89 protein-coding genes and 2 pseudogenes are annotated in these 84,115 nt (G+C 51.7%); 26 read left to right on the plus strand and 65 right to left on the minus strand.

From position 1 onward, the window contains the following. Positions 1–149: 149 nt before the first annotated feature. From AC2FC2_RS23220 to AC2FC2_RS23405, 38 genes are all read right to left on the minus strand, one after another. Positions 150–473, minus strand: a complete 324-nt coding sequence (locus AC2FC2_RS23220) for a hypothetical protein (protein WP_130016823.1) — start codon at positions 471–473, stop codon at positions 150–152. A 9-nt stretch (positions 474–482) separates the two neighbouring features. Continuing rightward, entirely contained in the window at positions 483–1,019 is a 537-nt protein-coding gene (locus tag AC2FC2_RS23225; protein WP_130016822.1) for a phospholipase D family nuclease, read from the minus strand. Between the two features lie 10 nt (positions 1,020–1,029). Further along, a complete protein-coding gene (gene trbC / locus AC2FC2_RS23230) occupies positions 1,030–3,207 on the minus strand; it encodes an F-type conjugative transfer protein TrbC (protein WP_242506325.1) in 2,178 nt (725 codons plus the stop codon). Positions 3,208–3,244: 37 nt separating this feature from the next. Further along, positions 3,245–4,258: a hypothetical protein gene (locus tag AC2FC2_RS23235; protein WP_130016821.1), complete on the minus strand. Its 1,014-nt coding sequence runs from the start codon at positions 4,256–4,258 to the stop codon at positions 3,245–3,247. Between the two features lie 13 nt (positions 4,259–4,271). Continuing rightward, complete coding sequence (locus AC2FC2_RS23240) at positions 4,272–5,531, minus strand: secretion/conjugation apparatus DotM-related subunit (RefSeq protein ID WP_130016820.1); 1,260 nt, start codon at positions 5,529–5,531, stop codon at positions 4,272–4,274. Between the two features lie 191 nt (positions 5,532–5,722). Next, on the minus strand, positions 5,723–6,301 hold the full coding sequence (locus AC2FC2_RS23245; protein ID WP_130016819.1) for a hypothetical protein: 579 nt from the start codon (positions 6,299–6,301) through the stop codon (positions 5,723–5,725). Further along, positions 6,298–8,442, minus strand: a complete 2,145-nt coding sequence (locus tag AC2FC2_RS23250) for a DotA/TraY family protein (protein ID WP_129935352.1) — start codon at positions 8,440–8,442, stop codon at positions 6,298–6,300. Before AC2FC2_RS23250 ends, AC2FC2_RS23245 begins: the two co-directional genes overlap by 4 nt. Before the next feature lie 64 nt (positions 8,443–8,506). Beyond that, positions 8,507–9,070, minus strand: a complete 564-nt coding sequence (traX, locus tag AC2FC2_RS23255) for a conjugal transfer protein TraX (protein WP_129935354.1) — start codon at positions 9,068–9,070, stop codon at positions 8,507–8,509. Then, the gene (traW, locus tag AC2FC2_RS23260) at positions 9,063–10,289 is read right to left on the minus strand and encodes a conjugal transfer protein TraW (RefSeq protein WP_130016818.1); all 1,227 of its coding nucleotides are present in this window, start codon (positions 10,287–10,289) and stop codon (positions 9,063–9,065) included. The genes traX and traW overlap by 8 nt, the downstream gene beginning before the upstream one ends. Before the next feature lie 140 nt (positions 10,290–10,429). Continuing rightward, complete coding sequence (locus AC2FC2_RS23265; protein WP_130016817.1) at positions 10,430–13,504, minus strand: P-loop NTPase family protein; 3,075 nt, start codon at positions 13,502–13,504, stop codon at positions 10,430–10,432. A 2-nt stretch (positions 13,505–13,506) separates the two neighbouring features. Next, positions 13,507–14,112, minus strand: coding sequence for a hypothetical protein (locus tag AC2FC2_RS23270; protein ID WP_017891137.1), 606 nt, complete (start codon positions 14,110–14,112; stop codon positions 13,507–13,509). 84 nt (positions 14,113–14,196) lie between these two features. Continuing rightward, the gene (locus AC2FC2_RS23275) at positions 14,197–14,598 is read right to left on the minus strand and encodes a DUF6750 family protein (protein WP_017891138.1); all 402 of its coding nucleotides are present in this window, start codon (positions 14,596–14,598) and stop codon (positions 14,197–14,199) included. Positions 14,599–14,613: 15 nt separating this feature from the next. Then, positions 14,614–15,144 carry a conjugal transfer protein TraQ gene (gene traQ, locus AC2FC2_RS23280; RefSeq protein ID WP_010895872.1) on the minus strand — a complete coding sequence of 177 codons (531 nt, stop codon included), beginning with the start codon at positions 15,142–15,144 and terminating at the stop codon, positions 14,614–14,616. Positions 15,145–15,152: 8 nt separating this feature from the next. After that, positions 15,153–15,896, minus strand: coding sequence for a hypothetical protein (locus AC2FC2_RS23285; RefSeq protein WP_130016816.1), 744 nt, complete (start codon positions 15,894–15,896; stop codon positions 15,153–15,155). Further along, positions 15,896–17,128: a conjugal transfer protein TraO gene (gene traO, locus AC2FC2_RS23290; protein WP_130016815.1), complete on the minus strand. Its 1,233-nt coding sequence runs from the start codon at positions 17,126–17,128 to the stop codon at positions 15,896–15,898. The genes AC2FC2_RS23285 and traO overlap by 1 nt, the downstream gene beginning before the upstream one ends. Before the next feature lie 4 nt (positions 17,129–17,132). Next, positions 17,133–18,140 carry a DotH/IcmK family type IV secretion protein gene (locus AC2FC2_RS23295; RefSeq protein WP_130016814.1) on the minus strand — a complete coding sequence of 336 codons (1,008 nt, stop codon included), beginning with the start codon at positions 18,138–18,140 and terminating at the stop codon, positions 17,133–17,135. A gap of 2 nt (positions 18,141–18,142) precedes the next feature. Then, positions 18,143–18,817, minus strand: coding sequence for a DotI/IcmL/TraM family protein (locus tag AC2FC2_RS23300; protein ID WP_026142138.1), 675 nt, complete (start codon positions 18,815–18,817; stop codon positions 18,143–18,145). A gap of 90 nt (positions 18,818–18,907) precedes the next feature. Further along, positions 18,908–19,399 (minus strand): hypothetical protein, encoded by a 492-nt coding sequence (locus tag AC2FC2_RS23305; protein WP_129935369.1) that lies wholly within the window; start codon positions 19,397–19,399, stop codon positions 18,908–18,910. A 9-nt stretch (positions 19,400–19,408) separates the two neighbouring features. Then, positions 19,409–22,642: an LPD7 domain-containing protein gene (locus AC2FC2_RS23310; RefSeq protein ID WP_130016813.1), complete on the minus strand. Its 3,234-nt coding sequence runs from the start codon at positions 22,640–22,642 to the stop codon at positions 19,409–19,411. Then, positions 22,639–22,776 carry a hypothetical protein gene (locus AC2FC2_RS23315; RefSeq protein WP_017891016.1) on the minus strand — a complete coding sequence of 46 codons (138 nt, stop codon included), beginning with the start codon at positions 22,774–22,776 and terminating at the stop codon, positions 22,639–22,641. The genes AC2FC2_RS23310 and AC2FC2_RS23315 overlap by 4 nt, the downstream gene beginning before the upstream one ends. Before the next feature lie 8 nt (positions 22,777–22,784). Next, positions 22,785–23,051, minus strand: coding sequence for an IcmT/TraK family protein (icmT, locus tag AC2FC2_RS23320; RefSeq protein ID WP_128865593.1), 267 nt, complete (start codon positions 23,049–23,051; stop codon positions 22,785–22,787). Beyond that, positions 23,051–24,208, minus strand: coding sequence for a plasmid transfer ATPase TraJ (gene traJ / locus AC2FC2_RS23325; protein WP_130016812.1), 1,158 nt, complete (start codon positions 24,206–24,208; stop codon positions 23,051–23,053). The genes icmT and traJ overlap by 1 nt, the downstream gene beginning before the upstream one ends. 30 nt (positions 24,209–24,238) lie before the next feature. Continuing rightward, a complete protein-coding gene (locus tag AC2FC2_RS23330; RefSeq protein WP_017891019.1) occupies positions 24,239–25,027 on the minus strand; it encodes a type IV secretory system conjugative DNA transfer family protein in 789 nt (262 codons plus the stop codon). After that, on the minus strand, positions 25,024–25,470 hold the full coding sequence (locus AC2FC2_RS23335; protein WP_130016828.1) for a DotD/TraH family lipoprotein: 447 nt from the start codon (positions 25,468–25,470) through the stop codon (positions 25,024–25,026). Before AC2FC2_RS23335 ends, AC2FC2_RS23330 begins: the two co-directional genes overlap by 4 nt. 48 nt (positions 25,471–25,518) lie before the next feature. Further along, on the minus strand, positions 25,519–26,952 hold the full coding sequence (gene pilV, locus AC2FC2_RS23340) for a shufflon system plasmid conjugative transfer pilus tip adhesin PilV (protein ID WP_130016811.1): 1,434 nt from the start codon (positions 26,950–26,952) through the stop codon (positions 25,519–25,521). Beyond that, positions 26,949–27,617 carry a prepilin peptidase gene (locus AC2FC2_RS23345; RefSeq protein ID WP_130016810.1) on the minus strand — a complete coding sequence of 223 codons (669 nt, stop codon included), beginning with the start codon at positions 27,615–27,617 and terminating at the stop codon, positions 26,949–26,951. Before AC2FC2_RS23345 ends, pilV begins: the two co-directional genes overlap by 4 nt. After that, the gene (locus AC2FC2_RS23350; protein WP_017891023.1) at positions 27,617–28,102 is read right to left on the minus strand and encodes a lytic transglycosylase domain-containing protein; all 486 of its coding nucleotides are present in this window, start codon (positions 28,100–28,102) and stop codon (positions 27,617–27,619) included. The genes AC2FC2_RS23345 and AC2FC2_RS23350 overlap by 1 nt, the downstream gene beginning before the upstream one ends. 54 nt (positions 28,103–28,156) lie before the next feature. Beyond that, the gene (locus tag AC2FC2_RS23355; protein ID WP_017891024.1) at positions 28,157–28,750 is read right to left on the minus strand and encodes a type 4 pilus major pilin; all 594 of its coding nucleotides are present in this window, start codon (positions 28,748–28,750) and stop codon (positions 28,157–28,159) included. Between the two features lie 35 nt (positions 28,751–28,785). Continuing rightward, positions 28,786–29,901, minus strand: coding sequence for a type II secretion system F family protein (locus AC2FC2_RS23360; protein ID WP_017891025.1), 1,116 nt, complete (start codon positions 29,899–29,901; stop codon positions 28,786–28,788). Beyond that, positions 29,898–31,388, minus strand: coding sequence for a GspE/PulE family protein (locus AC2FC2_RS23365; RefSeq protein ID WP_017891026.1), 1,491 nt, complete (start codon positions 31,386–31,388; stop codon positions 29,898–29,900). Before AC2FC2_RS23365 ends, AC2FC2_RS23360 begins: the two co-directional genes overlap by 4 nt. 5 nt (positions 31,389–31,393) lie before the next feature. After that, positions 31,394–31,978, minus strand: a complete 585-nt coding sequence (gene pilP, locus AC2FC2_RS23370) for a type IV pilus biogenesis protein PilP (protein ID WP_017891027.1) — start codon at positions 31,976–31,978, stop codon at positions 31,394–31,396. Further along, positions 31,965–33,269, minus strand: coding sequence for a type 4b pilus protein PilO2 (gene pilO2 / locus AC2FC2_RS23375; RefSeq protein WP_130016809.1), 1,305 nt, complete (start codon positions 33,267–33,269; stop codon positions 31,965–31,967). The genes pilP and pilO2 overlap by 14 nt, the downstream gene beginning before the upstream one ends. 3 nt (positions 33,270–33,272) lie before the next feature. Beyond that, a complete protein-coding gene (gene pilN / locus AC2FC2_RS23380) occupies positions 33,273–34,907 on the minus strand; it encodes a PilN family type IVB pilus formation outer membrane protein (RefSeq protein WP_130016808.1) in 1,635 nt (544 codons plus the stop codon). Positions 34,908–34,929: 22 nt separating this feature from the next. Next, positions 34,930–35,355: a type IV pilus biogenesis protein PilM gene (gene pilM / locus AC2FC2_RS23385; RefSeq protein ID WP_017891030.1), complete on the minus strand. Its 426-nt coding sequence runs from the start codon at positions 35,353–35,355 to the stop codon at positions 34,930–34,932. Then, complete coding sequence (locus AC2FC2_RS23390) at positions 35,355–36,380, minus strand: toxin co-regulated pilus biosynthesis Q family protein (RefSeq protein ID WP_130016807.1); 1,026 nt, start codon at positions 36,378–36,380, stop codon at positions 35,355–35,357. Before AC2FC2_RS23390 ends, pilM begins: the two co-directional genes overlap by 1 nt. Further along, positions 36,377–36,610: a hypothetical protein gene (locus AC2FC2_RS23395; RefSeq protein ID WP_128865607.1), complete on the minus strand. Its 234-nt coding sequence runs from the start codon at positions 36,608–36,610 to the stop codon at positions 36,377–36,379. Before AC2FC2_RS23395 ends, AC2FC2_RS23390 begins: the two co-directional genes overlap by 4 nt. Before the next feature lie 87 nt (positions 36,611–36,697). Next, on the minus strand, positions 36,698–36,907 hold the full coding sequence (locus tag AC2FC2_RS23400; RefSeq protein WP_129935392.1) for a hypothetical protein: 210 nt from the start codon (positions 36,905–36,907) through the stop codon (positions 36,698–36,700). A gap of 54 nt (positions 36,908–36,961) precedes the next feature. Next, positions 36,962–37,444 (minus strand): transcription termination/antitermination NusG family protein, encoded by a 483-nt coding sequence (locus AC2FC2_RS23405; protein ID WP_017891032.1) that lies wholly within the window; start codon positions 37,442–37,444, stop codon positions 36,962–36,964. Between the two features lie 1,040 nt (positions 37,445–38,484). Here AC2FC2_RS23405 and AC2FC2_RS23410 point away from each other — a divergent pair. Further along, on the plus strand, positions 38,485–39,531 hold the full coding sequence (locus AC2FC2_RS23410; RefSeq protein WP_129935394.1) for a Replication protein: 1,047 nt from the start codon (positions 38,485–38,487) through the stop codon (positions 39,529–39,531). Between the two features lie 760 nt (positions 39,532–40,291). Then, positions 40,292–41,167, plus strand: coding sequence for a hypothetical protein (locus AC2FC2_RS23415; RefSeq protein ID WP_129935294.1), 876 nt, complete (start codon positions 40,292–40,294; stop codon positions 41,165–41,167). A 134-nt stretch (positions 41,168–41,301) separates the two neighbouring features. On the opposite strand, the gene AC2FC2_RS23420 is transcribed toward AC2FC2_RS23415, so the two are convergent. From AC2FC2_RS23420 to umuD (AC2FC2_RS23450), 7 genes and pseudogenes are all read right to left on the minus strand, one after another. Further along, the gene (locus AC2FC2_RS23420) at positions 41,302–42,015 is read right to left on the minus strand and encodes a replication initiation protein (RefSeq protein ID WP_233527572.1); all 714 of its coding nucleotides are present in this window, start codon (positions 42,013–42,015) and stop codon (positions 41,302–41,304) included. A 621-nt stretch (positions 42,016–42,636) separates the two neighbouring features. Next, the gene (locus tag AC2FC2_RS23425; RefSeq protein ID WP_130016805.1) at positions 42,637–44,610 is read right to left on the minus strand and encodes an acyltransferase family protein; all 1,974 of its coding nucleotides are present in this window, start codon (positions 44,608–44,610) and stop codon (positions 42,637–42,639) included. 215 nt (positions 44,611–44,825) lie between these two features. Further along, positions 44,826–44,981, minus strand: coding sequence for a DUF4113 domain-containing protein (locus AC2FC2_RS23430; protein WP_130016827.1), 156 nt, complete (start codon positions 44,979–44,981; stop codon positions 44,826–44,828). Between the two features lie 3 nt (positions 44,982–44,984). Further along, positions 44,985–45,545 carry a hypothetical protein gene (locus AC2FC2_RS23435; protein ID WP_129935302.1) on the minus strand — a complete coding sequence of 187 codons (561 nt, stop codon included), beginning with the start codon at positions 45,543–45,545 and terminating at the stop codon, positions 44,985–44,987. A gap of 363 nt (positions 45,546–45,908) precedes the next feature. Beyond that, positions 45,909–46,952, minus strand: a pseudogene (gene umuC, locus AC2FC2_RS23440) (translesion error-prone DNA polymerase V subunit UmuC); the annotation flags it as partial. Between the two features lie 30 nt (positions 46,953–46,982). Beyond that, a complete protein-coding gene (gene umuC / locus AC2FC2_RS23445) occupies positions 46,983–48,257 on the minus strand; it encodes a translesion error-prone DNA polymerase V subunit UmuC (protein ID WP_033147132.1) in 1,275 nt (424 codons plus the stop codon). 8 nt (positions 48,258–48,265) lie between these two features. Next, positions 48,266–48,628, minus strand: a complete 363-nt coding sequence (gene umuD, locus AC2FC2_RS23450; protein ID WP_054623424.1) for a translesion error-prone DNA polymerase V autoproteolytic subunit — start codon at positions 48,626–48,628, stop codon at positions 48,266–48,268. 451 nt (positions 48,629–49,079) lie between these two features. On the opposite strand from umuD (AC2FC2_RS23450), the gene AC2FC2_RS23455 reads away from it, so the two are divergent. From AC2FC2_RS23455 to AC2FC2_RS23500, 10 genes are all read left to right on the plus strand, one after another. After that, entirely contained in the window at positions 49,080–49,445 is a 366-nt protein-coding gene (locus tag AC2FC2_RS23455) for a hypothetical protein (protein WP_033147114.1), read from the plus strand. A 43-nt stretch (positions 49,446–49,488) separates the two neighbouring features. After that, positions 49,489–50,226 (plus strand): HupE/UreJ family protein, encoded by a 738-nt coding sequence (locus tag AC2FC2_RS23460; protein ID WP_033147113.1) that lies wholly within the window; start codon positions 49,489–49,491, stop codon positions 50,224–50,226. Positions 50,227–50,239: 13 nt separating this feature from the next. After that, on the plus strand, positions 50,240–50,926 hold the full coding sequence (locus AC2FC2_RS23465; protein WP_033147112.1) for a hypothetical protein: 687 nt from the start codon (positions 50,240–50,242) through the stop codon (positions 50,924–50,926). Positions 50,927–51,066: 140 nt separating this feature from the next. Further along, a complete protein-coding gene (locus AC2FC2_RS23470) occupies positions 51,067–51,438 on the plus strand; it encodes a hypothetical protein (protein WP_033147111.1) in 372 nt (123 codons plus the stop codon). 64 nt (positions 51,439–51,502) lie between these two features. After that, the gene (locus AC2FC2_RS23475) at positions 51,503–52,423 is read left to right on the plus strand and encodes a class I SAM-dependent methyltransferase (protein WP_033147110.1); all 921 of its coding nucleotides are present in this window, start codon (positions 51,503–51,505) and stop codon (positions 52,421–52,423) included. Between the two features lie 53 nt (positions 52,424–52,476). Next, positions 52,477–53,235, plus strand: coding sequence for a hypothetical protein (locus AC2FC2_RS23480; protein WP_033147109.1), 759 nt, complete (start codon positions 52,477–52,479; stop codon positions 53,233–53,235). Positions 53,236–53,469: 234 nt separating this feature from the next. Continuing rightward, complete coding sequence (gene ncrA / locus AC2FC2_RS23485) at positions 53,470–54,768, plus strand: MFS transporter (protein WP_033147108.1); 1,299 nt, start codon at positions 53,470–53,472, stop codon at positions 54,766–54,768. Between the two features lie 105 nt (positions 54,769–54,873). Continuing rightward, entirely contained in the window at positions 54,874–55,143 is a 270-nt protein-coding gene (locus AC2FC2_RS23490; RefSeq protein ID WP_033147107.1) for a metal-sensing transcriptional repressor, read from the plus strand. 12 nt (positions 55,144–55,155) lie between these two features. Continuing rightward, the gene (locus AC2FC2_RS23495) at positions 55,156–56,298 is read left to right on the plus strand and encodes a nickel/cobalt efflux protein RcnA (RefSeq protein ID WP_033147106.1); all 1,143 of its coding nucleotides are present in this window, start codon (positions 55,156–55,158) and stop codon (positions 56,296–56,298) included. A 159-nt stretch (positions 56,299–56,457) separates the two neighbouring features. Continuing rightward, the gene (locus AC2FC2_RS23500) at positions 56,458–56,898 is read left to right on the plus strand and encodes a YgiW/YdeI family stress tolerance OB fold protein (protein WP_139152896.1); all 441 of its coding nucleotides are present in this window, start codon (positions 56,458–56,460) and stop codon (positions 56,896–56,898) included. A 39-nt stretch (positions 56,899–56,937) separates the two neighbouring features. On the opposite strand, the gene AC2FC2_RS23505 is transcribed toward AC2FC2_RS23500, so the two are convergent. Together AC2FC2_RS23505 and AC2FC2_RS23510 are read right to left on the minus strand one after the other, a co-directional pair. After that, positions 56,938–58,089 (minus strand): tyrosine-type recombinase/integrase, encoded by a 1,152-nt coding sequence (locus AC2FC2_RS23505; protein ID WP_490659949.1) that lies wholly within the window; start codon positions 58,087–58,089, stop codon positions 56,938–56,940. A 77-nt stretch (positions 58,090–58,166) separates the two neighbouring features. Beyond that, a complete protein-coding gene (locus AC2FC2_RS23510) occupies positions 58,167–61,133 on the minus strand; it encodes a Tn3-like element ISPa38 family transposase (protein ID WP_003100881.1) in 2,967 nt (988 codons plus the stop codon). 182 nt (positions 61,134–61,315) lie between these two features. On the opposite strand from AC2FC2_RS23510, the gene AC2FC2_RS23515 reads away from it, so the two are divergent. The 7 genes from AC2FC2_RS23515 (at position 61,316) to AC2FC2_RS23545 (ending at position 64,323) form a co-directional block, all read left to right on the plus strand. Beyond that, positions 61,316–61,582, plus strand: a complete 267-nt coding sequence (locus AC2FC2_RS23515; protein ID WP_016487057.1) for a nucleotidyltransferase family protein — start codon at positions 61,316–61,318, stop codon at positions 61,580–61,582. Then, positions 61,579–61,980, plus strand: coding sequence for a HepT-like ribonuclease domain-containing protein (locus AC2FC2_RS23520; RefSeq protein WP_001293886.1), 402 nt, complete (start codon positions 61,579–61,581; stop codon positions 61,978–61,980). Before AC2FC2_RS23515 ends, AC2FC2_RS23520 begins: the two co-directional genes overlap by 4 nt. Next, complete coding sequence (locus AC2FC2_RS23525; protein ID WP_000215515.1) at positions 61,970–62,326, plus strand: cupin domain-containing protein; 357 nt, start codon at positions 61,970–61,972, stop codon at positions 62,324–62,326. The genes AC2FC2_RS23520 and AC2FC2_RS23525 overlap by 11 nt, the downstream gene beginning before the upstream one ends. A 254-nt stretch (positions 62,327–62,580) precedes the next feature. After that, positions 62,581–62,907 (plus strand): hypothetical protein, encoded by a 327-nt coding sequence (locus AC2FC2_RS23530; RefSeq protein WP_003100858.1) that lies wholly within the window; start codon positions 62,581–62,583, stop codon positions 62,905–62,907. Then, entirely contained in the window at positions 62,904–63,404 is a 501-nt protein-coding gene (locus AC2FC2_RS23535) for a hypothetical protein (RefSeq protein WP_003100856.1), read from the plus strand. Before AC2FC2_RS23530 ends, AC2FC2_RS23535 begins: the two co-directional genes overlap by 4 nt. Beyond that, a complete protein-coding gene (locus tag AC2FC2_RS23540) occupies positions 63,401–63,772 on the plus strand; it encodes a hypothetical protein (protein ID WP_003100853.1) in 372 nt (123 codons plus the stop codon). The genes AC2FC2_RS23535 and AC2FC2_RS23540 overlap by 4 nt, the downstream gene beginning before the upstream one ends. Next, positions 63,766–64,323, plus strand: coding sequence for a recombinase family protein (locus AC2FC2_RS23545; protein WP_003100847.1), 558 nt, complete (start codon positions 63,766–63,768; stop codon positions 64,321–64,323). The genes AC2FC2_RS23540 and AC2FC2_RS23545 overlap by 7 nt, the downstream gene beginning before the upstream one ends. Positions 64,324–64,329: 6 nt before the next feature. On the opposite strand, the gene AC2FC2_RS23550 is transcribed toward AC2FC2_RS23545, so the two are convergent. The 8 genes and pseudogenes from AC2FC2_RS23550 to AC2FC2_RS23585 form a co-directional block, all read right to left on the minus strand. Then, complete coding sequence (locus AC2FC2_RS23550) at positions 64,330–65,298, minus strand: hypothetical protein (RefSeq protein ID WP_490659950.1); 969 nt, start codon at positions 65,296–65,298, stop codon at positions 64,330–64,332. Further along, on the minus strand, positions 65,295–66,293 hold the full coding sequence (locus AC2FC2_RS23555) for a tyrosine-type recombinase/integrase (RefSeq protein WP_223998207.1): 999 nt from the start codon (positions 66,291–66,293) through the stop codon (positions 65,295–65,297). Before AC2FC2_RS23555 ends, AC2FC2_RS23550 begins: the two co-directional genes overlap by 4 nt. Before the next feature lie 80 nt (positions 66,294–66,373). After that, positions 66,374–66,601: pseudogene (locus AC2FC2_RS23560) on the minus strand (Y-family DNA polymerase); the annotation flags it as partial. Between the two features lie 2 nt (positions 66,602–66,603). Beyond that, entirely contained in the window at positions 66,604–67,020 is a 417-nt protein-coding gene (gene umuD, locus AC2FC2_RS23565; RefSeq protein ID WP_130016803.1) for a translesion error-prone DNA polymerase V autoproteolytic subunit, read from the minus strand. A gap of 195 nt (positions 67,021–67,215) precedes the next feature. After that, entirely contained in the window at positions 67,216–67,902 is a 687-nt protein-coding gene (locus AC2FC2_RS23570) for an SOS response-associated peptidase family protein (RefSeq protein WP_130016826.1), read from the minus strand. A gap of 198 nt (positions 67,903–68,100) precedes the next feature. Next, entirely contained in the window at positions 68,101–68,964 is an 864-nt protein-coding gene (locus tag AC2FC2_RS23575; protein WP_129935308.1) for a hypothetical protein, read from the minus strand. Between the two features lie 19 nt (positions 68,965–68,983). Then, complete coding sequence (locus tag AC2FC2_RS23580) at positions 68,984–69,940, minus strand: hypothetical protein (RefSeq protein ID WP_129935310.1); 957 nt, start codon at positions 69,938–69,940, stop codon at positions 68,984–68,986. Next, positions 69,937–70,188: a hypothetical protein gene (locus AC2FC2_RS23585; protein ID WP_006322729.1), complete on the minus strand. Its 252-nt coding sequence runs from the start codon at positions 70,186–70,188 to the stop codon at positions 69,937–69,939. Before AC2FC2_RS23585 ends, AC2FC2_RS23580 begins: the two co-directional genes overlap by 4 nt. 372 nt (positions 70,189–70,560) lie before the next feature. Between AC2FC2_RS23585 and AC2FC2_RS23590 the strand changes: the two genes are divergently transcribed. After that, positions 70,561–72,276, plus strand: coding sequence for a colicin-like pore-forming protein (locus AC2FC2_RS23590; protein ID WP_242503221.1), 1,716 nt, complete (start codon positions 70,561–70,563; stop codon positions 72,274–72,276). Between the two features lie 16 nt (positions 72,277–72,292). On the opposite strand, the gene AC2FC2_RS23595 is transcribed toward AC2FC2_RS23590, so the two are convergent. The 5 genes from AC2FC2_RS23595 to AC2FC2_RS23615 all read right to left on the minus strand — a co-directional run bounded on the left by AC2FC2_RS23595 (position 72,293) and on the right by AC2FC2_RS23615 (position 76,022). Then, positions 72,293–72,631 carry a colicin E1 family microcin immunity protein gene (locus AC2FC2_RS23595; RefSeq protein ID WP_130016801.1) on the minus strand — a complete coding sequence of 113 codons (339 nt, stop codon included), beginning with the start codon at positions 72,629–72,631 and terminating at the stop codon, positions 72,293–72,295. A gap of 67 nt (positions 72,632–72,698) precedes the next feature. Beyond that, entirely contained in the window at positions 72,699–73,058 is a 360-nt protein-coding gene (locus AC2FC2_RS23600; RefSeq protein WP_165366317.1) for a TonB family protein, read from the minus strand. Positions 73,059–73,509: 451 nt separating this feature from the next. Then, a complete protein-coding gene (locus AC2FC2_RS23605; protein WP_261159723.1) occupies positions 73,510–73,683 on the minus strand; it encodes a hypothetical protein in 174 nt (57 codons plus the stop codon). A gap of 267 nt (positions 73,684–73,950) precedes the next feature. After that, positions 73,951–75,000, minus strand: a complete 1,050-nt coding sequence (locus AC2FC2_RS23610) for an Abi family protein (protein WP_207213988.1) — start codon at positions 74,998–75,000, stop codon at positions 73,951–73,953. Positions 75,001–75,152: 152 nt separating this feature from the next. Further along, complete coding sequence (locus tag AC2FC2_RS23615; RefSeq protein ID WP_130016798.1) at positions 75,153–76,022, minus strand: nucleotidyl cyclase domain-containing protein; 870 nt, start codon at positions 76,020–76,022, stop codon at positions 75,153–75,155. An 863-nt stretch (positions 76,023–76,885) separates the two neighbouring features. On the opposite strand from AC2FC2_RS23615, the gene AC2FC2_RS23620 reads away from it, so the two are divergent. The 3 genes from AC2FC2_RS23620 to AC2FC2_RS23630 are packed head-to-tail and all read left to right on the plus strand — an operon-like array spanning position 76,886 to position 79,114. Next, the gene (locus AC2FC2_RS23620) at positions 76,886–77,566 is read left to right on the plus strand and encodes a hypothetical protein (protein ID WP_130016796.1); all 681 of its coding nucleotides are present in this window, start codon (positions 76,886–76,888) and stop codon (positions 77,564–77,566) included. Then, the gene (locus tag AC2FC2_RS23625; RefSeq protein ID WP_261159727.1) at positions 77,563–78,348 is read left to right on the plus strand and encodes a site-specific integrase; all 786 of its coding nucleotides are present in this window, start codon (positions 77,563–77,565) and stop codon (positions 78,346–78,348) included. Before AC2FC2_RS23620 ends, AC2FC2_RS23625 begins: the two co-directional genes overlap by 4 nt. 40 nt (positions 78,349–78,388) lie before the next feature. After that, on the plus strand, positions 78,389–79,114 hold the full coding sequence (locus AC2FC2_RS23630) for a hypothetical protein (RefSeq protein WP_207213989.1): 726 nt from the start codon (positions 78,389–78,391) through the stop codon (positions 79,112–79,114). A gap of 146 nt (positions 79,115–79,260) precedes the next feature. Here AC2FC2_RS23630 and AC2FC2_RS23635 read toward each other — a convergent pair whose 3' ends face one another. Both AC2FC2_RS23635 and AC2FC2_RS23640 read right to left on the minus strand, forming a co-directional pair. Next, on the minus strand, positions 79,261–79,962 hold the full coding sequence (locus tag AC2FC2_RS23635) for a helix-turn-helix domain-containing protein (RefSeq protein ID WP_130016795.1): 702 nt from the start codon (positions 79,960–79,962) through the stop codon (positions 79,261–79,263). Next, the gene (locus AC2FC2_RS23640; RefSeq protein WP_165366318.1) at positions 79,962–80,102 is read right to left on the minus strand and encodes a hypothetical protein; all 141 of its coding nucleotides are present in this window, start codon (positions 80,100–80,102) and stop codon (positions 79,962–79,964) included. The genes AC2FC2_RS23635 and AC2FC2_RS23640 overlap by 1 nt, the downstream gene beginning before the upstream one ends. A gap of 773 nt (positions 80,103–80,875) precedes the next feature. On the opposite strand from AC2FC2_RS23640, the gene AC2FC2_RS23645 reads away from it, so the two are divergent. Further along, on the plus strand, positions 80,876–81,124 hold the full coding sequence (locus tag AC2FC2_RS23645; RefSeq protein ID WP_130016794.1) for a helix-turn-helix transcriptional regulator: 249 nt from the start codon (positions 80,876–80,878) through the stop codon (positions 81,122–81,124). A 116-nt stretch (positions 81,125–81,240) separates the two neighbouring features. Here the strand turns inward: AC2FC2_RS23645 and AC2FC2_RS23650 are convergent, their stop codons facing one another. The 3 genes from AC2FC2_RS23650 to AC2FC2_RS23660 all read right to left on the minus strand — a co-directional run bounded on the left by AC2FC2_RS23650 (position 81,241) and on the right by AC2FC2_RS23660 (position 82,728). Next, positions 81,241–81,669, minus strand: a complete 429-nt coding sequence (locus AC2FC2_RS23650) for a plasmid protein (protein ID WP_130016793.1) — start codon at positions 81,667–81,669, stop codon at positions 81,241–81,243. An 83-nt stretch (positions 81,670–81,752) separates the two neighbouring features. Next, positions 81,753–82,025, minus strand: a complete 273-nt coding sequence (locus AC2FC2_RS23655) for a ribbon-helix-helix domain-containing protein (protein ID WP_127146980.1) — start codon at positions 82,023–82,025, stop codon at positions 81,753–81,755. Between the two features lie 58 nt (positions 82,026–82,083). Next, positions 82,084–82,728, minus strand: coding sequence for an AAA family ATPase (locus tag AC2FC2_RS23660; protein WP_129935326.1), 645 nt, complete (start codon positions 82,726–82,728; stop codon positions 82,084–82,086). 361 nt (positions 82,729–83,089) lie between these two features. Here AC2FC2_RS23660 and AC2FC2_RS23665 point away from each other — a divergent pair, with 361 nt between their 5' ends. Together AC2FC2_RS23665 and AC2FC2_RS23670 are read left to right on the plus strand one after the other, a co-directional pair. Further along, complete coding sequence (locus AC2FC2_RS23665) at positions 83,090–83,860, plus strand: N-6 DNA methylase (protein ID WP_130016792.1); 771 nt, start codon at positions 83,090–83,092, stop codon at positions 83,858–83,860. 12 nt (positions 83,861–83,872) lie between these two features. Further along, positions 83,873–84,097 carry a hypothetical protein gene (locus AC2FC2_RS23670; protein WP_130016791.1) on the plus strand — a complete coding sequence of 75 codons (225 nt, stop codon included), beginning with the start codon at positions 83,873–83,875 and terminating at the stop codon, positions 84,095–84,097. Positions 84,098–84,115 lie beyond the last annotated feature (18 nt).

Below are 84,115 nucleotides of genomic sequence, written 5' to 3' on the forward strand. Positions count from 1 at the left end.
AATCCGAGTTCTTCGTTTCATGGCAACGTCCCCCCTTGATTAAGGATAGCGTTGCATCGACCCATTGAACTCACAGCACAGAGCTGCCTGTAAGATTGAGTCTGGCTCTGTGCCATAGCTTTGTCAGGTCAAGTCTGAGCTAATACAGTTCAGTTGAGGTGTTTGTGCAACTGTTGCAGCGCCGGTTGGTAACTTAGCCAGGCGTTACTATCGTTGTCGTATATCTCAGTGAATATGGTCATCATACGGTGCATAATCGCATCGTGTTTATCGACATCGAATTGTTCCGGGGCGACAAAGAGATTAAGCAATCTGGTGCACTCATCACGCAGGTTCTCCGCCCGCTCAATTGTCAACACCGGTCTGGTGTCATCGTCCCTGGACTCTGTTTCCGTCAGAGCCATCAACATCATTGCACACAGCCTTACCAGTTCAGTATAGCCGCGCCGATAGTCCAGGCTTTTGTCACTCATACCGGTGCCTCAGTAGTTAGGGGGAAGTGGTTGGCTTTCCAGCCATAGCCGTTCGAATTCTTGTTGATAGACTGTCACCAACTGGGGTTGGTTGCGTACTACCAGTACATTCTCCACATTGCGTTTATCTGCACTTGAGGAGTAGTTGTAACTGCCGGTTTGCAAGGTATGACCGTCAGCCAGAATTATCTTGTTGTGAAATATAGCATATTTGTCGTTGAGGCGGACGTTGAGGCCACTATTGGCGATAAACGTTACCGCGGTATAGTTATCGCTGTTGGCTTTGCGGTCCGCGATAATTCTAACGGTGACACCTCTTTTTTTTGCGGCAAGTAGTGCCCTGGCGATACCTTTGTCAGTAAACGAATAGGCTTCGACGTTCAACGTCTGTTGTGCCTGGTTAATCACATCCAATACGGCGGCTTTGGCTGAGTGAGAAGGGGAAAAGCCTACGCTGAATGTTGGTGAGGCCTGTACGGGAAGCGAGACGAATGGCACCGCCAGCAGCCATGCTAGTGTGAGCGGTCGGATAACAGAGCGTTGCATGTGGTTCTCTCTAGCGGAAAGTGATTTCGTTTGTGCCGGCGTTCGCCAATGACTGTGCGACTTCTTTTGATACGCGGATGGGTTTAGGAGGTGCTGGCAGCTGACGCCAATTGCGTTTGTTCTGATGCAGAGCTTCTCTGGCCGCTTCAAACAGCAACACACCACGTTGGGTTGGTGAATAACTGACGTCGGCGCGGTTGTCCAGGTCGAGTGCCACTGCAGCAACGCGTTTGAGTACAGGATCCATCATGCCAGCAGATGTTGTTGTATCCATTGCCTGCTCGAGGCGTTGAAGGATGCCATCGATCTCCTGTGCGGCAGGCGGTAATTTGCGCTTTAATGACGGGTTCAGGGTAAATAGCTCAGCTTCGGTGGGTGTTTCCACGTCGATGAAACGGTTGATACGCATCGGTAGTGAGGACGTCATTTTCTGGTCATCCGGGATATAAATGGCATTACTCGGTACCAGCGCGCTTTTAAAGGAAATCATGCCTTCACCGGGGCTCATATCTTTCAAGTCACCAAGATCTAGCCGGTCTTTTTCACGAATATAGTTATTGGCTGCATCTTCGTAGTTAGGCGTAATAAACCCGCCAGCCTGTTCTACTGAGCCCAGTTCTGCATAATACCCTTTACCTCCGGTGATCCTGGCCAGTTCGAACGTGTCCTTTTCATCCTGCAGCGTCATGAACCACTTGGTTAGCAGGTTGGCGTTTACCGTCATGTATTCGCCTTTGTGTTCGGCGATAAACCTCTGAATATCCTGGGCAGAAACAATGAGCATATATCCCAGACTTCGCATCTGGCTTGCCAGGTTGTCCATACCCGGGCCAAAGTAGGCACCCAACTCATCCATGGCGATCGGGTAGGGGAACTTACCACTGTATTTTTTGACGATCAGTACATCGTTCATCATCCCTTCGAGCTCGCAGCCCAGGTCTCTGGCCATGGTCATGCGGATGGCTGAAATGTACAGCTTACCGATATTGGATGCTTCACCCTTGGAGAGTTCCAGCGCGGGTATGGTCGTGCAGAGAATGCGATCGTTGTGCAGTACGTCTTCGATATCAATATCACCGGCATCGGTTGAGAAGATGTGGCCGTAGAGGTCGTTAAACATGGTCAACATACGGTTGAACTGCTGGATCAGGTACCCATGCTGATCGTATACCCCTTGTTCCCACTCCGATGGTTTGTTAATCAACTCGATGCGGAAACCAGCCAACGTGTTGAAGTAATTCTCCAATGGATTGTATGCCTCACGATGCCAACCGTCTCGCTTGGCTTCTTGATAGAGATCAGCAAGTTTTCGCAGGGGTAAATACTCCTGGATGACCTTTTGGGAAATGCGACGTTTTTCCCGTTTGCATTTGTAATAGATGGCATAAACCAAGGCAGACAGCATTGATTTTGCTTTGTCCTGCCAGCCCTGATCTCCACTGCCGGCGGGCGGCAACATGGATTCCATCAGCTGGATGATAAACGTGGTGTTCGCGGTTCCGAACAGATTGATAGTGTTTGAGGGTTGCCGCTTTTTATCATTGAGCAACAGCTGCAGTAGTTTGTCCGTTCCCCCAGTCATGAAATTGAGCACGTAGAAATCATCTTCGCGGCCAAAGCGACGAGCCAGAGACCACATGGCGAAGGCCAGTGTGTTCTGGCCCTTACCGTCCGAATAGCAGATCCCACGTCCCCAGCATATTGAATTCAGGAAGACCGACAAGAGAGCCTCCGTTTTACCCGAGCCCGTGGTAGCCAATAGCAGCATATGCCGCAAAGCGTCGTCCAACGTCAGCCATAGCTCTCGTGCCAAGCCTTTGCCGCGGGCATACCCAAGGCACATTACACCGGCTGCCGGCAGGTATTTGCGGGTGCGAACCACATACCGGAAAAATCCGCCCAGACCTTTGCGGTACTTGGGCATTTCACGTTCGGTGGTTAGATCCATGCCGCCAATGTCCGTTGGCATGCGTAATGGCATACGAAACGGACGATCGGCAAACAGCATGACCAGAAGTAGCAGCCCAGGGACGGTAAGTAACAGTGTGGCCGGCATAATGAAGCCCACAATTAAGCCAGCGAGCAGACTGAGTTGAACCCCCATCGGAGAAAGTAACGCATCATTTATAAAGGTATAACCTAGCGGCCTGCGCACCCGGCGCGGGTCGACTTCTACAGGGCGTGTCATGAGTAACCTCAATCAGGGAAAGATCGGATGGCTGGTATTACTGGACGGTCGATGAGTTCAGGAAGGCTTCCAACGCATCGTCACTTTTCAGTGACTGCAGGGGGATGTAGCGACCATCATCTGCCAATAAAGAAGGCGTGCCCGGGAGTGTGTAGTAATTAAAGGCAACGTCATTTTTGGCGATTGCGGTTTCACCGGCTTCACATGATGCAGGTTGTGGGGGGCTTTCACCTGGCGCTAAACCGGCGTCTGTGCGGAACAGTGATTTCCATAATGCCAGACGTGTCGAAGGGGCCTGGCACAAGATAGGACTCACCAGGTTCAGGGTCTGTTGCTTACCAACAAGGGTCACCGGGAAAATCTCAACATTGTATTTTTCTGACAGGGCTTCTAATGCCGGTTCAATGATCTGGCAGTTGTGACACAACGGGTCGGCAAATACATACAGCGTGCGTGGATGGCCTGATGACAGTGCGATCGTGTATTGGCCGCTTTGGGCTGTTTTACGCAAAATCTCTGCCGTTTTTTGATAATCAGCGGCTTTGGGGAGGGCGCCTGCTGGTTCAACCTGGCGGATAGTTGGCGTCGAATCAGCTGATAATTCTACTGCAGGGGCTGGTTGGATCGGAACCACCGGAGAATTAGGTACAGAGATCACCGGCGCTTGAAATACGGGTTGTTGGTTCGCCGGAATAAGGAGGGGTCTGGTTCCAGATGCACCAAGGTTCCAGGCTGTGACAATAGCCATGGTAACGGCGGCACCGAGAATGACACCTGTGGTCAGTTTCCCACACTGAACCCTCCTATCGCGCCGACGAAGTACGGCTGCGTTTATCGCACGTAATATTGTCTGGGCGTCCTCTGGGGATGTTCCGTGATGGATGATAGCTTGGTGCAGATCGCGGCTATCGTGGTAGATATCGTTATCTTTAATATAAAAACGGGAGTATGTACCCAGTTCAAGTATGGCGATTGCGTGATCGCTGCCGGATTTTCGTGAGTAAACAGACAGGGTTTTACCCTGCAGGGATGCAGTAAAATGAGTATTCATCGATTGTTTCCTGTTAAGACGGGCGTTGTGTTCTGGGGCGAGTGAATGTGCGAGTTTTGACGGGGTGTTGCTCAGGCGAACGTGTTGTTGCAATGGTGGCCGCGGGTATAGCGGTTTCTTGATTGCGCAAAATCACCACATCTCCCACTTCGTCTTCCATATCAGCATCTGGTGCGCATTCAATAGGCTCGGTAGCTGATTTCTCTTCTATGGTTAACCCCAGGTTTCGCAAATCAATTTCCAAGCCATGGATAGCCTTGTCCATTCGACTTTCTGGCATAGGAACCGATACTCTGAGTCGTTCTGATACTTCCCCAACCAGGGTCTCCCATTTTGAAACGGCAATCACGCCGGCACCTTCAACAAAGACTTTTGGTCGGCCGGTCGAGGTCAGGGCATACCACAATGTGCGATCGAGACCTTTTAGCCAGCGAAAGCGCGGACCGGGCAGGCGTAAGTCTTGGTCATGTAAAGCGAACATTGCGGTACGGGTAGTGCTATGTCGACCTAGCCAGGCTTTTGCCTCGGGGGTACTGATCACGCGTTCGAAGGCTTTGGTCGCCAGTCCCAAAACTGGATACCCCTTTTTTCCCCTATCACGACGGCTTTTGATGAGGCAGGAGCGGTTCAAGCCATCCAGCAATTTCTCAGCTCCCTTGCGGTCCTTTAAGAATGCCTGAAGCCCGAAAGCAGCGACTAAGGCACGCTCATGGGGGCTAAAACTGGATGCATCTTTGAGTGGGGCACCCAGTTGCTGTTCGAAGACGATGCGAGCTCTTTCATGATCAAGGCGTTCACCGATCACCAACTGGTGTTGTTTGGCAAATTCTTCCGGTGACTGCGCACTTCGATGCTCTGGTGGGTCACAGTTCAGCAGTTGTGTTTCTTTATCGCCGTAGCACAGGGCAGGTACAATATTGGGAGAGAACTGCGACATAATTTTAGGTAGGGAATATACGTTAATATCTCTTCGCGTTCGGTTGCTCGCATGATTACGGACTGCAATCATGCTCCCTACTACAATCACTGATAATGGTGCTAACAAAATGCCGGCTGTTCTGTTCATCACGTTAATAAACTCACTCCAACTGAGGTCGTTAACGCGATTTGCCGCCCAAGCTAATAAATTCAATCGTTCAGCAACATAACTGTGGTTGCGCGGGAAGTCGCAAAGAGACCAGAGTTGATAAATTATCCAACAACTTCCATACATGATGGGGGGCTGGTATATCCACATTAAAAAGCAGATCATGAAAAAGATAAGAAGTATCATGAGTCCGCGCTCCTGGCCTTGAGGTGGCGGAGTGGCTGTTCTTGTTGCCATATACTTTCCTGATAAAGGTATACCCGCAAGGAAACTATACGGGTTATAAGGGGGGACTACACCAAGGAGGATTTTTTCAGCAAAGAAAAAGCGCCGATTAGGGCGCTGAAAATGGATGTTGGAAAATACTATTTAATTTATCAATAGGCTAGGGATTTGTTGCGAACGAATTCACCAAAACTGTTACCAGACTCGTTCTCAGGGCGATAGGAAGAGGAAAGAAGAACATCCAGTTTATTACCGAATTCCATGCACTTACTTTCGCTACCAACATTGATTTTAAAGTAGGGGAAGTAAACATCATTGAACTTAAACGTCAGGGTGCTTCCTCTGCATTCATATCCAACCAGATCGGCGACACGGACTCCTTTAAAAATAGAGTCGGTTGTTGATAATAATAGTATTGTTCCGTTTTTTACGTCTACCCCAACATACTTACCAATGTCTAATATTTTAATCTCATACCCATTAGATGGGGTGAAGTTATTGCAGATGTAACTATTTATTATGTTCTCGGTTTTCTTTTTAGAGTTCCGAAGCGTGCGGTAAAATGAATAAATTAAAGCTAAACCGACGACTAAAGAAAAAACTGGCCAGGCTGGATTGCTTCGTGCATCTGATACAATGAACAAAATCAAAGATGAAAGTAAAAAAAAGGCACCTGCACATAATGAAAACATTAAATAGAAGGACTTTAAGTAAAGTTGCGTTTTTGTCATTTAATTCCATCTCCCTGTTCATTGTTTGAACCTTTATGATTGAATTTTACACCAGGCGAACGCTGTAGTCCATGTGAAAAACCAGCAAAAATGTTTTTTGTTGACTCAGCCATACCACCTAAAATACTTGCAGCTTCACGTCCCCCTAACCAAGAAATGATATAGTCTGGCATTGTTACTTGTAGGCTGAATACTCGAGTAACCGCAGTAGTACATATCCTTGCATAGACCATCAAAATACCTATTACAGATGCTAATCCTGTAATCGAGTTGGCCTGGACGTTAGCAATGGTTGATCCGAACATTAGATTTAACAAAGTTCCAAGGGCAACGATCACTATACTTGCAAATACGAAACCGAAGACCATGAGCATCGGCCTAATCATTACATCAATCAGGAAAACATAGCCATATGATGAACGATGCCCCTTGTCGCCCTCTATACCTATATGCGTTGCAGCCCATAATGTACCGCCAGTGGCACCAACTAGAACACTAACAAGCCAGTTAGCTGCTGCTGCTATCCAAAAAATAAATGGTATGAAAGGGAGATATATTGAAAGACTTATGCCAATTCCAAATAGGACGAAAATAATAAAATAAACAACCGGGGAAATAGCATCTAGAAAAGCAGAAAACCCTTCTGTTGCATTAGCAGAGAAAGCACCGGCAAGGCTTCCCCAAAACCCCTTAGTAGATAAGGCAGCGGCTACTTTCCCCGCAGTGAATAATGTCAGAGTCGCCTCGGCACCACCTAAGGTTAAGTCACCAATGAATTTCATTTTCAGTAATGGATTCATTTGGTCATTGCTAACTGAAGAGTTTCCGATATTCGAAGTTGCGATATTGTTCGCTAGTTTTTGAATTGGTGATTTAAATAATCCAACAAAGACTGCACTTGGGTCAGATGCGTCAGTGGCTTGTTGAGTATCTTTAGCCCCTTGTGTCCCCAGTGGGGGTGTGTAGGGGGAGTTCTGCAGTTGAGCTTTGTAGGCTGTTTTTATATTGGAGTAGTTGTCGCTAGCTCCCAAATCACCCAGGCCAGACATACCTGAAATTACAGGCTTTAACTGGACTGCGTCATTGAACTTGTTATTGGCCGTGGCAAACGTTTGGTACCAAGATCCGAGTGCCAGCCAACCATTTTTTTTCAACTGGGCCGAGAGAACGGAAGCCAGTTCGTCGGAGTGCCCTTGTGCTTTCAATGCCTGATTTATTCTGTCTTCATAGGCTCGTGCCGCTTTCTGGATGTCAGTTTCAGCATCTGGTAATGAACCACTGCCATTCACCTGTTTGTTGGCCAGAGCAGAAACAAACTGAGATGCGTCCTGTGATAATGTGTTTTGCATCTCATTCATGGCACTGCGCTGAGCATTGATTATGCTGTCTGTGTTCACGGGAACGGGGAATAGCCAGCTGGTCGTCTGGTCTGCCAGGCTTTCCGGTAGCCGGGCGGAACCACACAAAGCGCTACCGTTGCCGATCTCAAAGCCGTCAGGTAGTGACTTGATACTCATCAGTGGAGTACCACCCTGGCCATACTGTTGGTACATGTTGCTGAGTTCCGAATTAACCCCATACATGCATAAATTCATTTCGTAAATAGCCCGGGCAGCACTCACTGTCTGTGGTGCAACGGGTTGTACCACCAGGGAGTAACCCTCTTCCAATAAATCCACAATTCGATCAGTTACTACATTGGCGCTGCCTATCCCCATGATAGAAGCTGCCCAAAGGAAGATGAGCTGCGCCAAGGACCAACCAGAGACCGTAGGTACCAGGGTTAGGAACCCAGCGGTCGTTGTGACTGGGCCGACCATTGAGCTGCCCTGGTTGAATATTTTCCCGTGCTGTCCGGCTTGTACCAGATGTTTGACTGTGACCAACAGGAACCAGACGACAGCAATGGCCATGACTATCCCGTTAAACACAAAGAATAGCTGACCGATCATGCTTGATTCAGTTGATAATGGGTTAGTGACAACGTCACCAAATATCATAACCAGAATTTGGCGAGACAGGTCACTAGACCGTTTAGCCGCTTGTTCTATGGTATCAAAACTGACCGCAGTATCGGCCCAGGCACTGGCCGTAAACAGGCACAGCAAAGCGCCGGCCATCAATTTTCGTATGGCTTTCATAGGATGCTCGTTTTTGAAGGCAATTGCCTGGCGGGCGCCAGGAAGGAAAGGTGCTACCTGCAGGTTACTGCCGAAGTGAAAGCGTTGTTTTAAGCCAGTGGTTTTCTGTCAAGAAGTCCATAAATCCCCCGCGTTCTTGCTGAGATGCTCGGCGTTCCCGGAGTTGCCACAAACGCCATGAGCAAACGAGAGCCTGAACGAAGGGGATTGCGGCTAAAGACAAGAGGGCTAACACCAGGGCTAACGTTTTGGCCAGTAACAACGGCGTGTAGATATTGCTGGCCAGGACGACCAGCATGACACTGATGATGATAAATGCCGGTACCGCCGACAGTGCCAGGCAAAGTTGTTTGCGCCGGTGAAAGCGTTTTATCAATACCGTCGTCGAAACTCCGCTGGCTGCAACGGCGTCGTCAAAGTCCAGCACGGGCTCCCTCAGTTTTTGCTCCAGTTGATAAGAGGGTGAGAGGTGCCGTGCTCGTTTAAGGTGGTTAATCAGCGAGGGGCCGATTTTCGTGGCGGTATATCGCAGTTCTGAGAGTGGCAAAAAAATGTTGGCGGTGTAATACGCCCCCTTACCAACACGACGGCCCCAATGTGGAGCTGTTTTCTCATTTTTTTCAGTCATGACGGGCTGCTCCTGCACTGACTTCACGCATTTTTGCTTGCAACTGCGGACGATAGTTTTCTGTTGCTGAGATAGATAGCTGTTGGCCCTGCAGAATATTGTTTTTCTGCAGTTGCTGCTTTATCCCCAGTAATAACCAATTCTGCAGTGATTGGATCCGTATAGATTCACGCGCTAAATTATCCCCATCCATTGCCTGCAGGTCAGTTTGGTAGTCCGTATTGGCATAGCGTCTGCCTACTTCGAACTGTTCAAACTCACGTTCGGACATCATGCCGCTACGTTGCGCTTCCTCCGATGCCGTGCGCCCAAAATACGCCGCTGCAGACGGGGTCTGCAGCGTTTCTTTCAACACATCTCGGGTAGCTTCATTAGGCTGACTGGCGGCGACCATGGCCAACATGGGTTCGCGTGCTGCAGAATTCACCGATTCATATTGTGTCATTATCCCTACGTACTGCTGACCTGATGTCGTTTTGACTTCACCTTTCCCCAACTGCTTACCTGCAGTCGCAGGCGCACTGTTGAGGGTATAGGCCATCGCTGCATCGGTTTGCTGTTGGTTGAAGGTCAAGTCCGGGGCTTTCCCTTCCTGACCAGCACCATCCAACAAGGCTGTCAGTCTCTTGTCCCCACCAGGTAAATCGGAGATGCCTTTGCACAAGGCTGTTCCACCGTATGCCGCAAAATCCGTGGCATCACAGTAGTCGGCATGTATTGCGGCCGTTCGGAATTGTGTCTGCTCCGGTGGAGGGGTCGGTGAGGTAACACCCTGACGAATGGCACTGTTACTGATCCCACTGCCGCTGGACAAGGCTCCCTGGCGAGCCCGGGCACCGCTTTGCACCTGAGCGGCCATGCCTGAACCGGATTCGGTGCAGATGCTGTCAGGAACGCTGTAGGTACGACGGGCTTGTTCCAATCGTTCGGTCTGCCGGGCGAATATGTCCTGATCCCGCTGTGCCTGGGCTGCCTGTTCAATCTGTGCGACAACTTTGCCACCGTTCTGGTTGATAGCGGCACCGACCTGGTGCTGGGTACCGGCGATTTCTGACAGTGTACCGTTTATGGTCCCAAGTGCTGGCGCCACCTGCGTTTCGACTGGCAGGCTGCTCATGACTTCAACGGGATAGGCTACTGCGTTGCCTGGCAGATATGCAGCTAGGACCAGTACGGTCAGCAGGCTGAGTTGACAGGGATGTTGACGAGTCCAAAACATGACTAGCTCCAAATGTGTAGGGCGACTGAGGCGGCAAGAGTCCAGAACAGCGCGGTATAAATAGTGATGTGGGTGATGGGATAGTGAAAAAATGATTGTTTAAAACGAGGCCAAAACGTTGTCACATACATATTTTCTCCTTAAGCCGCAGTTCCCTGGATATAGCCGGCTTTGGCGATGAGTTCATTTGCCAGCTGACGAATGGCGCCACCTTCATCGTCGTTGCCGGCACGTTTTTTCAACATCTTGATATGGTTTTCTGCAGAGCCACCGGGAAAAGCATTAGCCAGCAGCCGCCGTGCGGTTTTGCCATCCAGCGCGTCATACAACATATTGCGTAATGCTCTGTTTGCCGGTGTGGAGTTCAAAGCCCAGAGGCGCAGAGGGCCGACGGTATTTTTCAACAGTTGTGCAACGTTGCCATTGGTGGTTTGGAACACGGCAAGGAAGGTGACACCACTGCCATCTGGTGCCGGGCCTTTGGTTGTGTTCAGGAGTTTCAATAATGTGGCACGCGGGACTTTGAAGGTGTTTTGCAGGATGTCGAAGTCCTTAGTACGTACCCGAAGTAAATAGAGCGAGTTCGCCGAGTCCAGTATGGTTTGAGGGTAATCGTCCAGGTACTGCGATGCGAAGACAGTACGGACACCAAACTTGCGTTTCTCCCTATCCTCCGTTTGTAAGGCGGACCAGAGTGCATCAATACCTTTGATGTTATGCAGCTCATCAATGAAGATGAGTTTGATCTCCTGATCCAACTGCTCGATGCGCTTACGGTGCAGTTGGACGTAGCGTGGATCCAATTTGGCATACAGTTCTGTCTGTATCTGCGGCAGATAGAAGTCAGTGCCTCCTGCTAAATGGCGAGCAAATTGGTACATGATACCGGTGCGAATTTTTCCTTCAGGCGAATCATTACCGGCCACGTTATTGACATCGACTATCCTGATGCGAGTGTTAGGGCTGACGGTAAATCGTGTGCGACCGGAAATCAGTGGATAATCAAACAACGCCTGAGTCAGGCAACGCGATACGTAACTGAGTAATGTTTCATCCGATCCCGGGCGGTTGACCATGCCGAACGCCGTTCGCAACTCTTCACTATTGAGGGCGCCCTGGAGATCATTCAGCTCGGGAACCGCCTGTGCTTGGGCAAGAGAGGCTTCATAGACATGACCATGTTCAAACAACATGTCACGAACTTCGTACCATGTGGCCAACTCCCACCATTGCGTGTCGTGCTGAGAAATACAGCCGCTGCTTTTGAGCGCCGCATCCACTTCCGGAACCAGGGTAGGGCCATATCGCACGGGTTCGGTATCGCTGTTTTTGCGAAACACCAGGTCAACGGCGCGGGACAGGATCTGTTTGCATGACGTTGCATCGGGGGCGAGGCCCGTTTGTGGATCGATGCACAGGCTGGTCAATAATCTCAGCAAGTAATCACGCTCAGTGCTGATCGGGTATTTCAGACCTAATTGAATATCAAATGGGTTGCGGCAATGGTCTGCGACGTTTTGCAGAATGATGCTGATGATCTTGTCTTTCTGGTCAACGGGAAGGCTGTCATGAACCAAATCGTAAAAGCCCTGGGCAGTAAACCCCTTGTCTATAAAGGCCATAAACGGCAGATCGCTGTTGCCATTGGTTATCGCATCCAGATGCAGGCTGTTGGCCAACAAGGATTTTCCTGAACCTGGAGCGCCAGCCAGTAACTCGGTATGTTTTTCCTGGAGCGCACTGGCTAACCCAATCGGATAGGGCTTGCCATCAACCGTCTGGTGTATGGAGTTGCCCTCATTGCCCCACGGACTGGCAGGGCGCTGCAGAGGCATCAGCTTGATGCCTTCGGATAACGGAGGGAACATCAGATTTGGTGCACTGTAGCTGGATGCCAGTGGCAACGTATTTATCCAGGCTCTGATTGGATCACCAAAGGTTCGGGTGACGGAGGTAACACCCCAGGCCTGAATCGATTTTTGTAGAAGCGTCAGGTTGCGCTTCAACCGGCTTTTATCAGCATCCCAGGTACTGGCTGTGATGCTCATCATGCACACCGGTTCTTTTTTATCTTGCTTCACCAACCAGGATACCGATTTGTAGATATCACGCAGAGACGGTACGAAAGCGACAAAAGACAGCAGGTTCTGTTTGTTGTTGAGATGAGCACCACCGCCGGGCATCAGATCCAGACGCAAACGCCAGGGGATTTGCCGGGGAACCTTTTTGAACAATTGGCTGAACGGTTCTGGCCGCTGTGGTGCCAGCGTCATTGCGAGCTGGCCATGGAACAATCCGTCAACTTCAATCAAATTACCGTGGGGTGTTACCTCAGTGTCGCAATACTGAAAATTGAGGTGAGGGGCCAATGCACCACTGATATCGTCATCGCGCAATTTTCCATGTGGGATCACCCGGTCGCCAGGAAGCAGAGGTTGCCAGCTTTCATCCGTGCTGAGGCGTTCGATTTCGTCGCGCAAGATATGCCCTGCTTCGTGAGCGTCCAGTAAGCGAACCATCACCCCCTCGTTACCATTAGTGAGGTCGTTGGCCAACTTGTCGATAAAGGCATCGTGTCGGAGTTTCAGTCCCTCAAATTCAGCAAACACAGGATTTTGACCGAATCGCGCCTCCGGTACATCTTTAAACTGTTGCTCCTGGCGGTGTGTTTCTTCTTTACGTTCCGCTGCGGGCAGGGAGGAAATTGCCGTGTAAACCGTCAGCCATACACGCTCACGGGCAACATAGGGGGACATTTTGGTGATTTGCTCATCGACCAGATCATCAAGTGTTAACCCGAGTTTGTGATAGGCCTGCCGCTGAGGCTCCACCAATCGGGTAATTTCTTCTTTTCCGCGACTAGGATCCCGCTCGAAAACAATACTGATTTTATGGCCCAGAGTCTTAAAGTCGCCTGTTAGTGCATCCCGAAGTTTCAACACAAAACGCAGGTAGCTGTCGGCTTCGGGTTGTTCGTTCGGTGTCTTAGGCACGTTTTCACTAAATTCTCGAAATGCGCCAAGGACTTCAAAACAACTGGCGTAATCATTGTTGTGGGTGACATGGATGTAAGGTGCGTCCAGCGACGGGTGACGAATTTTATCATCGGGCGTCATGCCAATGACGGTGCGCAGGTCACAATACTGCGCGAAATCTCTGCCCAGGGTATAGCGTGAGAAGAAGGCAAATGCGTCTTCGATTTTATCAATAATCATGGTCAACTCCGGGCTTTGTAATCACGGTACAGGTGTAACCACCAGGTGGTGCCAGCATCCAAACCCGTGGTGGCTAGTCGGCCGACAAGGCGGCCAGGGTGCAGCGCTAACGCCAGGTGACGGCAGCGTGATAGAAGAAGACTTCGGCGATCGGTGGGTAATTGTTTAAGTGCATCGCCGAATGCCTGTGGATGTGTGGTTCCCCATGCTTGTTGTACCGGTTTGTCGTGTGACGTCAGCCAATCCAGCAAGGCTTTGGCATCCCGACGGTAGTCTTCGTCCTCCGAGCTCAGTGCCTGGGCAATGGCCCGCTGCAGGTGATTGACATCTTCGGGTCGTAGCGTCGGTAGGTAGATCATCACGCCGGCTTCCGCAGTGACGGTATCGAGCTGTTGCCACGCCTGGCACAGCGGATCAGCGACACTGAGATTGTCAGGGGCTGTATTCAACGGGTTGTTGTCACGGAAAATTGCCGTGTTCTTAAGCGACTCATAACCGCAGAATTCGCAGCAGTGTCCACTCTGGCGTGCGGTCACATCTAGAATTTCTTGTTGTTTAGCCGATCGAGAAAACCCAGCGACACGCTGGGAAATAGAAAAAACCAACATATGAACTCCAGGGCAGGAGGGAGCAGTGGTGGCGAAGGGCGAGCGTCAACGGAATGGCCAGCCTTTTGGACTGGCCATCGGGTGTTAAATGCCTACTGGGTTAAGGGTCATCTGTTTCTGGCTACGGCTGGCCATCTGATCGAGTGCAATAAAGCATGCGCCAGCGACCAACAGGACCAGAATGTGCCCAACTTTAATTTGAGGGTTGTTTTTCTTAGTGGCCATCAGACCAATTGCTCCGGCAATACATCCAAGTCCGATGACCATTGAGGCATTGACGATCGGTTCTTTAAGCGAGTAAATCCCATCAAGCCACCCTTTGATCATACCGGCGATGTCATCGTCAGCATGAGCCAGAGGGGTAAGAAACCACGCCAGTCCCCCGGCAATTGCGCGGGCATAATACCGGCGTACTGTATCGGCCATGAGGGCACCTTTAATTGCGATGAACAGGGGAATATCTTTCAGGGAGTGACGAGCTTTCATTATTACCTCTATGTTTTACCAATGAATATTTAGTGTGTTTTGTAGGGCATCGAGTACCCGGGGACTGACTGCGAGCATTGTGCCGACAATGATTCGTTTAACGCCGCTTGAAACATCCTCACCGGCACTGAGTCCGGTATGACCGTCCTTCTGTGAGCGTCGCAACCGGAGCAAACCTTGCAACGCATAAATAACGCCCACCCATTGCAGCAAAGTCAGACCGGCGTTAATGGCGACCGCTGCCGGGCCATATTTGCCCTCTGACACATAAGCAATAGCGCCAAAGGTGACATTGCCCAGCGCCATCTGCTGCGAGGTGGCGTTCATGACCTGGTGCAGTGCGATGATGCAGCCGCACACCAACACGACGGACAGGATTTTCCCTGCGCCATCCTGTACCTGGCCGCGCCTGGCTTTGCTGGCAATGTTTCCAAAGTGCAACGCCAACATGACCAGACCGCCAACGGCACCCAGCGCGAGAACCAGTTGGATCCCGACAGCGGTCACGTTATTGACGGCATTGGCCAGCATTTGGACCAAATCCATAGTTCTCCCTACCGGATAACACCGGCGGTGGTGATCACTTGGCGTTGTGTGGTGTCAATACTCTGAACGGTGGCATTACCAATGCGGTCACCGGGACGTAGCGCCCAGGTGCTGCCTTGGTAATTAACCCATGCTAGCCCTGGGTAAAGGCTTGCGATCGTTGCACCACGAAGGGAATGGTTTTTTGTGCTGGCCCGAAGGCCATGATTGGTTGAGCGAGCCACGGTTGTAGGTTGCGGGGTAACCATTGCGGACGATGGGCGCTGTGTCAGCGCATTAACCTGGCGTTCCAGTGCGCGTATTCTCTCGTCGAGTGCTTTGATTCCTTCCCGGTTGTTCTCACTGAATATGCGGTTGTTCTCGATAGCGTGCTGTGTTGCTTCTGTAACAATGGCATGCCCGGTGGGTTCCGGGGTTGGCATTGCTGCCGACGTTGGCTGATCCCGAGTGGCGGGGGCAGCAGGAGAAGATGTTACCGGTGTCGGAACTGACGGACTCACCACCTCCTGGGCCGCAAACTGTGGCGGGGCACCGCTGTCATGTGGGTTGTTGCGCATCACACCGAACATCACGATCCCGATGAGACTCAACGCCATTATTCCTGCCTGAATCGGTGTCACCTTGATACCGAGCGGCAATGTAATGAGCTTTTGTTTTATGGGCTCACTGACGATGGGCGTTTCTGGGATATCGGTATCTTCCGCCAATGGCTCTGGTGGGGGGGTATCAAGATCAAAATGGGACTTGGACATTACTGTTCTCCTGCGTTGAGCGGTGTAACTACTGCGCTTTTATTGACTCTGTCGCTCTCATACACCCCTTTCATAAATTGGATGGCCACGATTTGGTTTTTGAACACTTTGACCTGCTTGACCGGGAGGCGAGAGGCATCATTGGTCATCACCTTGCCGGCATTGGCTCCCAGGCCGCCGACAATGGTGCCGGCCACAGCTGAACCGCTGACCTTGCCGGTACCGCCGGAAATCGTCCCTGCATTGGTGGACAGTATTTGGGTGTTCTGTTGCTTGTAGAGATCTCCCAGGCCGCCGACGCTCGAGGCAAGGGCTGGCACAAAAATGCGGCTGATGTAGCGGTTGCTAACATCACTTGCTACTGCCGATTGCAACGTGTCGTCCTGCAGGGCGTAAGCGTCTACCTGGTAATCAGCGCCGTTAAGCGTCATGCGGGTAAAGTGGATCACGACACCATCGCCAGCCAACTGAACACCCTGAGCGGTGAAACTGGCACCCGCCAGCACGCCTGCAGGAATATGCGCGAGAACGATGGAGTTGAGGTTGTCAGAATCCACAGCGCTGTCGATTACACCAGGGCGACGGGTATTTGGCGGTACGACCACGATGTCTGCCCGGGTTTTGGCTTGTGCCTCCAGACTGGCGGGGGGTACCGTTGGTGCATTCCCAGGCAGACTTTGAGTCCAGTTCCCGAACGAACCGCCTGCGGATGTGTCAGCCGGTTGGTTTGTACCTTGTTGGTTCTGAGCTCCCTGACCAAAGGCGCTGGCCAACTGCATATTCCCGGGCTTCCAGCGATCGTTGAGTGTTTTCAAATAACCCTTCAACGCCGCTTTTTGGTCTTCGGCAATACCGCCATTTTGTGGATTGCTGCCTTGCTGAGTATCAACTGGTGTCGTATTCAGGCTGACCGGCAGTGGTGCCGGTGCTGGCATTTCTGCATTGATGTCACTCATTCGCAATGACGCTACAAAACTGGTTCCACCATTGTCAGCCGTTTTATAGCCGATGGTGTTGGCCTCGCTTTGCAGCCGCTGGTACTGGACGGTTTCGGTGCTGTTGTGAGGCGCATTATTGGCGACCCGATTGAGTTTGTACTGCGATGGGGTTGGTTCGGGTCGGTTTAGGTACCCCCATCCTAGGTAGACACCTGCACCGATAATTACGACGGCACTTACTATGACCATGGCGGTCTTTTTCCCGTCGCTGGCGGCATCTTTTTCAATAGCCATGGTTTTACTCCAGGTTGATGTTCAGAGTGGCATTACGCCCTTGAACGGAGAAAACGACTTCCGGGGTCACTGGCAGCTTCCAGATGTGGGTACCGTCAGCGGCAGAGGAGGTTTCAACAAAGGCATCCCGTAGCTCACTGCGAGACCGGATATAAAGGTCATCACCTATCTGCCAGACGTTGGTCATCGGGACATTGCCAGTGGTTTTCAACCGTTTGGCTTCTTTGGGCGGGGTACCATCAAGGAAAGCTTGCAGCGTGGGGTTATCCAGACTGATTTTCTCTCTTGCGATCGGCAATGCTTTGGCTGCAGGCCCGCGCATGGGGATCCGCAGGTTAAGGCTGCTGTCGGTTATCTGAGCTTTGTCCGCGTTATCTGGCTCACCACTGGATAACGCAATGACCACCGGTACTGGCAAGCCTTGCAAGTAAACCGTGACGCTGCCGGAATCATAGGCACGCCTTGCCTGTACGGACATCACTGCGCTGTTTGGAATGAACTGGATATAGAAACCGCTTTCGTTACCGTTCACCGGGGGGGCCGCGATATTCCAGGGGGCGCCGGTTTCATCGGTGAATGATACGGTGCTTGGGAAGTTTGGCAGAGCTCGCAGCATGGGTAACGATGCTCCAGGTGACAGATTCACGGTCAGTGAACTGACTCGCGGGACGGCAGTCACCGGGGAACGGCTCTCACTACGCTGCAGCTGATCGAATGTGCTACGCAGATGTGTTACATCGTCCGGGGAAAGGGGGGCCATTTGGCCTTCGGCATAAGTCAGTGCCGGTGAGGGCAACGGTGTATTCCCAGCCGGTGGTAAAGGGGCATTCGGGGCTGGCCCGGGCGTTGACTGTACTGGTACTGGGTTGTTTTGAGCAGCATTCGCCGCCGGGGCATTGCCCATCGTCTGGGCTGGTTGCCAAGCGTTCGGTGCCGGGGCGACATCGACGGTAGTGGCGGCAAAAGTGTTGGCCGCAGTCAGTAATAACAGACCGGCAAAAGGGGTTTTCATGACTATTGAGCCTCATAGGTAATGAGCTGGGACACTTCCATGCCGGTGTTTTTCAACCGGGGATCTGTACGCTGAATCAGCAGTGACACAACAAAACTTTGTTCGGGCAGTGACGACGTTTGGCCCGTCATCTTGAATTTTGTGGGGTACTGGATTTTCCAGGCATAAACACCGTTCTCCAGCGTCCCCTTGCTGACGATGACGCCCGGAGAGGTCATAACGGACATGTTCATTTTCTTGTCTTTAACGGCCGTGAGGACGTTAGACGTCGTCAACGCGGTGTAGTAACTGCGAAATCCTTCATCGGAAAAACGCGGAAGCAGGTTATTCATCTGCGTTCGGTAATTGACAAAGTCGAGCGTGAAGGCTTCACGTATCACACGGTTACCAAAGTCGGTCACATCGGCATCGCTGTACGCGGGCTGGTCTGTTGGCGTGAGGGGAATGACGCGACCATCCTGCGTGGCGAAATACTTCACCGGCGGATGCAAAACGGCATAGATCAACACACCAATAATCAACAAGCAGAGGGTGATGGAGGCGCTTTGCCACACATTGGTGGTCAATGACTTGCGGGTGAAGTAAACATTCAGTTGGTTGGCCTGATGCTGCGCGACGGCGGCGTCATAGGGACCAGGTAACTCCGGTGAAGGAGAGACAGGCTGTTTTTTTTGCATGGCGTTATCCACGGGCAGGCCTCACCAGGTTATGCCCGGCGAGGCTGCAAGAAGGAACAGGTAACATCCGCTGATTTAGCGAAAGACGTATTAACGACTAAAGAGGTAATCACCACCGGTCACGCTTGAGGGTTGCGATGGTGGAGGTGAAGTTACAGGGGCCTGTTGGTAAGAGGTTGGTGCGTAATTCTTGGGCGCATTGACCGAACGGGAAGATGTGCCAACCAGGCCACCGCTGCGAGAAGACAAATCCCCCCAGGGGTCAATTTGACTCGGAATATACTCTTGGATCTTGTCGTGTGCGGCACGGCAAATCTTGTCTTTGATGCCGTTGAGAATACCGCTCAGGTCGGGAAAGGTTGGCACGGTGATCGCTGTACTGATATCGCCTAAACACTGCTGTAACCCACTGGACACCTGATTTTCGCGCTGAGACCAGGCTTCTGCTGCTTTGCGATCCCGTTCATAGCCGTTTTGGGCACCGATTTGAGCCGCTGAGGCTGCGCGACACGTCGCGGCATGCGTCGGCAACGTAAACGTACTGGCCAGCAACGCGGCCAGCAAAATTGAGCGTAATTGCATAATGACTCCTTACACCCCTGGGCGGGGTGACTGCGGGGTAGGCCGGGAGGTGTTCTCCACAATATCGATGTCCCGGCGCTGCGGGGTTTGCGACGGTGGAATGTAGTCGTGCGTAAACCCAAGTTGTTTATGCAGGGCCGGGGGACACTTTGCCGGTTCAACCAAGGGGGCGTAGAGGCGATCCTTTTCCCCTTTCAGCCGGAAAACGAAGGCATTATTGGCTCCCGACTCATGATTGACTGCATTACCGTAGCCAATCGCTGTTACACCTTCGGTAGTCACAGCATTGAGTGCCAGATAACGATGGCCCTTGTCATTGGTGCAGAGTTTGCCCAGCACCGGATGATATTCGTCCTGATATTGCACAACGCCCTGAACATACTCACCCAGGCCTTTAACCAGTAGTAGCTTGAGCTGATTTTCACTGTCCATAGCTTTCATCAATACCGTGCCGGCATCCTGAGTTTGTACCGGCAGGTTTGGTTGTGCCGGACGTGTTGCCGGGGCGGCAGTTCCTTCTCCGTTGGGTTTAAGCCACACCAGATCGCTGGTAGGTTCAGGAAGCGGTGGCAACGAGATACCGGCATCTTTGGCCAGTTGGATCACTTGTTGCTGCAACGCGGTAAAGTGGGTCATGTCGTAAGCAACCAATGTCGCCGGTGGCGTGGCCTGTTGTTCGTGACTGACCAGTAATTGTGGGTCGATAGCAGATTTAATCTCCCACTGGTTTCGATGGGTGGCGATTTCTTCCGTTTTCTCAGTACCGTCGGCATTAACAATGACCTTTCCCTTTTCATCCCGAACTTTAGCGGTAACAGTCACTTCTTTATTGCCTAACCATCTCAGCGTAACAACGTCATCCTTCTTGAGACCACTGGCGGGTACGATTTGGGCCAGTTCTTTCCCCCAAATGTACCGCTCGCCCCCAGCCGTGCGTAAATGCACGTAGTAGCTGTTGTTCTCCGACTCGTCGAAGTTATAGCGAGCCTGACCGTGCCCCAGTAAGGTGCCGGTCAGTCCGGCTTCGCTCTCTTTGCGGCTGGCGTTACGGGGTTCATCGGTCGGCAATACCGTCGGTCTCAGTTCCGGCGGGAGACTGTTTTTTTCTGAGGGGGCAACAGAGGGTGATGTTGACTCTCGTTCTGGCACAATCGCCGCCGTCGGCGTTCCGACTGGCGTTGGGGTGTCTCCCGGTGCGGGTTCATTGCTCAATGCCTTGCGCGCTTCATCCAGCATTAACTGTTGTTGTGGGTTCTTCATTTTGACATCGAGGTTGTACTCGGCGACCAACGTCACAGCACGCTGTTTAAACTCATCGCTGCCGGTCAATTCAATACGTCCCCGATATTGCTCACGGGCAACCAGCAGGGCAGTCAAGATCATGGCATCGTTTTGGCTCGCCGTGGCATTGGCCATCGTGAGTCGGTCACCGTGGTCAACAAAAGCCGGCTCACCGGAGAACAAATACTTTACAGAACGGCCATCCGCTGCAATTTCATGAGTGATCTGTTGCATTAATGCATCCAGATCAAGAGGGGTGACCAGGCGAGTTTGCTTGCCGTCCGGCGTTTCAATTCGTATACCGTCTACTTCGAGCTCAACATCGGAAGCCTGCGTTTCCGTTGGAGGCGTATTGGCGCTTTCGTTGATTGGGCCAGAAGCCGGCGTTGGTGCGAGGCGACTGGCAAACGAAACAGGTGCAGCTATGTCTTCGAGTTGCTCCGCTGCTGCGGTGAGCGATGTTATTTCTGTTGGTGCAATTTTTGCCTGTTTATCTACTGCTTTATTATCATCAGTTTCTTGCTCATCCTTCATGGAGGGTGAGACAGGTGCCGTAGGTGAATACTCCAGGACCTCCTGATCATTCAATTCTGCAATAATATGGCTGTAGTCGGCATAGTCCTCCTGGAAGGGAGGTGAAGGTTCAACATAAGCTGCCGCCGTGACTGTGGGCTCGGGATCTGCCGAAGCTTGCATCCTGGTGTCGTTGGCACTGATGTTCGGTTCGATGGGTTCCGGTATCGACGGCATTGGCGTATCGTCTACCGGATCCAGTACCGGTTCAGCGATAGGGGTATTTTCCACTGTGGGCTCCACTTGAGTGATATTCAGTGCGGCAAATGTGGGGGCCAGGTTCTGGGTTAATGCCTCTAACCCTCGAGCCTGGTGAAAATCGTTAAAATCGGTGAGGCCTTGTTGCCGTTCTGACGGCGTAAACGTCGGCAGTATTACCGTGCCGCCCGTGGCGTCGGCGGCTTCTTCTGCTTTCTCTTTACCCGGATTACCAGGGCGTTTAGGTTTTGGCAGGTCGTCATCCCCCAAAAACAGCTTAGGACTGTCGGGATAGTGTTCATGCAGGGCTTTCGCCACTTTTACCAGATTGCCGGAGTCAACGGTCATGACGACGGGATGTTGAAGGGCCATTGCAGCGCTGGATGCGGTCGCGTACCCCTCGGCAAAGACGATGGGACTGCCATTTTTCAATGAGCCACCGACGACAAAAAAACTGCCCTCCTTTTGGCCACCTTTGCTGAGGCGTTTACTGCCATCGGGGGCGATGGTTTGCAGTGTACGGATATCCCCGTCCGCATTGCTGAGCGGAATGACCAGATTTTCTCGTTCTGAGCGGAGACCTTTTGCGGCTTTGACCCCTTTTTTGTTCAGGTAAGCATGATTATGGCCAGCCTGATTGAGGGGGGCGTAACGAGAAGCGGATGCCTGTGCGACCTGATTGTGTTCCTTAATCTTGCGTTGTTCACGCCGATGTTGCTCCTGAGCGGCTATCGCCTTTTGGTGAGCAATAACAGTAGGATCTGGCCGGGCAGAGGCTGATGACCAAACGTTACGATGATCTCCCGCGCGATGGTCGATGAACCAGCCGTTGGCAAAGCCATCCTTATGGCCCACATAAACGCCTGACTGTTTCCCGGGTGTATCGTCATCCATTGCGATACGGTGAGCTTTGCCATCCATTTCTGGGGGCCCGCTGAGTTTTCCCCCAAGGACGCGGATAAAGTCGCCAAATTCTTGTTGCGGATCGCCCTGTGCAGACATCACCAGGGCAGTGTCTGTCCGCCATCGCGATAGTTTGCTGAGATCCGCCCCAGGTCTGGCGAACCACAGTTTTTTATCAGCATCGAATTCAAGAGCATTTTGGCCATTCTCAAGTTTTCCAGCCTGGCGCTTGGCTTCTTTAAGTTGCTCAAACGGGATAACCAGGTAAGTCGGTTCGGTGACTTTCATTCCCCCTCCCAGCCCAGTTCGTCGACATTACCCGAATAGATGCCAATCCAAATGCGAGTAGGGCGGTATATCAGGGATTGGAGTAAATAGCCGGCCAGAAATGGCGTGTCAGATTTTGCATATTGTTCTTTCATCACAGCTCCTATTCAAAAAACTTTCGATACCACCAAGGTCGCCCGGTAATGATGTTTCCCCGCATCCGGTGCAGCAGTCGTTGCAACAGCACTGTTAGCGTGTAACCGAAGATGGCCAGCACCTTGTAAAAAATCAGCAAGGCGATGCAAAACATGAGCATGGGCAGACTTGGCCAAATGACCCAGATAAGCAGCACCAGATAAACCAATACGGGAATGCCCCAGAAGGTGGCGGGCCGCCCACTGTCGAGCCAGGGGGAATAGTCGTTATCCATCAATGCCTCCGTTGTTTATCGGTGAACTCACGCCAACCGATCACTCGTTCAGCAACACGGCTATCGATGCGACCTTCAACAAACAGCGCCCAGGCTTGGTCAGCGATCCGGCTTTGTTTTTCCCGTAGCGTTGCGTTGATCATGTCGGGCCAGCGTGAGTAGTGTTCGAGTCCAAGCCGATGGCGCCAGTCGTCATCAAACAGCACATATTCCCGGACAGCCTGGCGTTTACAATCGATCGTCGGCAACAGGTGTTGCACAACGACAAAGCGCATGGCGTCCAGAAGGTCGAAGGCGATTTGTTCACGTGAGTCGTTGGGTGCCATCAAGACACAGCGTGAAAAGGCATGCCCGGGTGAGAAGGCGTGAAGTGTACCTAACGTTAAGTGTCCGGACTGGGCGCAAGCGACTGCAGCCTGAAGCGTCTCAAGGTCACGGATTTCACCGATGCCGATAATATGGGGAGCTCGACGTAAAGCCAGGCGTAAGCCGTGGGCAAAACTGGGTACATCACGCCCTATTTCAGACTGTTGCGGTCGCAGCAATAATCGAGGGCTGTTTAACAAATACTCGACAGGATCTTCATAGGTCACCAGTTTGCCGTTAGGGTTTGTTTCACCGTAATGCTGGTATACGGAGGCCAGAAGCGTGGACTTTCCCGAACCCGTCGGGCCGCAGACCAACCCCATGCCATCCATCGGTAAAAAGCTGCGGAACAAATCCTCTTCTATCCCCATATCCTCAAGGATGGGGATGTTCGACGGGATGATACGCAGAGTCATGGCAATGGCGGTATTGAGTGCACCGATCGTCGCCTGGATGAAGTTGGTCCGAAATCTGACACGCTCACCACGTTCGAGCCCAAAACGGCCATTATTGTCACCTTCTAACTGCAGGGGACGATCGGCCCCTTGCCCCCCCTGAACGAGGGATTTGATATCCGGGGTATACACCTCATCAATCAGGCGAACCAAATTGGCATGTTCCAGAGGGAACTGACTGGCGACCACTTTACGGCCATGATGATCGACAACGATGGGACTGCCACTTTGCAGATGAATATCCGATACGTTATGGCGGTAACAGTGAACGAAGAACTCTCGGAGTTTGTCAGCGGTAAGACCGCCCCTGAAATCAAAACTGTCTAAATCCGTCATGTCGACACTCCTTGCTGAGTGTGATGTTGATTACTGTTGGGTGTTTATCGTGGGTTTCCAGCGTTTTTTATCCAGTTCGAAGCCGGCACGTTGTTTCAGGTCACGGACTTTATCGCCCAGCATCAGCTTGTCTTTCGAACCGGTGACAGACTGCAGCTGTTCACTGACCACTGGTGGTGTGATCATGCCCTGTTGTACAAGGGTGGAATAACGCACCATGCCGGTGTAATCCCGGGTCAGCCGTCCAAAATTACTTTCCAGGGTTCGGTCGGCACTTTCTCGCCCCTCCTGCCACCCTTTCTCTATGGCTGCCCTCCAGACTTTTTCCTCATCTCCATTTTTAGGGCGGATTTCCGTTGGAATGTCTGTGTTGATGCCCAGGCCAGCCAGCAAATATTGGCGCCAGGTCGGCGGGTTACTGACAAATCGCTCGGGAACGAGAATGTTGTAGACCTTGTTAGCTGTGCGGATTTGACTATCGGTAATGTGGGCCAGAGATTCTGATGCCACGATCACCGGAGGTAACCAACCTTGTCTGCTGATGAGGGGGGCGAACGTATATAAGCGATTAAGCGCATCGTTCTGACCATTCAGAGCCTGTTGAAGCTCCCAGGCGCGTTGAGCCTTTCCCCCACGAAAGCCCACGGTTTGGCCAGCATCATTAAGTAGCTGCCAGAGCGTGTCGTTAAGGCCATGTTTGTCTATGGTCTTGGGTGACAAATAGGCATCAATACTTGGTGGCGGGGATGATTCAGTTGTAGCCCCGATAGCCGGCACCGTGACCAGTGCCAGGCACAGGGCCAGGGCTTTTCGTGTCATGCCAGTTTTCCTTTTTTCAGGGGTAACATGAAATAGAGCCGTAGCTCAGTTGGCTGCTGATCCAACTGAGCTCGCCAATCGATCTGGGTGCGAACCAAACGCAGAACCTGTTCAAAGGTTGCGTCCTGTACATGGATTGTCAGGGGCAGGGGCAGGCGAACGCCCGTATAAGCAAAGGACAAACCGCGTTGATGCGCTAACTGACTGAGCAGTTCGATAGCGTCGCCGTCCCAATCCACTGCGATCCTCTGAGAGTTAGCGGTGATTCGTGGGATGAACAACGATGAACGTGTCTGGTTAATGGCGTCAGCTTGGTTGAGTAGGGTAGTGGTGTTTTGTATGTCCTGTGCTGAGTGGATGATGTGAGCCTGAGGGGTAACCAGTGAATGAGTAGATATGTCACGCGAACATGCACTGAGCATTAGCACAGTGCATGCGACCATAAAGGTTTTCATTGATGAGTGTCCTACGGAAAGGTGGGGTAACGCGATTTATTGGTAACTCAATACGTTGAACGACCCGGGGCTACATCCACGGTCAGGTAACGGATCGGAAATAATGTTGAATGTAGCGCCCGCCGGTACGGTGAAGTTGATCGTGGTGCTTTTGGCCCATTGCGGATTGTTATTTATACTCGTCGCGACATTTAAACCGTTTACGAATGCGGTCAAAGCGTAAGTGTTATCACAAGAACCATCATTAACGCCCCAGTTCTTGGTGGATTGTCCCCCGAGGGCACTCACCGACATTGTTGAAGTCCCAGGATTAGACCCTGAATAATTTCCTATGTGGTACCCCAGTTGTTGATAGGCACCGTTGCCTTTTCCTGTACTTCGCCATAACCCATTCTGACAATACAGCAGAGCGCCATCGCCAGTGCGACCCACTAATCCGTTAGGGCTACAACCCCATCCTTCATTAGCTGTGCCATCCAGCTGTAGATATTCGCCCACGGATGCGCGTCCATCGGCACGAACACTCCCCCCTTTCAGTTGGCCGCCGGTATAAATGCCTTTATTGTTAATCGACTTAATCCAGTCGTTATCGTCCATATAAAGCCCACCGCCGTGGTCTTCGTTGAGCCAGCCTTTGCCATGCTTGGTGATGAGCCAACCTGTGTCACTTTTGATATCGCCCTTTGCGGAAATCCAGCCATTTGAGTAAACGTATTCATTTGCAACAACGCGTTTACCCGTCACGTCTTCACTGAAGTTGCCTGTTTTCGCGTTGATAGCATTTGCGTTGTTCAGATCGTTGGCACCCATATCAATCGCAGTATGCATCTTATTGAGATCAGGACGACCGTTAACCTGAAAACGATACAGGCGATCGCTTTCTTCCGCCCCGCCGGCCAATACCTCTGACGTTAAATAAACCGCCAGATGGCCGCTTTGTCCGCTAAGTCCCATGCTGGCCAGATTGACTTCCCAGCCCCCGCCGGCACCGTTGGCAATATTGGCGGGATAGATATATCCCCCAAGGCCAGAGGTGTTCTGGGCGATATAGCGTTGGCCCTTGAACGCGATATCCTGACCGCCGGCCGTCAACACAAAGGCGACCAGTTTGTCGGTTTGCGCAGGATTGCGTGTCACCGCGAGGATATAGTTCTGAGTATTATTGTTGGTCAGGGAGAAACCTGTCGGCAGATACCCTTTATCACGCAGGATTTGTCCGGTTACCGTGACATTACCGCCGCCCTTAACCTGATTCAGTAGGGTGTCGTAGTTATCTTTGACATATAGGCGTGCGCCCTGGCTCACGGTGCTCAGGTGTGTCGCTGTTATGACCCAGGTTTGTTCCTCCACATAGTTGGAATATCTTTCCAGTCCGATCGGCGCAGCGATCAACACGATCCCCAGCACGATGGCCATTGAGATCAACGATACCCCCCGGTTGATACGAGGGTTGGCAACTTCAGCAGTCATAAAGCACCTGATAGGGTCAGTTGAGGAGAGCTTCCGGCCAAGGTCGCCAGTAAGGCGAACAGCCAGGGAGCATAAGGTTGAGCCATTTTTTTCGTCAGCAACGCACCAACGATAAACAACAAGAATGCACATCCGCTCAGCACGCTGGCCAACTGCCAGGGAAGCCAGGCACACAGCGCGGCGATCAAATGCACATCGCCCAGGCCAAACCCTTCTTCACCCCGCAGGCTTTTGGCACTGTAGTGAAAGGTATAGAGGAACATAAACATGCCGATACTGCCTGTGAGCGCCTCCGTCAGGGTGAGCGTGCTCCCAGGCAGACAGGTAAACAGCAGACCTGTCAGCCAAAATCCATTGGTATACCGTAGTGGCAGCCAGTAGTTCCGCATGTCGAGTAACACCATTGGGATGCCCCATGCGAGTAATCCAATGATTTTGACGGCCCCTAACCACGGGAAGCCAGCTAATGCTGTTGTTGCGATCAGGACAGTGCCGGTGCCGACGAAAGTTATCGTGACGCTACGTATCTGCAATTGAGTGAGCGGTGGCCCATGATGTTCGAGTAGAAATTGCTTGGCCTGATTAACGAGCGGTTGTGTGAGGATAACGAGAAAAACACTGGCGAAGCCGATCAGCAGAGTGATCTTCAAAAGGTACATGGCCATCAGGCCGCACCTCCCTTGAGCTTCATGTACATGGCATAGATCTTCCGGGCGTAAATCATGCGACGCGGGCCATTATTGTCAGCGAACCCGGCATTGTAGGAGCCGAGGCATTGCCAATTTACGCCGCATTGCTTTAGGTGTTTCGCCAGTATCCATGCTCCGATTTGTACATTGAGGCACGTATTGTTCAGCAGATCTTGTTCACTCGTAATAAGCCCAAGAGCACGCAATTGAGGAATGTGTCGATCATTGATTTGCATCAGCCCGAAATCGCGACTGGTGACGTGCCCCTTCTTATCGCGATTCATGCCGACTGCTCGGGGGTTTAGGCTGCTTTCGACGGTAGCCATCGAACGCAGTAATAGGGGGTCGACTTTATAGCGTGCCCCGGCTTCATTAAAACAGAACGCCTGTGCCGGCAGCGATAATAATAACGCCCCGCCCAACACCAGACAGGACAAGGCACGTTGAAAAGAAAACAACATAAGAATGCACTCCAGAAGGAGGCCGGCAACAGGACGTTACCGGCGGGATGGGCATCAGGTGTTGCTTGTGAAAGTGAGGGTGTTTTGACCCACCGAGCCTTTATCTGCAGTGCACTGTGCGCCAACGGCGCTCGCCGCGATTGCACCATTAGTCGACGTGCCGTTAACCATGGTGGTCACAACACTCGGCGCCGCACTCAGCTTGGTCGCCAGAGTAATGCACGCTTCCTGTGGAACCGCCGCGTAGGTCAGTGAGAAGGAGGACTTCTGACCGCCAGCGGTAGCAACGGGTTGCACGGTGACAGCCCCACCCCACAAGTTTTGAAGCTTGGCGGTTCCGGAAGACTTTGTACCCACAACAGTCATGTTTGCCGGCGCACCACCAAACTGGATCAGTGCCCCCGTCATGGCATCAGCTGCTGCGAAGTTATAGATGCCAGAGGTTTTCAGCATACTGCGACTGTTAGTCAGCAACTCTGCGGCATTGTTGTACTCAGTGCTGGCATCGTTTTTGTTAAACAAACCCCCTCCCTGGGTAATGGCAACCGTCAGTATTACCAAAGCAATAACGATATAAATAGCTGCTTCAAGCAGGGTAATTGCACCACGGTTGATCACTGAACGAAGTGGTGTTTGTGTCTGTTCCATACTATTTCCTTTAGGTTTTTAGAAAGATGGGCACATTAATGTGCGCCCACGAGGTCGTTGAGGTTTTGTGTAGCAAGGACGATCAGGATCATGTATCCAGCGTTGGTGCCCAATGCGAGGTTGGAAAGTAAGGACGCCGTCCGCTTGATCCGGACTACAGTTTGCACAAGCCAGGCTCGAGCAAAGTTTTCAATAATGATTTCAGCGTTATCGCCATCGGTCAGCAGGACCAACTTGTCGATAGCACGTGGGGAAGGGAAACCGTAGCCGGCATTGCGTAATGCCAGACCGAGGTGGTTACCTTGTCTGACCTGGTGCTGAGTGGCAGCTAAGCGCTCATACAACCAGGGCGGCGCATAGCGACTCAGCATTTCGATTGCGTCTTCGGTTTTCACCTGTGCCCGCATCAATGCACTGAAATTCAGAAGGAACCCCACACCGAGAACGTCGCGATATACGCTCCAGGGCAATAAACGGTCTAAAACATGCTGCCGTGTTTTCCCTATGAGGTTCGGCATCGACCAGATCACGAAAACAACGAACAGAATGATGAACACACACAGGATAATGGCGTGATTGACAAAGAATTCGGAGATGGCGCTAAGCCACCACAAGGCGCCAACCCAATGATCTCGAGCTGATAATGACTCCAGCCGAGGCAAAAAATAGACAGTCACCATTTTCATCATGGCGAATGTCGTTGCCAGTAGCATTAACGGGTAAGTCAGCGTGGAAACCAACGCTGATTTCATATCAGACATTCCCTGAACAACAGTAATGGCTCGATATAAAGCAGCAGCCAGGTTACCGTCCTGGACACCGCCGCTGAGAATTGCAGCTTCCTGCTGGGGTATCCAGGATGAGAGCCCTTGGTCGACTGATTTTCCCTGGCGCAGGGCGTTGAGCATTTCCTCCAGGCAATAAACAACCGGGGGACGTTTTCCTCCGTAGCTTCCTATCATTGCCTGGAGGGCCTTTTCCACCTTGAGGTTATTGTCGAGCAGGAAAGCCAAATCCTCGTAGAGGGTCAGCCGGTCGGCGGTGGAGAAGGTTTTTTGAGCCAGCCAACGGCCTAACCCTTCATTCATGTTTTTCGATGAGGGCAGTTTACTGCGGAGTGCTGCCAGACGTTCGCGCAAGCGTAAAATCATGATTTTATCTCCGGCGGCAGCAAGGTCAGACTGTCCTCGTCCAGCGGACTGATGTAATCCGCATCAATCGGGTCGACCATCCCTGCATTGAGATAACGCAGCAAATGTTGTCCGCGGGTAATACCCCCCAATTCGTTAACCCAATAACTGCGTGCGGTCAGCTTGCCCTCATGGCGAAAGAGTTCCATAAACCGGGCATCAGGGCGGATAACTTCGGCAATAACACGCCGACCGGTAACGCCCTTGTAACAGTGCTCACATCCCTCCGGATGACGAAAGGCCAGTTTCTCCACCTCGCAAAACCGCTCAAGTAGCCCTTTCTTCTCTTCTTCCAGCTTGTCACAGACCTCACTCCAGCTTTTTTTGCAGTGAGGGCACAGCAATTGCACCAGTCGTTGGGCAATTAGCCCGATCATGACTTGAGGATCGGCCACCTGGCCCATGGGGATACCCAATGTGTCGGTCAGGCGGTCAAGAATGCCGACAGCGTCATTCGCATGCAGCGTCGTTTCCACCAGGTGGCCGGACTTGGCCGCCGTCAGTGCAGATTTAACCGAGTTGGCATCACGAATTTCGCCGACGACCATGGCATCAGGATCTAAGCGCAACGCGGCAGAAATAGACCTAACCCAGGCACGACTAACGGCATCCGGATCGTTTTTATCGGCAATGATGGGGGTCTGAACTGCTCCCAGAATCAACCCTTCTGGCGGATCTTCCAGCGTCATCAAGCGTTTACGGTGACCTGTAAAAGACAGGTACATCTCGCTGAATGTACGCAGGGAGGTACTTTTCCCGGAGCCGGTCGGGCCTGACAGGATAATCACGCCTTCGGGGCGTGCCAGCATGCGGCGAATGAGTATTTGTTGTTCCGGTAAAAAACCCAATTCGTCCAGTGTGGGAGGGGCTTTGCCTTCATCAGGTAAAATGCGCATTACGACATACAAACCAAACTCTGCTGGCGTATGGGCATAGCGTGCGCCGAATAACTTAAGCCCCTGCAGAAACTCTTTGCGCACCCGCCCATCTTGCGCACGATTGGGGTTAAAACTCTTTTCGGCCACGTCACACATAGACATCACGATAGTTGATGCTAGCGTTACCCCTTCGGCATGATCCAATTGGGTCACCGTTTCGAGATCACCGTGCACGCGAAATTGCACCACTGTCACATTATTCATCCCGATCAGCAGATGAATATCACTGGCACCTTTTTTCTTGGCTTCCCGAAAAAAACCGATGATTTTCGCCTGTTGCGCGGAGTAATCGTTAGCCTCGGGGTTGTCTGTTACCTGGCTTTGCTGCAATTCTCTTAATTTATCGAGCTGTACGCGTTCGATGTGCAGCCTGGGGTGTTTCTTGTGCGCGTTGGCAATTTCAGACTGAACGGCCAAGTGACCGATGTGAGCATCAGAGATGTACAGGGTGGGGGCTTCAGACTTTGTCAGGTCCAAATAGATGTATGTTGAACCGCGTTTTTCGAACATGTTCGCTACCCCGCAAAGGAAAGTGACACCATTGTTTGGTTTTTCCCGGTGACGACCACTTCATTGAGGTTGATACGTTTAACAACGTATTCCGTACCTGGAATGCGGTTCCCTGCTTGTACAGTGACCTGGTTGCCATTACTGAGGGCTAACACAGCGGTAAAGCCCTTACCGGTACCGGTGATCTCAACGATTTGTGGTGGGGTGGCATCTTGAGTTGCACCCTTGACTTCGTTCTTGTTGTCCTGAGCAGGGGGCGCTGGATTGAAAGGTTGATCCAATCCTCGGTCATAACCGTTTTTTTGCAGCTCATTCAAAGCTTTGGCCCTGGCAAGCTGAGCCTCATACAGCACCGTCTCAGCCTGTATGGCTTCCAGTTGCCCCAGATTTAATGCCCGTCCAGCCTCGGTGCGGGAGAAAGTGGTTGGCAGGGGAATATCTGCTGATGTTGGCGGCTTCACCGACTGTTCAGCCGACGGTGTAGCAAGTGGGGCCGCCGGTATGTCAGCGACAGGCGCGGCGAATGCACCGGGTGCGGTCAACACCAGGCACAACGCCCAGGGTGTTACCCAGGATTTAACGGTTGGCATACAGAAGTCCCTCAATGGTGTATTCCAGACGGTTGTTTTTGAGCGTGGTCGTGATGCTGGAAGCCCTTATTCCACGGCTATTGAAGCGCGTAGGGGCAAACAACCGATCAGGCGGTATGTCGGTAATGAACGTAAAGCTATAGGTACGCCAGGGCAGGTTTTGTATGTCGACATGTGTTAACTGGGTGGCAGCATCTGTTTCACTGAGGCGCAGACGGGCATTGATGCGCTGGGCATAGCTGGTCAGATGTTGAATCTGTTGGTTGCCCGGGAGTAAAACTTCAGGGGTTTCCGGCAGTGATAGCGGAACGGTTAAGGCAAAGGACGCATCATCCGCGCTGCCGGGAATATTAAACACCGGTTGAATATCTGACCCATAGAGAACGGGCAACCGCAAGGCAAAGTCCCCCACGGTGCCCCCATTCGGCAAGGTGTAGTGCAGCGTGATCTTACCGTGTGCATCGCATGTGGCCGTGTTGAACACCCATCCCGCAATGGAAATCTGCGCGTCTTTCCACACGCTACTGCAGGCACTGAGCATCGAGGGGAATTTCGGTTGCATTGCCCAGGGTTTCAGGTTGTCTGCCGGAGCCTGTTGCTCCAATTGTTGCCTGGCCATCAATGCGGCCTGAGCGGCGGCAATACGCGCATCTTCCAGATGTGTTTGCCACGCCGTATAACCGGCATATCCCGTGCCCAAGGCCACTACTGCAATGCCCCATAACCACAGTAACTGAGGGTTATGCGTTTTACTTAGGCGGGCGCGTCGTAAACCGATTTTGTTGTCGATCAGTGCTGAGAGCGCCTTATCTTCGGTTTCCTTATCCGGGAAAAAACCGCGTGGGGCGTACACCGTCCAACCTGCTGTTGGTGCCGAGGTTATCTGTAGAAAATTTGAAACTGCGGTTCGTATGGCTGCATCGTCGCCTACGATGTCGCCGAACGGGGAGAGCATGCCGTCGCTGATAGCGACAAACCAATATTGGCCATCAGCGAGGGGGAAAACACCGTAACAGGCTTCTGGTAGCACCGGCATAACAGCTAACGCCATCGATGCCAACGAATGTTGCCCCTTTGTCCGGGGGGATTTATCAGAGATAGTGACAGTGCCCAGTAACGTGCCTTGAGCTTGTCCGTCGCCGATAGACAACGCCGCCCAGTGACTGGCATTTGCCTCTTTAGCGCGCATTCGCATGCTACGGCGCCCACGTAACGGAAGATATTGCCAGTGCAATCCTGCCACAAGCCAAACCTTCCCATTCTGCAACGTGTATGTCGTCTGTTGTTTCATGGCTTATCCCAAGATGACAGGGGTGATAAGAATGACAAGCATGGTTTTGTTGTTCTCACCGTTGGCTCCACCGCCAAGCCCGAAGAAGCGGAAACTCCCAACTCCCTGACGGTTAGCGGTGTTATTGAGAGACTGATAGCCACTCAGCACCAGCGTTTGTCCGGACTGCATGATCACGCGTTGGGTAAACGTCTTGAGGCGAGTTTTCATCAGTTCGACAGACGTTTTTTCGCTGGTAAACGTGCGCATGGTCGGGTCATCCGACATATTAATCGCGAACTGCAGCTGCATTTTTGGCGACTTGGGCATCAGGAATGGCAATACCGTCATATTGAAGCCGGTAGTGATCGTCGATTTGGTGATGCTGCTCGATGAGCCGACGTTGGCCGTGTTTTCGGTGGTGACGTTGGAGGCATAGTCCTGTTGCAGAGCAACCTGAATGGGTACTGCGGACAGGTTAGTGGTCATGCTGGATGCTTCGGTCATCACGCTAACATTCGCTTGCTCGGACAAGGCTTTGATAAAGGCCTTTGTGCCGGCACCTTTGCCATCAAGGATAGAAACACCCCCGTTCAGGGCATCGGAAGCAGCACCACTGAATGCATTGGTCAATGACAATCCGATGCTGCCGCTGTTGAATACGGCGTTCCAATCAATTCCGTACTGATCCTGAGTGCGTTTTTCCACGCTGTAGACCTGTACGTTGAGCACCACTTGTCGATTGAGCTCATTGTTGCGGTCATCCAGATAACGACCGATCTGTTCAAGTACACGCGGCGTATCGGTGACAGTTAGCACACCGGCGGACAGATTCATGCGGCCGGTACCCGGCGTCAGCATCGACTTGATGGTATTGGTGACGTCCTCATAAAGGCTGGACTTGATTTCCATCTCGGTCGCCTGGGAGGTATTTGAGTCTCCACTGAGTCCACCGCCGCTGCTGTCGCCCGTAGCGCCCATTGACGATGTGGTACCGCTCACTGTCTTGGAGCCAAAGCTCGCTTTACTGTCCATAAACATGACCGGGAAGGTGCGGGTGTCGAGGTAGAAAATAGCGATCCGGCCCTGTTCATAACGCCATGACAATCCCAGGCGTGTGGTGACATTGTCGAGCAACCCGCCCAGTTCCCCCTGCCAAAACACGCCCCTCAGTGCAGTACCACCGGTTACCGCCGGTGCAGGGCGAACGGGTGAGCCGCCCAACGCGGCCAAAGGCACCATCCCATTAGGGTCTGGTGCGGGAACGGGGCCACTGAGTTGTTCCGTCCTCCCGCCTCCTGTTGGGGCGAGCATGGCTTGTGCATCCGGGGTGACGACGACAGGCAGGCGGCATCGTTTACTGATGAAGGCGCTGACCTCTGCCAACGTAATGCTACCGGGGCGGTTGATGGCGACGGCACAGGGCGGTAGTAAGCCATTACCCCCGGCCTGCGCATTTAATGGATAGGGGTTGATCCATTGTGATGTCAGATCACGAACGACAGCGCCGTTTTTTATCGCATGCAGGTGTTTATCGGCTTGTTTTTCATTCTGTGAGACGGTGTTGTCGATTTTGTCGATACGTTCAAGTGGTGCACATCCGGAAAGCAGCAAACACAATGTCGCCGCCAACCCGGTTAAGGGGAGGTGTTTTTTCATTTTTAACCTTGGGGGAGAGGGATTAGTTGAGGTACACCAGGCTACCGTCAGTAATGCTATCCGGCACATTGACCTGCATGTCGTTGCCAAAACTGTCTAACAGGCGTCTTGCAACAACTTTTCCAACTAAGGCTGAGTGCCGGCTTTGTGCTAACAGCGCAGACATCAGCCCAGGTTGGTCAGGTTGGTAGACATAGACACGGTCAGCCTGCAGTACATTGTGTAACGCAGGAAGGGATGACCAGCCGAAGGCGCTGTCCGGGATTACACCGTCTTTTTGCGAAGGATTGTTATAGCGCCAGTCATTGATATCATTGATATAACGGACGGTTTGAATAGCGCGCTGGCTCAGCGTGCTATCCTGCAACTGTGTACCCGTTTGGTCATGGGGTGATATGTTTGACCAGACGAGGAAACCTATAAACACCGATAACAGCCAATAGACCATCAGTGGATCTCCTTATCGTCCACCGATATGACGCATTGTTCGTTACGCACACCTGCATACAGTGGCACTTTTGCCGTACCGTATAGCGTGAACAACCCGTTCAGCGCATCTCTGAAACTGCCCTCAAACTGCAACGGAGCATCGATACGATAGTTAGCTTGTGTCAGCCACGCCACAGTCCAATTAGCGACTCCCGGAGTAGAGCACGTTTCACTTGCAGCCCAATTAAACAGGGTGTCTTTCAGCGTGCTACCGGCTTCTATCCGCCAGACCTTTGGCTTAATAACTGTTTTAGGCAAGGTCACAAATGCAGTGGTTTTAACCGCTGCAGCAGGACGTGGCACTGGTAATTTTCCACCGAATGGATTGCGCCCAGAAGCAACCGCACCTTGTTTACTGGTGCTCGTTGGGGCTGTAGGCGTAGGTCCTGACGTTTTGATTTGTGGTGGTGTTACTGCCATTCCTGGTGTAAACGCGGCCGATTTGGACGCGACGGAAACGCGCTGGGCTTGCCAATCGAGCAAGGCCACCTTGCTTTGTCGCTGCAAGACGTCGTCCAAAACAAATGGCCATTGATCATTACCGGCCCACTGTAGTGTTTCGCGAGTATCCGGCTTAAGTTCTTGCGAGAAAGCAACTTGCCACCCTGCCGGCACTATCTGGCGCAAAGCCTGACGAAGTGTCTGGGATTTACCTGCACCCGCCAGCGCAGGTGTTCCAACGCGTTTCCCGAGATAACGAATAGCATGCAATGTGGGAACAGCCTGACCCGCCAGTGCAGGTGTCTCAGTTGCATTTCTTGCCGGCAGGACTTTTGATGAAGCAGGTAAAGGTAATGGCGTGCCCGGTGAGAGATTTACACGGCTGGCTTTAGCGAGTTCTGCCTGTGCCTGTTGGATAATGGGGAGCTGTTCCTGGATCAGCGTAGTGACAAACTGCTGTGCCGGTACTGTCGGCGGTGTGTGGGTATTAAGGGCACACCCAGTCAACACCACCGGAAGAGCGACGGGGAGGAATGATTTCATAGGCGGTTTTTCCTCGGGCCGGGGCGTCGACCACGCTTTGGTTCATTGGCACGATCAAGAACTCGCTGTGCCAGGGCGTTATTATCCAGCGTTGAGGTCAGGTCCAAAATGGCCTCAAGCACATCACGACAGGCTACTGGACGACTGAGGATCCCCGTCAAATTTACCGCTTGCTCATTAAGCATCTGATTATGTTTGGCATTCAATGAGTAGTTTTTCCGTTGTGTCATAAATATCACCTCGGTTACGTAGAGACGTAAGCACGTAATCAATAAAAAAGACCGACCGGGGTACCGGGCAGCCAAGGGGGGTGTTAATTAGGGATGTCTTTGCTGCTGGCGTGATGTTTGGCGCAGTGAGCGGCAACGGCTCAGCAGGGATAAATATTGAGGGAGGAAATTTTCACCGCTGTCAATTTCAGCTCGGCAAGTGCTCCGGGCATCGTCTTCAAGGGCGAATGTTTGCAAGACAAAATCTTCGGGTTGCCAGTCAACGGCAATGGTTTTACTCAGGGCTTGCTTCGACATCTATCCTCCGGTTGTACAGAGAAATGCTGAAATCAAATAAAGCGGGGATAGCGGTTAGCGTAGTGCTTCTATGAAGGCAAAGAAGAGGGCGCTGCGGGTGTCGCCATCATTTGTATCAACCAACGCCTGTATTTGTTGGCGCTGTTGCTGATTAAGAGGTGTTGCCCCTTTATCCCAGCGTCGTTTGCCTGGGTTCTTACGGGAAAAGGCTTGCACGCAAACAGGTAACTGCATTACGTCATCCACAACAGCATCTCGAATTGGAGTGATTTCACCGGCAAAACGTACCAGGTGACTTATCCCAGGGCAGAGTTCGATTTTTGATGAATGGTGGATTTCGGTATCAAAGAAGATGAAGAGGTACCCAGGAAACATTTGCTCCATCACCGGCCGCAGCTGGCCTGGACGATCGGAACGGGGACGGTATGTACGCATGACAGGGCTGAACGCCATGATATTCATGCGTTCTAACGTCATTTGGGCTTTAAAGACATTGTCTTTACCCGCTTTATGGCAGGCGAGATACCAGCGTTCCATGACATTCCCCGTTGATGAGCGGCAGAAAAATGATAAAGCGCAGCGAGACAGGCAGGCTCCGCCAAAATCAATCCCATGTTGGATGATTGGCAGAGGCTGTTGTAAGAGGAAACGGACATCGCGGTTTCTCCTGACTGCGCTTTAGCCTGGACTGCACCCGACACCCGGGGCAGGGAGGTGCCCGATTAGGTGTAATCAGGCGCAGTCCAGGCTAAAGCTAAATTACAAGGTTCAATGGGTTGCTAGTTGGCGGACTGGCGATCCTTTGAAGCCTGTGCTTAAGTATGCCGCGAAGTGTATTTGCAAAGTTAAATTGTGTAAACGGTTTTTTTAACGATCTTAAATGTTGTGAAATATGCCATAAACAGAGCTAAAATCCTGTATAACTCAATTTTTTGAATCAATGATCTGGAAAAGATCCTTTTTTCAGATCATTAGATCGACATAACTATCAAAACAGAATAATTAACTATATTAATCAATTGTTCATTTGCTTGTTTATTGAACAATTTGCCGTGAAAAAGCAATTTCGATGTTATTATTTAGGTGGATTCTTATTGAATTGAGTTTGATAGATAAAGGGTGGCTCTATTGTGGTATGAAAATCACTCAGGACATCTTTCGATTAGGGGGGGGTATTGCGGGAAGACGTGGCTAGTTTTGTTGGTCAATCATCAGAAACGTAGGTGAACTGCACAAAAAAAGATCGCCAGAGATCCTTTTGTTGCAAGGACGCGAAAATCGGGTAGTATTTACAGCGATTTGTACTGTTTTAAAAAGGTACTAAGTACCTGAGCAGTCGACGTAATTCGATCAGTGTGTAACGAAAATTACAGGCTGTAGTGGATAGGGCATATCCTAAATGTCCAGGGAACAAGGCTTGGAAGGTACAGGCCTTGAATGCAAAAACCCCCCGAAATCTGTCATCAACTTGGCGGAAGAGTCAGATATCAGGGGGTCAAAAGCAGGCGCTGGCCTGCAGAGATTATAACGCATGCTATTTAGAAAACAATACCTGTCCGCCATAAGTTCAGGACAGGGTGACTGAGCAAGCAATCAACTATCAGGTTCGCCCTGAACCTGTCTATTCTCCAACCCGTCGCGGTGAATCAAACCGTTTACGGAAAGGACAACCCAAAATCCACTGTCACCATGTAGCAGTGTTCTCCGGTACCGTACCTCGTGGCGCCGCTGCTAAAGTCGTTGCTCGTATTCGTCAGCATGACTGGAACCGGAATTCTGCGTTGGTTGCATTGCGTCAACGTGGATATATCCCATATCGACGTCGAAACGATCCAAGTTATACCCCGAAACCTATGCGAGTGAGCACACGTGAAGAAAGCCGGCGTGCATTGACCGCACTTTCCTTAGCATTAGCAGCCAACTGCGACTATAACCCGGATGCTGATTACCCGTTTGAGATTATTGCTCCGTTCGAGGAAATCGCTCGCGCCATCGGCGTGCTGCATATTTATGAGAGTGGCCGTAAATCTTGTGATGTGGCGACCCATGCCAGGGATGTGATGGAGGAGTTGGATTACCTGGTTGTGCATCGGGCTTGGGATACTGATGCTGGCCAATATAAAGCGATGCGTATTTTTCTTACAGAACGCTTTTTTACCAGCCGTGGGATCGCTGTTGAGGAAATTCGCTTATGGCTTCATGGCTACCGCCAGTGGGCGATGGTGAACGGCCTAACAGAATCCCTGCGCAAGAAGCACGAACGTCATCAACTACGCATGGCCCGACTTGGAATTGATATTGATTCACACCATTCATTGAAAAATCGCCTGCGACAGATTAAGAGGTGGGTAGTGAGTCCCGATCTGCTGCAAGAGAAGAAGGCGATCGTTGAAGATCTAGGGAAAGAACTAGATGAAATGGCCTCTAAAATGCGAACGCGCAATGGAAAAATAGTGAACAGGTATCAAATGACTTGGGTTCGCTGGTCTACTAGTGCAGAGGCTCATCCAATAAAGATTATGCAGCTCAAGCGCGGCCTAACTGATGAACACCCGTCTTTAGAGCGGGATGATCCTGAACAGTATTATCGGCTGTTGCTGGAACGAGCCGGTGTACTCCACTAAGCATTATTTTCACCGTTCAATACAATGACCCGTGCGCCAGCGCGGGTTTTGTGCTGCGTGTAAGAGCTAAAAACCCATTTGTATATGTCTAAGGTACCCTTCAAAAGTCTGCCGGAACGATAAATTAGACGTAGTTCATGGTCTTCGACCGTCAACTCAAACAGTTGATGAAATATCATTCAGTTAACTTCGAACGAACTCACAAAAAATAGTTAATTTCGAAGGTTATTTCTGAACAAAACAAGCCCCAAAAAAGGGGAGTATATTTCGTGCCGGCTAAAGCCAGGCTCTCGAAAATAGCTCCCTCCGCTTTGCTTCGGGCTATAACACTCCATCCCATAAAGCACGAAACCTCGATAGGCAGAAAAATCCTAGTTCAATCGTTTCTTCAAGCTACAATGCCCACCCACGAAAGTCGGCTTCGCCTCCAAGGTAGCTCACCGATTGCAAGGTACAGCTTCGCAACGGCACGTTGCGATCTACACTACAGTAAACTTTTTAATCACCGAAAAAGACCGGCTTAGCAGGATGGGGGGCCGTTTGGGGTAGTTGTGGACAATAATTGCGGATGAATCCACAGCAGCAATAGTTGTCCTATAGATATTGAACAAATCCATTGATCGATTACTGATCAATCAACATTAAAGCGTGCAGAAAGTAGGGTTTTACGGCGAATAGAACGGGTATTTTGGGATGCTATTCACGGAAATCTTGAGTAACATTATAGGTTTAGTCACGGTATACAGACTGATAGGCATTTATGGCGACGTTGTTTATTGATTTACTTATCAAACCGCGTAAAAGATTCAGACTCAAAACAACCTCTCAGGATGATTTGACTCAGCAATTAGTGCGATACGTGCAACATCACTACATCCGACAGACTGGTTGGGAGCTCTATAAATATGGTCGCAGCTGGGGAAATTTGTGCCATGTTGTACCGAGTCCATTTATCGCCTGGCTAGAAACGCACAAAGATAACCCTCGAGCTGTCGAAATCGTTGAAAGCTGTAAGGTATACCTTAGTTCAGAAGAAGGGGTTGTTGACCCTTCTATAGCCGTGTACATCCCTCTCAGTTGGTTATGTATTACGATCCCTCCAATGAACGAAGCATTGCGCGAACATTGGCAAACCCGGATTGGCACTGTTTTGTCTGATCCGCTGCCCGTGAGTGTCCCAACGCTTAAACCTTCCGATTATTATCTATTGTGTGAAGGACGGGCAATTCCCAATGTCTGGCAGCACCATTTTGAGCTGTGCATGAGAAATAGCATGCCGTTTATTGTGTTGTGGCACTTTCCACCCAAGCAAGCCCGTTTTGTTACTCGATACGACATCTTGTTTTCCTGGGAGCCCTTGGTAAAAAGCCATCTGCACGTTTTCGAAAACCCCGAGTATCCTGACATAGCAAAGATCATCACCAAGCGTATTACTCAGTTATTGAAAGAAAGGCGTCACTTGGAAGGGTTCAAACGAGTCACATTGCAAAATGTGTTGGGTGAAGGGCAAATCAACATTCTTAAACTCAGTTTTGAGGCTGCTGAACAATTGACGTTAGACCTGGTGAAAATGCTCCAGCTGATGATCGACGAAATAGAATTAAAGCTTAAGAAAAAGACGATTCGGATGCCTTGAAAAGCATGGGTATGGGAAATAGCTAAAGTTACTATCATTTCTGCATGCCGTTCGGCAGAAGATGAAATTTAGCCCAACGACTATGGGATACAGCACAAGTTCGTTAGGCTCAATGTATGGGAAAAAGCTAAAGTTCAAACGTTAGGTAAGGCTGGCTCCGGGTTTTTAGTAATGATGGTAAAAATCAGTTTGCCATCGTCGGTCTCTGACATCGAGGCCGTCAAGGGGGTTTCTTTACTGATCTTATCCAGGGCCGGCTTGATGAACGTCCGTTTCATCTCAGCAAAATTATCTCGTTGCGATTGTGGGAGTTGGTAACGTTCAGCTAACCAATTTGGTGTTGTGATCCATATGCCGGATTTTCTAAACTGACAAAGGCTTTCGTAAAGGCGGATAGCTCTCACACTGTTAATGCGGCCACAATCATAAAGATTGTAAGTAGTGAATTGACTACTAAGATCAAGAAGGTAGGGCATCACTTTATTATTGAATTCAATGTTCCATGAACCTCGGCCTCGTTTTAAACCAGCTTCTGCCAGCCAAGGGCGTTTCCGTTCTTCATACTCCCCATCAGATGGAAAGAAGGTAACAGAGCTGTTTGACAAGGCATCAATGCCCTTCCTGACATCTGTACTGGCCGTAGCTTGGCTCACCTTGAACAATCGCTGGTAATCAGCAACTCGCACTGTAAACGTACCTGGATGGTCTTCTTGCCGATAGGTTTCCATGAGGCATAACCACAGTACTCGTTTTGCCTGCAGTGAGAGATAGTAAGCTGCCTCGGTCAGTTCATTAGATTGTGCTATAGCTGGACGACTAGTTTTAACAATCCCTTTATTTTCATTCATATAACTATCTATGGGTTGTTTGTAATGTACCCATAGTTGCATCAGCTAGATGATGTGGTCAAGGCAAACTTATGTTGTTTCCCATAGGGATTCACAGAAAAAACTAACTTTAGCTATTTCCCATACGTTCTTTAGCTGTTACCCATAACAACTTTAGCTGTTACCCATAGTAACTATAGGTTTCACCCATAGTTAGTTTTGGTATATCCCATATTGACAGGGCTGAGGGCCGCACCACGAAAGAGCTCACGCGTTGTCTAAAAAGCTTTTAAAATGTTTTAAAAAACATAAAAAAAGGACTTAAAAAACAATCCTGTAGATATGTGGATAACTCTATTATGGGAAACACCTAAAGTTTAATGATGTAAACTGCGGTAGCCCCCACCGGAAAACCGGCGGGTCCCATAAAAAATTTGAACTTCATAAATCGTTGCTAGAAAGGCCAATGTAGCTCTTTTGCCGGTAAGACCATCATCGCAACGGCTCGTTGCGATCCACACCTCTGAGGAGTGTCCAGCGTTGTTAAAAGACCAAGTCTAGCAAGAGGTGGGGAACAGAGAGGATCGTTGTTGATCCTCTCAATATAGGTATTGTGGCTACACCTTTCTTCTCTACAGAAGACTATTTGAAAGGGTTTCCATTTGAGCGTAAATATATTTCTCCTAATTTATACGCTGCAAAATCGTTCAAATGACCTACATCACGGAAAATAGAAACCCCATCAATTTCAGTTTTACATTTATTCCCGGCACATTGGGCATCTTTGATATCGATAACTATCAAAGACGGGTAGTCTTTTTGTAATTCAATAAATTTTTTATCAAACCAACCCATGTTGGACTGTGACCATTCTTGGCTATTGCATTCTCCATGTGTATATTCCTGTCTTAGAACTACCTTTTCTTTCAGACATGTTTCGTATCCTTCTGGCCGAGTGTAGATCTCTTTCATTATTACAGGCACAGAACCGGATTTAACTATGATATCCAATGATTTTCTCAGAGCTTCGTCTAATCTTTTCATTGAAAGTTCTAACGAGCGATCATCTCCAGGTTGGTTGATTATTTTATCGCTTACATACATTGGCCATAGTTCACCAATAATAACATAGTTAAATTTGTTATTTTCTATTTTATTATAATACGTCTTTGTATTGTCATAGCATGCTTGATATACAGTGTTATAAAAATGCCACCAATCAAATTGATAAATCCCAGGCAATGTTAAGCAAGATGATGTACTTAGTGACGTTATTGCAAGGTTTGAATTTTTAGCTAAAACATCCAAGAACATCCAATAATGGTTTGAATTAGAATCACCTATGAATAAGGCTTTCTTTTTAGATGATATTTCCCCGAAAGTACAAAGCACATCATTGTTTTCATTATCAAATTGATCTGTTAAGCAGTCTGAGCGATGACCGGATAGAGATTTATATTCATCAATAAGAGCGGATGATCTTGAAAACTCACTTCCGAACCGCCAAGGAAAATTGTCGGTTTTTTTTGCTATCGAGTAAATTATTACAGACATTAATAGAGGAATGACAATTAAGATCGTTACTGTAAAAGAAAGACTTTTTTGTACTTTACGTAACGGCATTTCGATGTATTTGTAGGATATACAAGCAAGTATACATGATCCTAGCAAAGTTAATAATAACATCATCGTATTATTGAACAAATTAAGGTAATGTAGCAAGGCGATCCCTGGCCAATGCCATAGATATAAAGAGTATGACCTTTTACCTATACCTACTAAGATGTTTGACGATAGTACAAAAGATGAAATGGAATCTGTTTTTTCACCGGAAAAAATAATCATCCCAGTAGCTAATGCTATTGCCACTGTGTAAATGTTAGGATAACCATTTATAATTCCAGGATAAAAACCTATGGATATTATGCTTAGTAGACCTAACAGACCAAACAAGTTAGTAAACTTATTACTTTTTTCGTTGAATTTGTAAAATGCTAAGCAGCTGCCAATTTGCAATTCAAAACAACGTGAAATGAAATCATAATATCTGTCAATGTTAGAATGATATGATAAGTATGATGATGTGATTAATAACGAAATAGTGATTATATGATTTGCTATTATAACTCTCTTTTCTGGAAAGTATTTTAATGCCATATGTAATGCTATTGGGAATGTTATATACCACTGCCATTCAATTGATAGTGACCAAGTGTGCAATAGTAGCAGGTAATTAGAATCTTGTGATGCATAACTTGTGGTCACATCAGCAAAATATTTGTTTGATGAGAAATACAATGCGTTCTTTACACTGTGAAGATATGTATTGTAATCTTCTGGCAAATAGAAAACACTGCCAATTATTAACGTAAATATTATTGCGCATAGGAAAGAAGGTTGAAGTCTCCAAATTCTACGTATAAAAAAGTTTTTTAAGTTAAATTCATTATTGTTTGTTCCGCCCAATATTATTTTTGTTATTAAATATCCTGAAATAACAAAGAAAACATCAACGCCGATGAATCCAGAATTGATAAAGATGCATCCAGCATGAAATAAAATAACTAAAGTAACGGCAATAGCTCTTAAGCCGTCAATGTCGCTGCGGTACTTCATTATAACCTCTTATTTATTATGACTTCAAAAACATTATACAATTAAAATTATGTGAGTGATATAGAGATGATTGGAAATTTCAATGTCTGTTGATGTGTTGTTAACTTTTTATTTAAGTGATTTTAATAGTATTAGATGAAATAATAAATGATGATTAGTGCGTGAGATTTAATTTCGAATATTTGACTTAATTTAATTAATTAGTACGGGTGAACTTAAGATAGCTTGGCTATAGGGATGTCGCGAAGCCTCGTTGTGTAACTTGGAGAAAGTAGTTCCCTGCGCATTGCCCAGATCTTATTGGGGTCAGTTTGGATATCGGAAATTATTGTACGCTTAGCGTATTTCCAAACTGACCCTTGGTAACTCATCACTTAAGATCTGACCTTTAAGTTACAGCCTACACGGAATGCGCTCCCTATTTCGAGATATTCAGCTCTCGCTGCTCCGGTCAGCTGCTGCGACTGCTCAGTAAACCCGGCTATATCATGGCTACACTTTTTCGACGTCGCTTTGTAGCCGCGAACGCACATTTCATAAACGACGTTAGGATCTGCGAATTTTGAACGTTGCGCGATGGCACTGCACGTCGCAGAGACGCGCGCTTGTTCCTGGCGCGGGCTTAACTCTTCCGCTGGTGCTACCGTCTGCGTTTTTTTCGGTTTGCTGCAATCCAGACTGCGTGCGGCGATACGCTGCTTTAAATAGGTTTGCTGGGCGTAGTAAACATCAAAATCTTCTCTTTGCATCGTTGCCACACCTCCAGATTTTGCGGGGGCTCTGTTAACCGTGGCTAACGCCTGGCAAAGTTCATCATCGCCGGTGATTGTTTTCAGCTGGTCTACCGCAGTCTTTTCTGCGGGTGAGACGTAATGCCCGCTACATCCCGCTAGTGTTACCGCCATCGCTGCGATATAAAAAGTTAAACGCTGCATTAAATGCCCTTAATTGTCTATTATTAGTACCGTGGGGGGCGGTTTGAAAACCGGAAATTTTTGTACGTTTAGAGCATTATTTTACCAACGTTGGTGAGTAATTTATTGATCTTGTATTAGCGATTATCGCATTTAAATTATCGGGCATTCTGTATCGCATTTAGGTTATCTCATTGGCTAAAAATGCTAGCCAAGCAGTCTATAGCGCAGGAGTACACCCTATTGCTATAGGTAATCCTGTTCAAAAAATATACTTACCGTACAATAATTCTCTATATCCAAACTGCCCCCTATCAGTTTACCGCCTGGTTCCACGCCCAATTTCAGCGAGGGGAACCAAGTTGTTTATGGGCACTACCACATTTACATCAACCTGGCGACGGGAATGTCGCTGAGTCGTGTCGTGTAGCTAGGGGACAGCAGTTCGCGGCGCATTGCCCAGGATTTATTGATCCCTTGGCCGGCAAACCAAATTTTTCCTAACCCGGAGTGGTTTATGCCATCGACGGCTTTCATCAATTGTTCGCTGCCAGCGCGCGGTGGATGTTCGTCGAAGAGATCGATCTGGCCAGGTTTGTCACAGAAATCGTTCAGCATGATCCCCGCCTTCTGATACCGAAACCCGTCGCGCCAAATGGCTTTGAGAGCTTTCACTGCTGCCGCTACTATGTCGCGGGTGTCTTGCGTGGCCAACATGAGCTGCACGCTGTAGCTGTTAGCGTAATACGGCTCGTGGGGAGCAAATGGGCTGGTTCGCACAAATACCGAAATATGCCGGCAATACTGCCGTTCTCGACGGAGTTTCTCTGCCGCGCGCTCTGCGTATTGGCACACCGCCTGGTGCAAGTCCTGCAGCTGCGTGACGCGCTGGCCAAACGACCGGCTGACGATGATCTGCTGCTTTGCCGGCAGCGCCTCGATCGAGATGCACGGAACTCCGTTCAGTTCGCGTACTGTGCGCTCGAGTACGACACCAAACGTCCGGCGAATCAACGCCTGATTGCTGTCCGCGAGCTGCAGCGTTGTTGTGATCCCCATCGTGGCCAACTTTTTCGTCAACTGGCGCCCGCATCCCCAAACTTCGTTGACCGGCAGCAACGCCATCAACTTTCGTTGTCGGTCGCGGTTCGTCAGGTCGACCACACCGCCGGTGGCCGGCCAGGTTTTCGCAGCGTGATTCGCGAGTTTAGCAAGCGTCATCGTCTGGGCGACACCGATCCCGCAGGTGAGTCCCGTCTGCTGCAAAACGGTATCGCGAACGCGCCGGCCATAGTCTTCGAATGACTCAACGGCATCGATGCCGGCGACGTGCAAAAATGCTTCATCGATACTGTAGATGGTCAGCGCCGGCGCGAGGGATTCCAGAACGGTCATGCAGCGTGCCGACATATCACCGTTTATGTGGAATAGAAAAGCAAGCTTTGATGGAGGGTTTCTTCACTTTATTCGCGCTATCGGAATATCATTCCAGCAGGTAGTCCACGCCGGGCTGAGCATTTCCCGCTTCATCCTCCACGCTGTATCTACGCCTTGACCCGCAAACCACACACTGCCCAACCCGGACTGATTGATGCCGTCCAGTACCTTCATCAGTTGGGCGCTTTTCTCTCTGGGTTTGTTCTCGTTAAAAAGGTTGAACTGAGCTATGCCATTCGGCGTAAAATCATCAAGCGCGATACCGGCTTTCATATAGCGCCGACCATCCAGCCAAATGCGATCTAGTGAACGCAGTGCAACTTCAATAATGTCTCGCGTATCCTGGGTCGGCAGGGCAAGCTTTTCTCCAGCGCTATTGCCGTAATACACTTCGTTAATGGCGTGGGGTGAGGTTCTTATAAATATGCCGATGTGTCGGCAAAACTGGCGTTCACCTCTCAGCTTTTCGGCTGCACGTGTCGCGTACAAACACAGAGCCTGCTGCATGGCTGCTTTTGACGTGATGCGCTCACCGAAGGAGCGTGAGCAAATAATCTGCTGTTTTGATGGCGGAAGCTCCTCAAGAGGAATGCAGGACTCCCCATTCAGTTCCCGTACGGTACGCTCCAGAACAACTGAAAAATTTTCCCGGATAAATCTCGGACTGGATTGAGCAAGCTGTAAAGCATTTTTAATACCCATCAGATTAAGGCGTTTGCCTATTTTCCTGCCCACGTCCCAAACCTCTTCTACGGGCTGATTTTCCAGCAGCGTCATGGTGCGTTTCGAATTATCCGGTGTGAGCGCCAGGACGCCGCGAAACTGTTTCCACTCCTTGCTGGCCCATTGGGCCGATTTGGCCAGGGTTTTGGTCTGCCCAATACCAACGCCAATAGGCAGCCCAACGGTATTCAGGGCATGCGCTTTGAGACGTCGGCCAAAGTGTTCAAAATCTTCGCAACTATCAATGCCCGTCAAATCGAGAAACATTTCATCGATGCTGTACTGTTCAACTCGCGGTGTAATCTCCTCAAGAGCGCTCATGACTCTCTGACTAAGGCTATGATAAAGCGCATAATTCGAACTGAAAACGTGCACCTTTTCCCTGTAACTCTGATTTTTAATCTGGAACCAGGGCACACCCATTTTTATTCCTAACGCTTTTGCACCAGCATTGCGTGCGATAACACATCCGTCGTTGTTACTAAGAACAACAATCGGTTTGCCTCGCAAATCTGGGCGAAACAACGCCTCACAACTGGCATAAAATGAGTTTACATCCGCAAGACCAAACATTGGCATCGTTACCTCCGTCGAGTACGAGTGCAGTTGAAAAACCACGTAACAACACCAAGTAATTGCAATTCATCGGGATAAATAATTGGAAATGCTGGACTCATAGGCAAAAGCGCAAGGCGGGGCTTCAGTTGAAGACGTTTAACGGTAAACTCTCCATCGACTTCCACGACAACAATATCGCCATGAATGGCTTCCTCAGCGCGATCAACCACCAGAATGTCGCCATCACAAAGACCTGGTTCCTGCATACTGCAACCGCTGGCGCGTACAAAAAAAGTAGAGGCTCGTCGACGTATACAGAGCTCATTTAAATCCAGTTCCTTTTCGACGTAATCCTGTGCTGGGGATGGAAATGCACCCATGATCATAGGTCTTCATGAGCAGAAAAAGGACAAAATACAGGATCTTGTATTCTATAGTTTTCATACGTCAAAAAGTCATATAACAATATGATTATATTGTTAAATATAAAAATTCCACTCCAAAGAGACATGTTGATTCACTCGCAAGAGATACTGTTTATGTATACAGTATTGTGCAATGGAGAAGTAAAGCAAGTAGTTCATAAGCGCGTATTGTGATCTTGTTGAAGTAAGGGCAAATTTAGTTTTGCAAGCAGGCGATATAATTGATGGCCGCGCAATTCATGCATTCTGGCCCATTGAGGGGCAGGGTGAGCTAAAAACAGAAAGAGTGAAATTCAGGATGTTCAAGGAAATGTTCCGATAGCAGTGACCCCAAAACAACTATTGAAATCAAACCAGCATAGCGGATACATTACGCACGTTGTTACCTTGTATCATCAGGATGCCGTTGACTGTGTTTATCAGCCGTGAAGTCATTTCCAGAATCGTATTGATCATCATGGCTGTTGCCGTGCTGAGCAGTTCGCTTATGGCAAAACCGCAGGCTGTCTACAACGTCCAGGATACAACGTCCATCAGTGACCATCAGCACGACAGCGATGAACCACTGAATGAGCACGATCCGTTGCTGTTCCACTCGCACGGTAACGTACATCACCTCAATGCCGATCATTCCCACGATCTGAACAAACTATTCACGCTGACTGCTTTGCAGGCCTGGGACGCAGGCATGCGGACGACGTTCGCGCTGAGTTCAGAACAAATCCTGCGGATACCTCAGGCCACCCCCGAACGCCCTCCGAGATCCCTGATTGCGTAATAACTTCCGTTAATTCGTTATTATTCAATTTGTAAGGGTTTTTATGAATACCAGCCTTGATATGCAGGGCCGGTTGAGCGGTGGCCTGTTTTCAGCTCAGGCGCGTTCAGCTTGTCTTTTTTTCTTGTTATTAATGCTTTTCTACAGCCAGGGCGCGTCTGCCCACGGTGTGGCAGAAGGCGACAAAGGGTACATTCAGGAAATCACCGGGATTAACATCATCCCGTTTATCTACCTTGGCGCGAAGCACATGGTGACCGGTTACGATCACCTGCTGTTTCTGTTTGGCGTGATTTTCTTTCTCTACAAAATGCGCGATATCGGGCTGTACGTCAGCCTGTTTGCTGTCGGTCACTCCACGACGCTGCTCATTGGTACCTTCTTTGACATCAGCGTCAGCGCTTATCTCATTGATGCCATTATCGGCCTGTCGGTGGTCTATAAAGCGCTTGATAACCTTGGAGCCTTCCAGCGCTGGTTTGGTTTTCAGCCGAACACGAAACTTGCGACGCTCATTTTTGGCTTCTTCCACGGCTTTGGTCTGGCGACCAAAATCAAAGAGTTCGAAATTTCTCCCGATGGCCTGTTCGTCAACCTGATTGCCTTCAATGTCGGGGTGGAGATAGGCCAGCTGCTGGCGCTGAGCGCCATCCTCATCATCATGAGCTACTGGCGGCAGACGGCGAGCTTTTTCCGCCACGCCTACACTGCCAACGTTGTGATGATGAGCGCCGGTTTCCTGTTAATGAGTTACCAGATTTGTGGTTACGTTTTAGCCTGAGGGAGAAAAGAGAATGTATAACACCGATTTACCGACCCGTGCAGAACTGCCTTCTGCGATGAAACTGATGCAATCAACCATTCTGGCCGCCATTGTTGCGCTTACGCTGCTGATTACCATCGTGATGCCGTCAGAATACGGCATCGACCCGACGGGCGTTGGCCGTCTGCTGGGCCTTAAAGAAATGGGTGAAATCAAAACGCAGCTGGCGGAAGAGGCTGCTGCTGATAAAGCGGGCACGAGCCCACTGGCGCAGCAAACAGCACCGGTAAATGAACGTCCGGTGCCGGACAACCCGCCGACAATCACGCAAAACAGCTACCCGGAACTGAGTGTCCCGGCCACAACCCGTGCGCCGGAAGCGCCAACCGCCGGTTCTCAACGTAATCAGCTGCTGATTACGCTGAAGCCGAATGAAGCGGCAGAGGTGAAGATGGAAATGCGTAAGGATGCCCGGGTAGCTTATCAGTGGATGAGTTCTGGTCCTGTGAACGTCGATGCCCACGGCGATCCGGTTAATGCCCCGAAAGGGTTTTACCACGGCTATGGTAAAGATCGTCAGATTACTTCTCGTGATGGCGTGTTGCAGGCCGCCTTCGACGGAAAACATGGCTGGTTCTGGCGAAATCGTGGTTCAGAGACGATTACGATCCAACTGGATACCAATGGGGAGTACATGAGTATTAAGCGCGTCATCTGATTTACCGGGCCCGTATTATGCGGGCCCATTTTATTAATCCCGGCAATACAAGACTTTACACTCCAGCACCTTACATCCTCCCCGGGGGGATGCTAATCTTTTTAAACCGTATCATTGTCTATTGAGAGAAGTATTCAGCGATGTACCTGATGTTTAAACGTTCATCCCGTTATGTTCTGATGATTGTCATCATGGCCGTTGGCATGATGATGTCGTCGATGGGGACGTTTGCATCACATGGTACAAACGGCCTGACAGGCTACGAGATGGATCTGCACGATGCAGAAGTCACCATGACAATGCAGGACCACTCTCACGATTCGGACATCCCTCAGTCTGGCCATGCAGGCCATCATCAGACAGACCATTTTCATGAAACTCCGGAGCAGCCACCCTCTGTGGAGATTGCCCTCTCTCCTGTAGCAGACAGATGGTTGCCGCTTGCCGATCTTCGTAGTCCGGTTAAAGCCACGGACATCATTTACCGTCCTCCCAGCACCCGCCAGATCTGATCGCTGTTACCGGTAGCGTGTTTGCTGCCTGGCATTTATCAACTTCAGATTTAGCGGAGAGGCTATGTATAAAGACTCCATTCAGGCGCGTCGTGAGATTGCGCGGAATTTCACTGCACTTAATTATCGGATTGCCCCTCTGCACTGGCAGACGCTGTGCATGGGCGTTAATCGCGACCTTCAGGCCAAAAAATTGCGTCCGAATGTCCCGGTGCCTTCACGGCGTAAGGTCATTCCGTTCCTGAAAATGATGCATCAGGAAACGGGCTCGATGCTCAAAGCGATCCTCGCCTTTGGCTTTGATGGCCCATGGACCTCCAGCGGCGGATCGTTTCGTCTGGCGCGAGAAATTGGGTTCGATATCGTTCACTACGCGAAGAACATTCACCACAAAAATGGCACCGTCACCTTCCTGGAAATTGGTGCTGCCTGGGCGGGTTTTCGTGCAGAAGAAACGACCAGTCATCAGGCGACAATTTCCGGGCTGGCGGAGGGCTTCAGGGAGCAGCTTGGACAGAGTGCATTCCTGCACTTCACCAATCTCACGCCATGGCATGAATCGCTGCCAAAAGGTGTGACTGAGCATCCCTACGTGACGGCTGCCGGGTTGTGTACGCTGGAGAAACGGGGCGTTCAGGCAGGCGGGGTCGATATTATCTACTCCCAGGCAGCGGCTTATTTCGAGCAGGATTACACGACTTTCCTTCGCAGCGCAGCCCGCCTGCTGAAAGGGGATGGCGTCTTAATCTTCAACCATGATCCTGTCCTGGCGAGTGCGATGGATGAAGTGGCCTGGGAGCACGGGCTGCGCCTGGTCAGACGCAAGCAGATGGGAGGTATGAATGGCGCAATTGCCCGTTATCACCGGCTTCGCTCGTCCCCGATGAGCCAGATGGTCTTCCCTGGCGTTAATCGGACGCAGGATGAAGAAGTGGTCTGTGAATCACTGGTTATGTCAGCGCTTCGTCGCAGCGTGGAGGTGTAACGCCCGATATGTTGACGCGTAGACATTTCCTCACCACCACAGGAGCATTGCTGATGACAACATTACTGCCGGGGGAAACCCTGGCAGCCTCTCTGGCAGAAAGAGTCAGTGATACATGGCAAAAAATAAACACCCGTCGCTCTGCTCAAGAGACGATAACACCGGGCTGGATCTTGCAGTCTCTCGGTCTTCAGAGTGGCTCAACGGAATTGCGGAGAGCCATTTTTGAACTGGTCAGGCGAATGCCTTATCAGCTTGGTTCATGGAATGAGCAAAGCATGAGCCTGTTTGAGCAGGGTTTTGGCGATTGTCGTCATAAAGCCGCCGCGGCCGAACGACTGCTGGTTGCCGGTGGTATTACGGCAAAGCGAAAACTGGTGCAGTTTGACTGGGCTGATTTACCCATTCCTCCGGAAATACTGACCATTTTGCCGCAAACACAGGGGTTTCATGACACCGTGACTTTTGAGTTAAACGGGAAAACATTCCTGTTTGATGCCACCTGGGATATCGCTTTGCGCGGTGCAGGCTTCCCTGTGATGCCTTCATGGGACGGCAACTCTGACACCTGGTCAGTGACTTCCCGGATGTCGACACAGCAAACTGTGCAGATGCCGCAGCCCGGGCAGGACATTTACAGCGCGAACCAGATGAGCTGGCCGCAGCGCGAGAAAACCATGGCGTTCAATCAGGCCTTGAACAGCTGGCTCGAAGACATTCGGGCTAACCGTGACGACTGGTGCACCATCATCCACAGCGACGTTGAGGCGACCCGGCTGAGCCTAAAAACCTGCCTGGGACTTCTGAGTTAACACCTTTCTCGTCAGAAGGGGCTACGCAGGGAAGCGGCGATAACACCTTCGACACTCTTTATGCTGCTTCAGGTATAACGCTGGGATACCTGAAGCTTTTTTATTCTACATATCAGGCAACTAGCAAAACCCACATCCCCCCCGCCAGGATAATGCTTGTCATTTTTTTCAGCTCACTCTATGCTTTCACCATCCCCCTGGGGGGGATGTAAATTTAAGCCAAGAGATTGCCTGATGCTCAATATTCTTTCTAATCGTACCTATCGCCATCTGTTTTTGGCACAGGTTATCGCCCTTATCGGTACCGGTCTGGCGACCGTAGCGCTGGGGCTTTTAGCCTACGATCTCGCCGGAGACAGGGCCGGGGCGGTTCTGGGTACCGCGCTGGCGATCAAGATGAGCGCCTATATTCTGGTGGCACCAGTAGCAGCGGCCTTTGCCGACAAATTCCCGCGTCGCACCATGCTGGTGACGCTGGACCTGGTTCGTGCCCTCGTGGCTATCGCACTGCCTTTTGTCACTCAGATCTGGGAAATCTACATCCTGATCTTCATTCTTCAGTCTGCTTCGGCAGCGTTTACGCCAACCTTTCAGGCGACAATCCCTGATATTCTTCCTGACGAACGCGAATATACCCGGGCGCTGTCTCTGTCACGTCTGGCCTACGATCTGGAAAGCGTAATCAGCCCGATGCTGGCGGCGGCACTGCTGACGGTCATGAGCTTCCACAATCTGTTTGCCGGTACGGCGGTCGGGTTCCTCGCCTCAGCGGCTCTGGTTGTTTCCGTGACGTTGCCAAAAATGAAAGCGCTAACGGTCAACCGCAGCATCTATGACAAAACTACGCGAGGCATGCGCATCTTCCTGAAAACACCAAGACTGCGTGGCCTGCTGGCTCTGAACATGGCTGTGGCGGCAGCGAGTGCGATGGTGATCGTCAACACCGTTGTTCTGGTTCAGGCGGACTTTGGTTTCTCACAGCGAGCTACCGCCATTGCCCTGGCTTTCTTCGGTGTGGGGTCCATGGTGTCGGCCCTGATCCTCCCCAGACTGCTCGACAAAATGAGTGACCGCATGCCGATGCTTGTGGGCACCGTGCTTCTAGTCGTTGGCCTGGGACTGGGCATTTTCCTCAAGGATTACATCACGCTGGTTGTGCTCTGGGCGCTGCTGGGTGTGGGCTACTCGCTTTCTCAGACGCCGAGCGGTCGCCTGCTGCGCCGTTCGTCTACGGCTGAAGACAGACCGGCACTGTTCGCCGCTCAGTTCGCTCTGTCGCATTCATGCTGGCTGGTGACTTATCCACTCGCCGGGTGGGTAGGCGCAACATGGGGAACGCAGGCTTCGTTCATCGCCCTGACCATTGTGGCCGCGCTGTCACTGATTACTGCCGTTCTTATCTGGCGGCCTGAGCATGAAGTTTACGCCCAGATTCACAGTCACACCGATCCAGAAACAAACAACGAATCGACCCATGAGCATGATTTCGTCATTGATGATGAACACCCGTCATGGCCGAAGAAAGAGAAGTAATTTCCGTAAAACAGACAAACGGGCAGGAGAGGATAAGCCGATAAAAAATGTGACCATGGCGTTGATACACATTATCTTATCCCCTCCACCTGGAGAGGATAAATCATGACCGTTCACGCATCACACCCTGACATTATTAAAAGACTTAAGCGTGCCGCAGGGCACCTGAAAAGCACCATCCAGATGCTCGAAGATGAAAAAGCGTGTCTGGACATCGCCCAGCAGTTGCACGCTGTGGAAAAGGCGATAACGAATGCGAAGCGTACTTTAATTCATGACCATCTGGATCACTGCCTGGAGGATGCCCTTCATGCCGACCACCACGGGTCTGAAAATACGCTTAGCGAATTTAAAGAGATAACCAAGTATCTTTAAGGCAAGCGAAACATGACTGATTTTTCTGCTCTTTTACAGCAAGGCGTGGCGAATGCCTGGCTGTTCATACCCAGCGCAATCCTGCTGGGTGCGCTTCACGGCCTGGAGCCCGGGCACTCCAAAACGATGATGGCCGCCTTTATCGTGGCTATCCGGGGAACGGTGAAGCAAGCCGTATTACTGGGGCTTGCGGCGACTATTTCGCATACGTCAGTGGTCTGGCTGATTGCGATGGGCGGAATGTATGTCAGTCAGAAATTCACCGCTGAGTCTGCCGAACCCTGGTTCCAGCTGATTTCAGCCATCATCATTCTTGCCACGGCGGCATGGATGTTCTGGCGAACCTGGCGTGGCGAAAAGCTGTGGAAGATGGAGCAGGAAGAGGAACACGGCCACGGTCATCACGATCATGATGAAACCCGCATCATCGATACGGGTCATGGCAGCGTTGAACTCTCGATTTTCGAGGAAGGTCAGCCACCTCACTGGCGCTTACGCTCGCTCAGCGGCAGGAAATGGGAAGCCCGCGATATCTCTCTGGTCACCAACCGGGGAACGGGGACATTTTCACAGGCCTTTGATTTCGTAGAAAAAGACGGGTTTATGGAATCAGCCCTGGCGATCCCGGAGCCGCACAGTTTCGATGTTCGTCTCTCTTTGGGCCATCGCGGCCATGTACACGATTATGACGTGGAGTTCCGCGAGCATGAACACGGCCACGATCATGACCACGATCACTCCGCGCTGGAGGGACTGGATGTTAACTCCCGCGAGTATCAGGACGCGCACGAGAAAGCGCATGCGAACGACATCAAAAAGCGTTTTGCTAATCGCAGCGTAACCACCGGACAAATTATCCTGTTCGGCCTGACCGGCGGACTCATTCCTTGCCCGGCAGCCATTACCGTTCTGCTGCTTTGCATTCAGGTAAAAGAATTTACGCTCGGTGCTGCGCTGGTACTGTGTTTCAGCATCGGCTTAGCGATTACGCTGGTATCAGTAGGTGCAGCGGCGGCTTTCAGCGTTCGTCAGGCAACAAAACGCTGGAGTGGCCTGGATACGCTGGCGCGTCGGGCGCCGTACTTCTCAAGCGTACTGATTGCCCTGGTCGGTATCTACATGGGTTATCACGGCTGGATCGGCGTGACCCGCTGATTTCGCCTAACAAGACTCATCTCTGAACCCACCCACCGGTGGGTTTTTTATCTCTGAAGCCCATCACATTTTCATCCCCCTACCGGGGATAGCAATTGAGCTTTCACAGACGCTCATTTATCATCAGAACATCCCCCCTGGGGGGATGTAAAATCATAAATGGAACCTGCTATGCAAAAACAATACTTCAATAAGATTCGTCGTCAATTCGTCAACGTCACCGGTATGTTGCTCACTTCATTCACCGCCATTCCTGCCCTGGCAGCGCAGGGCGGCTTCTCCGCAGAGAAAGAGCCAGTCGCTACTGAGCGCATGTATGCCGGACATAAAGTACAGCAGGAGAATGGTCAAAGCCGTATTCAGGCCGTATCGTCAATGCACGAAAGGGCGTGGGTAACGCTGGAAGGCAATGTTATCAGTCAGCAGCAGGATGAGTGGTACACCTTCCGCGATCCAACCGGCACCATCAAAGTGCGCATTCCTCAGAAGGTCTGGAACGGGCAGCACTTCGATGCTCAGGATCTGGTGCGAGTGAGTGGGCTGGTGAGCCATGAGAATGGCGCAGCGCGCCTGGATGTAGGTGTGATTAGCAAGCCTTGATTTACACCCTCATGCAAGATGCAGAGCCCTGAACGCAATTTAGTCTTTTTGAGGTGGGGGCTGACTAGCCATTTTTTTAATGAATGCAGTCAGCTTATCAATATCACCTTCCGCAATTGCTTTCTCATCCGGAGTTAGCGGGACTTCCTCAAGATACCGGCGTATAGAGGCTTTACTTTCAAGAGCCAGTGCCTGGGAACTGCTTTTCGGCAAACTAAAATCACAGCCAATACAGGCCATTCTGTGCGGGCAACTGCTCCAGAACGGATTGGTGCAATACAAATCGCCTAAATCATAGTACAGAGCAGGCCCTGATGACGTTAGTGCCTGACTGTCATGATCGATCAGCACGCTGATCATATGGGAAATTTTGTCCGCTTTCACAAAAGAAGCCGCCAGCCGTGTTGGGCGAATGCGGATGTAGTGCAGGGTTGATCGCGGGCAGCTATGTCCGGACCACTCCATTAACTCATGCAAGGTCATCCCTTGTGGTACGCTGGCCAGTGCGGTGACCGCTGAAGCTCTTCCCCGGTGACTGGTGATCCGTCCACGGCTGTCTTCGACCGGGACACCGGCCCGGGCACAGAGTACCGGGATAATTGTGTTATTCAGGAGTGCGCTTCCCACGTGTTTACCACGAAACTGAAACAAATAGCTGACTTTTTCCCCCGTGCGTTCATCAATCAGAGGCGCCTGCTCCTGGGGGCGTTCCTGCAGCCATAAATCCACGTATTTTTTCACAATGCTGGCGACTGGTTTGACGAACGCTTTTGATGTTTTCCCAGCAGGAACATCCAGATAGCACAGCGTTCCGGCAGAAATAATGCTACCGTCGTCCTGGACAATATCATCTGTCTGCTCATGTATACATCCTGAGGTCAGGCGGAATATTTCATTCTGGCGCAGTCCCGCATGGGTCCAGATCACCGCCATCGCCTGATGCAGGGAAAACGGATAATGGATCTCCGTTAACATATCCTCCGGGTGCAGGTTCAGACTGGCCCAGATCAACTTCAGCCACACGGGATCGTCAATCACCCGCGGATTCACTCCCCGGCTGAAAGCTGGTGTGTCCGGCGTGACCAAATGGCGGTAGGGGCTAAGCTTCAGTCTTCCCCATCCCCAGAGCTCGTAATCAACAAAAAAACGCCGCAGGGCATATAAAAACGCTGCTCGGGAGTTGCTCATCATCGGCTGACCGGAGCGGGGAGACACACGTTGCTTTTGCTCAGATAGGGGTCGTCTCAGAAAACGGAAAATAAAGCACGCTAAGCCGGTTGCAGCGGCCGTAGCGGCCTGAACTTGCCCGCGCCGATCTTGGCGCTGCTGCGCCAGAGGTAATCGCCGGTCAGGTTGATGTGCTCCCAGCCGAGCGGCGACAGGTACTGCAACAGGCCGTCATCGACGGCTTGACCGTGGCCACGCAAGGCGTTCGCGGCCCGCTCCAGATAGACCGTGTTCCATAGCACGATGGCCGCCGTCACCAGGTTGAGGCCGCTGGCCCGGTAGCGCTGCTGCTCGAAGCTGCGGTCGCGGATTTCCCCCAGGCGGTTGAAGAACACGGCGCGGGCCAGCGCGTTGCGCGCCTCGCCTTTGTTCAGCCCGGCATGCACGCGGCGGCGCAGCTCGACGCTTTGCAGCCAGTCCAGGATGAACAGTGTGCGCTCGATGCGTCCCAGCTCACGCAGGGCGACGGCCAGGCCGTTCTGGCGCGGGTAGCTGCCAAGCTTCCTGAGCATCAGCGAGGCCGTCGCCGTGCCCTGCTTGATCGAGGTGGCCATCCGCAGGATTTCATCCCAATGGGCGCGGACGTGCTTGATGTTGAGCGTGCCGCCGATCATCGGTTTCAACGCCTCGTAGGTGGCATCGCCCTTCGGGATGTAGAGCTTGGTGTCGCCCAGGTCACGAATGCGCGGGGCGAAGCGGAAGCCCAGCAGGTGCATCAACGCGAAGACGTGGTCCGTGAACCCTGCCGTGTCGGTGTAGTGCTCCTCGATCCGCAGGTCGGATTCGTGATACAGCAGGCCGTCGAGCACGTAGGTCGAGTCGCGCACGCCGACGTTCACGACCTTGGTGTGGAACGGCGCGTACTGGTCGGAGATATGGGTGTAGAACGTCCGCCCTGGGCTGCTGCCGTATTTCGGATTGATGTGGCCGGTGCTCTCGGCCTTGCTGCCGGTGCGGAAGTTCTGGCCGTCCGACGATGACGTGGTGCCGTCGCCCCAATGCTCGGCGAAGGGATGTCGGAACTGCGCGTTGACCAGCTCGGCCAGTGCCGCCCCGTAGGTTTCGTCGCGGATGTGCCAGGCTTGCAGCCAGGCCAGCTTGGCGTAGGTCGTGCCGGGGCACGATTCCGCCATCTTGGTCAGGCCCAGGTTGATCGCGTCGGCGAGGATCGTGGTCAGCAACAGGTTTTTGTCCTTGGCCAGGTCGCCTGACTTCAGGTGGGCGAAGTGCCGGGTGAAGCCCGTCCATTCGTCTACCTCCAGCAGCAATTCGGTGATCTTGACGTGCGGTAGGATCATCGCCGTCTGGTCGATCAGGGCCTGTGCGGTATCGGGCACCGCCGCATCGAGCGGCGTGATCTTCAGGCCCGACTCCGTGATGATGGCGTCCGGCAGCTCGTTGGCCAGCGCCATGCGGTTGACGGTGGCGAGCTGCGTTTCCAGCAGCGTCAGCCGGTCATGCAGGTACTGGTCGCAATCGGTGGCCACGGCCAGCGGCAATTCGCTGGCCTGCTTGAGGCTGGCGAATTTCGCGGGCGGCACCAGGTAGTCCTCGAAGTCCTTGAACTGGCGCGAGCCTTGCACCCAGATGTCGCCGGAGCGCAGCGCGTTCTTCAGCTCCGACAGCGCGCACAGTTCGTAGTAGCGCCGGTCGATGCCGGTGTCGGTCATCACCAGCTTCTGCCAGCGCGGCTTGATGAACTCGGTCGGCGCGTCGGTGGGCACCTTGCGGGCGTTGTCGCTGTTCATGCTGCGCAGCACCTCGATGGCGTCGAGTACGTCCTTGGCGGCGGGCGCGGCCCGCAACTTGAGCACGTCGAGAAATTCCGGCGCGTAGCGGCGCAGCGTGGCGTAGCTCTCGCCGATGCGGTGCAGGAAATCGAAGTCCTCGGGTTGCGCGAGCCGCTGCGCTTCGGTGACGCTCTCGGCGAAAGCATCCCAGGACATGACGGCCTCGATGGCGGCGAACGGATCGCGGCCCGCTTGCTTGGCCTCGATCAGCGCCTGGCCGATGCGCCCGAACAGCCGCACCTTGGCATTGATCGCCTTGCCGGATGCCTGGAACTGCTGCTGATGCTTGTTCTTGGCGGCATTGAACAGCTTGCCCAGGATGCGGTCATGCAGGTCGATGATTTCGTCGGTGACGGTGGCCATGCCCTCGATGGCGAGCGCCACCAGGGTCGCGTAACGCCGCTGCGGCTCGAACTTCGCCAGGTCGGCGGGCGTCATCTGGCCGCCCTCGCGGGCGATCTTGAGCAGCCGGTTCTGGTGAACCAGCCGCTCGATGCCGGAGGGCAGGTCGAGCGCCTGCCACGCCTTGAGGCGTTCGATGTGTTCCAGCATGTGCCGCGAGTTCGGTTTGACCGGGGATTGCCGCAGCCAGGCCAGCCACGTCGTCTTGCCGTTGTCGCGGCGCTTGAGCAGATCGTCGAGGCGACGGCGATGCACGTCCGTCAGCGGCTCAGCCAAGGCGTCGTAGAGACGCCGGTTGGCGCGGGTAATCGCTTCGGCGCTCGCCCGCTCGACGGCGTTGAGGGCGGGCACAATGACCGACTGCCGCCGCAGGTGCTCGATCAAGGCTCTGGCCAGCACGATGCCCTTGTCGGTTTGCATGGCCAGCTCGGTCAGCAACTGGACAGCCTGCCGGTAGTGGCCAATCGTGAACGGCTGGAAGCCGAACACCGTTTGCAGCTCGACCAGGTGCTCGCGTCGGGTCTGCTCACGCTGCCCGTACTCGTCCCAGCTTTCGATGCCGACCTTGAGCTGGTTGGCGACCAGTCTCAGCAATGGCGGGAACGGTGGCTCATCAGCGCCAAGGATGACGCCGGGAAAGCGCAGGTAGCAGAGCTGCACCGCGAAGCCCAGCCGATTGGCCGGGCCGCGCCGCTGCCGGATGATGGAGAGGTCGCTTTCGCTGAACGTGTAGTGACGGATCAACTCATCCTTGGTGTCCGGCAACGCCAGCAGGCTTTCGCGCTCGGCGGCGGAGAGGATCGAACGGCGGGGCATGCGGTTTCCTTCTTCTTGAAAACGTAGGTTTGTGACAAGCCCGCCAAGGCAACCGGCGCGGCACGGGAATCAAGGCATTGCGATTCTCGAAAATAGTTCTTGAAATTCTATTCTTGATTGCATATCATCTCAACGAGTTTCGATAAGAAAGGATGCGCATGCGACCGTCTGTTGTGCTTGACATGAAGCGAAGCGCAGTGCGTGAAGCGGTAGGCCGCTTTCGCGCCGCGAACCCGCGCGTCTTCGGCTCGGTGCTGCATGGCACCGACCGGGATGGCAGCGACCTCGACCTGTTGGTCGATGCGCTGCCCGGTGCCACGTTGTTGGACTTGGGCGATTTGGAAGAAGAACTGAAATCGCTGCTCGGCGTTGACGTCGATCTGCTGACTCCCGGCGACCTGCCGCCGAAGTTCCGGGCCAAGGTGCTCGCGGAGGCGCAACCGATATGAGCGAGAACCGCCTGCCCGATTACCTCGACCACATTCAGCAGGCCGCAACCGATGCGCGCAGCTTCGTGGAAGGGATGGCCAAGGACGACTTCTTGGCCGACAAGCGCACCCAGCAGGCCGTCATCATGAGCCTGATCGTCATCGGCGAGGCGGCCACAAAGGTGATGGATGGCTACGTCGAGTTCACCCAGGCGCATGCCGACGTGCCGTGGCGCAGCATGCGCAATATGCGTAATCGCATGGCTCACGGCTATTTCGACATCAACCTCGATGTGGTGTGGGAGACGGTACAGGAATGGCTGCCGGCGTTGCTCCAGCAATTGCCCGCCGTGCGTCAGGATGCCGACGATGAAGACCGTAACGACAACTGTGAAAGAGGGATCTCCGATGACTGTTGAATCGAGAATATTTTCTGTAGCCGAGTATGTTCAGCCGTCCGAAGGCGAGCCTATTCGTTCCGTTGTGCTTGAAACCCGAGACTCAATTATCGTGGTTTGGCATGTCCATCCCGGGCAGGAAATTGCGGCTCACATTCATCCTCACGGCCAAGACACGTGGACTGTTTTGTCGGGAATGGCTGATTACTTTCAGGGCAATGGGATTGTTCGTGCCCTCAGGGAAGGTGAGATAGCCGTGGCAAGACCGGGCCAAGTGCACGGGGCGCGAAATACAGGTACCGAGCCATTTGTGTTAGTCTCGGTTGTGGCATCAGCCAATGCCGGTTTCGTATTGGCTGAGCGATAGAGCCCAATCTCTGGAGTTGGTCCAATGAGCGGTCGGGGAGATAGGTAACAGACATGCAGCGGACACGGCTGCTAAACCAGGTCGCAAACCTCCTTGCGTCGCAGCGTGCCGCAAGCGACGCGATCAATCGAATGGGGTCGGCATGAGACTGAACACCATCCAGTTCCCGACCGCGTAGCCGCCTGTCCTGCCGATCAGGTCTTGACCATCGACGCCTGGGATCAGTCCTGAATGTTCTTGGAGACCACTACGTTATGAGCCGCAGCCGCCGCAAAACACCCATCGTCGGGCACACGACCTGCGGCAGCGAGCGCGAGGACAAGAAGCTCTGGCATCAGCGCTGGCGCACCCGTGAGCGCACGGCGCTGACCAGCGCGTCGCCCGAAGCCCTGAGCGCCCATCTGCCCCTGCTGGAAAACCAGGCCAGCAGCGTCTGGTCGATGGGCAAGGATGGCCGCTCCTACTGGCCCGTCAAGCGCCAGGCCGCCACGGCGGATCGCATCGCCAATCACAAGGGACGCAACCCGCAAGAACGCGCCTCCCTGAAAAAGCGCCTGCTGCGCAAGTGGATGAGCAAATGAAGCTCTCCTTCCATCAGCACATTGCGCTGTTCTGGATGATCGGTGCTCCGGGCGTCTTCGCGCCCGTGATCGAGAACGCCAAGCGGCCCGATGCCGGCGCCGTCATGGCGTGGGGTGTCGCGATCGTGGCGGTGATGATCCTCTTCACCCCTTTGCTGCTGCGCTGTCCACCATTCCGGCGCTGGTATGGCCGGACGGATGCGCTGTCGGAGCGGCAGCGCCAGGCGCTTGCCGAGCGCGGCCTGCGCCGCTACTACCAGACCGCTTTCGATGACGGCTACGTGCCCCGCGTGATGCCCTACGTGTGGCGCATCATCTGGACGGTCGGCGGGTTGATGGCTGTGACCGCCGTACTGCCTACCAACACCGGACGGCCAGCCTTCGATGCCTTGGTGGTCTTCTCGACCTGGTATCCGATAGGCGTGATGCTGCTGGTTTTCGCGTCGAGGCCCCTTGGCCGGTTGATTCGCCAAAGAGCACAGGAGCGGCGGAAATGAGCACGTCAACCATCGAGGCGCTGGCCAGCGCCTGGGCAAGGATTGCCGAGGAAGCGGAATTCCCCGCTGACTACGAGGGGACTGCCACACCACAAGCGCATCGGGCTAGCGAAGCTATTCAGGAGCAGATTCGGGAGCGCATCGTCGCCACCAACGACATGCGGCTGTTCAGCCTGCTGCACCTGCTGGGTCAGGCGTCGCTGCGCATGGAGCAAGCGCTGTGGCCGGAGGATTACGAGCGGATGACGCGCGAGGTTGAGGAAGCCCTGCGGCAAGCCACCGACGCCAACGCCAGATCGTACACCCACGAAGAAGTGATGCAGGCGATGCAGGAACGCATCGACCGGGCGCGAGACAAGCCATGTTGATTGGCTATGCGCGCGTCTCGACGCAGGATCAGAACCTGGAGCTGCAACGCGAAGCCTTGAGCAAGGCCGGATGTAAAAAGGTCTTCGAGGACAAGGTGAGTGGCACGCGGGCAGACCGGCCTGGCTTGGCCAAGACGCTCGAAATGCTGCGCGAAGGCGATACTTTGGTCGTCTGGAAGCTCGACCGGCTGGGCCGGTCGGTCAAGCAACTGGTCGATCTGGTCGGCGATCTGCACAAGCACGGTGTCCAGTTCAGGAGCCTCACCGACTCCATCGACACCGGCACACCATCCGGGCGGTTCTTCTTCCACGTCATGGCGAGCCTTGCCGAAATGGAGCGCGAGCTGACCGTCGAGCGCACCCGCGCCGGGCTGGAAGTCGCCAAGCAGCTCGGCCGCAAAGGCGGCCGCAAGCCGAAGATGACCGACAGCAAGATCGAGTCGGCCAAGAAGCTGCTGGCCAGCGGGGTGCCGCCCAAGGACGTGGCCAAGAACCTCGGCGTGTCCATTCCGACGCTGTACCGCTGGGTGCCAGCCTCCACGCACGCTTAGCGTGCTTTATTTTCCGTTTTCTGAGACGACCCCAGATACCAGAGAAAGTTCATCCACATTCATCCTCCCCAGTGCGGCAATGAAACTGGCACAGGTGCTGATAGTCCAGTCAGCGGGCTCACGAATATCAGGGCAGTCTCTCGAAAGCCACAAACCGATACGTAAAATAAAGCTGTAATTTGTTTCACGGGTTCGGGGTCGTAGCACGGATGTTTCCCGCCAGCGCTGACACCATCCGACCCATTCTGGGGCTATCCCGTCAGTCCGCTTCTCTTTCCAGCCGGTATAACCGCGCATACGTAGAGGGCGAGACAAAATTCCCATTGCTGCCAGACCGTGAGAGACCTTGCCTACCGCTCTGGCAATTCCGTTAGTGCGGTACTGCTGGCCCCGTTTGAGCAATTCTTCAGTGAAGCTTTCCAGACGGGGATCGCCATTTTCCAGCATCAGCATTCCTAGGACTGCTGAGAGAAACATTTCCTGATGCCGAAGGGAGTACCCCTGTGCCACCAGGACGTCCATGAGACGGCTGAGTTCCTGCTGAAAAATATCCCGACCAAAAACTGCACAAGCATAATAGGCAGGTTGCCGGCATCGGCTGCTATACAAGGGGATAGGAATCTGTGACAGGTGAAAGGCAAAAGCTGCCAGTAGCGGGCCTCCGAGATTTCGTCGTTGATACAACCCCTGCCATATGTCTTCAGTCCAGAGGTGGTAAGGCATGTCCTGACGGTGTGCTTCGGCGAGTACCGCCAGAATGGTAATCCTCGCTACCTCGGGCTTTATACCGCTCTGGGTGGCGATGTCATAAAGAGGGCGCAGGAATGCTGGCACAGGTTTCTGCAGAAGATATTTACCCCGTCGTTGTGGGGTACTTAGGGCAAGACGTTCCTGTGCGGAGAAAGTGGCTCTGAGTTGATATGACTCCAGTGCAAAAGGCTGCCAGACAACACCAGTGGTGTTTTCGGCTTTCATAAGACAAACCCTCTGTCAGCAAAAACCAGCCCGGCAACTTTTCTGTCAAGTTCAGCGACAGCCCCGGCCATGCGAGCAGCGAGATCGGTACCGGACAGGTGCAGGTAAACCTGAGTCGTCCGGGGATCCCGATGCCCAGCATAGGTGGCGAGTTCGTGAAGTTTCCAGCCCGCCCGCGCCAAATGAGTCAGACGCAGATGACGAAAGGTATGAGTGGAGAAATAAGGCAGTCCGGATTTAAGCCCCCAACTGCGGACGGTTTTACTCCAGCTCCAGATGCTTAGTGGCATACCGTAATTCCGATCTGACACTGAACGAAATAATGGGCCACCAGAAACACCACTTTGCCGTAACTGTTGCAAATGGGCTGCAAGTACAGGTGCTACCGCCGGGCTGTAACAGACAATACGCTCGCGATGATTCTTGGTGGTTTCAGCACGAACACGGATTAATCGAAGACCTAAATCAAGATCGTCAACTCGAAGTGCCGTCACTTCAGCTCGCCTTAATGCACCATAATAGGCCAGCGCCAGCATCAGACGGTCTCGTAACGTCGCAGAGGCAGCCTGCTGTAGTAGAGTAAACCAGCCATGATCATCAGGAACACAGGGAAGGCGGGTGATACGGGGCACAAGCCCACGTCCGCTGAAAATCGGACTTGGCGACATCGCTCGGGGAATCGGGCTGGTTTCACAAAGCTCCTGGTAATAAAGATAATCATACCAGAGCCGAATAGCAGAGATACGTAACTGGAGCGTGGAACTGGATACTGGATGCGCCATTCCAGGTAATTGTGGGCGAATATAACCGGAAAAATCCTCAAAATGGGCTGATGTAGGAGGAATTGATTCCGCTTCGCAGTAGCGTAAGTAATGTGTCAGTGCTCCTCGGTAGGCTTTAGTCGTTGCTTCAGCCCGACCCAGGTCAGTCAGAAGTCCGAGCCATTGCTCAACAAGATGCATACTGGCAGTAAAAAGTGGATTGCTGACCATCATGTTGACCTCTTTTGACAGAGAAACAGGTGCAGTTTAGTTCAAACGGTCCAATCAGGTGTTGCATTCCACTTAACTTACTACAAGGCATAATTGCTCGAGAACACAGTAACCTGATGTGTTCTGATGGTGTCCTTTGCCAGGAAAAATGGCATGCCGCGTTTCAGACCCAGTTTTTTCGCCTCTCTGTTGATCGCTACCAGGGTTCCATCGTTATTTGATAATACAATCAATGGTTTACCTTTAAGATCTGGCCGGAAAACCTGCTCACAGGCGCAATACATTGAGTTGACGTCAGCCAGCATAAACATGATCACCTCCCAAATGAGTGGAGGGCGTGGATCACCACACCGAAAATTTCCAGGGTTTCGGGGTAAATGGGGCTGTATGCCGGGTTCATTGGCGCCAGGCAGACCCGCGGGGTGAGCAGCAGCCGCTTTACGGTAAATTCGCCGTCAACGGCGGCGATGACGATGCTGCCATGCACGGGTTTTTCCGCCCGATCGACGATCAGCAAATCACCCGACAAGATCCCGCCGTCGGTCATCGATTCGCCAGTAGCCCGGATGAAGTATGTCGCCGCCGGATGTTTTATAAAATCATTTAAATCAATTGATTGCTCAACATAGTCATCGGCAGGGCTGGGGAACCCCGCAGGGCATTGTGTTCCAAATAGAGGGAGCTTCACGGGCTGGACTGGTGAAAATAAATACAATTTCGACGTGTTCATAATAGGTATAATTTATCTGTATATATATACAGTAAATCATAAACGAAACGCACGCAGACGCAAGCCTGAAACTAAGCCACCCTGCCAGTTGCGGCGTAATCTAATAATTTTCTGAGTGTTTTTTATACCCCTTGACGATGATTTTTCGGGGGGCTTGCGCACATGTTATCCACTAAAACTGTGGATAACGCCGGGTCAGACTTTGGGTGTATCGATGGCCACGATGAGTGATGCACTGTCGTTGCGAACGGTACCGACGTCTGAAGATACTGGCTGCCAGGCAAAACTCTCCGCCTGCAGACTGTAGATGTCGGCCAACATGTCACCCGGTGGCGGAATCAACCGGCTATCGAGCCAGTCGCGGGCGGCTGCTGCTGGCAGCGCAAGTGGGCGCCGATCATGAATATCCGACAAACCGTCATGACTGGCGGCCGTGATAATGACGAAGCTGTCAGCCACTTCCGGATCAGTGGCGCACAACGCGGCGAAGAACAGCGGGCTGCGATCGGTGGGATAGATGAAATACGGCTGTTTCAGTCGCGGATTGTCCGGGGATTTTTTCCATTCGTACCAACCCGATGCCGGTACCAGCGCACGGCCATGTTTCCAGAGTGGAGCGAACATTCGGCTGCTTGCAGCGGTTTCGACGCGGGCGTTGATGAGGGCCGGTTTTCCCTGGGCGCGCCACCAGGCAGGTGCATATCCCCAGTCAACCGGCGCCAGCTGCAACTGATCATGATGATGATGGAACAGCGGTACCGGCGTGCCGGGGGCGACGTTATACCGGGCGCGCCAGTCGCCGGTGGTGCTAACTGGTGTATCAGACGCCAGGGCTGCGAGAAATTCGTCTCGGCTATGGAACTGGGCAAAGCGGCCACACATAGGCAGCTGATCCTTTTGTGTCAACATGACCCAAGTATAGCTTCAGCGGTATGGTGGGATTTCGAACCAGGAGTTAATTATATAACTCATTGAAAATGTTAAAAAAGTTCACATAATACTGATTATGTTAAATTAATCAATGGCTTAGGGTGGTTTGTGGTTTTGGTCTAGAGCAGTCTCTATCGCTTTCTACCCTTATTATTCAGGATTGCACTCTCTGCAATGTCCTTCCATTTTGTACCCGCCGCAATCACATGGTTCCATCGGTACAAATCCCCCCTCCTTACTGTAGTAACAAGTATAAGCAAGGCAGGCCCCTGCCTGATGCTTGGGCACGTAGATGACTGCTGGCCAGTCGCACTCAGGGCAAAAGTGATGGTCCTCGGGACGAAGGTTTTCCAACCTGAATTCGCAGCAGGTGCAGTATGTTTCTACCGGAAAACTTTCACCACGATACAGAATAAAATGAGACCAACTTTCGCAGACTGGACACATGGCCAGGTGGTATTCGTCCTCGACATCGATATCCAGGAACTGCCGCTCAAACTTTACTATTTTTTCTTTTATGTCTGAATCATACGTCGCCAGCTCGGTGTCATCCGACTGCAGAATGGCAAATGCGGGTTTGTACACCGTCCGGTAAAGTTCACGCAACATCATGGCCAGGGTTTCTGATGATATTTCAATGGCGAAGTGCTGGATCTTGTTGCGCTCCAGCGCCAGTGTATTCAGCAAACTCAAACTGTTTTTCTCGAATGAATCAGGATAATGCTTTTCGAGAAGCTCGATGAGCCCGGCAATCGCCACACTTTTGCAACGATATAGATCCTGTTCTGTAGGTTGCCGATCACCACACACCTTTTTAATCGACCATTGCTCAAATATCAGGGTGTCATCAAGGCGAGTCAGCGTCGCCTTCAGCAGCAGTTCGGCCCCCTGAAACAGATCTAACAGGCAGCGCTTGTGATCGCGATTTCTATTCTCGCGAGCAGCGTTATAAAAGTGCTCCAGCCCGGTTTCGACTGAGTCCAGTGCATTTTCCAGCAAAGAAAATTTCACCATGCCAACATTCCTTATTTAATCATTTTTTTAGAGCGAATGCTTCCTCGCTCATCAGTGGCCATCGAATGCGGTGCTCCCGTAGCTCTTGTGCCTGGGTGACCGTGAACCCTGTACGGGCCAGCAGGGTACCCAGTGCAGCGCCGGTATCTTCCTCATACGAGGCAGCCGTGAGCGGAAACGCCTCCATACTTTCCCGCAGAATATGCAGCAGCCGCTCCTGTGCCGGCAGCGATCGGAGCGCCTCCCCGGGTGTCACGACAGCCCGCCACTCCTCGTCAGTCAGGCCGGTGATCCCCAGCTCCTGCAACGCAGTGTCCAGTTGCCGGTACCAGGTGTCGGTCTGGTCAGTTGGCGAGGGGGCGGCAGTCATACCCTCTTCCGGCGTGGTGCTTTCATTGATCTGTAGACGGATATCTATGCCCGAATCGTGGCAGGCCTGTAGCCACTGCGCCACCTTCAGGGGATCGCCCTCCAGACGAGTCGCCTGTCCGGTCGAGTTCCACAGCTGCAGACAGGTGGTGCCGTCGAGGCGGACCACGTAATCGCCCCGGCACGCCATGTGCCAGATGTTATCTAGTTGCACTAGCCGGTCGTCTGCGAAGGTGCCAGCATCTTCCGACGGCCTCACCGGGACCAGGGGAAGGATCATTACTTCTGTTGCGCGCTGTTCGGTCAGCATGCGTTCCTGTTCGCCGGCCAGCAGGGGTGTGGCCACCGCCCTGCCCGCGTCCGTCAGCTCCACCGCCAGCTGCAGCGTCTGCCGGTTACGCAGGGTGCGCAACCAGCCGGCGGCTTCCATCCGGCGACAGGAGCCGCGCAGGTTGTTGCCGTACACCGGGGCCTCACCGCCCTGCGCCAGCAGCCGCTCAATATCTTTCGTCGCCACCGGCCCCGGACGTTTCGCATTGAGAGCGGCCAGCACAATCAGCACCCGCCGCTGCAGCGGCGACGGACGGCGGGCGGTTACCGCTGTCATGCTCTGCCCCGACGCTGACGGATGAGCGATTTCAGCTGCGCGAGGTCAGCCTTCACGCGGTCAAATCCGGCGTCTTTCGGCAACCCCTGGAGTGCAAGGATGTGCCACATTTGCACAATGCCGTCGGCTTTCATCCATTGATGAGCATTCCACTCACTGCTGCCGTCGAGTTCACATTTTTTAATTTCGTCTTCGGTGATCTTCAGCAGTTGTTCGTAGCTGAGAGAAAAGTTCTGTTCCTGATCCATCCTGCACGCTCAATCTGATAATGTCCGGTAAGTAAAAAATCATATCACGAATGATTTTAAACTGAATGAGTAAACATCATATTAGATATGATTTTGTGATTAATGATAAACATCATATCAGATGTGATTTTATGTATGTTGTTTAATTATCATATCATCTGCGGATTTTCCGCCGCGCAGATCCGATTTCCGGCAGTCTCGGATCTCGCTGGGACCGATTCGGGGGTATTCGGTCATGCATTCTCTTTAATGAATGTTGTACCAGCCTGCACACAAACGAGAGTGACCTCCATGGGGTTGTCCCCGACAGACACGGTCTATACAGTCGATTTAACTGTGCATTCGTACAGTATTAATCAACGGAGATAGCCCATGCTTTTTAATGCAAATACCAAATTTACTTATCATTCACCGGATGATGGCGACAGCATGACGGTGACCGGCGATCCTCCCAGCCGACCTGGTCCTACTGGCCCTACAGGCAACGGGGGCGACAGCGGCGGTGGCAATACCGGCACTATCAATATGGTGATCATGAAGCCCGGTGATGTGCATACCTCCCGCTTTGGCAAGGTCATTATCAATGCCGAGGGCCACGCAACGATGAACGGGGTCGTCATGAACTATGAGAATTCATCGTTAGTGAATGATGGTGTGGGCAGTGCAACCCGCGTACTGAATTCCATCATCAATGCTGCCAAACCGCCGGCCGGCCAGAATTTTGGCAATAACGCCAGCATTTCGGATGGGCGCTATGCCGGCAAAAACCCGGCGGCAGACTATACCCTTCCGCTGGCTATCTTTACGGCGGTCCGTCGCGGCCAAATCCCCCCGGGCTTCTGGCTTGACAACAACAAGGTCATGACCGAGATCACGCAAAAATACGAGATCAACGGCGGCGGCAAAGGAAGTGATCGCACCGGGTATCGGAAATCCAATGAGGCCGTGCCTGGCCTGACCAATGCCTATCAGCAGTGGCAAAAAGAACAGCAAGACGCCGCCAAGCGTAAGGCGGACGAAGAAGCCCGACGTAAGGCGGCCGAAGAGGCAAAACGTAAGGCGGAAGAAGAAGCCAAACGCAAAGCGGCAGAGGCGGAAGCCAAGCGACGCGCCGAGGAAGAGGCGAAACGCAAGCAGGCTGAATGGGATGCTCAGAATAATGAGCAATTGCAGCAGCGTAAACTTAATGAAGTACAGCAGCAAATTAACACGGCAAGTACAGAGAAGTCAGTTGCAGAGAGCCGCGCCACTGAACTTGAGAAGCAACTTCCAGCGCTAGAGGCTGAATGGGACAGGCTGATTGCGTTATCGAAAAAAGGAGGTAAGACATCTCAAGCGATACTTCGGGGCGATGCAGAGGATGCCGGTAATAAAGTCAATGCACACAAGGCTGCTATTGTATCGGCGCGAAATGAAGCAAACCTGGCACAGCAACGTATTGAACAGGCTCAGCGAGAAAAATTGGAGGCAGAAAAGCGGCTGAATGCCCTGCGAGCAGAGCGGCAGGCGCGGGAGGCTGAAGAAGCCAGGAAGAAAGAAGAGGAGGCGATGAAAGACGCCATCAAGACGACGGCGGACTTTTACAAGGAACTGACGGAGAAATTTGGCGAGCAGTCCGCCAAGGTGGCCAAAGAGCTGGCCGATGCGGCCAAGGGGAAAACGCTCAAAAATGCGGAAGAGGCGCTGAAGGCGTTTGAGAAGTACAAGGACGTGCTGAACAAGAAATTCAGCGTCGCCGATCGCGAAGCGGTGGCCAAAGCGCTGGAGTCGGTGCGCCGAGAGCATATCGCCCAGAACCTTGCCAAGTTCAGCAAGGCGTTCAACTACACGGGCAAGGTCATCGATGCCTACGATGTCTTCGTTGTCGAGTTGCCTAAAGCGATCCGGACGCAGAACTTCAGACCACTTTTCGTGAAGATGGAGACCATCGGGGCGGGCATGGCCGCCACGGCGCTGACGGCGTTTGCCTACAGCGTGATACTGGGTACGCCGCTGGGCATTTTTGGCTTTGCCATCATCATGACCTTGGTCAGCGTGATGGTTAATGAAAAGCTTGTGGAGAAGGTCAACAAAGCCGCCGGTATTTAACGTAAAGTAAGGCCGCTTACGCGGCCTTTTTATTTCGGAGGAACAGGGCAAGCAGATACAGGGTGCCCAGCGGCAGGGCCATGACAAAACAGAAGGCATAATACAGGATCAGCACCCCATTTTTGCCGATGGTATCGGCGAACAACCCACGGTGCCAGAATGCTTCACTGGTGAACTGCAGGGCGGCCGTTTCAATGGCTTTTTTGGCGCAGGGATACAGCAACAGACTCAGGATGGCGGCGACCAGAGAGAGTGGGACATTCACGCTGGGCTGGAAGATATGGATATAATAGAGCGCGATAAAAAAGTACGTCACGCCCCACACCTGACTTTTCCAATAATACGCTTTGGTCATTCTCGCCTCCCTGGGCACCGGTCCTTTTCATCTTTCTCGCTTGCCATCGTACCGGCTTTGCGGGCGATCAGCGAAATGGAACCCCGTTGCCATAGACCGAGTTGGTCGGTTTGGTGGTGAAGTTAATGGTAAATTCGCGATCCTTCACCGGCTGATCGCGTTCAAAGCGCCAGCTTTTCATGGCGGTCAGCACCGCCTCGTCAAAGACCCCGGCAGGCTTCGCCTGCACAATACGCACATGGCTGACCGTGCCGTCGTGCTCGATATCGTATTTTACCTTGACGACGCCACTGGTGCTTTTCAACAGGGCCTGTTCAGGATAAACAGGGGCGGTTTTGATGATGGCGTGGGGGGCCGGTGTGGCACCGAGCGCCAGCGCCGGCGTCAGGCACAGTAACAGCAGAGCGGCAAACGTAGATTTTCTCATGTCATGATCCATTGGTTAAAAATGAGCGGTTGCTACAAGACCGCGCCTCGGCGATCGCCCCTAACTATAGGGCAAATCTGACAATATTGCGTTACTGCGGCGATCACAGATCGCCGTACAGCGCGACTACGCACTGGGCTTTTGTTCACCAGGTAATTTGCCATGTGCCGCAAGCCAGGCACGCCGCTTTGCCAGCCAGTTCTGAAATTCAGGCGTACTCTCGACCTTCTGCACGTCCTTCCGCTTCCAGGCCATTATCGGGCCCGCTTTCTGAGGCCTGCCGAGAAACACAGATATTGCCTTATCTGTCCAGAAACGCGCTTTCAACCCACGTGTGCTGATCCATTCTGAGTGCCAGGCATCACGGGCTCTTGCCCGCATATCCGCTGCATTATAGTAAGGCATACGGTCATTCCTTGATGGTTGTTATCCGTGATACCCGGCCCGACGATTATTCATCGGGCAGGATTTCGCGGATGCTGCTTAAATCAAGACGGTGTGAACTCCAGACGCGACTGCCGACTGCGGCACCGGTGGACTTTCTGAACCGATGCCCGGATTCACTGATCCACATGGTTTTGGTTTCACGCAGCCTGACCTGACGAGGCCGGTAGCAGTATGTCATTGTTCCTTCGTGAGTCATGGCCTACTGGGTTGTCTTCTCGGGGACGAGAGTGCTTTTATCTGACAGAACGTTATCCCTGCTCGTTAATCTGTTTTACGGCTTCAATTTTGAATTCTTCAGTGAAATTTTTGGCTGACATAAACACTCCTTCATTGAGCCTCCATTATGAGGCAAAAAAGTGTCTACGAAACCCGGGCCTATTCAATCCGTTTTCTGGCAAACCCGGAAGGACTCCGGGTTTGTATGAGTAAAAGAGAATATAAGCATTCAGGGAATGGAAAAGGAGTTGTCAGCACCGATGGTGAGTACTGTCTGCCCCTCCTTCACAATCCTTATGAACTCATTTTTTTCAATTATCCTGATTAACTTGCTGATACCTTTACCCCCGCGTGTAACCTTAATCTGCGCCTTGATTTTTTCGGGGGCGATATAACTGTTCAATCCGTCTACAGAACACAGCGCATAGAATCGCAGGTTTGCCGAGTGGCTCAGAAAATTCGTTTTCCGGTCAGGATTCATCCATCCGATCATATCCAGAATATCGTCATAATGCTTTCTCAGTAGGCTACAACTGGCCTGTGCCCCATAAACAGGATTTCCATAATTCGGTTTGCCCGTCTGAGGATCATCATGATGGAACTTCCAGATAGCCTCATGGTGGGACAATCTGTTGCGCAGTTCCTTAATACGGTAAAACTGGTCGCAGATTTCTTTCCGTTCAAAATGAGCCGGAGCATTTGGAAAAACCGTTCGCGTGAGATGGGGCCAGAGCAACGTTTTATGCCCACCCTTAGGATTTTCGTAATATCGTGTAAGTAGCTGAGTCCAGAAGCCAAAGGACAACCCGGAGATCACACGGTTTGGTGTGATTAGCTTACTCGTTTTGGCAATTTCACTAATTGCGTTACTTACCTGATTTTCAACAGATATTGTGTTTTTCAATACACGCTTTCCGTACTGATCCAGCAAAAAACCTTGAGCATCTCTTGGCTGTGCCGGCTTTTGAGGATGTGGTCGTTTGTACCGGTCATTGCTTTTCGGAAAGGCTTTATTCCCTATGTAACGGGGAAGATCAAATATCCAGTTATGGTCCGTCAGCCATAGTGAAGACGCGACTGCGGCTGGCGGTGGATTCGACTGAATTGCATGATCAAGAGCATTCCGCAACGTAACTTCGAGACACTGAAGTGCCGGAAGCATGGCACCGCAAAGTGCTTTGTTCCAGTGATAGGCGGGCATTACCTGAGCCGGAGCTATCTTGAGGTGTTGTACATAGATATCGAGGCGTTCTTTATTAATGAACAAATCAAGGCTCATTCTCGCTACCTTCAGAAAAAGATTTGACATACGTGGCGTGTATCTGCTTTAATTCGCACATCAAAGCGGTGTGCCGTAGTTCAGGCCTCACGCGACAATAGTAGTTCGGAAAAGCCACCCTCGCGGTGGTTTTTCTCGTTTTAGCCTTCAGTTCACCGGCCGCTCAGTGGGTGGCAGTCGAAACGGCGACTTTTGACCATCTGCTCCAGCCCGTCAAGATTGAATGGGTGGTTACTGCAGATGTCCTGGTAGATCTCCAGCATGATGGCGTACTTGGACGTCATATCCTTATCCTGACGCAAGCGGTATTCGCTGATAGTGTGCTTGCCTTCCCCTTCGTCAATCCAGTCAACTAAGGCCCACATTTGGATCTGCTGTGTATACGCTGCCGTGTTTGGATAGCCCTTGAAGGTGAGTGGGACATCGTAATCAGTCGCATATCCGCGAATACGGGCCAGCGCGGCACTGACGCTTTGTTCGTCCCCCGCCTTTTGTTCAGCCTCCTCCATCACCTGGCCTATCCGGGCAAACATATCACGTATGGCCATCACCGTATCCAGGGTATTGCAGACCTCCTGGTTGTGCTGAGGATCCATCAGCGACAGGATTTGGTCCCCTCTCAGATGGTCATTAATGGACTGCAGGTGCTTCACGTCGAGCTCAAAGAACCACATATAACGCTGGAGATAGACCTGACGAACCAGCGCTTCCGCAGTCACGGTGCTTTCGGTGTAATTCGGTATCGTGTATCGCAGGTGATCGAAAGCGCGGGGCAGCACATTGCTACTCTGCTGCAGCTGGCAAAGCTGGAAAAAGAGGTTCAGCCGCGCGGCCAGGGGAAACATCTCTGCTTCCTGACTGGCCGGGGTAAATTTCCCGCGAATACCTTGTGCAATAAACGTACGCAATACATCTGAACGGGACGGCTTATACTGACCCTCAATGTTGCTAATGAAATTATCCAGATCCTCGAGCTGCTGCTGAGGCAGTCGGAGTTCTATGCGTTGGTCTTTCGTTTCCATGGGGATCTCTCTTGCTGGGCTTGGGGTACGGGTTTATACTGTGTTGTAGCGTTATGGATACCGTAACTGTACGTGCGCACGCCGTACATGTCCAGTGATTTAGCGATTATGTTTCCCCTTTTCTTCATTTGCTTTGTACAGATCCGATTTCCGGCAGTCCCGGATCTGCCGATCGCCACCCTCCCCTATCGCCCCGCCAAGCACAGCATGTGCTACTTCTGGCTGGATATTATAATATATGTTGTGTCTTATCCTTCTCCCGTGACTCACCGCGCAGGGGCGAAAAAGGGCACTTTGCTCCTTCCCCGACCGTGGTACACTTCCGGAAAGTTGTCATAAGCCAGAAAGTCGGATCACCCGGAAACAGGCGTCCGGTAATTTACTTGCGTGGTTATATGCCTACTTATTATAAGATGTGTAATGTTCACGGCAGGAAACTGCGAGGGAGATCATCGTTACTGGGGTGATTGCGGGATGTGACAATTTCAATGGGGATTTATGTGCAAGTCATGTGATATTGACGCTAATTATTTTCACTCGGTTTATTGTGTGTATGACCATCTCGCAACTACTCACCCCGTTTTATGGCTGCGCGATTCATCGAGAATTCGAAGCGATTTTCTATCGAGGAATCTCCTTTCTTCTGCAGGTGATGTATTGGCCATATGGAATGCCCCTCCAGGAAAAGGATGGGCGCTTCGTATCCACGATAATGAAGCCATTGACGAACGGCCAGACCCGCAGCGGGGGGATTTTGTCGATCTCAGTGATGGGGCAACAAGGTTTCAGATTCTTTTAGACCTTGGATGTTGACGTTTATGCAAGAGCTGGGCGGGATTTATCGACAACAATAAGGAACACACATGGGCGACTGGTTTATTGCCACTGAGGGTGTGAAGATCGTCAAAGACAGCGCCAGCCTGTGGCCGCAGATCATCACGGCGGTTTCGTCCGCCGGCGCGGCACTGGGCGGTGTGTACCTGGCCCACTACTTTACCCGCCGGCGGGAGGAAAGAGCAGTGGCGGCGAAGCAGGCCAGTGAGCGTCTTTTTATCGCCACTGAGCTGGTCTTCCTGATTGAGCAATTTGTAGAGGGCTGTGCTGGAGTTGCTACCGATCGCGGTGACGTGAACTCCAAAGCTATCACGGTTCCGATAATATCTGTTCCTGTCCTCGACTATTCAGCTGTTGCCGGGGACTGGCGAGTGTTACCCGCAAAGCTAATGTACCGTATTAGGGAGTTGCCGGTGATTCAGGGGGAGGCTGATCGGACTATTCATTCTGCAGAGCATATTCCCCCCGACTTTGATGAATTTTTTGAGGCGCGGCAGTACCAGTATACCCGTCTCGGACTCAAGGCCATCATCCAGGCACGGCGACTGAGGCAGTTAGCGGGCCTCCCGCATACCCGCCTTGATGCGACCGCCTGGTCGGCCCAGAACGTCCTCTGGAAAGAATGGCGGCAGGAAAGAAAACGGCGCCGCGTTCTGGCTGTTCTGATGGCCCAGTCGCTGGCGCCGTTATCGATCGAGGAAAAGCCATGAGTATCCCGCCCCTCCCTGCTCTGCCTGGCTCGCATTCAGTTAATCCGGCACCGTTGCCCGTGGCTATCGATTACCCGGCCGCGCTGGCGCTCCGGCAGATGGCGCAGGTTCACGACGACTACCCCAAATACCTGCTGGCGCCGGAGATCAGCGCCCTGCTCCATTATGTGCCGGATTTGCACCGCAAAATGCTGATAGCCACCCTGTGGAATACCGGAGCCAGGATCAACGAGGCGCTGGCACTGACGCGCGAGAATTTCTCACTGGCGCCCCCCTACCCGTTCGCGCAATTGGCCACGCTCAAGCAACGCACGGAAAAAGCCGCCCGAACGGCTGGCCGACTTCCGGGGGGTAACTCCGCACACCGCCTGGTACCGCTGTCCGATCCGCAGTACGTCGCGCAGCTGCAGACGATGGTGGCCACGCTGAAAATTCCGCAGGAACGTCGTAATCCCAAATCCGGCCGCATGGAGAAGGTACGTCTGTGGACGATCACCGATCGGACGGTGCGCAGCTGGCTGGCAGAGGCTGTAGACGCCGCTGCGTGCGACGGGGTGACGTTCTCTGTGCCGGTCACCCCACACACCTTCCGGCACAGTTACGCGATGCATATGCTGTATGCCGGCATTCCACTCAAGGTGTTGCAGGCGCTGATGGGACACAAGTCGATCAGCTCCACGGAGGTCTATACGAAGGTGTTTGCGCTGGATGTGGCGGCACGGCACCGGGTGCAGTTCTCGATGCCGGAACTTGACGCTATTGCCATGCTGAAAGGAACATGATTGCATTACTAACTAAAAAACCAGCGGAGTAGACTCTCCAATGGATCTTCTTGGCAAGAAGGGAATAAATTTGATGAGTGAGATAAATACCCCACGAGACGTGAAAAATGCCCTTAAAGCGATAGATATTGAGCTGCTGGATCAGCTAATAAGGCAAAGCCTGAGAGAGGAAAGGACTTACCCTCTTCAAACCCTCCAGCTTTACAGGTGCGGTTCGTATGTGGCCCGAGAATTATCAAACTTTGAAAATGCTGTTTCTGCACATGGCAGGGCTAAATCCACGAAAAAGCGCGAAGAAACGGGGTACTCAGCCCGTAAAGCTGGCGATAATTTATCCTTTGCAGTAAGTCAGATGAAATCGAGGGTGGATGTGGAAGAAGTCGACGCACTGCTCTTTGGCATCGACGAGCAAATTCTATGGCCACTTCATTTTAGTGAACGTTTGACGGTTAGGGTTTGTTACCACTGGCGCCAGTCTGTAGAGGATGACTGGTCATACAGCAGCATCACTTTTCTACACAATGCTGACTTGCGGCCGGACTACTTATCCCCACATCCGGCCCGCAAACTCAGTGCGGCTAAACAAGAGCAAAATAGGCAAAGTGAGTTGTCTCATGAGTGGGAGCATCTAAAATCGCTAGGGCTCCAATCAGTGCAGCAATATTTTAGAGAAGGGAGAGACGGTGCATTGATCCCTGACTCGTATCAGACAACGACAGGTAGGCTGAATAATTTTAGCGCCGATTTCTGGCGTGACAGCCTCTGATCCTCTATGTATCTGCTCTGTGTTTTTCTGCCAAAACCGTGCCTAACTTTGGTTTTTTAAACTTGATGTTAGCCAGCGGTATTCAGCATGACAGTAATCTCATCGTGATGCTTAGTGAGTTACGCTGGGCCTTTCTATTGCACACGTTAAAAATTTTGGAGCAGATCCCTATAGCCGGTAATGTAGTAGGAGTTTGCCATTCTTTTGTTTGTGGCCCCTTCCTCGGCACTTTTATCTATGTGTGAAAGTAGTCCCGTGCCAACCAGAACGGTATATGCCGCTGGGATACATTTTTCAGGAATACCTGTCGCCTTATTGATGGCTTCATAGGAGGCCATCGTAAAGTGAGACGTGTTAGGACGTGCATAGCATAGGTACAGATACAGTTTCAGGGCATGCAGTTCGGCTTTCCTTCGTAACTTAAATGCGTGAAAAGCTGTCACATTACCCTGGTCATTCAGTAGTCTGCGATACGGAACCTTACACCACCCGCTGACTCCGTTATAGTCAGCCGGGCTGTAGTAATTTTTCCTCCCCTCTCTGAAAACCTTAATGATTTCGTTGTTTTCAAGAAGTGACAGACCGCCAGCAACTGACGCTCTACTCAGTCCTGTCATCACTTGCAGCCTGTTGTAAGTTAGTGATGACGCGAAACAGGTTAGCGACGTCCCCTCTTGGTTAGTTATCTCCATATCCTCACATGTCATAGCTATCGCTACATACAATTGCAGCGCCGCGATTTTATGTGCATTGCTTACTTTTACAGAACGGACTGACCAACCAAATGCTCGCAAGCCTTCCTTGTGAATCCAGTTTGTGGGCATTTTTATCCAGAGTTTTTTCGCCATTACGCTTTTCCTTTGAACAAAAGGGTCAGCACTGTCACTAACGCAACTAACAAAGATGCGCTGGTAAATAGAGGAATAAGCTTGTCCGCAACTTTTGAAAGTTCGATGAAAAGATAAATTACTAAGTAGAGAGTGTTCATAAATCCTCCTGTTCGATAACGTTTTTGAATTGTACTTAGCAAAAACCGTCTTATCTAGATACAGGTGACTTTTGAAATGATTAAATTATGATTAAATATCATTATTATTCAATATGTTATTTAGTAAAAAAATGGTATTTTGAAACTGACAATCAGTTCATGAACAGCGATTTTTATTCATTTTTACGACACTTTTTCACTTCCGACTGATTTTTCCAAACCTATGCACGTCGGAGGTTAGCGCTGACGTATGCGGCCGTTGGGGCAATCTTCCTGTGGGATTGGTACAATTCATAAAAGTTTGTGCTGCGTAAAACTGGTATCGTACCGTGGGGCGTTACGGCGCCAGTTTCGCGTGGCACTTCTCAAGGAGCATCAATGATCTTTCCTATCATTCTTGGCTAGCTCCTGCATGCGGTAGCCTACTATAACGTGCCGTCGTCGATGCTGGTGAATATCGATTACCCAGTAGCCTTGGCGCTCGAACATGGGGTCACCCGGACTGCTTGTCGTGGAAGTGATCGTCCTGCTCCACTATATCCCCGACCAGTTCTCGATGCCTGGAGTGGACGCTGTGGCGATACTGAAAGATCCCCGGAGAATGACTGGTGTGTGGAATGCCAATAAAAGACAGGCCGGTCAATGACCGGCCTTTTTTCCCTGGTGTTTCCTGGCGTACTGCATGGTTGGTGTCTCGGTGTTTAGTAACTCTAAACAAGTCTGATGTTAAGTGATGCTAAACATGTCGTCAATCCTTTCTATGACGGCTGACCATGGTTCCCCAACGACTGAAAAGCGCCCGCCTCCGGGCTGGGCTTACACAAGAGAAACTGGGCGTACTGGCGGGTATTGATGAAGCCACTGCTCGTTCGCGGATCTCCCAATACGAGAGTGGTACCTACACCCCGTCCTTTACGACTATGTGCTCACTGGCACGTGTACTTAACGTCCCGGAGTGTTATTTCTATGTGCTGGACGAGGGGTTTGCGGAGAAAGTTTTACTGCTTCACGTTAAAAACTGAATTGTTTTTTTAGATATCATTTTAATATTAAAATGATATCTAAAAGATATTTTTTTGATGTTGTGGTAATCTTGCTTTGATTGGCGATTAGTGTATTGATATTCCTAACTATTCTGTTAAGCGTTTTCACTAGAGATCGTTATCACAAACGGGTGATCAGGTGTTTGTACTGAACCTGAGTTTTCGACAACGAACCCGAATTCGCGGATTTTTCCGCAGCAGCAATAGCCCCGTGAGTCATCTTCATCTTCTGGCATGATGCTGAAGACCGAACGAGCAAGCTGAATTTGTACGTCTGTCATGCTGAGATAGAACTGATTCTCATGCGTGTTTATTGTCCCGTCCGGATGGCGCAGAAAAACCATGTCAGAGCCGAATTGACCGCGGCCTTTTCGAACCTGAATGCAATAACCCAAACGTATTGCGTTATCGCCGCGGGTTGTGCCGGTGACAACGAATTGCCCCTTTGCTGGGTGGCTCCCAGGGCTAATCATATTTTGGTAATCGGCCAGGGCAATGATTTTTTCCATAACTTCGTGTGTCATTGGTTATTCCTCTCAATTACCATCCAAAATGCAATTCAAACAACCCTGTTTTCATAGCGTTTTAATATTAAAATGATAGTTAATTAACTCCCGCCTCCAACTGTGGCTCCTCGGTTCAATAGCTGGCGAATTGCGATGTTGATGAGCGCAGCCCGAGACACTCCATCTTCAGCGGCTTTCACATCGAGCCGGTCCAAAATCTCAGGATCTATCGTTAACGTGATCTGTTGGCGTTTGCCCTTTACTACGCCCTTTCTTCGCGTTGCCGCGCCATCTGGAGCCGAATTTATAAAGGCTTCTGCTGCGCTGTCTTCAGCAGGGGTAGTGTGTTTTTTCGTGGGTCTTACAATAGCCATTTATTACCTCTTTAATCGTTTATTAATATTACTTTGATATTCAAATAGTGTTAAATGACTATGAAAATAAGATTGATATTAATCTTTCCAGGTCAGCGTCAGCTTTGGGATCCCTTGGTTTCATTTCAAGCGTACATTTCCCTGATGCTGCCCCATTCGACCACGCTTTACGCGCCACAATATGTTTGGGGATTAGTGTCAGTTCTGGGAAGTCTGCAATCACTTCTGCTGCTTCTCGATTATCAATCGAGTGTGGATTGGAGTCGGCAGCGTTGATAATAGCGAAAACGTTCAACCCATCTCTCACACTCCGCGCTTCTTTGATCAGTGCAGATATGTCTTCAAGAGCCCAAACGTCGAAGCTTCCAGGACGGTATGGAACCAACAGTGCATCGGATAGCACTAAAGCAGCACGTAACGCTGTGGAGTCCCTGCCACCGGCATCAATGATGATGTCATCATATTTCATCTTTTGCTGGAGCACTTGAGCACGAAGGATCGGTCCTTCGGGATAAGACACACAGGCGATACCTGGCAGCGAATCATCATTTGCCCTTATGCCAACAGCGATTTGAGCCGTGCCTTGTCGATCCCCATCTATCAATAATACATCTCGACCCTGTTGTGCTCGTGCTGCAGCGATGTTTACTGCCAAAGTGGTTTTGCCTACCCCGCCCTTGGTGTTTCCTACTGTTATAATCATATCGTTTCTACCTTTTTTTAATATTACTTTGATAGTGAAATGAGGTTTAAATAATAGTCTTTTGGGTTTGTGTGTCAAGCCTGTTTTATTGGATTGTTATGATATTAAAATGATATTACTTTAATTGTTGTGTGATGGTGCGCGAGATCTCATGTTTCGCCGCGCTTAATCTAGCCTCGCGCTGGTCTGTGGCAAGTATTCGCTGGCGCCGCCGGCATCACCCGTTCGCACTCCTTTCACGTTGTTCCACTCGTTTACGCATGCGGCTTCGGCCGTCGTACCTGCCACATCCCTGACTGGCGAGCCTTGTTTTTGCGCCATGGCGAGAAAATGAGTTCTTGCCTCCCAAGGGAGACACACCATGAGCAACCAACTTTCCTTCGATGCACTGTTAGCCCCTGAAACCCCGGTTCAACGTGCGCCGCGTTTGACGCCACGCGAAGCCAGAAAACAATTCATCAAAACGTTCTCTGTTATCGCGACCTATCACCGTCGTCTCGATGTTTTCCGCGACTTCATTCGCCTGGCTGCTAACGAACTCGATTTGGCGCGAGTACGGTCAGAGGAGGGCAGGGAAGAAGCGGTTCAGATTTGTAAGCGATACGAGGCTGTAGATCTGCAGAGGATGCAGCAACTTTTTTGTTTCTTAATCGACGCGATGGAAGGGGGAATGGATGACCTGCTGGGCGGGATATTTATGGAGCTTGAATTTGGCTCGTCGTCGATGGGGCAATTCTTCACGCCGTGCGAAGTCTCACGACTCATTGCCGCCCTGACACTCGGGGACCATGTTAAAGAGCTGGAACATCGCCCGTTTATCACGTTGGATGAACCTGCCAGTGGTTCGGGCGGCATGGTGATCGCCGCTGCTGAACACCTGCTCTCTAAAGGGTATAACCCGCAACAAGCGCTTTATATCCGTTGTACCGATATCGATCCTTTGGCTGCGGATATGTGTTTTATCCAGCTTGCGCTCTTGGGATTACCGGCCTCGGTCTATACCGGAAATACGTTGACGATGAAAATGTTTAAAGTCAGGCATACCCCGATGTATTACGCCAACGACTGGAGCGAACGACTTCGCCTGGTTGATATGATCACGAAATTCAAGGCGGTGTTACACGCTGTTTAAGGGAAAGGGGGCATGGCCCCCTTTTTCTCTGTTTTTGCCGCCCTGTTGGTTCCAACCGGCGTTGAGCCGGCAGGAACCAATGCACCCATCGCTTGCAGCAGGCTGTCGCCTGCGCCGCTTTCACTGCCCGACCGCTTGTGCGGTCGTTCGCTGATGCCGCCAGGCAAAAAAGCCTGGTCCTTTCTGGTGTATTCCCTTAGCCCTGGCTACGCGCAAGGCGTCCGTCCCCGTGACTGACCCTGGGCCGGGGCGCCG

It is taken from the genome of Serratia sp. CoH_122_TC_1 (assembly GCF_058191755.1).

Excerpts from the sequence above, each read along its gene's own strand:
- AC2FC2_RS23405 (WP_017891032.1), bottom strand. The coding sequence starts at position 37,444 with ATGGAACGCTGGTATCTCGCCTGCCATAAAGCGGGTAAAGACAATGTC.
- traJ (WP_130016812.1), bottom strand. The coding sequence starts at position 24,208 with ATGACGGATTTAGACAGTTTTGATTTCAGGGGCGGTCTTACCGCTGAC.
- AC2FC2_RS23570 (WP_130016826.1), bottom strand. The coding sequence starts at position 67,902 with ATGTGTGGCCGCTTTGCCCAGTTCCATAGCCGAGACGAATTTCTCGCA.
- AC2FC2_RS23600 (WP_165366317.1), bottom strand. The coding sequence starts at position 73,058 with ATGAGAAAATCTACGTTTGCCGCTCTGCTGTTACTGTGCCTGACGCCG.
- pilM (WP_017891030.1), bottom strand. The coding sequence starts at position 35,355 with ATGGTCTATTGGCTGTTATCGGTGTTTATAGGTTTCCTCGTCTGGTCA.
- ncrA (WP_033147108.1), top strand. The coding sequence starts at position 53,470 with ATGCTCAATATTCTTTCTAATCGTACCTATCGCCATCTGTTTTTGGCA.
- AC2FC2_RS23315 (WP_017891016.1), bottom strand. The coding sequence starts at position 22,776 with ATGAAAGAACAATATGCAAAATCTGACACGCCATTTCTGGCCGGCTAT.
- AC2FC2_RS23355 (WP_017891024.1), bottom strand. The coding sequence starts at position 28,750 with ATGGAACAGACACAAACACCACTTCGTTCAGTGATCAACCGTGGTGCA.
- AC2FC2_RS23235 (WP_130016821.1), bottom strand. The coding sequence starts at position 4,258 with ATGAATACTCATTTTACTGCATCCCTGCAGGGTAAAACCCTGTCTGTT.
- AC2FC2_RS23225 (WP_130016822.1), bottom strand. The coding sequence starts at position 1,019 with ATGCAACGCTCTGTTATCCGACCGCTCACACTAGCATGGCTGCTGGCG.
- AC2FC2_RS23550 (WP_490659950.1), bottom strand. The coding sequence starts at position 65,298 with ATGAAAGCCGAAAACACCACTGGTGTTGTCTGGCAGCCTTTTGCACTG.
- AC2FC2_RS23595 (WP_130016801.1), bottom strand. The coding sequence starts at position 72,631 with ATGACCAAAGCGTATTATTGGAAAAGTCAGGTGTGGGGCGTGACGTAC.
- AC2FC2_RS23505 (WP_490659949.1), bottom strand. The coding sequence starts at position 58,089 with ATGATGAGCAACTCCCGAGCAGCGTTTTTATATGCCCTGCGGCGTTTT.
- AC2FC2_RS23400 (WP_129935392.1), bottom strand. The coding sequence starts at position 36,907 with ATGTCGAAGCAAGCCCTGAGTAAAACCATTGCCGTTGACTGGCAACCC.
- AC2FC2_RS23525 (WP_000215515.1), top strand. The coding sequence starts at position 61,970 with ATGACTGTTGAATCGAGAATATTTTCTGTAGCCGAGTATGTTCAGCCG.
- AC2FC2_RS23415 (WP_129935294.1), top strand. The coding sequence starts at position 40,292 with ATGGCGACGTTGTTTATTGATTTACTTATCAAACCGCGTAAAAGATTC.
- AC2FC2_RS23465 (WP_033147112.1), top strand. The coding sequence starts at position 50,240 with ATGTATAACACCGATTTACCGACCCGTGCAGAACTGCCTTCTGCGATG.
- AC2FC2_RS23590 (WP_242503221.1), top strand. The coding sequence starts at position 70,561 with ATGCTTTTTAATGCAAATACCAAATTTACTTATCATTCACCGGATGAT.
- AC2FC2_RS23360 (WP_017891025.1), bottom strand. The coding sequence starts at position 29,901 with ATGATTTTACGCTTGCGCGAACGTCTGGCAGCACTCCGCAGTAAACTG.
- AC2FC2_RS23265 (WP_130016817.1), bottom strand. The coding sequence starts at position 13,504 with ATGATTATTGATAAAATCGAAGACGCATTTGCCTTCTTCTCACGCTAT.
- AC2FC2_RS23655 (WP_127146980.1), bottom strand. The coding sequence starts at position 82,025 with ATGGCTATTGTAAGACCCACGAAAAAACACACTACCCCTGCTGAAGAC.
- AC2FC2_RS23300 (WP_026142138.1), bottom strand. The coding sequence starts at position 18,817 with ATGCAAAAAAAACAGCCTGTCTCTCCTTCACCGGAGTTACCTGGTCCC.
- AC2FC2_RS23470 (WP_033147111.1), top strand. The coding sequence starts at position 51,067 with ATGTACCTGATGTTTAAACGTTCATCCCGTTATGTTCTGATGATTGTC.
- AC2FC2_RS23660 (WP_129935326.1), bottom strand. The coding sequence starts at position 82,728 with ATGATTATAACAGTAGGAAACACCAAGGGCGGGGTAGGCAAAACCACT.
- AC2FC2_RS23510 (WP_003100881.1), bottom strand. The coding sequence starts at position 61,133 with ATGCCCCGCCGTTCGATCCTCTCCGCCGCCGAGCGCGAAAGCCTGCTG.
- pilV (WP_130016811.1), bottom strand. The coding sequence starts at position 26,952 with ATGACTGCTGAAGTTGCCAACCCTCGTATCAACCGGGGGGTATCGTTG.
- AC2FC2_RS23545 (WP_003100847.1), top strand. The coding sequence starts at position 63,766 with ATGTTGATTGGCTATGCGCGCGTCTCGACGCAGGATCAGAACCTGGAG.
- AC2FC2_RS23515 (WP_016487057.1), top strand. The coding sequence starts at position 61,316 with ATGAAGCGAAGCGCAGTGCGTGAAGCGGTAGGCCGCTTTCGCGCCGCG.
- AC2FC2_RS23350 (WP_017891023.1), bottom strand. The coding sequence starts at position 28,102 with ATGTTGTTTTCTTTTCAACGTGCCTTGTCCTGTCTGGTGTTGGGCGGG.
- trbC (WP_242506325.1), bottom strand. The coding sequence starts at position 3,207 with ATGACACGCCCTGTAGAAGTCGACCCGCGCCGGGTGCGCAGGCCGCTA.
- AC2FC2_RS23635 (WP_130016795.1), bottom strand. The coding sequence starts at position 79,962 with ATGGCGAAAAAACTCTGGATAAAAATGCCCACAAACTGGATTCACAAG.
- AC2FC2_RS23430 (WP_130016827.1), bottom strand. The coding sequence starts at position 44,981 with ATGAGTTACCAAGGGTCAGTTTGGAAATACGCTAAGCGTACAATAATT.
- AC2FC2_RS23585 (WP_006322729.1), bottom strand. The coding sequence starts at position 70,188 with ATGGATCAGGAACAGAACTTTTCTCTCAGCTACGAACAACTGCTGAAG.
- AC2FC2_RS23420 (WP_233527572.1), bottom strand. The coding sequence starts at position 42,015 with ATGAATGAAAATAAAGGGATTGTTAAAACTAGTCGTCCAGCTATAGCA.
- AC2FC2_RS23575 (WP_129935308.1), bottom strand. The coding sequence starts at position 68,964 with ATGGTGAAATTTTCTTTGCTGGAAAATGCACTGGACTCAGTCGAAACC.
- AC2FC2_RS23285 (WP_130016816.1), bottom strand. The coding sequence starts at position 15,896 with ATGTCCAAGTCCCATTTTGATCTTGATACCCCCCCACCAGAGCCATTG.
- umuC (WP_033147132.1), bottom strand. The coding sequence starts at position 48,257 with ATGTTTGGTCTTGCGGATGTAAACTCATTTTATGCCAGTTGTGAGGCG.
- traW (WP_130016818.1), bottom strand. The coding sequence starts at position 10,289 with ATGTTTTGGACTCGTCAACATCCCTGTCAACTCAGCCTGCTGACCGTA.
- pilN (WP_130016808.1), bottom strand. The coding sequence starts at position 34,907 with ATGAAAAAACACCTCCCCTTAACCGGGTTGGCGGCGACATTGTGTTTG.
- AC2FC2_RS23305 (WP_129935369.1), bottom strand. The coding sequence starts at position 19,399 with ATGCAATTACGCTCAATTTTGCTGGCCGCGTTGCTGGCCAGTACGTTT.
- AC2FC2_RS23580 (WP_129935310.1), bottom strand. The coding sequence starts at position 69,940 with ATGACAGCGGTAACCGCCCGCCGTCCGTCGCCGCTGCAGCGGCGGGTG.
- AC2FC2_RS23620 (WP_130016796.1), top strand. The coding sequence starts at position 76,886 with ATGGGCGACTGGTTTATTGCCACTGAGGGTGTGAAGATCGTCAAAGAC.
- AC2FC2_RS23275 (WP_017891138.1), bottom strand. The coding sequence starts at position 14,598 with ATGAAAGCTCGTCACTCCCTGAAAGATATTCCCCTGTTCATCGCAATT.
- AC2FC2_RS23480 (WP_033147109.1), top strand. The coding sequence starts at position 52,477 with ATGACAACATTACTGCCGGGGGAAACCCTGGCAGCCTCTCTGGCAGAA.
- AC2FC2_RS23625 (WP_261159727.1), top strand. The coding sequence starts at position 77,563 with ATGAGTATCCCGCCCCTCCCTGCTCTGCCTGGCTCGCATTCAGTTAAT.
- AC2FC2_RS23645 (WP_130016794.1), top strand. The coding sequence starts at position 80,876 with ATGGTTCCCCAACGACTGAAAAGCGCCCGCCTCCGGGCTGGGCTTACA.
- AC2FC2_RS23330 (WP_017891019.1), bottom strand. The coding sequence starts at position 25,027 with ATGACACGAAAAGCCCTGGCCCTGTGCCTGGCACTGGTCACGGTGCCG.
- AC2FC2_RS23650 (WP_130016793.1), bottom strand. The coding sequence starts at position 81,669 with ATGACACACGAAGTTATGGAAAAAATCATTGCCCTGGCCGATTACCAA.
- AC2FC2_RS23270 (WP_017891137.1), bottom strand. The coding sequence starts at position 14,112 with ATGTTGGTTTTTTCTATTTCCCAGCGTGTCGCTGGGTTTTCTCGATCG.
- AC2FC2_RS23250 (WP_129935352.1), bottom strand. The coding sequence starts at position 8,442 with ATGAAAGCCATACGAAAATTGATGGCCGGCGCTTTGCTGTGCCTGTTT.
- AC2FC2_RS23345 (WP_130016810.1), bottom strand. The coding sequence starts at position 27,617 with ATGGCCATGTACCTTTTGAAGATCACTCTGCTGATCGGCTTCGCCAGT.
- AC2FC2_RS23435 (WP_129935302.1), bottom strand. The coding sequence starts at position 45,545 with ATGCAGCGTTTAACTTTTTATATCGCAGCGATGGCGGTAACACTAGCG.
- AC2FC2_RS23390 (WP_130016807.1), bottom strand. The coding sequence starts at position 36,380 with ATGAAATCATTCCTCCCCGTCGCTCTTCCGGTGGTGTTGACTGGGTGT.
- AC2FC2_RS23490 (WP_033147107.1), top strand. The coding sequence starts at position 54,874 with ATGACCGTTCACGCATCACACCCTGACATTATTAAAAGACTTAAGCGT.
- AC2FC2_RS23630 (WP_207213989.1), top strand. The coding sequence starts at position 78,389 with ATGGATCTTCTTGGCAAGAAGGGAATAAATTTGATGAGTGAGATAAAT.
- AC2FC2_RS23520 (WP_001293886.1), top strand. The coding sequence starts at position 61,579 with ATGAGCGAGAACCGCCTGCCCGATTACCTCGACCACATTCAGCAGGCC.
- AC2FC2_RS23245 (WP_130016819.1), bottom strand. The coding sequence starts at position 6,301 with ATGACAAAAACGCAACTTTACTTAAAGTCCTTCTATTTAATGTTTTCA.
- AC2FC2_RS23665 (WP_130016792.1), top strand. The coding sequence starts at position 83,090 with ATGAGCAACCAACTTTCCTTCGATGCACTGTTAGCCCCTGAAACCCCG.
- AC2FC2_RS23240 (WP_130016820.1), bottom strand. The coding sequence starts at position 5,531 with ATGATACTTCTTATCTTTTTCATGATCTGCTTTTTAATGTGGATATAC.
- AC2FC2_RS23475 (WP_033147110.1), top strand. The coding sequence starts at position 51,503 with ATGTATAAAGACTCCATTCAGGCGCGTCGTGAGATTGCGCGGAATTTC.
- pilO2 (WP_130016809.1), bottom strand. The coding sequence starts at position 33,269 with ATGAAACAACAGACGACATACACGTTGCAGAATGGGAAGGTTTGGCTT.
- umuD (WP_054623424.1), bottom strand. The coding sequence starts at position 48,628 with ATGATCATGGGTGCATTTCCATCCCCAGCACAGGATTACGTCGAAAAG.
- icmT (WP_128865593.1), bottom strand. The coding sequence starts at position 23,051 with ATGGATAACGACTATTCCCCCTGGCTCGACAGTGGGCGGCCCGCCACC.
- AC2FC2_RS23530 (WP_003100858.1), top strand. The coding sequence starts at position 62,581 with ATGAGCCGCAGCCGCCGCAAAACACCCATCGTCGGGCACACGACCTGC.
- AC2FC2_RS23395 (WP_128865607.1), bottom strand. The coding sequence starts at position 36,610 with ATGACACAACGGAAAAACTACTCATTGAATGCCAAACATAATCAGATG.
- AC2FC2_RS23335 (WP_130016828.1), bottom strand. The coding sequence starts at position 25,470 with ATGGTCGCATGCACTGTGCTAATGCTCAGTGCATGTTCGCGTGACATA.
- AC2FC2_RS23310 (WP_130016813.1), bottom strand. The coding sequence starts at position 22,642 with ATGAAAGTCACCGAACCGACTTACCTGGTTATCCCGTTTGAGCAACTT.
- AC2FC2_RS23670 (WP_130016791.1), top strand. The coding sequence starts at position 83,873 with ATGGCCCCCTTTTTCTCTGTTTTTGCCGCCCTGTTGGTTCCAACCGGC.
- AC2FC2_RS23640 (WP_165366318.1), bottom strand. The coding sequence starts at position 80,102 with ATGAACACTCTCTACTTAGTAATTTATCTTTTCATCGAACTTTCAAAA.
- AC2FC2_RS23460 (WP_033147113.1), top strand. The coding sequence starts at position 49,489 with ATGAATACCAGCCTTGATATGCAGGGCCGGTTGAGCGGTGGCCTGTTT.
- AC2FC2_RS23605 (WP_261159723.1), bottom strand. The coding sequence starts at position 73,683 with ATGACATACTGCTACCGGCCTCGTCAGGTCAGGCTGCGTGAAACCAAA.
- AC2FC2_RS23615 (WP_130016798.1), bottom strand. The coding sequence starts at position 76,022 with ATGGAAACGAAAGACCAACGCATAGAACTCCGACTGCCTCAGCAGCAG.
- AC2FC2_RS23495 (WP_033147106.1), top strand. The coding sequence starts at position 55,156 with ATGACTGATTTTTCTGCTCTTTTACAGCAAGGCGTGGCGAATGCCTGG.
- AC2FC2_RS23535 (WP_003100856.1), top strand. The coding sequence starts at position 62,904 with ATGAAGCTCTCCTTCCATCAGCACATTGCGCTGTTCTGGATGATCGGT.
- AC2FC2_RS23610 (WP_207213988.1), bottom strand. The coding sequence starts at position 75,000 with ATGAGCCTTGATTTGTTCATTAATAAAGAACGCCTCGATATCTATGTA.
- traQ (WP_010895872.1), bottom strand. The coding sequence starts at position 15,144 with ATGGATTTGGTCCAAATGCTGGCCAATGCCGTCAATAACGTGACCGCT.
- AC2FC2_RS23365 (WP_017891026.1), bottom strand. The coding sequence starts at position 31,388 with ATGTTCGAAAAACGCGGTTCAACATACATCTATTTGGACCTGACAAAG.
- pilP (WP_017891027.1), bottom strand. The coding sequence starts at position 31,978 with ATGCCAACCGTTAAATCCTGGGTAACACCCTGGGCGTTGTGCCTGGTG.
- traX (WP_129935354.1), bottom strand. The coding sequence starts at position 9,070 with ATGACTGAAAAAAATGAGAAAACAGCTCCACATTGGGGCCGTCGTGTT.
- AC2FC2_RS23425 (WP_130016805.1), bottom strand. The coding sequence starts at position 44,610 with ATGAAGTACCGCAGCGACATTGACGGCTTAAGAGCTATTGCCGTTACT.
- AC2FC2_RS23540 (WP_003100853.1), top strand. The coding sequence starts at position 63,401 with ATGAGCACGTCAACCATCGAGGCGCTGGCCAGCGCCTGGGCAAGGATT.
- traO (WP_130016815.1), bottom strand. The coding sequence starts at position 17,128 with ATGGCTATTGAAAAAGATGCCGCCAGCGACGGGAAAAAGACCGCCATG.
- AC2FC2_RS23555 (WP_223998207.1), bottom strand. The coding sequence starts at position 66,293 with ATGATGGTCAGCAATCCACTTTTTACTGCCAGTATGCATCTTGTTGAG.
- AC2FC2_RS23220 (WP_130016823.1), bottom strand. The coding sequence starts at position 473 with ATGAGTGACAAAAGCCTGGACTATCGGCGCGGCTATACTGAACTGGTA.
- umuD (WP_130016803.1), bottom strand. The coding sequence starts at position 67,020 with ATGAACACGTCGAAATTGTATTTATTTTCACCAGTCCAGCCCGTGAAG.
- AC2FC2_RS23295 (WP_130016814.1), bottom strand. The coding sequence starts at position 18,140 with ATGAAAACCCCTTTTGCCGGTCTGTTATTACTGACTGCGGCCAACACT.
- AC2FC2_RS23500 (WP_139152896.1), top strand. The coding sequence starts at position 56,458 with ATGGAACCTGCTATGCAAAAACAATACTTCAATAAGATTCGTCGTCAA.